The 115343-nt window shown below is 65.8% G+C and carries 96 protein-coding genes, 1 pseudogene, 1 CRISPR repeat array and 2 riboswitches (2 of these 100 cut by a window edge); of the genes and pseudogenes, 34 read left to right on the forward strand and 63 right to left on the reverse strand.

Annotation, left to right across the window (positions count from 1 at the left end):
* From ACTSLZ_RS11835 to sdhC, 19 genes are all read right to left on the reverse strand, one after another.
* A protein-coding gene (locus tag ACTSLZ_RS11835; RefSeq protein ID WP_443095138.1) for a S8 family peptidase crosses the window boundary here: on the reverse strand, nucleotides 1-720 show its 5' portion. 339 nt of this gene lie to the left of the window's left edge; 720 of the gene's 1059 nt are visible here — the first part of the coding sequence; its start codon is at nucleotides 718-720; its stop codon lies off the left edge, out of view.
* Nucleotides 721-723: 3 nt separating this feature from the next.
* On the reverse strand, nucleotides 724-1695 hold the full coding sequence (locus tag ACTSLZ_RS11840) for a Ppx/GppA phosphatase family protein (protein ID WP_129315042.1): 972 nt from the start codon (nucleotides 1693-1695) through the stop codon (nucleotides 724-726).
* 15 nt (nucleotides 1696-1710) lie between these two features.
* Nucleotides 1711-2313 (reverse strand): DUF501 domain-containing protein, encoded by a 603-nt coding sequence (locus ACTSLZ_RS11845; RefSeq protein ID WP_443095139.1) that lies wholly within the window; start codon nucleotides 2311-2313, stop codon nucleotides 1711-1713.
* Between the two features lie 42 nt (nucleotides 2314-2355).
* Entirely contained in the window at nucleotides 2356-2994 is a 639-nt protein-coding gene (locus ACTSLZ_RS11850; protein ID WP_443095140.1) for an FtsB family cell division protein, read from the reverse strand.
* Nucleotides 2995-3105: 111 nt separating this feature from the next.
* The gene (gene eno / locus ACTSLZ_RS11855; RefSeq protein WP_129315037.1) at nucleotides 3106-4398 is read right to left on the reverse strand and encodes a phosphopyruvate hydratase; all 1293 of its coding nucleotides are present in this window, start codon (nucleotides 4396-4398) and stop codon (nucleotides 3106-3108) included.
* A 146-nt stretch (nucleotides 4399-4544) separates the two neighbouring features.
* Nucleotides 4545-5366, reverse strand: coding sequence for a MazG family protein (locus ACTSLZ_RS11860; RefSeq protein WP_443095141.1), 822 nt, complete (start codon nucleotides 5364-5366; stop codon nucleotides 4545-4547).
* Nucleotides 5363-6604: an adenosine deaminase gene (locus tag ACTSLZ_RS11865; protein WP_443095142.1), complete on the reverse strand. Its 1242-nt coding sequence runs from the start codon at nucleotides 6602-6604 to the stop codon at nucleotides 5363-5365. Before ACTSLZ_RS11865 ends, ACTSLZ_RS11860 begins: the two co-directional genes overlap by 4 nt.
* A 39-nt stretch (nucleotides 6605-6643) precedes the next feature.
* Nucleotides 6644-8434: a hypothetical protein gene (locus ACTSLZ_RS11870; protein ID WP_443095143.1), complete on the reverse strand. Its 1791-nt coding sequence runs from the start codon at nucleotides 8432-8434 to the stop codon at nucleotides 6644-6646.
* A gap of 76 nt (nucleotides 8435-8510) precedes the next feature.
* The gene (locus ACTSLZ_RS11875; RefSeq protein ID WP_443095144.1) at nucleotides 8511-9818 is read right to left on the reverse strand and encodes a thymidine phosphorylase; all 1308 of its coding nucleotides are present in this window, start codon (nucleotides 9816-9818) and stop codon (nucleotides 8511-8513) included.
* A 45-nt stretch (nucleotides 9819-9863) separates the two neighbouring features.
* Complete coding sequence (locus ACTSLZ_RS11880) at nucleotides 9864-10289, reverse strand: cytidine deaminase (protein ID WP_238692331.1); 426 nt, start codon at nucleotides 10287-10289, stop codon at nucleotides 9864-9866.
* Between the two features lie 4 nt (nucleotides 10290-10293).
* Nucleotides 10294-11601 carry an ABC transporter permease gene (locus ACTSLZ_RS11885; protein WP_443095145.1) on the reverse strand — a complete coding sequence of 436 codons (1308 nt, stop codon included), beginning with the start codon at nucleotides 11599-11601 and terminating at the stop codon, nucleotides 10294-10296.
* Nucleotides 11598-12914, reverse strand: a complete 1317-nt coding sequence (locus ACTSLZ_RS11890) for an ABC transporter permease (RefSeq protein ID WP_436595151.1) — start codon at nucleotides 12912-12914, stop codon at nucleotides 11598-11600. Before ACTSLZ_RS11890 ends, ACTSLZ_RS11885 begins: the two co-directional genes overlap by 4 nt.
* Nucleotides 12911-14470: an ABC transporter ATP-binding protein gene (locus ACTSLZ_RS11895; protein WP_443095146.1), complete on the reverse strand. Its 1560-nt coding sequence runs from the start codon at nucleotides 14468-14470 to the stop codon at nucleotides 12911-12913. Before ACTSLZ_RS11895 ends, ACTSLZ_RS11890 begins: the two co-directional genes overlap by 4 nt.
* Before the next feature lie 12 nt (nucleotides 14471-14482).
* Entirely contained in the window at nucleotides 14483-15601 is a 1119-nt protein-coding gene (locus ACTSLZ_RS11900; RefSeq protein WP_443095147.1) for a BMP family lipoprotein, read from the reverse strand.
* Nucleotides 15602-15736: 135 nt separating this feature from the next.
* On the reverse strand, nucleotides 15737-16966 hold the full coding sequence (locus ACTSLZ_RS11905; RefSeq protein WP_443095148.1) for an amidohydrolase: 1230 nt from the start codon (nucleotides 16964-16966) through the stop codon (nucleotides 15737-15739).
* A 128-nt stretch (nucleotides 16967-17094) separates the two neighbouring features.
* Nucleotides 17095-17886, reverse strand: a complete 792-nt coding sequence (locus ACTSLZ_RS11910) for a succinate dehydrogenase iron-sulfur subunit (protein WP_443095149.1) — start codon at nucleotides 17884-17886, stop codon at nucleotides 17095-17097.
* Nucleotides 17886-19646, reverse strand: coding sequence for a succinate dehydrogenase flavoprotein subunit (gene sdhA / locus ACTSLZ_RS11915; RefSeq protein WP_129315014.1), 1761 nt, complete (start codon nucleotides 19644-19646; stop codon nucleotides 17886-17888). The genes ACTSLZ_RS11910 and sdhA overlap by 1 nt, the downstream gene beginning before the upstream one ends.
* An 82-nt stretch (nucleotides 19647-19728) precedes the next feature.
* The gene (locus ACTSLZ_RS11920) at nucleotides 19729-20214 is read right to left on the reverse strand and encodes a succinate dehydrogenase hydrophobic membrane anchor subunit (RefSeq protein ID WP_129315012.1); all 486 of its coding nucleotides are present in this window, start codon (nucleotides 20212-20214) and stop codon (nucleotides 19729-19731) included.
* 3 nt (nucleotides 20215-20217) lie between these two features.
* Nucleotides 20218-20619 carry a succinate dehydrogenase, cytochrome b556 subunit gene (gene sdhC / locus ACTSLZ_RS11925; RefSeq protein ID WP_129315108.1) on the reverse strand — a complete coding sequence of 134 codons (402 nt, stop codon included), beginning with the start codon at nucleotides 20617-20619 and terminating at the stop codon, nucleotides 20218-20220.
* 331 nt (nucleotides 20620-20950) lie between these two features.
* On the opposite strand from sdhC, the gene ACTSLZ_RS11930 reads away from it, so the two are divergent.
* A complete protein-coding gene (locus ACTSLZ_RS11930; protein WP_238692330.1) occupies nucleotides 20951-22060 on the forward strand; it encodes a mannose-1-phosphate guanylyltransferase in 1110 nt (369 codons plus the stop codon).
* 78 nt (nucleotides 22061-22138) lie between these two features.
* Here ACTSLZ_RS11930 and ACTSLZ_RS11935 read toward each other — a convergent pair whose 3' ends face one another.
* The 6 genes from ACTSLZ_RS11935 to glyA all read right to left on the reverse strand — a co-directional run bounded on the left by ACTSLZ_RS11935 (nucleotide 22139) and on the right by glyA (nucleotide 27677).
* On the reverse strand, nucleotides 22139-22666 hold the full coding sequence (locus tag ACTSLZ_RS11935; protein WP_443095150.1) for a 2'-5' RNA ligase family protein: 528 nt from the start codon (nucleotides 22664-22666) through the stop codon (nucleotides 22139-22141).
* Nucleotides 22667-22717: 51 nt separating this feature from the next.
* Nucleotides 22718-23755: a tryptophan--tRNA ligase gene (gene trpS / locus ACTSLZ_RS11940; RefSeq protein ID WP_129315006.1), complete on the reverse strand. Its 1038-nt coding sequence runs from the start codon at nucleotides 23753-23755 to the stop codon at nucleotides 22718-22720.
* Between the two features lie 67 nt (nucleotides 23756-23822).
* Nucleotides 23823-24692, reverse strand: coding sequence for an exodeoxyribonuclease III (locus tag ACTSLZ_RS11945; RefSeq protein ID WP_397555934.1), 870 nt, complete (start codon nucleotides 24690-24692; stop codon nucleotides 23823-23825).
* A 113-nt stretch (nucleotides 24693-24805) separates the two neighbouring features.
* Complete coding sequence (locus tag ACTSLZ_RS11950; RefSeq protein ID WP_129315002.1) at nucleotides 24806-25342, reverse strand: hypothetical protein; 537 nt, start codon at nucleotides 25340-25342, stop codon at nucleotides 24806-24808.
* Between the two features lie 101 nt (nucleotides 25343-25443).
* On the reverse strand, nucleotides 25444-26397 hold the full coding sequence (locus ACTSLZ_RS11955; RefSeq protein WP_129315000.1) for a bifunctional methylenetetrahydrofolate dehydrogenase/methenyltetrahydrofolate cyclohydrolase: 954 nt from the start codon (nucleotides 26395-26397) through the stop codon (nucleotides 25444-25446).
* A complete protein-coding gene (gene glyA / locus ACTSLZ_RS11960; RefSeq protein ID WP_129314998.1) occupies nucleotides 26391-27677 on the reverse strand; it encodes a serine hydroxymethyltransferase in 1287 nt (428 codons plus the stop codon). Before glyA ends, ACTSLZ_RS11955 begins: the two co-directional genes overlap by 7 nt.
* Before the next feature lie 214 nt (nucleotides 27678-27891).
* On the opposite strand from glyA, the gene ACTSLZ_RS11965 reads away from it, so the two are divergent.
* Nucleotides 27892-31203 (forward strand): beta-phosphoglucomutase family hydrolase, encoded by a 3312-nt coding sequence (locus ACTSLZ_RS11965; RefSeq protein ID WP_443095151.1) that lies wholly within the window; start codon nucleotides 27892-27894, stop codon nucleotides 31201-31203.
* 376 nt (nucleotides 31204-31579) lie between these two features.
* Here ACTSLZ_RS11965 and ACTSLZ_RS11970 read toward each other — a convergent pair whose 3' ends face one another.
* The 8 genes from ACTSLZ_RS11970 to purN all read right to left on the reverse strand — a co-directional run bounded on the left by ACTSLZ_RS11970 (nucleotide 31580) and on the right by purN (nucleotide 40741).
* Nucleotides 31580-32551: a bile acid:sodium symporter family protein gene (locus ACTSLZ_RS11970; protein WP_443095152.1), complete on the reverse strand. Its 972-nt coding sequence runs from the start codon at nucleotides 32549-32551 to the stop codon at nucleotides 31580-31582.
* A 9-nt stretch (nucleotides 32552-32560) separates the two neighbouring features.
* Entirely contained in the window at nucleotides 32561-33106 is a 546-nt protein-coding gene (locus ACTSLZ_RS11975) for a gluconokinase (protein WP_238692328.1), read from the reverse strand.
* Nucleotides 33100-34329, reverse strand: coding sequence for a D-mannonate dehydratase ManD (gene manD / locus ACTSLZ_RS11980; RefSeq protein ID WP_443095153.1), 1230 nt, complete (start codon nucleotides 34327-34329; stop codon nucleotides 33100-33102). Before manD ends, ACTSLZ_RS11975 begins: the two co-directional genes overlap by 7 nt.
* 39 nt (nucleotides 34330-34368) lie before the next feature.
* Nucleotides 34369-35760 carry a mannitol dehydrogenase family protein gene (locus ACTSLZ_RS11985; protein ID WP_443095154.1) on the reverse strand — a complete coding sequence of 464 codons (1392 nt, stop codon included), beginning with the start codon at nucleotides 35758-35760 and terminating at the stop codon, nucleotides 34369-34371.
* Nucleotides 35757-37166, reverse strand: a complete 1410-nt coding sequence (uxaC, locus tag ACTSLZ_RS11990; protein ID WP_443095155.1) for a glucuronate isomerase — start codon at nucleotides 37164-37166, stop codon at nucleotides 35757-35759. Before uxaC ends, ACTSLZ_RS11985 begins: the two co-directional genes overlap by 4 nt.
* A gap of 155 nt (nucleotides 37167-37321) precedes the next feature.
* Nucleotides 37322-38341, reverse strand: coding sequence for a LacI family DNA-binding transcriptional regulator (locus tag ACTSLZ_RS11995; protein ID WP_443095156.1), 1020 nt, complete (start codon nucleotides 38339-38341; stop codon nucleotides 37322-37324).
* A 171-nt stretch (nucleotides 38342-38512) separates the two neighbouring features.
* The gene (purH, locus tag ACTSLZ_RS12000) at nucleotides 38513-40123 is read right to left on the reverse strand and encodes a bifunctional phosphoribosylaminoimidazolecarboxamide formyltransferase/IMP cyclohydrolase (RefSeq protein WP_443095157.1); all 1611 of its coding nucleotides are present in this window, start codon (nucleotides 40121-40123) and stop codon (nucleotides 38513-38515) included.
* A 54-nt stretch (nucleotides 40124-40177) separates the two neighbouring features.
* A complete protein-coding gene (purN, locus tag ACTSLZ_RS12005; RefSeq protein ID WP_443095158.1) occupies nucleotides 40178-40741 on the reverse strand; it encodes a phosphoribosylglycinamide formyltransferase in 564 nt (187 codons plus the stop codon).
* A gap of 39 nt (nucleotides 40742-40780) precedes the next feature.
* On the opposite strand from purN, the gene ACTSLZ_RS12010 reads away from it, so the two are divergent.
* Nucleotides 40781-41203: a hypothetical protein gene (locus ACTSLZ_RS12010; protein WP_443095159.1), complete on the forward strand. Its 423-nt coding sequence runs from the start codon at nucleotides 40781-40783 to the stop codon at nucleotides 41201-41203.
* Nucleotides 41204-41225: 22 nt separating this feature from the next.
* Here ACTSLZ_RS12010 and ACTSLZ_RS12015 read toward each other — a convergent pair whose 3' ends face one another.
* Nucleotides 41226-43193, reverse strand: a complete 1968-nt coding sequence (locus tag ACTSLZ_RS12015; RefSeq protein WP_443095160.1) for a cell division protein PerM — start codon at nucleotides 43191-43193, stop codon at nucleotides 41226-41228.
* A 147-nt stretch (nucleotides 43194-43340) separates the two neighbouring features.
* Between ACTSLZ_RS12015 and ACTSLZ_RS12020 the strand changes: the two genes are divergently transcribed.
* The gene (locus ACTSLZ_RS12020) at nucleotides 43341-44657 is read left to right on the forward strand and encodes a glycosyltransferase family 4 protein (RefSeq protein WP_443095161.1); all 1317 of its coding nucleotides are present in this window, start codon (nucleotides 43341-43343) and stop codon (nucleotides 44655-44657) included.
* A gap of 63 nt (nucleotides 44658-44720) precedes the next feature.
* Here ACTSLZ_RS12020 and ACTSLZ_RS12025 read toward each other — a convergent pair whose 3' ends face one another.
* Nucleotides 44721-45161 carry a plasmid stabilization protein gene (locus ACTSLZ_RS12025; RefSeq protein WP_443095162.1) on the reverse strand — a complete coding sequence of 147 codons (441 nt, stop codon included), beginning with the start codon at nucleotides 45159-45161 and terminating at the stop codon, nucleotides 44721-44723.
* The gene (locus tag ACTSLZ_RS12030; protein ID WP_129314968.1) at nucleotides 45158-45343 is read right to left on the reverse strand and encodes a hypothetical protein; all 186 of its coding nucleotides are present in this window, start codon (nucleotides 45341-45343) and stop codon (nucleotides 45158-45160) included. Before ACTSLZ_RS12030 ends, ACTSLZ_RS12025 begins: the two co-directional genes overlap by 4 nt.
* 27 nt (nucleotides 45344-45370) lie before the next feature.
* Nucleotides 45371-45502: riboswitch (SAM riboswitch) on the reverse strand.
* Nucleotides 45503-45585: 83 nt separating this feature from the next.
* Between ACTSLZ_RS12030 and ACTSLZ_RS12035 the strand changes: the two genes are divergently transcribed.
* The 4 genes from ACTSLZ_RS12035 to ACTSLZ_RS12050 all read left to right on the forward strand — a co-directional run bounded on the left by ACTSLZ_RS12035 (nucleotide 45586) and on the right by ACTSLZ_RS12050 (nucleotide 54750).
* The gene (locus tag ACTSLZ_RS12035; RefSeq protein ID WP_443095163.1) at nucleotides 45586-49281 is read left to right on the forward strand and encodes a DEAD/DEAH box helicase; all 3696 of its coding nucleotides are present in this window, start codon (nucleotides 45586-45588) and stop codon (nucleotides 49279-49281) included.
* A 126-nt stretch (nucleotides 49282-49407) separates the two neighbouring features.
* Nucleotides 49408-51651, forward strand: coding sequence for a choline BCCT transporter BetT (betT, locus tag ACTSLZ_RS12040; protein WP_443095164.1), 2244 nt, complete (start codon nucleotides 49408-49410; stop codon nucleotides 51649-51651).
* The gene (locus ACTSLZ_RS12045; RefSeq protein ID WP_443095165.1) at nucleotides 51648-53123 is read left to right on the forward strand and encodes an aldehyde dehydrogenase family protein; all 1476 of its coding nucleotides are present in this window, start codon (nucleotides 51648-51650) and stop codon (nucleotides 53121-53123) included. Before betT ends, ACTSLZ_RS12045 begins: the two co-directional genes overlap by 4 nt.
* A gap of 25 nt (nucleotides 53124-53148) precedes the next feature.
* Nucleotides 53149-54750: a GMC family oxidoreductase gene (locus ACTSLZ_RS12050; RefSeq protein WP_397555942.1), complete on the forward strand. Its 1602-nt coding sequence runs from the start codon at nucleotides 53149-53151 to the stop codon at nucleotides 54748-54750.
* Between the two features lie 139 nt (nucleotides 54751-54889).
* Here ACTSLZ_RS12050 and ACTSLZ_RS12055 read toward each other — a convergent pair whose 3' ends face one another.
* The gene (locus ACTSLZ_RS12055; protein WP_443095166.1) at nucleotides 54890-56275 is read right to left on the reverse strand and encodes an MFS transporter; all 1386 of its coding nucleotides are present in this window, start codon (nucleotides 56273-56275) and stop codon (nucleotides 54890-54892) included.
* Between the two features lie 83 nt (nucleotides 56276-56358).
* Here ACTSLZ_RS12055 and ACTSLZ_RS12060 point away from each other — a divergent pair, with 83 nt between their 5' ends.
* From ACTSLZ_RS12060 to ACTSLZ_RS12075, 4 genes are all read left to right on the forward strand, one after another.
* Nucleotides 56359-57195, forward strand: a complete 837-nt coding sequence (locus tag ACTSLZ_RS12060) for an aldo/keto reductase (protein WP_443095167.1) — start codon at nucleotides 56359-56361, stop codon at nucleotides 57193-57195.
* A gap of 235 nt (nucleotides 57196-57430) precedes the next feature.
* Nucleotides 57431-58837 carry a TY-Chap domain-containing protein gene (locus ACTSLZ_RS12065; protein ID WP_397555944.1) on the forward strand — a complete coding sequence of 469 codons (1407 nt, stop codon included), beginning with the start codon at nucleotides 57431-57433 and terminating at the stop codon, nucleotides 58835-58837.
* Between the two features lie 54 nt (nucleotides 58838-58891).
* Nucleotides 58892-60151: an MFS transporter gene (locus ACTSLZ_RS12070; protein WP_129314952.1), complete on the forward strand. Its 1260-nt coding sequence runs from the start codon at nucleotides 58892-58894 to the stop codon at nucleotides 60149-60151.
* Between the two features lie 213 nt (nucleotides 60152-60364).
* Nucleotides 60365-61567 (forward strand): VIT1/CCC1 transporter family protein, encoded by a 1203-nt coding sequence (locus ACTSLZ_RS12075; RefSeq protein ID WP_443095168.1) that lies wholly within the window; start codon nucleotides 60365-60367, stop codon nucleotides 61565-61567.
* A 63-nt stretch (nucleotides 61568-61630) separates the two neighbouring features.
* Here ACTSLZ_RS12075 and ACTSLZ_RS12080 read toward each other — a convergent pair whose 3' ends face one another.
* The 5 genes from ACTSLZ_RS12080 to pcrA all read right to left on the reverse strand — a co-directional run bounded on the left by ACTSLZ_RS12080 (nucleotide 61631) and on the right by pcrA (nucleotide 69608).
* Nucleotides 61631-63088, reverse strand: coding sequence for a protein adenylyltransferase SelO (locus ACTSLZ_RS12080; RefSeq protein ID WP_443095169.1), 1458 nt, complete (start codon nucleotides 63086-63088; stop codon nucleotides 61631-61633).
* A gap of 133 nt (nucleotides 63089-63221) precedes the next feature.
* Nucleotides 63222-64139, reverse strand: a complete 918-nt coding sequence (gene sucD / locus ACTSLZ_RS12085) for a succinate--CoA ligase subunit alpha (RefSeq protein WP_129314945.1) — start codon at nucleotides 64137-64139, stop codon at nucleotides 63222-63224.
* Between the two features lie 37 nt (nucleotides 64140-64176).
* Complete coding sequence (gene sucC, locus ACTSLZ_RS12090) at nucleotides 64177-65346, reverse strand: ADP-forming succinate--CoA ligase subunit beta (RefSeq protein WP_443095170.1); 1170 nt, start codon at nucleotides 65344-65346, stop codon at nucleotides 64177-64179.
* A 207-nt stretch (nucleotides 65347-65553) separates the two neighbouring features.
* Nucleotides 65554-66948, reverse strand: coding sequence for an MFS transporter (locus ACTSLZ_RS12095; protein ID WP_443095171.1), 1395 nt, complete (start codon nucleotides 66946-66948; stop codon nucleotides 65554-65556).
* 101 nt (nucleotides 66949-67049) lie between these two features.
* Nucleotides 67050-69608, reverse strand: a complete 2559-nt coding sequence (pcrA, locus tag ACTSLZ_RS12100; RefSeq protein WP_443095172.1) for a DNA helicase PcrA — start codon at nucleotides 69606-69608, stop codon at nucleotides 67050-67052.
* Between the two features lie 81 nt (nucleotides 69609-69689).
* Here pcrA and ACTSLZ_RS12105 point away from each other — a divergent pair, with 81 nt between their 5' ends.
* The 8 genes and pseudogenes from ACTSLZ_RS12105 (at nucleotide 69690) to purM (ending at nucleotide 79091) form a co-directional block, all read left to right on the forward strand.
* Nucleotides 69690-70388 carry a hypothetical protein gene (locus ACTSLZ_RS12105; RefSeq protein ID WP_443095173.1) on the forward strand — a complete coding sequence of 233 codons (699 nt, stop codon included), beginning with the start codon at nucleotides 69690-69692 and terminating at the stop codon, nucleotides 70386-70388.
* Between the two features lie 264 nt (nucleotides 70389-70652).
* A CRISPR array of direct repeats spans nucleotides 70653-71599; the repeat unit is 29 nt; unit sequence GGGAACACCCCCGCAGGCGCGGGGAAGAT.
* Nucleotides 71600-71715: 116 nt separating this feature from the next.
* A complete protein-coding gene (locus ACTSLZ_RS12110) occupies nucleotides 71716-73026 on the forward strand; it encodes an ISL3 family transposase (RefSeq protein ID WP_179628043.1) in 1311 nt (436 codons plus the stop codon).
* Nucleotides 73027-73042: 16 nt separating this feature from the next.
* A pseudogene (locus tag ACTSLZ_RS12115) lies at nucleotides 73043-74308 on the forward strand (DHA2 family efflux MFS transporter permease subunit); the annotation flags it as partial.
* A gap of 37 nt (nucleotides 74309-74345) precedes the next feature.
* The gene (locus ACTSLZ_RS12120) at nucleotides 74346-75341 is read left to right on the forward strand and encodes an asparaginase (protein ID WP_129314638.1); all 996 of its coding nucleotides are present in this window, start codon (nucleotides 74346-74348) and stop codon (nucleotides 75339-75341) included.
* A gap of 1 nt (nucleotide 75342) precedes the next feature.
* On the forward strand, nucleotides 75343-75741 hold the full coding sequence (locus ACTSLZ_RS12125; RefSeq protein WP_443095174.1) for a sterol carrier family protein: 399 nt from the start codon (nucleotides 75343-75345) through the stop codon (nucleotides 75739-75741).
* Nucleotides 75742-75750: 9 nt separating this feature from the next.
* Complete coding sequence (locus ACTSLZ_RS12130; protein ID WP_178979437.1) at nucleotides 75751-76152, forward strand: hypothetical protein; 402 nt, start codon at nucleotides 75751-75753, stop codon at nucleotides 76150-76152.
* A gap of 110 nt (nucleotides 76153-76262) precedes the next feature.
* Nucleotides 76263-77909: an amidophosphoribosyltransferase gene (purF, locus tag ACTSLZ_RS12135; protein ID WP_443095175.1), complete on the forward strand. Its 1647-nt coding sequence runs from the start codon at nucleotides 76263-76265 to the stop codon at nucleotides 77907-77909.
* 30 nt (nucleotides 77910-77939) lie between these two features.
* Nucleotides 77940-79091 (forward strand): phosphoribosylformylglycinamidine cyclo-ligase, encoded by a 1152-nt coding sequence (gene purM, locus ACTSLZ_RS12140; RefSeq protein WP_129314630.1) that lies wholly within the window; start codon nucleotides 77940-77942, stop codon nucleotides 79089-79091.
* Nucleotides 79092-79272: 181 nt separating this feature from the next.
* Here the strand turns inward: purM and ACTSLZ_RS12145 are convergent, their stop codons facing one another.
* From ACTSLZ_RS12145 to ACTSLZ_RS12165, 5 genes are all read right to left on the reverse strand, one after another.
* Entirely contained in the window at nucleotides 79273-80583 is a 1311-nt protein-coding gene (locus tag ACTSLZ_RS12145; RefSeq protein WP_179628043.1) for an ISL3 family transposase, read from the reverse strand.
* A 695-nt stretch (nucleotides 80584-81278) separates the two neighbouring features.
* Nucleotides 81279-81482, reverse strand: a complete 204-nt coding sequence (locus tag ACTSLZ_RS12150) for a DUF3073 domain-containing protein (RefSeq protein WP_129314628.1) — start codon at nucleotides 81480-81482, stop codon at nucleotides 81279-81281.
* 174 nt (nucleotides 81483-81656) lie between these two features.
* Nucleotides 81657-82649 (reverse strand): Sir2 family NAD-dependent protein deacetylase, encoded by a 993-nt coding sequence (locus tag ACTSLZ_RS12155; RefSeq protein ID WP_443095176.1) that lies wholly within the window; start codon nucleotides 82647-82649, stop codon nucleotides 81657-81659.
* An 8-nt stretch (nucleotides 82650-82657) separates the two neighbouring features.
* Entirely contained in the window at nucleotides 82658-85255 is a 2598-nt protein-coding gene (gene clpB, locus ACTSLZ_RS12160; RefSeq protein WP_443095177.1) for an ATP-dependent chaperone ClpB, read from the reverse strand.
* Between the two features lie 163 nt (nucleotides 85256-85418).
* The gene (locus ACTSLZ_RS12165; protein WP_397555086.1) at nucleotides 85419-86003 is read right to left on the reverse strand and encodes a hypothetical protein; all 585 of its coding nucleotides are present in this window, start codon (nucleotides 86001-86003) and stop codon (nucleotides 85419-85421) included.
* A 99-nt stretch (nucleotides 86004-86102) separates the two neighbouring features.
* On the opposite strand from ACTSLZ_RS12165, the gene ACTSLZ_RS12170 reads away from it, so the two are divergent.
* The 4 genes from ACTSLZ_RS12170 to trmB all read left to right on the forward strand — a co-directional run bounded on the left by ACTSLZ_RS12170 (nucleotide 86103) and on the right by trmB (nucleotide 89957).
* Complete coding sequence (locus tag ACTSLZ_RS12170) at nucleotides 86103-86768, forward strand: HAD family hydrolase (protein WP_443095179.1); 666 nt, start codon at nucleotides 86103-86105, stop codon at nucleotides 86766-86768.
* A gap of 133 nt (nucleotides 86769-86901) precedes the next feature.
* Nucleotides 86902-87330 carry a hypothetical protein gene (locus ACTSLZ_RS12175; protein WP_129314619.1) on the forward strand — a complete coding sequence of 143 codons (429 nt, stop codon included), beginning with the start codon at nucleotides 86902-86904 and terminating at the stop codon, nucleotides 87328-87330.
* Nucleotides 87331-87545: 215 nt separating this feature from the next.
* The gene (locus ACTSLZ_RS12180) at nucleotides 87546-89084 is read left to right on the forward strand and encodes an alanine/glycine:cation symporter family protein (protein WP_397555088.1); all 1539 of its coding nucleotides are present in this window, start codon (nucleotides 87546-87548) and stop codon (nucleotides 89082-89084) included.
* A 123-nt stretch (nucleotides 89085-89207) separates the two neighbouring features.
* A complete protein-coding gene (gene trmB / locus ACTSLZ_RS12185; protein ID WP_443095180.1) occupies nucleotides 89208-89957 on the forward strand; it encodes a tRNA (guanosine(46)-N7)-methyltransferase TrmB in 750 nt (249 codons plus the stop codon).
* Here the strand turns inward: trmB and ACTSLZ_RS12190 are convergent, their stop codons facing one another.
* The 5 genes from ACTSLZ_RS12190 to ACTSLZ_RS12210 all read right to left on the reverse strand — a co-directional run bounded on the left by ACTSLZ_RS12190 (nucleotide 89958) and on the right by ACTSLZ_RS12210 (nucleotide 94934).
* A complete protein-coding gene (locus tag ACTSLZ_RS12190; RefSeq protein ID WP_129314615.1) occupies nucleotides 89958-90437 on the reverse strand; it encodes a heat shock protein transcriptional repressor HspR in 480 nt (159 codons plus the stop codon). It abuts the gene before it with no gap.
* A gap of 3 nt (nucleotides 90438-90440) precedes the next feature.
* Nucleotides 90441-91454, reverse strand: coding sequence for a DnaJ C-terminal domain-containing protein (locus tag ACTSLZ_RS12195; RefSeq protein ID WP_443095181.1), 1014 nt, complete (start codon nucleotides 91452-91454; stop codon nucleotides 90441-90443).
* 183 nt (nucleotides 91455-91637) lie between these two features.
* Nucleotides 91638-92261, reverse strand: coding sequence for a nucleotide exchange factor GrpE (locus ACTSLZ_RS12200; protein WP_129314613.1), 624 nt, complete (start codon nucleotides 92259-92261; stop codon nucleotides 91638-91640).
* Nucleotides 92261-94120, reverse strand: a complete 1860-nt coding sequence (gene dnaK / locus ACTSLZ_RS12205; RefSeq protein WP_443095182.1) for a molecular chaperone DnaK — start codon at nucleotides 94118-94120, stop codon at nucleotides 92261-92263. The genes ACTSLZ_RS12200 and dnaK overlap by 1 nt, the downstream gene beginning before the upstream one ends.
* A 217-nt stretch (nucleotides 94121-94337) precedes the next feature.
* Nucleotides 94338-94934, reverse strand: coding sequence for a hypothetical protein (locus tag ACTSLZ_RS12210; RefSeq protein ID WP_443095183.1), 597 nt, complete (start codon nucleotides 94932-94934; stop codon nucleotides 94338-94340).
* 131 nt (nucleotides 94935-95065) lie between these two features.
* Here ACTSLZ_RS12210 and ACTSLZ_RS12215 point away from each other — a divergent pair, with 131 nt between their 5' ends.
* From ACTSLZ_RS12215 to ACTSLZ_RS12230, 4 genes are all read left to right on the forward strand, one after another.
* On the forward strand, nucleotides 95066-95572 hold the full coding sequence (locus ACTSLZ_RS12215) for a low molecular weight protein-tyrosine-phosphatase (protein ID WP_443095184.1): 507 nt from the start codon (nucleotides 95066-95068) through the stop codon (nucleotides 95570-95572).
* 47 nt (nucleotides 95573-95619) lie between these two features.
* Nucleotides 95620-96171, forward strand: coding sequence for a hypothetical protein (locus tag ACTSLZ_RS12220; RefSeq protein ID WP_443095185.1), 552 nt, complete (start codon nucleotides 95620-95622; stop codon nucleotides 96169-96171).
* Nucleotides 96172-96244: 73 nt separating this feature from the next.
* Nucleotides 96245-97483: a multidrug effflux MFS transporter gene (locus tag ACTSLZ_RS12225; RefSeq protein WP_443095186.1), complete on the forward strand. Its 1239-nt coding sequence runs from the start codon at nucleotides 96245-96247 to the stop codon at nucleotides 97481-97483.
* Nucleotides 97484-97491: 8 nt separating this feature from the next.
* Nucleotides 97492-98373, forward strand: a complete 882-nt coding sequence (locus ACTSLZ_RS12230) for an aminotransferase class IV (protein WP_443095187.1) — start codon at nucleotides 97492-97494, stop codon at nucleotides 98371-98373.
* 70 nt (nucleotides 98374-98443) lie between these two features.
* On the opposite strand, the gene ACTSLZ_RS12235 is transcribed toward ACTSLZ_RS12230, so the two are convergent.
* On the reverse strand, nucleotides 98444-98617 hold the full coding sequence (locus tag ACTSLZ_RS12235) for a hypothetical protein (RefSeq protein WP_443096144.1): 174 nt from the start codon (nucleotides 98615-98617) through the stop codon (nucleotides 98444-98446).
* Between ACTSLZ_RS12235 and ACTSLZ_RS12240 the strand changes: the two genes are divergently transcribed.
* From ACTSLZ_RS12240 to ACTSLZ_RS12255, 4 genes are all read left to right on the forward strand, one after another.
* The gene (locus ACTSLZ_RS12240) at nucleotides 98547-98777 is read left to right on the forward strand and encodes an FmdB family zinc ribbon protein (protein WP_443096139.1); all 231 of its coding nucleotides are present in this window, start codon (nucleotides 98547-98549) and stop codon (nucleotides 98775-98777) included. The genes ACTSLZ_RS12235 and ACTSLZ_RS12240 overlap by 71 nt on opposite strands.
* A gap of 75 nt (nucleotides 98778-98852) precedes the next feature.
* The gene (fmdA, locus tag ACTSLZ_RS12245) at nucleotides 98853-100109 is read left to right on the forward strand and encodes a formamidase (RefSeq protein ID WP_178979426.1); all 1257 of its coding nucleotides are present in this window, start codon (nucleotides 98853-98855) and stop codon (nucleotides 100107-100109) included.
* 138 nt (nucleotides 100110-100247) lie between these two features.
* Complete coding sequence (locus ACTSLZ_RS12250; RefSeq protein WP_443095188.1) at nucleotides 100248-101039, forward strand: ABC transporter ATP-binding protein; 792 nt, start codon at nucleotides 100248-100250, stop codon at nucleotides 101037-101039.
* Between the two features lies 1 nt (nucleotide 101040).
* Nucleotides 101041-102459, forward strand: coding sequence for an FtsX-like permease family protein (locus ACTSLZ_RS12255; RefSeq protein WP_443095189.1), 1419 nt, complete (start codon nucleotides 101041-101043; stop codon nucleotides 102457-102459).
* 64 nt (nucleotides 102460-102523) lie between these two features.
* Here ACTSLZ_RS12255 and ACTSLZ_RS12260 read toward each other — a convergent pair whose 3' ends face one another.
* From ACTSLZ_RS12260 to ACTSLZ_RS12270, 3 genes are read right to left on the reverse strand one after another with little or no spacing between them, the layout of a single operon-like run.
* Entirely contained in the window at nucleotides 102524-103315 is a 792-nt protein-coding gene (locus ACTSLZ_RS12260) for an energy-coupling factor transporter transmembrane component T family protein (RefSeq protein ID WP_443095190.1), read from the reverse strand.
* Nucleotides 103303-104985, reverse strand: a complete 1683-nt coding sequence (locus tag ACTSLZ_RS12265) for an ABC transporter ATP-binding protein (RefSeq protein ID WP_443095191.1) — start codon at nucleotides 104983-104985, stop codon at nucleotides 103303-103305. Before ACTSLZ_RS12265 ends, ACTSLZ_RS12260 begins: the two co-directional genes overlap by 13 nt.
* Entirely contained in the window at nucleotides 104982-105641 is a 660-nt protein-coding gene (locus tag ACTSLZ_RS12270; RefSeq protein WP_443095192.1) for an ECF transporter S component, read from the reverse strand. The genes ACTSLZ_RS12265 and ACTSLZ_RS12270 overlap by 4 nt, the downstream gene beginning before the upstream one ends.
* A 57-nt stretch (nucleotides 105642-105698) precedes the next feature.
* Nucleotides 105699-105798: riboswitch (TPP riboswitch) on the reverse strand.
* A gap of 140 nt (nucleotides 105799-105938) precedes the next feature.
* On the opposite strand from ACTSLZ_RS12270, the gene ACTSLZ_RS12275 reads away from it, so the two are divergent.
* Nucleotides 105939-106211, forward strand: coding sequence for a DUF4235 domain-containing protein (locus tag ACTSLZ_RS12275; protein ID WP_129314599.1), 273 nt, complete (start codon nucleotides 105939-105941; stop codon nucleotides 106209-106211).
* A 163-nt stretch (nucleotides 106212-106374) separates the two neighbouring features.
* Here the strand turns inward: ACTSLZ_RS12275 and ACTSLZ_RS12280 are convergent, their stop codons facing one another.
* The 6 genes from ACTSLZ_RS12280 to ACTSLZ_RS12305 are packed head-to-tail and all read right to left on the reverse strand — an operon-like array spanning nucleotide 106375 to nucleotide 113179.
* Nucleotides 106375-106848, reverse strand: a complete 474-nt coding sequence (locus ACTSLZ_RS12280; RefSeq protein ID WP_436594504.1) for a cation:proton antiporter — start codon at nucleotides 106846-106848, stop codon at nucleotides 106375-106377.
* Nucleotides 106849-107241: a monovalent cation/H+ antiporter complex subunit F gene (locus ACTSLZ_RS12285; protein WP_443095193.1), complete on the reverse strand. Its 393-nt coding sequence runs from the start codon at nucleotides 107239-107241 to the stop codon at nucleotides 106849-106851. It lies immediately after the preceding gene.
* Nucleotides 107238-107822, reverse strand: a complete 585-nt coding sequence (locus ACTSLZ_RS12290) for a Na+/H+ antiporter subunit E (RefSeq protein WP_443095194.1) — start codon at nucleotides 107820-107822, stop codon at nucleotides 107238-107240. The genes ACTSLZ_RS12285 and ACTSLZ_RS12290 overlap by 4 nt, the downstream gene beginning before the upstream one ends.
* A gap of 1 nt (nucleotide 107823) precedes the next feature.
* Nucleotides 107824-109449 (reverse strand): Na+/H+ antiporter subunit D, encoded by a 1626-nt coding sequence (locus tag ACTSLZ_RS12295; RefSeq protein ID WP_443095195.1) that lies wholly within the window; start codon nucleotides 109447-109449, stop codon nucleotides 107824-107826.
* Nucleotides 109446-110021 carry a Na(+)/H(+) antiporter subunit C gene (locus ACTSLZ_RS12300; protein ID WP_178979420.1) on the reverse strand — a complete coding sequence of 192 codons (576 nt, stop codon included), beginning with the start codon at nucleotides 110019-110021 and terminating at the stop codon, nucleotides 109446-109448. The genes ACTSLZ_RS12295 and ACTSLZ_RS12300 overlap by 4 nt, the downstream gene beginning before the upstream one ends.
* Nucleotides 110018-113179: a Na+/H+ antiporter subunit A gene (locus tag ACTSLZ_RS12305; protein ID WP_443095196.1), complete on the reverse strand. Its 3162-nt coding sequence runs from the start codon at nucleotides 113177-113179 to the stop codon at nucleotides 110018-110020. Before ACTSLZ_RS12305 ends, ACTSLZ_RS12300 begins: the two co-directional genes overlap by 4 nt.
* A gap of 157 nt (nucleotides 113180-113336) precedes the next feature.
* Between ACTSLZ_RS12305 and ACTSLZ_RS12310 the strand changes: the two genes are divergently transcribed.
* Nucleotides 113337-114692: an MFS transporter gene (locus tag ACTSLZ_RS12310; protein ID WP_443095197.1), complete on the forward strand. Its 1356-nt coding sequence runs from the start codon at nucleotides 113337-113339 to the stop codon at nucleotides 114690-114692.
* Here the strand turns inward: ACTSLZ_RS12310 and ACTSLZ_RS12315 are convergent.
* Nucleotides 114634-115343, reverse strand: the 3' portion of a protein-coding gene (locus tag ACTSLZ_RS12315; RefSeq protein ID WP_443095198.1) for a MauE/DoxX family redox-associated membrane protein. 391 nt of this gene lie beyond the right edge of the window; the window shows 710 of its 1101 coding nt (coding positions 392-1101); its start codon lies beyond the right edge, outside the window — the gene reads right to left on this strand; its stop codon occupies nucleotides 114634-114636. The two genes, ACTSLZ_RS12310 and ACTSLZ_RS12315, sit on opposite strands and share 59 nt — an antisense overlap.

Below are 115343 nucleotides of genomic sequence, written 5' to 3' on the forward strand. Positions count from 1 at the left end.
CGATGGGGCGCCCACCTGCGTCACACCCGACCCCCGGTTGCCCGCCGAGGCGACCACCACGACGTCGTGGTCCTGGGCGTACTGGAATGCCTTGTCCCAGGACTCGGGCCAGTCCGTCTTCGACGAACCGACCGAGAGGTTCACGACCTTCGCCCCGGAGTCGACCGCTTCCTCGACGGCCCGGGGAATCTGGTCCTCGACCGACACGTTCCCCGGATTCTGCGTGCCCAGCCAGACCGAGATCGGGACGACGTTCGCCTCGGGGCGATACCTATCATTCCGAGTCCCTGGCCGGGCTCGCCTCCAGTTTGCGTATCGCCCCCATGCCCGGCGTGGCCGTGCCCGGCGATCATCGATGCCACGAGGGTTCCGTGCTCCGGTTCGGCGCCGACCGGCTTCCAGCCGTCCGGGCTGCCCCCCCCCCCCGGAGACGTCCTTGCCGTCCAGAACATTGCCGGAGAGGTCCTGGTGATTGCCATCGACGCCCGTATCGATCACCGCGACCTTGACCCCTTTGCCGGTCGCTTGGTTCCACGCGGAACGGATTCCCAGTTCGTCGAGCCAGTACTCCCGCTTCCTGACTTCTTCGTCCGTGCGGTCGGACGACGACGGCGCGGAAGGTCCCGACTCAGCTTCGGCGGCCGCGACCGGAACGGTCGAGGCGATCGTGACGACCGCCAGAGCCGCGAGCCACCGAAGGCCCCAACCGTGCCGCATCATGGTTCAGGTCCGTTTCCGTGCCTCGGCCACGGACAACGCGATGCCGTCCAGGATGTCGTGCTCGCTGGCGAGACACGTGGTGACCGCGCCGTCGGTGATTTCGGCGACCCGTTCGGCGATCCGCGCCCAGATCTGCGCGCCCGCCCCGATGACATCGGCACGTCCCTCGTGCATGATGCCGAGGTCGGCCCTCTCGGCACGGGTCATGCGAGTCAGGGCCTCGGCGGCCGACGAGACGGCGTCGATACTCAACTCGCTGCCGTGGATGCGCTCGGCGTCGTATTCGGAGAGTCCGAGGGCGTAGGCCGTCAGGGTCGTGACCGATCCGGCCACGCCGACCAGCCGCGTGGTCGTGCGCACGGGGACGGCCTCGAGAACGGACGTGACCGCGACGTCGACGTCGCCCAGAAGCATGCGCACTTGGCCGTCCGTCGGCGGATTCGAGCTGAGGTGGCGTTCGGTCAGCCGCACGCAACCGATGTTGACCGACCGTGAGGCGAGCACGCCCGAGGCGTCCCCGAGAACGAACTCGGTGGAGCCGCCGCCCACGTCGACCACCAGGTCCCGGCCCTCGCCCACGGGCCCGATGGTTGCGGCCGCGCCCCGGAAGGACAATTCGGCTTCCTCCGATCCCGAGATCACCTCGGGAACGACGCCGAGTCGCTGGTTGATCCCTTCGACGAACGCGTGACGATTCCCCGCATCGCGGGTCGCGCTGGTCGCGACCATCCGCACGTGCTTGACCTTGTGCTTCTCGATCAACCGCGCGTATTCCTCGGCAGCGGCAAAGGTGCGGTCCAAGGAGTCCTGGGCGAGCCAGCCCGTGGCGTCCACCCCCGCCCCGAGACGCACGACGCGCATCTCGCGGACGACGTCGGTGACGACGGGCGGTTCCCCTTCCGAGGACGCCTTCTTGACGTCCGCGATGAGAAGGCGAATGGAATTCGTACCGCAGTCAATGGCGCCGACGCGCATGTTCTCTCGTACTCCTCAGGACTCGTTCGGCAAATCTTCGTCACGGCGCCACGCGGGGTCGCACGCGCAGCGTTCCGGGGTCCACCACTGTTCGATCGCGCGAAGGGTCTCGTCCCCGAAAGGATTGATGCCCGTGCCGACCGAGAGCGTGTGCCCGAGGACCGCGTGCAGGCACTTGACCCGTTCCGGCATGCCTCCGGCGGAGATCCCCTCGATCTCGGGCACGGGATCCGTACCGGACGCGAGACGGACCCTCTCCCGCTCCGCCAGATAATTCCGGTGCGCGGCCTGGTAGGCTTCCGCGACCTCGTCGTCCTGTGCGATCCGGTCGGTCATCTCGTACATCAGCCCCGCGGCCTCCAACCGTGAGGCGGCCTGCGTGATGACCGGATGGGCGAGATAGAACACGGTGGGAAACGGGGAACCGTTGGACAAGCGGGGGGCCGTGGCGGCAACCAGCGGATTTCCGCACACACAACGCGCCGGGATCTCGACGACGTCGCGCACCGGACGCCCCAGCTCCCGGGAGAGGACCAGCAGGTCCGTCTCGGTCGGTGCGAGGGTGTCCCGGCTCGCGCCGAACCCTCGAGGCTGGTGAGGGGCTGGATTCTGAGTCACCGGATTCCTTCGCGGGATAGATCGTTCACGGTTGCCAAGGGATCACTCGGCGGATTGGGACAGCGAGGACCAGAGATTCTCGCCCCAGGAGGGTGGGCTCGAGATGACCGCCTCGGCCGACGAATCGTCCGCCTGATCGCTGGTCTTGTCCTTGCCCGTCACGATGTACGGGGTTTCGCCGGGGCTGACGTAGGACAGGCGCTCCCGGGCCTGCTGGCGAACGTAGTCGTCGTCGTTCCAGCGGTCCTTCTGGTCCTTGAGGTCCTTCTGCTCGTCCTTGAGCCCCGAGATCTGCTGTTCCAGGCTGTTGATCTCGGCCTGCTGGGCAAAATAGCGGTGCACCGTGGGCGCCAGGGGGACGACCAGCGCCAGCACGATCAGCAGAAGCAGAACCGTTCGTCCCGAAAAGGACCTGGCTGCGACGGGTTCTGGGGCCTCTTCGACGTCGCTCCAGTCCTCGCGGCCCATCTGGTTCTCGTCAGACGTGGCGGCGTCCTCCTCGTCCGCACGCTCGACCACGCGGCGCTGCCGCCACGAGCCGAATCCGAACGGCTCCTTCGCCGTCGACCTGCCCGCACCCGGTGTCTCCGGGTCCTGGGCTGGGTCCCCCGTGGCGGTCCCCTCGGACCGTCCCTGCCCGGAACGGAGGCGGCGCGATACCGCGGAGAAGGGATTCTTCATAGCGATCGAACCTCTCGGAGCGGGGGAAGAAGCTTTCGAGCCCTTACTCTACCGAAAGACGCCCCGCCGGGCGGAACCCGGCGGGGCGTCGGAGCGGTCATCCCGCAGGAATCACTTGGAGGCGTTGAAGCGCGGGAAGGCGGCCGCCCCCGCGTACTTGGCGGCCGCACCGAGCTCCTCCTCGATGCGCAGGAGCTGGTTGTACTTGGCCACGCGCTCGGACCTGGCGGGCGCGCCGCTCTTGATCTGGCCCGAATTGGTCGCGACCACAATATCCGCGATGGTCGTGTCCTCGGTCTCCCCGGAACGGTGCGAGACCATGCAACGGAACTCGTGGGTCTGCGCCATGCTGATGGCGTCGAAGGTTTCGGTCAGGGAACCGATCTGGTTGACCTTGACGAGCAGGGCGTTCGCGGCGCCGGATTCGATGCCCTTGCTGAGGCGCTCCGGGTTGGTCACGAAGAGGTCGTCGCCGACGATCTGGACCTTGGTGCCCAGCTGTTCGGTGATCGTCTTGTAGCCTTCCCAGTCGTCCTCGTCCAGCGGGTCCTCGAGCGAGACGAGCGGGTAGGCGTCCACGAGCTCGCCATAGTAGGCGGTCATCTCTTCGGCGCTCTTCCGGCCGCCTTCGAAGGAGTAGGTGCCGTCTTCCTTGTTGTAGAACTCGGAGGAGGCGGCGTCCAGCGCCAGAGCCACGTCCTTGCCCGGAGCGTAGCCCGCCTTCTCGATCGCTTCGACGATCAGGTCGAGTGCGGCGCGGTTGGAGTCAAGGTTCGGGGCGAAACCGCCTTCGTCTCCCAGCCCCGTGGCCAGGCCGCGATCCTTCAGCACGGACTTGAGGCTGTGGTAGACCTCGGCACCGTAGCGCAGCGCCTCGGCGAAGGTCGGGGCCCCGATCGGGGCGATCATGAATTCCTGGATGTCCACGTTGGAGTCCGCGTGAGACCCGCCGTTGAGGATGTTCATCATCGGAACCGGCAGAACGTGCGCATTCGGTCCGCCGAGGTACTTGTAGAGGGGAAGGTCGGAGGCTTCGGCCGCCGCGCGCGCCACGGCCAGGGAAACTCCCAGAATCGCGTTGGCTCCGAGCTTGGCCTTGTTGTCGGTTCCGTCGAGTTCGAGCATTGCGGCGTCCACGGCCCGCTGATCGGCCGCGTCCATGCCGATGACGACCTCGGAAATCTCATCGATGACTGCCTTGACCGCGTCCAGAACGCCCTTGCCGAGGTAGACGGATTTGTCCCCGTCACGACGCTCGACCGCCTCGAACTCACCCGTGGAGGCGCCGGACGGCACGGCCGCGCGGCCGAAGCTTCCGTCATCGAGCAGAACCTCGACCTCGACGGTCGGGTTGCCTCGGGAATCGAGGATCTGGCGCGCGTGGACGTCGATGATGATAGCCATCTGAATGCTCCTAGAAAATCGTGAAGGATGAATTGGCTCTTCGATACCGAGCCTAGTGAGTTTGTGGGAAATTCTGAACTTGTCCCCCGTGACGGCACCGATACCCAGGGCCATCGTATCGAATTCCCACACAATCGGACATGAAGTCAGGTATTCCCACGGTTCTGCGCCACGTACTCCCTGACGGCACGCCGCAGGGCCCGTTCAGGATCGACCCCGAGATCCCGCGCCTCGGCCACCATCCGCAACAGATCACGTCCCATCCGCTGCTCTGCTTCGTCGGCGGACCCGGGGACCACCGATTCCGGCGAAACCTGCCGCGCAACCCGCTCGCCCGGTTCCTGTGTCCTGGGTTCCCGCACCGGTTCCACGGGCGACGCCGGGGCCGCGTCCGTCGGAAGGGCAAGCCCTGCTTTGGCGGCCTTGTTGAGCGTCTTTTCTCCCAGGGCGAGCGCCGGCAGAGCGGGAGGGATGCCGTCGAACGGGTCCTTGCGGTCCGGCTTCTCGACCTTCTTGATCTCGTCCCACCGTCGAGTCAGGGCTTCCAGGCCGTCGTCGTCCGAGGTGCCCGTCTGGGCGCCGTCCGTGGTTGCCCGTTCTTCGAACACGTGCGGGTGCCTGCGGACCATCTTCGCGTTCAGGGCTTCGATGACGTCCACGATCGAGAAGCCGTCCTCGGCTTCTTCGGCAACCCGTGCGTGAAAGACGACTTGGAGCAGGACGTCGCCCAGCTCTTCGAGCAGCAGCGCCCGGTCGACGCCGCCCGGCGTCTCAATCGCTTCGACGACCTCGTAGGCTTCCTCGATCAGGTACCGCACGAGGGACTCGTGGGTCTGTTCGCCGTCCCAGCGGCACCCTCCGGGAGACCGGAGCCGGTCCATGAGCGCCACCAGGTCGGCGAAGGCAGACCCGGCCGTCGGCCGGTCGTCTCCGGAAGCTGCCTCGAGGCCGTGGTCGGGGCGCGTCATGACCCGACCACCGGGGCATCGGAATAGCCGGCCATCACGCGCTCGATGAGATCGTCACGGTCGCCGGCCGAGAGGAACGTGGCCTCGGCGGCGGTCACGGTCAGAGCCAGGAAATCCTCGCGGTCGTATCCGAAGACCCCGGCCAATTCCATGAACTCGTGGGTCATGGAGGTCCTCGACATCAGTCGGTTGTCCGGATTGACCGTCACCGCGAATCCGAGTTCCCTGAGCAGCTCAAAGGGGTGGTCCGAGTACTTCTTGGCCCTGGGCCGCTCCCCCGCCGGGTAGTTCCGGCCGATCGCGTCGAGGCTCGGGGCGGCGTCGATCTGAAGGTTGGAACACGGGCACAGTTCCAGGGGAATTCTCCGGTCCCTGACCCAGGACGCGAGGGGTCCGAGGGCATAGACCGCCGTCGCGGGCGGCGGCGAAAGATCGCGACGGCGGGGCAACCGGGAAACGTTCTCTCCCAACGTTCCGCGCGGCTCGCGGGGGCTGAGGTCCTCCGCGATGCGCACCCCGTGACCGATCCTCAATGCCCTGCCGTCGAACAAGGCCTGTTGCATCGATGCGAGCCCGTCCGCCTCGCCGGCATGCACCGTGACCGGAAGGAAGTTCTGCGCGCAGTGCTCGAGTGCGGCCCGATGCTCCGAGGCCGGGAAACCGGCCTCGGGACCGGCCAGGTCGAATCCCACGACGCCGCGGTCCCTGTTCCGCACCGCCGCTTCCGCGACCTGGAGCGAACGATCGTTCTGCCTCATCGCGCAGATGATCTGACGGATCGAAATGCGTCGACCGCGGTCGGCGGCTTCCGCCTCCCCTGCGCGAAGGCCCCGGTCGACCGCCTGAATCGGGGTGTCCAGATTCAGATCGGAGCCCAGATGCTGCTCCGGCGCCCACCGAACCTCGCCGTGGATGACGCCGTCGGTCGCCGAGTCCAGAACGTACTCGCGGGCGACACGCTCGAGCGCCGACACGGACTGCATGACCGCGACGGTGTGTTCGAAGGTCTCGAGGTACCGCGCGAGAGACCCCGAATCGGCTGCCTCTGCGAACCATTGCTCCAACCCGGCCGGCTCATGGCTCGGAAGCTCGTGCCCGATCTCGGCCGCCAGCTCGATCACGGTTGTCGGGCGCAGCGCGCCGTCCAGGTGGTCGTGGAGGCAGACCTTCGGGAGGGACGCGAACCATCCCTCATCGTGGGCCGGTTCCGGCCACGGCGTCACCACCTGGGCGCTCACGGGACGAGCCGCCGAGTCATCCGCACGGTCATCCTCGGGTCAGAGGCTCCACTGGGTGAGCGCATCGGTCATGTGCTCCGGGATATTCGCACCCGTCCGCGGGAACATCCGCAACTCCTCGATGTACTGCTGGGCCGGCAGGCGGTCCTTGTACTTCACGAAGCTCTCCTCGTCCTCGTAGGAGAAGGAGACCTGCGGCGGAACGCCGGGAGTGAAACGGAACATCATGGCGATCGGCGATCCCGCGCCCTCCTGGTAGGAGTCCGACTTGAGCTCCAGGATGTGCAAGGCTTCTTCCGGGATGAGGTCGAAGGTCTTCCGCTGGTCCCAGAATCCGTTGCGGCGCACGTGGGTCAGGGCGTCGTAGTAGGACCCGAGTGCGCGCACGCGGATCAGCACGGTCGACACGTCCCTGGCCGTACCGTTCGGGCCGAAGAGGGTCTTCTGAGCCTCTCCGATGCGCTTCAGCACGTCGGCCTCGGTCAGGACGAGGTTGCCGGGAGCCAGCTGGGTCGTCGAGGGCTTCTGCGGCCCGGTCTGCTCGGAGCTCGAGTACGAGGGCGCGACGTCGGTCTGATCGGCCGTCGAGGGGACGGAATCCGGAAGATCGGCCGCGACGTTCGACGACGACGCGGAATCCGAGCGGCCGTCCTCCCCGTCCCACTGGGAGTCCTCGACGACGTCGGGAACCGGTTCGGATGCATCCGGGGTCCCGCTCTGCCCCGGTGCGGCGGCGGAGTCCTCCGAGGGAGACGCGGAGGACTTGTTCGTTCCGGATCCCGCGGAAGCGGCCGCGCCGCCCGCCACGGCACCGGCAGCGACACCACCGGCAGCCGCACCGCCCACGGCGGCACCGCCCGACGTCGCGTCCTTGCTCGACTTGTCGGCGGGCTGTCCGCCCTTGGCGTTGGCTTCGGAGAAGGACGAGGTCGTGGCCGAGTCCGCCTCGTTGGAGGCCCCGGCCTCCGTGCTCGGAGCATCCGTCACGGCACGAGACTTCTCGGTTCCCGAAACGACCTGGGTCCTCGAGTCGTTCGAGTCCACGCTGTCCTTCGACGAACCTGCGTCCTCGGGCGTGCCCAGGACCGCGTTCGCGTCGTCGCGTCCGGATTCATTGGTCGCATCCGACTTGCGTGCCTCGGCGTCGTCCGCCACGGCGTCGAGCGCTTCGCCGCGCTCCTGGTCGGTCGAGGTGGAGGCGCCCTGCTTCGGTCCGCTGGCTGCCGTTCCGGCTGCGGCTCCCGCCGCGCCGCCGGCGGCGGCGCCCGATGCGGTCGCGGTCCCCGCCTTGCTCGCAGACGTCGAGCCGGATGCCTCCCCGGACCCCGAGGCGTCGGATTCTCCGCCGCGGGAGAGCGTGGTCGGCAGGGTCTGCGTGTAGGCCTCGCGAACCTGCTCGTTGGAATTCGGGTAGGTGTACTCGACCTCCACCGAGCGTCGGCCCTCGCGCACCGAGGAGATCATGATCTCGGCACGGCGCCAGGGGCCGTTCTCGCTCGCCTGCGCCGCCGTGTAGAGCTTGGCGACGGCGTCGAACCAGGGCGACTGCGTATCGACCGTGGTCTTGCGTTCTGGCTTCTCGCTCGGGTCCATGACCGCGGTCATTTCGTTGCCCCGCTGATTCAGCTGGAGCGTGGCCACGCGGTCGGACTCCATCATCTTGACGATGTCCGGAAGGCCGTTGGTCGTCGGAAGCTCGGGGCGGTCCGGCAGAGCCCGAACTTCCGAGCCGGCAGTATCTTCGTCCTGCCGCTCCGTTCCGTTCAGCTCATCGTCCGAACGCCGCGCGGCGTCGTCGTCCGAGTTCTTGCGGAAAAGCTTGAAAGCCACGACTCACCTTGATTTTCTGCGCCCGCACGGGCGCCTCGAGATCTGCCCCACTCGCACGGGACAAGAATGTTGAACCCTATTCTGCCGTCAGTCTATCGAGGATCAGGGGCCTTGCGACATCCACCGGGCCCGATGAAGAAATCTCAAAGCCGCCGTCCAGAGTTTTCAGGGCTCGGTCGAAGCGCTCTGGCGTGTCGGTCAGCAGGGTCATCAGGGGCTGGCCCGCCTCGACCCGGTCACCCGGCTTCGCGTGCAACCGGACTCCCGCACCCGCCTGCACCGGATCCTCCTTGCGGGTGCGTCCGGCCCCGAGCCTCCACGAGGCGGTGCCCACGGCCAGCGCATCGAGGCGGCTCAACGTGCCCGATTGCGGTGCGGTCAGAACATGCGACTCGCGTGCCGTGGGAAGCGCGGCCTCAGGGTCTCCGCCCTGCGCACGAATCATGTCCTTCCAGACGTCCATGGCCCGCCCGTCCGCGAGCGCCTCGGCCGGGTCCTCGTCGATTCCGGAGGCCAAGAGCATTTCCCGAGCAAGCGCCACGGTCAGCTCCACGACGTCGTCGGGCCCGCCACCGGCCAGGACCTCGACCGATTCCTCGACCTCGATCGCGTTCCCGACGGTGAGCCCCAAGGGGGCGGACATGTCCGTCAGCAGGGCCGTGGTGCGCACCCCCGCGTCGTCTCCCAGATCGACCATCGTCTGCGCGAGCAGTCTGGCCGAGGCCTCGTCCTTCATGAAGGCCCCCGGGCCCACCTTGACGTCCAGGACCAGGGAATCCGTGCCCTCGGCGATCTTCTTGGACATGATCGAGGAAGCGATCAGCGGAACGGCTTCGACCGTTCCGGTCACGTCGCGCAACGCATACAGTTTCTTGTCCGCCGGGGCCAGCCCGGTACCGGCCGCGCAGATCACGGCCCCGACGCTCCCCAGGATCCGCATCATGCCCTCGTTGCTGAGGGACGCCTGCCACCCGGGGATCGATTCCAGCTTGTCCAATGTGCCCCCGGTGTGCCCGAGGCCCCTGCCGGAGAGCTGCGGCACGGCGACCCCGTAGACGGCCACGAGGGGTGCGAGCGGCAGCGTGATCTTGTCCCCCACCCCGCCGGTCGAGTGCTTGTCGGCAGTCGCGATCTTGCCCCGCGGCCCGAGGATCGGGGAAAAGTCCAGTCGCTCGCCGCTGGCAATCATCGCTCGCGTCCAACGAGCGGTCTCCTCCGGCTCCATGCCCCTGAGATAAATCGCCATGGCCAGCGCGGACATCTGTTCGTCCGCGACCGTGCCCCTCGTATAGGCGTCCACGACCCAGTCGATCTGGTCTGCGCTCAGTGACCCGCCGTCACGTTTCGTGCGGATGACGTCGACCGCGTCGAATTCTTCGCTCATCGCTCAGGTGTCCTTTGCTCGGGGTGGTCGGGGAGGTTGTCGGTATCAGGTCGGCCGGACGTCGAATCCGCCGACGTCGTGCGGGCCGAAGGCTTGGGGAAGCACCTCGTCCATGGTTCGCGGTCCTTCCGGGGTGAGGATCCTCATCTCCGGCGCGCAGTGCTCGTTCAGCAGCTGACGGCATCGTCCGCACGGCATGATGATGTCCTCCGCGCCGTTGAGGCACACGAAGTCCGTGAGCCTGCCGCCGCCCGTGCGGAACAGATCCGAGACCATCGAGCATTCGGCACACAGCGTCACGCCGTACGAGGCGTTCTCGATGTTGGCCCCGACGACGATCCGGCCGTCCTCGGTTCGGCCGGCGGCGCCCACGGGATAGTTCGAGTACGGGCTGTAGGACCTTCCGAGGGCCTCGCGGGCCGCGTCGATCAACGGCCCCCACCGGGGATCGTCGACAGGGGGTGTGCTCATGCGATCACTCCTTGACATACGGGACGCCGCTGGCTGCGGGTCCGCGGGAACGGCCGACCAGCCCGGTCACGGCCGCGATGGTCACCAGGTAAGGCAACATGGCCAGGAACTGGCTCGGAACCGTGGTCCCGAGAAGGGAGAGGACCGACTGCAGGTTGGTCGCAAATCCGAAGAGCAGCGCGGCGAACAACGCGCCGAACGGGCGCCACCTGCCGAAGATCAGTGCGGCCAACGCGATGTACCCCTGGCCGGCCGTCATGTCCTTGTTGAAGGAGGAGACCGAGACGAGCGTGAAGAATGCGCCGCCCATGCCTGCCACGGCGCCGGCCACCAGCACGTTCCAGAAGCGCAGACGGTTGACGTTGACTCCGAGCGTGTCGGCCGCCTTCGGGTGCTCGCCCACCGCACGGGTTCGCAATCCCCATCGGGTCCTGGTCAGGCAGTACCAGATCAGGAAGACGACGCCGTACATCAGGTACACGATCACGGACTGGTCGAACAGCACCGGGCCGATCACCGGGATCTTCGACAGCACCGGCACCGCGTAATCCGGCAGGTGGTCCGGGGCATTCAGACCGACATTGGAGCGCGAGAGCACCGTCGAGTAGAGGAAACCCGTCAGACCGGAGACCAGCACATTGACCACAACGCCCACGATCACCTGGTTGACCAGGTACTTGATCGAGAACACGGCCAGGACCAGGGACACCAGAACTGCTCCGAGCATCGCGGCGAGGAGACCTACCCAGGCATTGTGCGACACGGATCCGGCAACGGCCGCGGAGAACGCACCGAACAGCAGTTGCCCCTCGATCGCGATGTTCACGACGCCGCTGCGTTCGCACAACAAACCGGACATCGACCCGAAAATCAGCGGCACGGCGAGCGTCAGTGAGCCTCCGAGCAAACCCGGCAGGGAAAGACTGTTGCTGTCCGCGTGGCTGACCGCCCACACCAGCATGGCGATCACGAAGGCCGCCCAGAACACTGCCGTGCACCACCAGGGAACCTTGCGTCCCTTCGAGCCGGCCGTCCACGCGACGGCGGCCATACAGATCGCGACGACGGCGAGCACCCAGCCCGTCACCCGGGACCCCAGGGCGACGTCGCCCAGGCGTATGGTGTCCCGAGTCTCCGAGAGCCTGAACACGACCGTGTCGTCGGCCGCGCTGATGGCGCAGACCAGCAGCGTGACAAGGGCAAGGACCGTGAAGATGATGGCGGTGCGCCAGTGCCTGACCACGGTCTTCTCCGGTTCGGAGGACTCGGGTGGCCGGACGGAGTTTCTGTTTTCCTGGACGGCGGTGCTCACTGGGCTGCTCCTGCCTTGGGTGCGGATGCCTTGCGGGCCTTTTTGTCGCGGCCGGTCTTCGACGGGTCGGGCAGGCGGAAGATCGCGCGGACCAGCGGCGGGGCCGCAATGAACAGAACGATCAACGATTGGACCACCAGAACGATGTTGATGTTGGTTCCGGTATTCGTCTGCATCGCCACTCCCCCTGCACGGAAGGCGCCGTAGAGAAGGCCGGCCCAAAAAGTCCCCCAGGGTTTCGACCGTCCGAGGAGCGCAACGGTGATCGCGTCGAATCCGAAGGACGCCGCGACGTCGCCCGTCAGGACCTTCTCCGTGCCCGAGATCTGGGAGACTCCGGCCATCCCGGAGAGACCACCCGCCATGACCATCACGACGATGTATCCGGCGGTCACGTTGATTCCCGCGGTCTTCGATGCTTCGGGGTTCGAGCCGACCGCGCGAAGCCGGAATCCGACCGTGGAGCGGTTGATCATCCACGAAACCAGCAGGACCGCCAGAATGGCCAGGACGAATCCCCAGTGGAGCCGGAAGGAGTCGCCGAACAGCCTGGGCAGTTGGGCGCTCCGGTCAATCTGCGGAGAGATCGGGTTCGTGGATCCTTCCCTCTGGAATCCCGGCGTGGTGAGGACGTACAGGACCAGGTTCAGGGCCACATAGTTGAGCATGATGCACAGGATCACTTCGTGGGCACCGGTCTTCGCCTTGAGCAATCCGACCAGACCACCCCACACTGCACCGCCCAGCATGCCCCCGACGATCACCAGGATCAGGTGAATCGCTACCGGCAGGTGCCAGCTGAATCCGATGTACCCGGCCACGATGGCGCCGAGGATGATCTGCCCCTGCGCGCCGATGTTGAACAGGCCCGATCGGAACGAAATGGCGACGCCCAGGCCAGCGAAGATGAGCGGTGTCGCAATGGTCAGCGTCTCGGTCAGAGGATAGATCCGTTGGGTCCAGTCCTCGCCGTGCGGGTCGAAGATTGCACCTTCGAACAGCGCCACGTAGGCCGAGCTGGCGGCCTTCCACGCGGCCTCGAAGGTGTCGCTCGGACGGTTGAAGAAATAATTCATGCGGGTGAGCACCCGCTGGTCCGTGAAGACGATGAGAAGTCCGCCGACGACGAGGGCGGCGACCAGCGCGGCCACGGAGAGAACGAGCGGCGACGACGTGAAACGGTACGCCAGAGACGGCTTCTCCGGCCCCGAGGCCCAGGGCGGTGTGACGGGAGCGGCCGCCGCACCTTCGGAGGCCGCTCCCGCGCCGTCCACGGGCGGCGCGACGGGCTGCTGCGACTCTGACGAGCTCATGCGGGCTCTCCTTCGGTGGTGTTCTGGACCGCGGGCTGCGACGCGTCCGCCTGGAGCTCTTCCGCCGTGGCACCGGCCATCATCTGTCCGAGCATCTCGCGCGGAACGTCCGGGCCCACGATGCCCATCAGGCGTCCGTGGTGGAATACGGCGATACGGTCCGCGAGTGCATAGACCTCATCCAGCTCGGTCGAGACGATCACGACCGGGGTTCCGGCGTCGCGCTCGGCGACGATCCGCTCGTGGATGAATTCGATCGATCCGACGTCCACCCCGCGCGTCGGTTGGGAGGCGACGAGGAGCTTGAGCGGCCTCGAAAGCTCCCTGGCGACGACGACCTTCTGCTGGTTGCCGCCCGAGAGCGTCGCCACATGGTCGGACACCGAATTCATCCGGATGTCGAAGGCCGCTGCCTTCTTGCGCGCGTTGGATCTGATCGCGCCGCGCCGGAGCGACGGCCCGGCAGAAAACTGCTTGGTGTCGAATTGATTGAGCACCAGGTTTTCCTCAATGCTGAAGGTCCCGACAAGACCGTCGACGGTTCTGTCCTCAGGGACGAAGCCGACGCCGGAGTCGATGATCTTCTTGGTGGTCATTCCCAACAGGTCCTCACCGTCCAGGACGATGCGTCCTGTGGCCTTCGGGTGCAGGCCCATGACCGTCTCCGTGAACTCGGTCTGGCCGTTGCCCTGGACACCGGCGATCGCGACGATTTCGCCGCCGCGGACGTCCAGGTCGATCCCATCGAGAACCGTGACCCCCGTGTCCGAGACGAGGGAGAGATCGCGAACAGAAAAGGTGTTGTCACCGTACTGTGGGGCTTCCTTGTCCACGGTGAGGTTCACGTCGTGGCCCACCATCATGGAGGCCAGTTCGGTGGTCGCGGCGGTCGGGGCCACGGTACCGACGACCTTGCCGCGACGGATCACGGTGATCTCGTCGGAAACCGCACACACCTCGCGCAGTTTGTGGGAGATGAACAGCAAGGATTTTCCGTCGTCGCGCAGCTGGGCCATGATCGCCAACAACTCGTCGGTTTCCCCCGGCGTCAGTACGGCGGTCGGCTCGTCGAGGATGAGAATCTCTGCGTCGCGCACCAGGGCCTTGATGATTTCGACCCGTTGCTGCACGCCCACGGGCAGGTCCTCGACGACGGCGTCCGGGTCGACACGGAACCCGTACCGGTCCGAGATCTCACGGATGCGGCGACGCGTCTGTTCGAGGTCCAGGCTGGTGCCCCGCGTGGATTCGGCGCCGAGGGCCACGTTCTCGGCGACCGTGAAGACCGGGACGAGCATGAAGTGCTGGTGGACCATCCCGATGCCGGCTCGCATGGCCTCTCCGGGACCGGCGAACCGTTTCTCCTGCCCGTCCAGCAGGATGTGGCCCTCGGTCGGTTCGTACAGACCGTAGATCACGTTCATGAGGGTCGATTTTCCGGCCCCGTTCTCTCCCAGGAGGCAGTGCACGGTTCCCGGTTCGACCACGAGGTCGATCGAGTCATTGGCCGTGAACGCGCCGAAGCGTTTCGTCACTGACCGCAATTCGAGTTTCATCGTCGAGGGTCCTTACTGCTTCTTGACCAGGCTGGCCTTGGATTCGACAGGGACCTCTCCGTTGCTGATCCTGGTCTTGAGGTCCTTCAGCTCATCCTTCATGTCGTCGGAGACGTTGCCCGACTGGTCATGGAACGGAGCGAGCCCGACGCCGTCGTTCGCGAGGTCTCCGATGTACGGCTCATTGGTGAACTTGCCGTCCATGTCGGCGACGTAGGCGTCCTCGACCGCGTCGCCCATCTTCTTGATCACCGAGGTCAGAACGTACTCCTGGCCCCCGGCGAGGGTTTCGTATCCGTCCGAGTCGACCCAGATGATGCGGGCCGGGTTCTTGGGTTCGTCTGTGTTGAACCCATTGACGGCGTCCATGGCCCCGTTGCCCACGGGACCCGCCACGGGCATCACGATGTCGGCGCCCTCGTTCAGGAAGTTCTGGGTGGTCGTCTTGCCCTTGCCCGTGTCCTCGAAGTCGCCGGTGAAGCTCCCTGTCTGCTTGTCGACGTCCCAGCCCAGCAAGGACACGTCCTTGCCCTTCTGCTGGTTGTAGTAGTTGACCCCTTCGGCGAATCCGTCCATGAAGATCGTGACCGTGGGGATCTCCTGTCCCCCGAAGGTCGCGACCTTGCCGGTCTTGGTCGACCCTGCGGCCAGGTAGCCGGCGAGGAAGGCCGCCTGCGAGGTGTCATAGATGATGGGCCGGACATTGGGAAGGCCGATCGAGTCGTCGTCCACGGTCGCGAAGTGCTTGTCCGGGTGGGCCTCCGCGGTGGATTTCGTGACGTCCGACAGGTTGAAACCGACCGTGACGGTCAGACCGCACCCGCCCCGGACCATGGAGCTCACGTTGGGCTCGTAGTCCGTGATGGCCTGGGACTCTGCCTGCTTGGTCTCGATGCCGTAGTCGTCCTTGGCCTTCAGCAGGCCTTCGTAGGAGTTCTGATTGAAGGAGCGGTCGTCGAAGCCGCCGGAGTCCGAGACGATACAGCCGGTGTAATCGGAGCGGTCCTGGGCAATGTCCGCGTCTTCGTCGGGTGCGGGCGCGCATCCGGTGAGCAAGAGCGCCGATGCACTGATGATGGCGCCGCCGGTCACCAACGTTCGGCGCAGGCCCTGGGGGAAAAGGACGGGCATGAGGTACCTCCGGGTGCGCCGCCGACCACGTGGCGGCGGATTCCCTGCCCGTGCGGCGGCCGCGAATGATCTGCGGTGTGCACCACAGTGTAGCCCCTCATAAGCCCTTTTGCTGGGAGCCTCCCGGGTCGGAACTCAGAGTTTGCCCTGATCGCCACGCCGTTGGTGGTTGATGGCCCGCAGAGCGGTCGCGGTCATGACACGCATGCCGCACTCGATGGCCCGCTCGTCCGCCACGTAATCCGCCTGGTGCAGGTCGTAGGTCTGTCCACCCGGCGGGCGGGTTCCGAGCCGCATCATCGACCCCGGCACCTCCTGGAGCATCCAGGCGAAGTCCTCGCCGCCCATCGACTGTTCCATGAGAACCACGGAGTCCTCCCCCAGCTCGGCTCGCGCCGCGTTCTCCAGCAAGGTGGTTTCGGTCTCCGTGTTGACCACCGGTGGGACGCCCTGGACGTGTTCGAGTTCGACCTCGACGCCGTAGGGAGCGGCAACCTGCTCGACCACCTCGTCCAGCAGCTCCGCGGCCTTGTACCACGCATCCGCGTCCAGACACCTCATGGTTCCGGCCATGTAACCGGTCGCCGGAATCGCGTTCGGGGCCACCCCGGCCTCGATCTGCCCCCAGACCACCAGGACCCCGGCTCTGACATCGAGATTCCTGGACAACACCGCAGGAACGTTGATCGCGATCTGACCCATCGCGTAGATCAGGTCCTCCGTGAGGTGGGGCCGGGACGTGTGGCCCCCGTGTCCTCGAACGGTCAATTTGATCGTGTCGGTCGCCGACGTGATCGCACCGATGCGCGTGCCCACCTGACCGACGTCGACCTTCGGCTCGCAGTGGAGCGCGAAGGCACGCGGAACGTCCTTCAGCACACCCTCCTTGATGACCGAGACTGCGCCCCCGGGAAGCTTTTCCTCGGCGGGTTGGAAGATGATGCGGACCGTGCCGGCCAGTGGGGCAGACGAATCGATGTCCGCGAGGGTCAGGGCGACGCCGAGCATGACGCTCTGGTGGATGTCGTGGCCGCACGCGTGCATGACCCCTTCGTTGATCGAGGCGAAGTCCAGTCCGGTGTTCTCCTCGATGGGCAGTGCATCGATGTCCGCACGCAGCGCGACGGCGATCGGCCCCCGGCCGATGTCCACGTAGCACCCGGTGTACTTGAATCGCACCGGGTGGAGCCCCGCCTGCTCGAGGCGGGCCATGATGCGGTCGGTCGTCCGATGCTCACGGAAGGACAGCTCCGGGTGCTGATGGATCGTGCGACGGAACTCGATCAGCTCATCCACGAACTTGGCGACGAGCGGAGTGACGTGCAGCGGACTTCCGGATGCTGAGAGTGACGGACTATTACCCATACAAGCGACCTTAGCGCCCGGACCCGGGTTCGCGCCCACGTTGCAAACGTGTCAGAACATGACGACGCCGCCCGCGTCCCCTGGGGAACGCGGGCGGCGTCGTTGATTCGCTGCGGTGCGGCGTCGCGTCAGAAAGCGCGGGCCAGAACCGCCTGCTTGACCTCGGCGATCGCCTTGGTGACCTGGATGCCGCGGGGGCAGGCCTCGGTGCAGTTGAAGGTCGTCCGGCAGCGCCACACGCCTTCCTTGTCATTGAGGATCTCCAGGCGCAGGTCGCCGGCGTCGTCACGCGAATCGAAGATGAAACGGTGAGCGTTGACGATCGCCGCCGGTCCGAAGTACTGACCGTCGGTCCAGAAGACGGGGCACGAAGACGTACAGGCCGCGCAGAGGATGCACTTCGTCGTGTCGTCGAACCGGTCCCGGTCTTCCTGGGACTGGTAGCGTTCGCGCTCCGGCTCGTGTCCCTCGTTCATGAGGAACGGCATGATCTCGCGGTAGGACTGGAAGAAGGGCTCCATGTCCACGATCAGGTCCTTCTCACAGGGCAGGCCCTTGATCGCTTCGACCGTGACCGGCTTGGACAGGTCGAGGTCCTTCAGAAGGGTCTTGCATGCCAGTCGGTTGCGGCCGTTGATGCGCATCGCGTCGGAACCGCACACACCGTGGGCGCAGGAGCGGCGGAACGACAGCGAACCGTCGATCTCCCACTTGACCTTGTGCAGTGCGTCCAGGACTCGGTCCGTGCCGAACATCTCCAGCTCGTAGCCCTCCCAGTGCGCCTCCTCGGAGACCTCGGGATTGTAACGACGGACCTTCAAGGTCAGGTTGTACGTGGGGATCTCTCCCCCGCCACCGGACTCACCCGGCAGATCGACCTTCGAAGCCGGCTCGGCTGCTTCCTTTTCCTGAGTAGTCATTAGTACTTACGCTCCATCGGCTCGTAGCGGGTGAAGATCACCGGCTTGGTCTCGAGGCGAATGCCGGCGACGCTGTCGGTCTCGGCACCTTCGTCCAGGTAGGCCATCGAGTGCTTCATGAACTTGTCGTCGTCGCGGTTGGGGAAGTCCTCGCGGAAGTGGCCTCCGCGGGATTCCTCGCGGTGCAGGGCCGCAACGGACATGACCTTGGCGAGCTCCAGCAGGAAGCCCAGTTCCACGGCCTCGAGGAGATCCAGGTTGAAGCGCTTGCCCTGGTCCTGGATCTGGATGTGCTTGTAACGCTCCTGGAGATCGGCGATCTTGTCCAGCGCGTTGTGGATCGTGTCGGCTGTGCGGAACACCTGCATGTCGGCGTCCATGACGTCCTGCAGTTCCTTGCGGAGCACGGCCACCTTCTGGTCGCCCTTGCCGTTGCGCATGAGGTCCAGCAGATCCTGCGTCGGCTGGGCCGCGTCCTCCGGGACGGGCAGGAAGTCCGCGGTCGCCGCGTACTCCGCAGCCTTGATTCCGGCGCGCTTGCCGAACACGTTGATGTCGAGCAACGAGTTCGTTCCCAGGCGGTTGGAGCCGTGCACGGACACGCAGGCGACCTCGCCCGCCGCGTAGAGTCCGGGGACCGTCTCCTCCGAGTTGCGGTACACCTCGGCGTCGATGTTGGTGGGGATGCCACCCATCGCGTAGTGGGCCGTCGGGAACACCGGGACGGGCTCGGTGTACGGCTCGACGCCCAGGTAGGTGCGCGCGAACTCGGTGATGTCCGGGAGCTTGGCGTCGATGTGCTCCGGCTCGAGGTGGGTCAGGTCCAGCAGGACGTAGTCCTTGTTGGGCCCGCAACCTCGGCCCTCGCGAACCTCGTTGGCCATCGAGCGGGCCACAATGTCACGCGGAGCAAGGTCCTTGATCGTCGGGGCGTAGCGCTCCATGAAGCGTTCGCCCTCGGAGTTGCGGAGGATTCCGCCCTCGCCTCGGGCCGCCTCGGAGACCAGGATGCCCAGCCCCGCGAGACCCGTCGGGTGGAACTGGACGAATTCCATGTCTTCCAGCGGCAGGCCGTTGCGGAAGGCGATGGCCATGCCATCACCGGTCAGCGTGTGCGCGTTCGAGGTGGTCTTGAAGATCTTGCCGCAACCGCCCGAGGCGAAGACGATCGACTTCGCCTGGAACACGTGGACTTCGCCGGTGGCCAGATCGTAGGTCACGACGCCGGACGGCCGGGGCTTGCCGTCGACCTCGGTCATGACCAGGTCGAGCACGTAGTACTCGTTGAAGAACTCGACGTTGTGCTTGACGCAGTTCTGGTACAGCGTCTGGAGAATCATGTGGCCCGTGCGGTCCGCCGCGTAGCACGCACGGCGAACGGGCGACTTGCCGTGGTCGCGCGTGTGTCCGCCGAAGCGACGCTGGTCGATCCGGCCCTCGGGGGTGCGGTTGAACGGCAGGCCCATCTTTTCGAGGTCCAGCACGGCGTCAATGGCTTCCTTGGCCATGACCTCGGCGGCGTCCTGGTCCACCAGGTAGTCGCCACCCTTGATGGTGTCGAAGGTGTGCCACTCCCAGTTGTCTTCCTCGACATTGGCCAGCGCCGCACACATTCCGCCCTGGGCCGCACCGGTGTGCGAACGGGTCGGGTAGATCTTGGTCAGTACGGCGGTGCGGGCGCGCTGGCCGGATTCGATGGCTGCGCGCATACCGGCACCGCCGGCACCGACGATGACCACATCGTACTTGTGAAGCTGCATTCTTGGATGCTCTTTCCTTGTTGAGTCTCTGTAGGTGTGGGGCGGAGCGCCGTCCTGCCCCGGCGTCGTGATCCGGCCGCGGCTACGGTGCCGGGCAGAAGGACGGAACCAGCGAGGGATCTGCTCCCGTGGGGCACGGGGAGAAGGTGAAAATCACCAGGGTGCCGACGAGCAGGATGAACCCGGAAGCGAGGAAGAGCAGGGTCTTGAGCCAGAAACGGGTCCTGTCCTTCTCGGCGTAGTCGTCGATCACGGTGCGCACGCCGTTGGTCCCGTGGATCATGGCCAGCCAGAGCATGATGAGGTCCCAGGTCTGCCAGAAGGGATTGGCCCACTTGCCTCCGACGAAGCCGAAGTCGATCGCGTGGACCCCGTCTCCCATCATGAGGTTGACGAAAAGGTGCCCGAAGATCAGGACGATCAGCAGAACACCCGAGACGCGCATGTACAGCCACGCGAACATCTCGAAGTTGTTGCGCTTGGAGCCCGAGCGGTTGTACTTGATGCCATCGACGCTATTGTCCCGGCTCCTGGGGACCGCGATGCGAGTTTTCAACGGAGTTGCCATGGGTTAGTGACCTCCAAAAACGATGGCGAGGTGGCGGACGAGGAACGGCACGACGGCAATGACCCAGAGGATCAGCACGCCCCACAGCATCGCTTTCTGGTTCTTGGCCCCGTTCTTCCAGAAGTCGATCAGGATGATTCGGAGACCGTTGAAGGCGTGGTAGACGATCGCGGCGACCAGGCCCGCCTCGCCGAGACCCATGATGGGGTTCTTGTACGTGGCAATCACGTGGTTGTAGGCCTCCGGGGAAACCCGGACGAGTGCCGTATCAAGCACGTGGACAAGCAAGAAGAAGAAGATTGCGATGCCTGTGACGCGATGAGCCACCCAGGACCACATGCCCTGGCGGCCTCTGTAGAGGGTGCCCTTGGATGTATTCGGCACTGAATAACCTCCCTGTTTCATCAACCGGAGGGCCGCGGCGTCGGTCTTCCTTCCGGCGAGGGGCCCACGAATGCACTGCCACTGCGCAGACCGGGCGGGCCCGGGCGTCATGAGTGAGCGAGTTCTCCTGTCAGATTACCAGCAGCCGGAACGCTTAGTGACACCATGTCGACGCCGCTCTCCCGCGGCCTTCCGGGGAGAATAGGCCACAGTTTCTTGGCCTAATGCCGTGCTTCCCACTCATTCCGCCGATGCGATCGAGAGGGGAATCCGGAGTTCGGGTCGAGGCGCCCCGAAGGCACGCACGACGCCCTTGCGATTTATGACGAACGCAACCGGTACGATGTGTGCGATGAAAGCACCACATGCGCACTTCCACCCGTTTGTCCCGGCCGGTGGTGTCGGGTCCCGCCTTTGGCCTCTGTCCAGGGCCGATGCACCGAAATTCCTGCTCGATCTGACGGGCAGCGGACACTCGCTCCTGCGCTCGACCTACGAGCGCCTGATCGATCTCAGCTCCAGTGGTGTGATGATTGTCACGGGGCGCACCCACGCGCAAGCCGTGCGGAGCCAGTTGCCCGAATGTTCCGAGTCGGATCTGGTGCTGGAGCCCTCTCCCAAGGATTCTGGTGCGGCCATTGGGTTGGCCTCGGCGATCATCAGCCTCCGGGACCCCGAGGCCATCGTCGGCTCGTTCGCGGCGGATCATGTGGTGGAGCCGACGGAGGAATTCCACCGCGTCGTCGAAGAAGCGGTGCAGACCGCGGCCACGGGCCGCATCGTGACCATCGGCATCACACCGACCTCCCCTTCCACGGGGTTCGGCTACATCCGCGCGAGCGAAAGCCTCGGCCTGGAGGCCGCGCCGTCCGCGATGAAGGTCGACGAATTCGTGGAGAAACCGGACGAGGACACCGCACGCTCGTACGTCCGCAGCGGTGAGTACACCTGGAATGCGGGCATGTTCGTTGCCCCGGCCAAACTCCTGCTGAGCCATCTGGCGGCGAACCAGCCCGAGTTGCACGCGGGCATCATGGAGATCGCCGAAGCCTGGGAGACCGACGAACGCGACGCGGTCATGGACCGGGTTTGGCCCAGCCTGCCCAAGATCGCGATCGACTACGCGGTGGCCGAGCCCGCGGCCGCGGCGGGCGACGTCGCGATGGTCCCCGCATCCTTCACCTGGGACGACGTCGGGGACTTCGCGGCCATCAGCCGACTCAACCGCGCCGTGAACGTGGACGAGGTTGCCGTGATCGGCAAGAACAAGAGAGTCATGACGGACAACGCCTCCGGCATCGTCGCCTCGGACACCAGCCGCATCGTCGCCTTGATCGGGGTCGAGGACATCGTCGTGGTCGACACCCAGGACGCACTGCTGGTCACGACCCAGGAGCACGCCCAAAGGGTCAAGGATGCCGTCAATGCGCTCAAGGAGAACGGGGACACCGACGTCCTCTGATCCGCGTCGGCACGGGCTCGGTGGCCTGGCCTGCGGCCGGGAGCGTCGTCCCCCGATCGGGCGTCCGGTGCGAGGCGCTCAGCGGAGGTCGACGCCGCCCAGGGACCGCCACCCGGTTTCGTCACCGATGTAGGCGTCCAGCCCAGTGACCGGGAACGTCGCGGTGAAGTCCCGGAAATCTGCCAGCGCGGCCTCGAGCGTCCGCCGGCCCTCGTTCTGCGTCAGCGTCATGTGCGGGTGATAGAGAAACGGCGATGCGCTGTCCAAAAGTTTCAGGCACCGGTTGTGCAGTTCGTGGAGAAACTCCGTGCCCTCCCCCACGGACAGGAAGACCACGTCACTTATCGGACGGAACGTCCCGGTTCCGGTGAGGGTGATGCGCCCCGGACCGAGCCCCAGGCACTGATCCTCGAATTCCGAGAGGAACCGTTCGGCGCTTTCCTCCGGACGCTCGCCCAACTCCGCGATGAGTACCGTGATGTGCAGAGGGTGCCCCGGGTGCGAACAATGGTGGGATCGCCATTGCATGACGTCCTCGTGCACGCATGCGGGCACGTCCAGGACAAGGCTCAGATAGCTCTTGCCCGGAAGAATCGTGGGGCTCACACCGATCTGTCCCCGATCGGCGGGACCCGTTGAGACCTTGGTTTGCACTACTCAGCCCCGCGGTGCAAGGAATCCCATATGTTCATAGGCTGACGCAACGGTCGGAGCCGCGATCTCCCGCGCCTTGGCCGCTCCGATGGCCAGCAACCTGTCCAGTTCGGCCGGGTCGTCCATGATTTCCAGGGTGCGTTCCCTGATCGGACCGAGGACGTCCACGGCGACGTCGGCCAGCCCAACCTTCAGGTGGCCGTACATCTTGCCCTCGTACTCGGCGACGATGTCCTCGACGGACCGACCGGTCAGGGACGAATAAATGGTCAACAGGTTCGAAACGCCCGGCTTGTTCTCCCGGTCGAAGCGAATCTCGGTGCCGTCGTCGGTCACCGCGGACTTGATCTTCTTGGCCAGTTTCTTCGGATCGTCCAGCAACCAGATGATGCCGCTCTCCGAGGCCGCCGACTTGGACATCTTCGCCGAGGGATTCTGCAGGTCGTAGATCTTGGCGGTATCGCCGAGGATCTTGGCCTCGGGAACCACAAACGTCTCGCCGAACCGGGCGTTGAATCGCTGGGCGAGATTGCGGGTCAGCTCGAGGTGCTGCCGCTGGTCCTCCCCCACCGGTACCTGATCGGTCTGGTACAGCAGGATGTCCGCTGCCATGAGCATCGGATAGGCGTACAGGCCCGCCGAGGTGTTCTCTGATCCCTGCTTCGCGGCCTTGTCCTTGAACTGCGTCATGCGGCGGGCCTCGCCGTCTCCGGTGATGCAAGTGAGCAACCACGCCAATTGGCTGTGCTCCGGGACATGGGACTGGACGAAGAACGGCGTCGTCGTCGGATCGATACCGGCGGCGATGTACTGGGCGGCGGTCTTCCTGGTCCGTTCCGCGAGATGCTCGGGGTCCTGCGGGACCGTGATCGCGTGGAGGTCCGGAATGAAATAGATGCACTCGTTCTCGGCCTGCATGTCCACCCAATTGCGGACCGCCCCGACGTAGTTGCCCAGGTGAAGGGAGTCAGCCGAAGGCTGCGCACCGGAGAAGACTCTCGGTGCGCCGGTGGATGCGTTGGGGATGGTGCGTTCTGTCATGCTGTTCTTTTCTGCTCTCTGCGGCCCCGAAGCCCACCGGTTCCGGTGGGCTCGGGAGGCGCAACGTCTAGAAGTGGTAGTCGACCACGAGCGGGGCGTGATCAGAGAAGCGGGTGTCGTAGCTCGGGGCCCGATCCACCACGGCGTTCTGCGCGGCCTCCGCCAGGGCCGGGGTCGCCATGTGGTAGTCGATCCGCCAGCCGGCGTCGTTGTCGAATGCCTGGCCCCGGTAGGACCACCAGGTGTACGGGCCCGGCACCTCGCCTGCCAGGCCGCGGGCGACATCGCGGTATCCGAGGTCGCCGAAGAACCGGTCGAAGTAGGCGCGCTCCTCAGGAAGGAACCCGGCGTTCTTGACGTTGCCCTTCCAATTCTTGATGTCGAGCTCGGTGTGCCCCACGTTGAGGTCGCCGACGATCAGAGCGTGGTCCGAATGCTGCGCGAGCGCCGGGAGTCGTTCCACCATCACATCCAGGAACCTGTACTTGTCGTCCTGGCGCTCCGTGCCCACCTCGCCCGAGTGGACGTAGGCGGAGACCACCGTGAGTGTCTGCCCGTTGGGCAGTTCGTAGTCGGCTTCGACCCATCGCCCCGCGTGTGCGAAGTAATCGACGCCGATGTTCTCCCGCGTCGCCACGGGCTGACCGGACAGCCGGGAGGGCCGGTCCTCGGTGTCCTTGCGGGTCGCAATCGCAACACCCGCGCGGCCCTTGGCCTCGGCCTCGGCGTGCAGGATGTCCCAGTCCTCTTCTCCGAGGAGTTCGCGGAGCTTCGCGTCAGGAGCCCTCACCTCCTGGAGGCAGAGGACATCGATGTCCCTGTTCTCGAGCCAGTCCCCCATGGTCTGTTTCTTCTTGGGGTTGTAGGCGGCCCGAATACCATTGACGTTCACGGTTGCGATGCGCAGGCTGTTGGCGTCCCTGGCGGTCTGGTCCATAAAGTCTCGGCCTTCCTCGTGATTCTTCCGCTGGTTCGCACACGGTCCCGCCGTGCGGATTCAGACGTACTCGTGGACGATCAATGCTTTCGCAACCGGCTGGTCGAGTGGTTCTAGTCCACGACCGTACCGTCGACGGTGTCCTGGGACTGAACCATACCCATCCCGTTCTTGGCCGTGAAATTGATGGTGTCGATGGCCCGGTCCACGACTTCCTGGTCCGCCTGGTCACCCTTGGCAAGTTCTTCCTTGAGGACCTTGTTCTGGACCAGCACGATCTGGAAGGAATGCGCGAGTTTTTGGTCACGCATGGCGTCGGCTTCGGGAACCGCTGAGGTCCCGGACGAGGGCGCACGCATCTGGGCGTCCTCGAGATCGCTCTGCAACTTCCTGACGGCGTTCTTCCCGAAGCGGAGCGTTCCCCGGACCAGGAAGAGGGCGTAGGCCGCGAGCGCCAACCAGCCGAGAGCGATGGCCGCCAGGATCCAGCCCAGCACGGACTGCTCATTCGCGGCGGAAATCACGGCGAAGACGAAGATCAGAACCATCACCGCCATGCCGATCACGGTGGCCCAGAAGGCTCTTCCGCTGGCCGCGCTTCTGGTCTGTGCATTGCCCACACGGGCGTCTGAAGTTCCGATCGGTTGCATGGCCCCCATTGTACAAGTCCGCGGCCGGGCGTTTTCCGCCCCTCAGCATCACACGACGACGCCGGCCCCGGCGTTTCTCGCCGGGGCCGGCGCTCGTTTCTCTAGGCCTCCGCCGCTTCTCTTTCGGCCCTCTGGACGACGTTGACCAGCAGCATCGCCCGGGTCATGGGACCCACGCCGCCGGGGTTCGGCGAATACCACGATGACTTGGCCGCCGCGTCCGGGTGGATGTCACCCGTGAGCTTCTTCTTGCCCGTTTCCGGGTCCAGGACCCGGGACACCCCGACGTCCAGAAGGATCGCACCATCGGCCACCTGGTCGGGGCGCACGGCGTGCGGAACACCGATCGCGGCGACGATGATGTCCGCCCGGGCGAGGACGTCGTCGAGGTCCTTGGTCCCGGTGTGCGCCATGGTCACGGTCGCGTTGATGTCCCGACGGGACAACAACAGACCCAGCGGTCGGCCCACCGTGATCCCCCGGCCCAGGACCACGACGTTCTTTCCGACCAAGTTGATGCCGTGACGGTGCATGAGCTCGATGATGCCGTTCGGCGTGCACGGCAACGGGGAATCGATATCGCCGTACACATTCAGCACGAGCTTGCCGAGGTTGGTCGGGTGGAGACCGTCGGCGTCCTTGTCCGGATCGATCCTGCCCAGGATCCTGTTCGTGTCGATGTGCGGCGGCAGGGGGAGCTGAACAATGTATCCCGTGCATTCGGGGTTCGCGTTCAGCTCGTCGATGACCTGTTCGAGTTCTTCCTGGCTGACGTCTTCGGGCAGGTCGCGCCGGATCGAGGCGATGCCCACCTCGGCGCAGTCCCGGTGCTTCCCGCCAACGTAGGAACGAGAGGCCGGGTCGTCCCCGACCAGCACGGTTCCCAGCCCCGGAGTGATGCCCCGGGCCCTGAGCTCGTCCACGCGGTCACGCAGTTCGTTCTTGATCGCACCGGCCGTGGCCGTTCCGTCGAGAACCTTCGGAAATGTTTCCTGCTGGGTGTCGGTGTTGATGTCCGAATACCTTTCCTGCTGTGCGGTTGTCGCGTTCACCATTCCTCGAGGCCCTCATAGAGGGGGAACTGCTCGGCAAGCTTCTCGACCCTGGCGCGCAGGGCGTCGACGTCGACCCCCGGCTTGAGCGCTTCGGCGATGATGTCGGCAACTTCGGCAAATTCTTCGCGCCCGAAACCACGCGTCGCCAGAGCGGGCGTGCCGATGCGCAGGCCCGAGGTCACCATGGGCGGGCGCGGATCGTTGGGAACCGCGTTGCGATTGACCGTGATGCCGACCTCGTGCAGGATGTCCTCCGCCTGCTTGCCGTCCAGTTCGGAGTGACGCAAGTCCACGAGCACCAGGTGCACGTCGGTGCCCCCGGAGAGAACCGAGATGCCGTGCTCGGCGACGTCGTCCGCGGTCAAGCGGTCGGCGAGAATCTGCGACCCTTCGACCGTCCTCTTCTGCCGGTCCTTGAACTCCTCGCTCGCGGCGATCTTGAAGGCAACCGCCTTGCCCGCGATGACGTGCATCAGCGGACCGCCCTGCTGTCCCGGGAAGACCGCCGAGTCGATCTTCTTCCTGAGCTCCTCGGTGCACAGGATCACGCCGGACCGCGGGCCCGCCAACGTCTTGTGAACGGTCGAGGTCACCACGTGGGCGTGGGGCACCGGGTTCGCGTGGATGCCGGCGGCGACCAGACCGGCGAAATGCGCCATGTCGACCCACAGGTACGCGCCGACCTCATCCGCGATCTCGCGGAAACGCTCGAAATCCTGTTCGCGCGGGTAGGCGGACCACCCGGCGACGATGACCTTGGGCTTGGCCTCCAGAGCGACCTCACGGACGCGGTCCATGTCCAGCCGGCCCGTCTCCGGATCGACCTCGTAGGCCGCGATGTTGTACAGCTTGCCGGACACGTTGAGCTTCATCCCGTGGGTCAGGTGGCCGCCGTGGGCCAGGGACAGCCCCATCAGGGTGTCCCCCGGCTGCATGAGTGCCATCATCACGGCGGCGTTGGCCTGTGCGCCGGAGTGGGGCTGGACATTCGCGTGCTCCGCGCCGAACAGCGACTTGGCCCGCTCCCGCGCCAGGTCCTCGACGACGTCGACGTGCTCGCATCCGCCGTAGTAGCGGCGGCCCGGGTAGCCTTCCGCATACTTGTTGGTCAGCACCGAGCCCTGCGCCTCCAGGACGGCGCGCGGGGCGAAGTTCTCCGAAGCGATCATCTCGAGGGTCGCTCGCTGGCGGCCCAGTTCCTTGTCGATGGCCTGCGAGACCTCGGGGTCCAGCTCTGCCAGCGGCCGGTTGTTGACATCCTGCACGGACGAGTTGCTCATAGTTCTCCTGGGGCTGACTCCACGCCTGCGACGTGGCACGCGAATGGCTTCCGGACCATCCTATGTCACGCAGAGCCCCGGCACGCCTCCGTTTCACGGTGCTACGTGGATCGTCCAGCCATCGGTGAAAGCCATCGAACATGGACGGCTCGTCGTACCACCGGACGGCGTGAGCGTGTTTAATGGTTGCCTGAGCCAACAGGAAAGGTCCTTGATGAACTCTCTCACCTCGCTCGGAGCCAGTGATCCCTTGAACCTCCGCTCCGGTTCCCCGTATCGACCGGACTCGAGCACCACGAGAGAAAACCGATCGCAGATGCCTCTGTCGGTCCCGCAGAAGGCCGTCATCTTCGATATGGACGGAGTCGTCACGGACACCGCATCCGTGCATTCGAACGCGTGGAAGAAGCTCTTCGATGCGATCCTCGCGGATCCCCGCCTCGAGCCCTCGAAGGGTCACGACGCAGGGGACATCGACCGCAGGGAATTCAGCATCTCCACGGATTACAGGTCCTACGTGGACGGTCGCGCCCGCGAGGACGGCGTGCGCACTCTTCTGGCCTCGCGTCACGCCGCACTCCCCGAAGGCAGCGAGGACGACCCCGCGGGGCAGTGGACCGTCCAGGGCCAGTCGCGCCTCAAGAACGACTACTTCCAGGAAGAACTCGAGTCCAACGGCGTCACGGTGTTCAAGGGCACCGTCTCGCTCGCGCGCAGGCTCCAGCGAAGCGGAGTGCCGATCGCGTTGGTCACCGCGTCCAGGAACTCGTCCTCGGTTCTCGAGGCCGCTGGGCTCGACGACCTGTTCGACCTCGTCATCGACGGAACCTACGCGCTCGAGAACAATGTGCCCGGAAAACCTGCGCCGGACATGTTCCTGGCCGCGGCCCGCCAGCTCGGGGTCTCCCCCGCCGAGGCTGCCGTCATCGAGGACGCCGTGTCCGGGGTCCAGGCGGCGCGTGCGGGAGGATTCGGGCTCGTCGTCGGGATCAACCGCCACGGCGACCGCAACGAGTTGGAGGAAGCCGGCGCCGATCTGGTCCACAACGACGTCGGGGAACTCGACCTGGGTGCGGAGCGGAACGACTCGTGGAAGCTCGTGTTCCACGGTTTCGACCCTGAGCAGGAAGGCCATCGCGAGGCCCTGCTGACCCTGGCCAACGGGTACATGGGGGTTCGTGGCTGTCGGCCCGAACGCGGGGACGACGGCGTCCACTACCCCGGCACGTACGTGGCCGGCCTGTTCAACCGCGTGGTCTCCCACATCAATGGCCGCGACCTCGAGCACGAGTCGATGGTCAATCTGCCGAACTTCCAGTTTTTCGATGTCCGCCTCCGAGGCGGGGACTGGTGGTCCGAGGGCGGCATGACCCCTCTGGACGAGGTCACCGAGTTGGACCTGCGCCACGGGGTTCTCACCCGGACCTGTCTGCTCGAAGAGGTGCCCAGCACGGATACCGAGCCCGTCTCGGAGACGCCCCGTCGGGTCCGGATCTTGCAGAAGCGCCTGGTGTCGATGGAGAACCGGCACCTGGCAGCCATGGAGACCACCGTGACGCCGCTGGGTTGGACGGGACGCATCCACGTCCGGAGCGGCATCGACCCGAACGTCACGAACAACAACGTCGCGGAATACCGCGAACTCGCGCGCCACCATCTGGTCGCGGAAGCCTCCACCACACTTCCGGACAACACGCTAATCAATGTCGTGCGCACCAACCAGTCGGGGCACGAGGTCGCCGTCGCCCAGCGGACAACGGTCAACAGCTCGGTGACCTCGAGGCTCGAGCGGGAGATCCGGCCGGGCGGCGTCGAGATGCGTCGCTACAGGGTCGATGGGCAGGACGGCAAAGAGGTCGTGTTCGACACGACCACGGCCCTGGTGACGTCCCGCGATTCGGCCATCGCCTCCGCGGTGCTCGGCGCGGTCGAAGCCCTGAACAGGACCGACAACGGGTTCTACGCGCTGTACGGCCCGCACCAGAAGGCGTGGTCCAGGCTGTGGGCCCGCTTCGCCGTGGATATCGAGACCGATGTGACCACGATGCTCGCCCTGCGCCTGCACATCTTCCACATCGTCCAGACGCTCGGCCCCAACATGGAGCTCAACGACGCCGGCGTCACGGCCCGCGGGCTGCATGGGGAGGGCTATCGCGGTCACATCTTCTGGGACGAGATCTTCATCCTCCCGATCATCACGATGCGTCTTCCCTTCGTGACCCGTTCGCTCCTGCAGTACCGGTGGGCGCGGTTGCCCGCGGCACGAGACAAGGCCACGGAGTTCGGGGCCCGCGGCGCCATGTTCCCGTGGCAGTCCGGATCCGACGGGCGGGAGGAGACTCCCGTGGAGCTCTACAACCCCCATTCGGACCGGTGGATGCCGGACAACTCGTGGCGACAGTTCCACGTCGGGCTCGCGATCGCCTACAACTCGTGGACGTACTACACGGCCACGGGCGACACGAGCTGGCTGGCGCACCAGGGCGCGGAGCTCATGGTCGAGATCGCTCGGTTCTTCACCTCGTTGGTCACCTTCGATGCGGAGGACAAGCGGTACCACATCGAGGGTGCCATGGGACCGGACGAATACCACGACGGCTACCCCGGTTCCGTGGACGGCGGAGGCCTGAAGGACAACGCCTACACGAATGTCCTGGCCGCGTGGCTCTTCCGGCACACGGTCGAGATCTTCGAGGAGCTGCCCGAGCACCAGGCCCTGCGGGTGACGTCGGCCAACAACGTGACCGAAGCCGAACTCGCTGCCTGGCAGCACATGGCCGCGAACATGGCCGTTCCCTTCAACCGGAACGGTACGATCAGCCAGTTCGACGGTTACGACGACCTGGCCGAGATCGATTGGGACCACTACCGCCGCAAGTACGGCAACATCGGTCGCATGGACCTCATCCTCGAGGCCGAGGACGACGCGACGAACAACTACAAACTGTCCAAGCAGGCCGACACGTTGATGCTCGTGTATCTCTTCGGCCAGCGCGGCCTGCAGGAACAGCTCTCGTTGCTGGGTTACGACGTCACTCTGGCCAAGATCGAGGAGACCATCGACTACTACCTCGCCCGCACGTCCAACGGATCGACCCTCTCCCGGGTCGTGACCGCCTCGATCATGTCGCGCGTGGATCCTCGCCATTCGTGGAGCGTCTACCAGGACGCCCTCATGGCCGACCTGGACGACACCCAGGGCGGTACGACTCAGGAAGGCATTCACCTGGGCGCGATGTGCGGGACGCTCGACGTCGTGCAGCGCGCCTACGCCGGCGTGCAGGTGCTGACCGATTGCATCCAGCTGGAGCCCTCGATGCCCGAGGAGCTGAAGTCGGTGGGCTTCGAGGTCCAGTACCACGGCCAATTGTTGGACGTTTTCATCGATGCGACGCGCGTCCGTCTCTCGGCCAGATCCAAGAAGGCGAGCGCGGTCCGCGTGCGGGTGGGCGACTTCGAGACTGTCCTCCAGGGTGGGGACTCCTGCGAGTACCGACTCGAGGACCTGCACGCCGTGAAGCGCTAGCCGCCGGGGCCCTCCCCTTCCGCTCCCGCTCCCGCTCGTCCCGAGGTGGCAATCTTGTGCGGTTTCGGCCCTCCGAACCGCACAAGATTGCCACCTCGCGATGGGGGTAGAGGTGATGTCGACGACGTCGCGCGCATCCGCGGTTCGGTTCGATGGGGGTTACCCGATCGAGAGGCGATGGCCCCTGTGAGGAGGCGGTTCAGCAACCACCCAACGGGGGCAAACTGCTCCTCATCGGGTAATCGCCACCCCACGAGGACGGATGCGACAGGCAGTGGCGCAAGGTAACCGCCCGCACCCAGACGCCCACTCCCAGTCGCCCGCTCCCAGCCGCACGGTCCCGGCCACCCACCGGTCCGTCCCGGGAGACCGTGCCTCAGTCGCGCGCGGCGGAGCGGCGGCGCAGGAACGCTGCGAGGAGTGCGCCGGAGACGTTGTGCCACACCGAGAAGACCGCGCCGGGCAACGCGGCCTCGGGGGTGAAGTATGTTCTGGCCAGCGAGGTCGCCAATCCGGAGTTCTGCATCCCCACCTCGATCGCGGTGGTCCGTCGGGCGGACACGGGCACCCTGAACAGTGTTGCCGCGCCATAGCCCAGCAGATATCCGAGCCCGTTGTGGAGCACGACGGCGAGGAGCACGAGCAGGCCGGCGGAAACGATGGCCGCAGCCGATCCGGCGACCACGATCGCGACGATCACGGAAATGGCCGCGACCGAAATCCACGGCAGTGCGGGCGTCACGGCGACCACGACGCGCGGGAGCAGGCCGCGGACCACGAGGCCCAGGACCACCGGAATCAGCACGACCTCGAGGATCGAGAGCATCATGTCGGTACCGCTCACGTCCATCCTCTCCCCCGCGAGCCACACGGCCAACAACGGGGTCAGGAAGGGGGCGATGAGGGTAGAGATCGACGTCATCGCCACGGAGAGGGCGACGTCGCCCTTGGCCAGGTAGGACACGACGTTCGACGCCGTGCCGCCCGGGCAGCAGCCCACCAGGATCACGCCGACCGCCAATTCCGGCGGAAGCTGGAGGGCCCACGAGACCAGAAAACCCAGCAGGGGCATGATCACGAACTGTGCGACCACTCCGATCACCACGGGTACGGGGTTCTTGACCACCAACGCGATATCGGGCGCGGTCAGGGTGAGGCCCATGCCGAACATGATGATGCCCAGCAGAGGATTGACCCATCCCGCGAATCCGGCGAAAGCACCGGGCAGGAGGAAGCCCAGCACGCCCGCGGCGAGGATCAGCAGGGGAAAGATCGTCACCGCGTAGAGGGCGTTGCGTTCTTCGGACTTCTTGGCAGGACCAGGGGTCCCTGACTGGGTGGAGTGCATGAGCACTGTCTACCAGGTCACGGCAGAGGCTGCTATGGCTCGCACGGAATCGTCCAGGATGTGATCGATCGTCGCGGCAACGTCGATACGCGCGCCGGGTTCGTCGTCGTCGAGCTCCTCCAGCGTTTCCAACTGCGAGCGCAGAAGTCCCGTCGGCATGAAGTGATCGCTGCGGCCCTCGAGCCGGTGGGACAGGGTTTCTTCGTCCCCCGCGAGGTGGACGAAGAACGTCCGAGGAGCCTCGGCAAGAATCGCGTCACGATAGGACCGCCGGAGGGCCGAGCAGGCGATGACCAGGCCCGTGCCCTCCGGCCCAACGGCCGCGGCCTTCTGCAGCGTCTGCCCGACGACGTGCAGCCACGGCCACCGGTCCTCGTCCGTCAGGGGGTTCCCGGCCGCCATCTTCTCCACATTGGACAGAGGATGGAGAGAGTCGGCGTCGATGAACTCGGCCCCGAGACGGCTCGCGAGCAGAGAGCCGATCGTCGTCTTGCCTGCGCCCGAGACTCCCATGACCAGGATCAGCGGAGGTGCGGAGAGATGGTGGTCTACCAATTGTGAACGGTCCCATCGGCGAGTCGGTTGTAAGGAAGATAAGCCTGATCGTAGGGGAAACGACCGGCCGCCGTCTCATCGAAGTCGACTCCGAGACCCGGAGCGTCGCCGGGGTGCAGGTACCCGTTCTCGAAAGTCAGGCCCTCGTGGAAGACCTCGCGGGTCAGCCGGGAGTGCGGCATGTACTCCTGCAGGCCGTAGTTGTGGATCGACAGACCCAGGTGCAACTGGGCCGCGAACCCGATCGGCGACACATCGGTCGGCCCATGGAAACCGGACCTGACCTGGTACATCTCGGCGAAATTCATGACCTTCCGCAACGGTGTGATGCCGCCGAAGTGAGTCGACGCGCAACGGACGAAGTCGATCAGCTGCTCCTGGATGAGGTCCTTGATGTCGTAGACAGAGTTGAAAACCTCCCCGATCGCCAAAGGGGTCGTGGTGTGCTGGCGGACGAGACGCAGGGCCTCCTGGTTCTCTGCCGGAGTGCAGTCCTCGAGCCAGTACAGGTCGAACGGTTCCAGCGACTTGCCCAACTGGGCGGCCTCGCGCGGGGTCATCCGGTGGTGGCCGTCATGCAGCAGCGGCAGCTCCGGGCCGAATTCGTTGCGCACCGCCTCGAACACGGTGGGCACGTGGCGGAGATAGGCCCGGGTGTCCCAATCCTCTTCGACGGGCTGGGTTCCGCGGTTGGCGGGTTCGAAATCGTACCTCTCCCCCGTCGATTGTTCCTGCGCCGCGACGCCGTACAGCTTCTCGATCCCGGGGACCGATGTCTGGACGCGAATCGACGTGTACCCCAGGTCCAGTTCCTCGCGGATCGAATCGAAGAGGTGCTCCAGGTCCCGCCCCGAGGCGTGGCCGTACGCCCGGCAGGCGCGACGCGATGCCCCTCCCAGGAGCTGGTACACGGGCAGACCCGCGACCTTGCCCTTGATGTCCCACAAGGCCATGTCGACCGCGGCAATCGCGGCCATCGTGACCGGCCCACGACGCCAGTACGACGCCCGGTACAGGAACTGCCAGGTGTCCTCGATGGTGCTGGGGTCCTTGTCCAGCAGCAACTGGCAGACGTGTTCCCGGAGATACGTAGCGACGGCGAGCTCGCGCCCGTTGAGTGTCGCGTCCCCGATCCCGGTCACGCCGTCGTCGGTCGTGATCCTGAGCGTCACGAAGTTGCGGGAGGGACTCGTGACAAAGACTTCTGCCTTCTCAATACGCATTCTTCTCTTGTCCTTTCGATGGGTCGTCGTGGGGAACAGTCAGTCGCCGGCGATCACCAGTGAGACGAGGTGCGCATCCTGGCCGAGACCCGGGCGGAGCACATCGAGCAGCGCCCGTGCGGGTTCTGCCCCGGCGAGCGCCTGCCGGAGCGCGTCGGCTTCCCCGTCCTCGAGGTGCTCGGGATCCTGGGTCCGGAGCCAGTCGATCCAGGCCCGGATCGACCGGGCGGCCGCGGCGCCGGTCCGACCCGATGCGCGTTCCGCCTCGTACACGGGCACGGCACGGATGCGCATCTTCTGCGCTCCGTCCTTCCCGATCTGGGCCAGCAGATGGTGGATCCGGGGATTGCGGTAGCGGGCCAGCAGGCTCTCCCGGTATGCCGGGATGTCCAGGCGAGGATCGGTCAGGTGCCTCGCTGCTTCGTCCCAGAAGTCTTCGACACCCTGCAGGATCTCCGGGTCCGCGATGGCTTCGGCAACCGAACGGTGACCTGCCGTCTGCCCCGCATAGGCCATGTAGCTGTGGGTTCCGTTCAGCAACCACAGTTTCCGGCGCTCGAACGGCTCGAGGTCCTCGACGAATTCCGCACCCGCGTTCTCCCACGCGGGCCGTCCGGCCGGGAATTCACCCGCCAGGACCCAGGAGCGAAAGGGCTCCGCGACGACGGGGGCGACGTCGTCGTACCCTGTCTCCTCGGCCACCTCGCGCCGCAGGTCCTGCGTGGTCGCGGGGGTGATCCGGTCGACGGAGGTCCCGACCCACGAAACGGCTTCGTCGAGTCTCTCGGCGAGTCCGTCCTGGCACGCTCGGGCCATCCCGAGGACCGCGTTGCGCACCGCGGTCGCGTTGTCGGCCATGTTGTCGCACGAGACGACGGCGATACCCGACCGGTCCCCGAGAGACCGGATCCGCCGGTCGAGGCCCAGGACCAGCCGGCCGGCCGCGGTGCGCAGTTCCGGGGCCGCGGCGGGTTCCGGCAGGGCTTTCTTCAGCGCGGCGACGTCCGATGACACGGCTTCGTCGTCGGTGTCCAACCGTCCGGAAGGGTCCAGGTGGTACCCGGCTTCCGTCACGGTCAGGGTCACGACCGCCACATCGGCATCGGAGAGCAGCGCGACCAGCCGGGGCGAATCCGATGCCGGGTTCGCCTCGACGACGGCACCCATCAGTTCGAAGGCGTCTCCTTCGGCCGAGCGCTCCACCAGGATGTACAACCCGTCCTGGGCCGTCAGGTCTTCCGCGGCCCGGGAGCTTCTGCCGGTGAAGGCAGCGATGCCCCACTCGGGGCGGGCGGCGTCCGTCTCGGCGTGCTGGGTGAACCATGCCTGGTGAGCGCGGTGGAAGGCGCCCAGACCCAGGTGAACCATGCGGACGGGCGGAACCGACCCCGTGCGTTCCCCCGCGGTAGTCCTGTTCAGCGGTGTGCTCATAGGTTGAAGACCTTTCGGGGATTCGTGTCCGTGAGCTCGACCATCGCCGTGCGGGCACGCTCCTCGGTGATGCGGTGCTCGACCACAAGCCTGGCCAGAAAGCCGGCGTCGACGCGGCGGGCGGCGTCGTGACGGGCCGGTATGGAGCAGAATGCTCGCGTGTCGTCGATGAAACCGGAGCTTCGGGAGAATCCGAGGGTCCCGGTCGTCGCCGCGCGGAATCGGTGCATCGCGTCCGGCTCGTCCAGGAACCACCAGGGGGCGCCCGCGTAGACCGCCCTGTAGAACCCGGCGAGGGGCGCGATCTCCCGCGAGAACGTGGTCTCGTCGAGCGTGAAGAGCACCAGGTTGAAATCGTCAGAATTGCCGAAATCGGACAGCAACGGTTGCAGACCCCGGGTGAAGTCGACCGCAAAGGGGATGTCGTTGCCCGTATCCGGGCCGAAGCGTTCGACCGTGTGCGTGCTGTGGTCGCGATAGGAACCAGGGTGGATCGTCATGGTCAGGCCGTCGTCCGCGGACATCCGGGCGAACTGGTAGGTCATGTTCGCCTCGAACCGCAGGGCCTCCGCCTCCGTGGCCGTGCCCGAGATGCCCTTCTCGAACAGTTCGGCCGCCTCGGCGTCGTCCAAACGGACGGCTTCGGGCCGCCACACACCGTGATCGGCCGAGACCGCGCCGTTGCCGACGAAGTGACGACGACGATTCTCCATGCCGCGGAGATAGCCCCGGTACCCGGACAGACCGTCGCCGGCTTCCTGGACGAGTCGATCGGCGTTCGTGGCGAAGGACGGATTCCAGAATTTGACGTAGGCGTCCGGGCGGAACGTGGGAAGGACCTTCCCCGCAAAATCCTGGTCCTCTGCCAGCTGTCGGTGCGCCGACAGATCGTCCAGCGGATCATCCGTGGTCGCCAGGACTTCCAGACCGAAGTCCCGGAACAACTGCCGCGGACGGAAGGCGGGCCGTGCCAGCACGTCGGAGATCCGGTCGTAGAGTTCGTCGGCGGGGGCCCCATCGATCGTGGCGTCGTCGATGTCGAAGACGGTGACCAGCTCGCGGCGGAGCCAGTACCCGGATGCCGTGCCGTCGAAGAGCTCCCACCGCTTGCAGAAGGCCTGCCAGACGTCCCGCGGGTCGGCGGCGTCGGAGGTGCCTGCGTTGACCTCCTCCAGATTCACGCCGTCGGCGTTGAGCAGGCGATACACATAATGGTCCGGGCTGATCAGCAAGGCCGCGGGATCCGGGAACGCATCATTGCGCGCGATGGCCTCCGCCGGAACGTGCCCGTGCGGAGAGAGCAACGGAAGTGTCTCGGCGACCTCCACGAGTTCCCGCGCGATGGTCCGCGTCGCAGGGTCCGCGGGGAGGAGCCGATCGGGGTGTGTGGCAATGGACTGTGTCATGAGTCCATTGCACGTCGGGACGTGGTGACACGTGCAACGGTTGCCATGAGTTGCCATCAGGCCAGATCCCGACGAAGCCTCGGCAACCGGTCGACGTGCGGCGGCCGATCACCAGAGCTGCGCGAGCAGACGGCCGTCGACGGCACGCCGTGCACTCAGGGCTGCGGCTCCGAGCTGCCCCGAGCAATCAATCGTGCGGGCATGACGACCGGCCGGTCCGTGGTGGCCTGTGCCCCGTTCGCTATCGCCATCACGTGGGCCGCAGCCGTGGCACCCATGCGTTCGAGCGGCCCGACGACCGTACTCAGCTGGGGCCTGGTCAGGCGGGAGGCCAGCAGGTCGTCGAAACCCACGATGCCGACGTCGTCCGGAACCTCCAGGCCCCGGATCTGGACGGTCTGCATGAAGCTGAGGGCCATCAGGTCGTTGTAGGCGATCACGCCGTCCGTGCGGGAGCCCAACCATGTTTCGGCGGCACGTTGTCCGCCGGTCATGGTGGGCAGGAACGGGCCCAGCCGCCGGGCCTCGATCCCGAGCGCGGCCGCCGCATCACGGACCCCGGTCCACCGCATGCCGTCGGCCCACGATCGTTCGGGGCCCGAGAGGTAGGCGATGCTGCGTGCCCCGTGACTCGCCAGATGTTCGGCCGCGGTGCGGGCACCTTCGCGCTGGTCGATCACGACCGACGCGACGCCGCGCACCTCTCGGTTCATGACGACCATCGCCTTCTGTTTGGCGACAGTGCGGATTGTGGTGTCCGGCAGTCGGGACCCCGCGAGAAGCAGTCCGTCGACCGTCGGCAGGGCGCGGTTCAGGGCCTCGTACTCGCGCTTGCCGTTCTCGCGGGCATTGGAGAAGACCACCGTGAGCCCCGCCTGCGACGCGGCGTACTCCGCGCCCCGCACCATCTCGATGAACACGGGGTTGGCGATGTCCGCGACCACAAGGCCCAGCGTCTTCGTTGCCGATCCACCGGCAGCGGAGGCACGCGCCACGGCCTCGGTCCGGTACCCGATGCGTTCTGCCGCGGCGCGCACTTTCTCCGCCGTGGAGTAGGAAACCCGGCCGGGCCGGGAAAAGGTCCTGGAGACGGTGGATGCGGCGACTCCGGCTTCAGCAGCCACATCGTAGATGGTCACTGATTCGCCCGCCTCGTTCTCCCCGTCACTGCGCATGACCTGATTTTGGTCCCCCTCGACCCGGAGGGTCAATTGCTTCGCCCGCCACCGCCGAGCGGTCCCACCCAAGAGGTGAGCGCGCGGCGTCGTCGGCCGCCGCGCCCCTCCCCGAACGAGACCTGTCAGGTCCATCGCGTGGAGGGAAGCGGCATGCCGCCGGCGACCGTGCTAGTGGAAGAAGTGACGGGAGCCCGTCACGTACATGGTCACGCCGGCCTTCTCGGCCGCCTCGATGACTTCCTCGTCGCGGATCGAACCGCCCGGTTGGACGACGGCGCGCACACCGGATTCCAGCAGGACCTCGAGGCCGTCGGCGAAGGGGAAGAAGGCATCGGACGCTGCCACGGCGCCGCGGGCTCTCTCCTGGCCGTCCTGGCCCAAGGAGTTGGCTCGTTCGACCGAGAGCTTGCACGAATCGACTCGGTTGACCTGCCCCATGCCGATGCCGACGGCGGCGCCGTCGTCGGCCAGAAGGATCGCGTTGGACTTGGCCGAACGCAGAGCACGCCACGCGAAGGCCAAGTCCTGAAGCGTTTTCTCGTCCGCCGCGGACCCGGCCACGAGGCTCCACGTCGACGGGTCGTCGCCTTCGGCCTGCAAGCGGTCGCTCTGCTGGAACAGGGCGCCCCCGGACACCTGCCGGTATTCGACGGATCCGCGCTCGAAGCCCTCGGGAAGAACCAGGATCCTGAGGTTCTTTTTCGTCCGGAGGAGTTCGAGGGCTTCGGGCTCATAGGACGGCGCAATAATCACTTCGGTGAAGATCCCCTTGACCGTCTCGGCCATTCCGCGGGTCACCTCGCGGTTGGCCGCGATCACGCCACCGTATGCGGACAGCGGGTCGCAGGCGTGGGCCTTGCGGTGCGCTTCCGCGATGGGGTCCTCCGCGTCGGGGCCGGCCACCGCGATGCCGCAGGGATTGTTGTGCTTGATCACGGCGACCGCGGGATCGTCGAAGTCGTAGGCCGCGCGGAGGGCGGCGTCGCCGTCCACGTAGTTGTTGTAGGACATGTCCTTGCCGCCGAGCTGTTCCGCCTGAGCGATGCCGGGAGCGGCCGCGGGGTCGACGTACAGGGCTCCGCGCTGGTGCGGGTTCTCCCCGTACCGCAAGGATTCCGAGCGTTCGAAGCCCATACCGGCGTAGGGCGGCCAGAAGTTGGCGTCCGGGTCCTGGGCGAATTGCTGCTGGGTCCAGGTTGCCACGGCGGTGTCGTAGGCGGCCGTGTGGGAGAAGGCTCCCGCCGCCAACCGCCGCCTTTCGGCCAGATCGAACCCTCCGCCGCGGGCGGCCTCGACGACGCGCTCGTACTGCTTCGGATCCACGACGACCGACACGCTGTGGTGGTTCTTCGCTGCCGCACGGACCATCGAGGGGCCCCCGATATCGATCTTCTCGATGATGTCCTCTTCGCCGGCGCCCGAAGCGACGGTGTCGGCGAAGGGGTACAGATTGACGACGACGAGGTCGAAAGGATCGACGCCCAGGTCAGAGAGCTGCTGGACGTGATCGCTCTTGCGACGATCGGCGAGGATTCCTGCGTGGATCCGCGGGTGCAGCGTCTTGACCCGCCCCTCGAGGCATTCGGGGAACTCGGTGATCTCGGCGACCTCCGTGACCGGGACGCCGGCGTCCTTGATTTTCTGTGCCGTGGAACCCGTGGAGACGATGTCCACGCCGGCCTCGTGCAGGCCGCGGGCAAGGTCGTCCAGCCCGGTCTTGTCGAAAACGGAAATCAGGGCTCTCTTGAACGGCACACGGTCCAGTTCGGTCAGGGACACGGAAACTCCAACTCTTCGGTTCTGGCTGACTGCTTGTCGGTGACGACGTCCAGTCTATGGGCAGGTCGCCAAGTTCTTGATGGTGGTTACGAGCAGTGTCCGCTCCTCCTGCTTGATGCGTTCGTGGAGGGTCTGCTCGTCGTCGTTGTCCAGGACGGGCACCGCGGCCTGGGCCAGGATGGGTCCGGTGTCCACGCCGGAGTCCACGAGGTGGACCGTGACCCCCGTGATTTTGACGCCGTGGGCGAGGGCGTCCCGCACGCCGTGGGCGCCGGGGAAGGACGGCAACAAAGCGGGATGCGTATTGATGATCCTCCGCTCGAACCGAGCCACCAGCCGAGCATCCACGATGCGCATGAATCCGGCGAAAACCACGTAGTCCGGATCGTACGAGGCGATTTTTTCCTCGAGGGCCCGGTTCCACGCCGCGCGGTCCGGGTAGTCGCCCGGCAGGACCACGAAGTCCTCGATTCCGGCCTCGCCGGCTCGTTCGATGCCACGGCACGGTTTGTCCGCACCGACCGCGACCACATCGGCGTCGAGCGTTCCGGCCCGAACGGCATCCAGCAGAGACTGAAGATTGGTTCCGGAGCCGGAGACCATGACCACTATTCGCATGCGATCAACCCTACCGATACGGCCGGTAGGGTTGACGACATGACATCACCCAGCCCCGCAGAGGACCAGACGAATCCACGGCATCATCACTCACTGGTTTATCGGTCGCGGATCACGATTCTGCTGTCGGTCGCGGGGCTCGTGGCCAGTCTGCTCTCCACGTCGCCCGTCGGGGCGGCGGCTCTGATCGTGTCCATGATCCTCATGATTGCGGCCGCGCTCTGGTGCATCCTGACCATGGTCGCGTTGAAGCGGATCCGCGCGGGCTGGATCGGGTACGTCGTCCTGTCGCTCGTCCTCCTGGCCGACCTTTATTTCGCCGCCAACGCCGGCGTGAATCTTGCCCTGTGGGGAGTGACTTCCGAGTACCGGGAATGCGTCGAGAACTCGCTGACCATTTCCTCGGGGGACGGCTGCCGACAGAGTCTCTACGATTCCATGATGAGCAAGATCCACTGGTGACGCCGCCGCGTCGACGTCGCGGTCAGCGACGACGACGTTTCGGCCGCCCGATAACGGGGCGTTTCTCGGGGACCGCGTGCGGTTCCTCGGGCTCCGTCGGGGCCGATCCGCTCTCCTGGGCATCCCCGGAAGCGCCCGCGTCCGAGGTCGACGAGGCCTCCGACGACCCGCTGGATTGCTCGGCCGCCGAATCCGGACGCGTGTCCTTCTCGTCCCGTGCCTGACCGGCCCGGTCCTGCTCGGCGGCAGATCCGGTTGCCCCGGGGCCGGCCCAGGGCAGGGCCGAGTCTCCGGCGCCGGTTCCGGTTGTGGTCGCTTCGGCCCCATTCGACGCGGAATCGGCTTCGATCGGTTCCTGTGCCACCTTGCGGGAAGAGGCCGTGACCTTGGTCGGTCGCTCCCCCGATCCGTGATCGGACGATCCCGACGTCGATGAGGCGGGCGCGGAAGCAGATCGAGTCTTCGAGCCGGACCCGTGCGTTGCTCCGGCTCTCGTGGCCCCCGCCCCGGACGCCGCTCGGGTCGACGCCGTCCGCTTCGAGGTATTCGAGGCCGAGGCTCCATCTCGGGAGGTTGCCCGGCCAGTCGTCCCGGTCGAGCTGCTCGACGACGTCGTGGCCGCCGTCGTACGCCGCGCACCCTTGGACGACCTCTCCGTGCTCGAGGCCTCCTTGGTCGGGCGCTTCGACCGCGGCTCGGGCTCGACGTCCGTGGCCGGATCATGTTCGATCCACGGACCGACCAACTGACCGATCACGGCGCCGATCGCAACGGTCACCGCCGCCCAGATGCCCGTGACCCAAGGGTTGGGACCGAAATCAGTGAACCTGCCGACACCCAACGATCCGTGGGCCATGGCCGCCAGGAGACATGCGCCAAGACCGACCAGGATGCCCAGGCCGATGGCCAGGGTCAGCCCCGAGAGCACGGCGGCGAGCCAACGCCAGGACAGTTTGAGGGCGAACCATTCGTCGAGGTGGTTCTCGCCCTCACGAATGAAATACCACCCCGCGAGCGCACCGGCGAGAATCGGCAGGGCCAGAACAACGTAGGCCCAGGCCGTGGCGTCCGCGGGTACGGCCCCCAGGACCGGGAGGGAGGGCAGCGCGCCTGCGTGCGTGGTCGCAGGTGACACCAGGGTCCCCTCCCCGACGGAGAATCCGGCGCCGCTCCCCCAGGCGAGAGCGAAGACAATCAGATTGGGCAACAGGGCGAACTGCAACAAGGTCACCGAGAGGTCCCCGAGGAAGCCGCCATGCAGGCCCTGGTACAGCGCGATCATGCGGTTCCAGTGGAAGAAGATCGAGACACCGGCCAGGAGGGCGCCGGTCGCGATGAGGCCCATGAAACCGACCCAGGCCGCGCGAATCAGAGAGACCAGGTAGGCCCCGGCCCACTTGGAATACTGGCTGTACCGGTCGGAGAGCTCCTGCGGGTCGATGCCGACCAGACGCAACCAGGAGCCCGCGACCTTGTGCCCGCCCCAGAACATCCCGACCAGGAGCACGCCGAGCGGCACGATCGCGGACACCAAGGGGTTGGTCGACAGCGCCGAGGTGCTCGTCACGAGGCTCAGCGCGACGCCGATGGCCATGTAGACCAGCCCGGCCCCGACCAGGGCCTGCCAGAACTGGCCCTCGTAGGACGCCCGCGCGAGCCGCTTGCCTGCTCGCCGTGCGAAGAGGAGCAGCACCAGGGTCAGCCCGAGCGGCGTCAGCCTCGCGACTCCGCTGACGGCCTGCGCGTTGTCCGTCATGGGGATATTCAGGTGCAGGTCCACGCCGTGGCCCGCCAGCCACACCTGGCCCGTCGCCGCCACGACCGTTGCCGGCGAGCCGACGAACCCGAGGGAGGCCCATCCGATCAGGAGCACGACGAGGACGACGACCAGCGAAGCGATGCTGGTCAGGAGTATTTCGATCATGGCCTGGAGCCACAGCGGCATGGGCAACGACCGGGAGCGCGGGGGTCTGCGAGGCGTCTTCATCATCGCCTCTCATCATGTCACGCGCGCGGGCGTTTGGCTTTTAATCCACAGGCAATCCGAAGTCCCTCACGGCTTCACCCCATGTTCGGAATCGGCGGTTGTTCTAGGAGTGTGCGAATTCTGATGGTTGCGGAATCATTTGTCCCCCACATGAGCGGTGTGACCACTTCCCTTCTGCGCAGCGCCGAGAATCTGCGCCGCATGGGGCATGAGGTCATGCATCTCGCGCCCTCCGGCCGGGCCCTCAAACCCTCGGACTGGGCTCACCCCAGGACCGTTCGATCCACCGACACGACGTCGCCCGGTGGGCGGCGGGGAAACGACGCGGCGCCTCCTTCGGAAGGTGCCGGCGTCGTCCTTCCCGCACCGGGCCAGTGGGTCGACGACGTGGAAGGTGTACCGACCCTGCGGCTGCCGTCTCTGCCGCTCACGGGCTATCGGACCCTTCGGTTCTCCGCGGGCACGGTCTCGGCCGTGCGCAGGATCATGGTGGATTACCAGCCCGACGTCGTGCACGTCGCCTCGCCGTTCGTCCTGGGGGCACGCGCCGTGACTGCGGCGAAAAACCTCGGGATCCCCAGCGTCGCGGTCTATCAGACGGACGTGGCGGCGTACACGCATCGATACGGGATGCCGTGGCTCGAGTCGACGGCGGACCACCGCATCGCTGCGATCCACCGGGAAGCGACGTTGACGCTTGCTCCTTCCCGGTCCTCGGCAGAGTATCTGGAGACCCTCGGTGTCCCCCGCCTCTTCCGGTGGGGGCGCGGAGTAGACACCGAGCTGTTCCGTCCGGATCGCCGCAATGCTGATCTGCGACGCCGCCTCGGCGCGGGGGACGGGGACACTCTCGTCGGCTTCGTCGGGCGTCTGGCCTCGGAGAAGCAAGTCGAGGACCTGCGCGTGCTCCAGTCCTTGCCGGGGGTCAAACTCGTGATTGTCGGGGACGGGCCGGATGCGTCACGGCTCGCTTCGACGCTGCACCGAGCGACGTTCACGGGTCAGCTCACGGGCACGGACCTGGCCGAGCACGTGGCGAGCCTCGACGTCTTCGCTCACCCCGGAGAGTTCGAGACGTTCGGGCAGACGCTCCAGGAAGCAATGGCTTCGGGAGTTGCCACGGTGGCCGTGGGGCGCGGGGGCCCGTTGGACATCAGCGAGGACGGCGTCACGGGCCGTCTGTACCGCCCGGGTGATCTCGGCATGCTGCGTGACACGGTGGAGTCGCTCCTCGAGCCGTCCGCTCGGGCCGAGTTGGCCATCAACGGCAGGCGTGCGATGGAGGCCAAGTCGTGGTCGGCGACGTCCCGCGAACTCGAGCGGCATTATCATCGGGCCGGCGAGTTCCACAGAATTCGGCAATTGCACAGGTGGCGCGAACAGCGCGGCCCGGGCTCACCGGGACGCGGACGGCCGATGACGCGGCACCGGCCCCTGCCCTTTTCACGGCACGTCGGGGCGCCCTAGCCCCGATCCCCCGGTCCCGTCTCCCCCGGCTCCGCCCTCGGGCGGACTGCCGGCGCAGCCGGCCTAGGCCTCCGTCCAGGGGTCGAGCGCTTCGACGCCCCACGAACGATAGGTTTCCGACTTGGACGAGATCACGGTCAGATTGTGGACCCGCGCGGTCGCCGCGACGAGCCCCTCGACCGCGGCTCCCGTCCAGGACGCGCCGGGACTCTTGCCCAGACGAAGGATCGACTGGGGCGTGGACCTTCCCGCCCATTCCCGAGCCACCCGGGAGTCCACCTCGAGCACATGCCCGGCGAACCGTTCGACGAGTTCGTCCAACCAACGTTCCGTTTCGGGCTGGGGATACAGCCCCCTGAGCTCCCCCAAGGAGAGCGTGGAGAGAAAGAGGGTCCGATGGGCGCGGCGGCGCAGGAAAGCGACGATCGTGGGGTTCGGCCGTGAACGTCGGATCTCCGCGAGGACGTCCGAATCGAGCAACAGGCCTCTCGAGCCTGAACTCATGCGGCGCTGCCCACCGCCAGATCGACGATCGGCTCACCCGTTCCGGCCGGCGCCAGGAGGAAGTTGAGGAATTCGGACCGCGCGGAATCGACCCGGGCATATTCCTGGATGCTCATGGCCTGGTAGCCGCGGGAAACAGGAATTGCCGCAGAAAAATCGGGGCGGGCGGAATTGTGGGACATTGCCATCAGCGCGAGCGCGCAATCCTTTCGATGCTCTTGCCTATACCAAACTACTTCTGCCGCGAACGGCGAATATAGACCGCTTCGTCATCCGAACCACCCGTGAACATGGGGTTGGCGCTCAACCAAGTCGGAGCTTTGCAGTTGAGTCTCTTGAAGCTGTTCCTCAGCATACCCAGGGACGGGCCGAGATGAAAAGACCCACCTCTCAATGTCTTCGCAGAAGTACTAGATTGGAAGTTATGCCATTTCCCGCCCAGCAGTTGCCGGTGTCCGTCGCACAGATCATCTCCGCGGCCGGACACAACGCGTTCGGTCGCGGTGAGCGCTACTACCGCGCGGGCAAGGTGCTCTCCGCGACCTACGACGCCGACAGCCTGACGTTCTCGGCCAAGGTCTCCGGCAGCCAGCGCCAGACGTATTCACAAACCGTCATTTTCCCCGAGGAAAAGGTCACCCACTCCGCTCCGTTCCACTCGTTCTGCTCGTGCCCGGTGGGCACCAATTGCAAGCACGTCGTGGCCGCGCTGCTGGGCTGGTTCCACGAGGGCGGCTGGGGCGAGCCGTCCGAGAGCCAACCGATCAGATCGGCGTCGTCCGGTGGTGAACCGCAGGAGAGGAATTCCGACCGCGGTGCCCTGCCGGATGCGGTCCGCCGCTGGTCCGAACAGTCCGGGGTGCAGGTTCCCGCCTCCGCCGCGGAAACCTTCACCGACTTTTCTGCCACGGAGACCGCGAACCGGTCCTCGAACCGTGCCCTGGGCGAGATGCAGTCCTCGTGGCGTCGCCGGATGACGCGAGCCCTCCAGTCCCAGCGCCAGGTCGTCGGTCAGGACGTTCCCAGCGCCTTGGATCTGGACTTCGAGGTTCCCCGTCATCATGGGTTGGGCCTGCACGGCGGGGATGCGGCGGCCCCGGTCCGCATCACCGCACGCCCGTTGAAATTGGGAGCACGGGGCAAATGGATCAAGGGTGGGCTGAGCTGGGGCGAGTTCTCCAAGTCCTCGATGCCGGACCTCGGCATTCCCGAGGACCAGGCCTCGTGGTTCCGCGAGTTCTACGCCGTGGTCCATGCGGATCAGAGTCCCTACGTGTCGTCGCACGATCATCTCTCCCTCGAGCACGTGACGTCTCCCCTGGTCTGGGACCTCTTGGAGAGGGCCGCCTCGATCGACATCACGATCCTCGTCCGAGGAAGGCCCGTGTCCCTCGGGCTGGCTCCGGACACGGAACTCGAGTTGCGGGTGGACAAGGACGAATCCGGTGGCCTGGAGATTTCCCCCGGTCTTCGGCTTCCTCTCGGGCCCCCGACGGATGAGAACGGGGACCAGGAGACCACCTGGGTTCCCGGGCAGTCCCTCTTCCCCCTCGGCAACCCGCGCTCTCCCCAGGCGTATGTTGCGCTGGGCGGTTCGGTGCACGCGCAATACGTCAGCGAAGCGCAGGATTCCGGCACCTGGCAGACCACCCAGCCCTCGCCGCTGCCCGAACTGGCGGCCCGTGCCGTGGACGTGGGATGGATTTCGGAGGATACCGAAGTCCTCTTCCTGCCCCTGTCCGAGCCGCCGAATCCGCTCGCACGGTCGATTGCGGAGGACGGCGCCCTGTCGATCCCCGAATCGGACATCAGGGATTTCGCCGAGGACTTCTACCCGCAGATCGCTCGCCGGGTCAGCATCGTCCCCGAGGGCGACGCCGCCTCCGCGTTGCCCGAGGTCGAGATCCCCGAACTGGTGCTCGAAGTGACCTTCCACGAACCTGCCGAAGAGAGCAGCACGGTGTTCCCGGCGTCGTCGGACTGGTTCTGGAATTACCCGAAATCTCCCGTGCGGTGGCCCGATGACCCCGCGGAGGATCCGGGGTCCGAGGGTGCGGACGGCGAGGACCGTGTCAGCGTTCCCGTGATCGTCGGCCGCCCGGATCCCTTCCGGGAGATTCGGGACAACGAGCTCGAGCAGGCGGTGGTCTCCGAGGTGCGCCGGGTTCTGCCGGAAATGTCGTTCCGGCACACGAACTGCTCCGGTTGGGAGACCCATGACCTGGTCGAACGGGTGATACCCGCGGTCGAGGCCCTGCCGGGCGTCACGGTCCGCACCCAGGGGGACGTTCCTGAGTTCAAGTCCCTGGATGCGGACACGCAGATCACGGTGTCGGTCGAATCGACCGGCGACCGTGACTGGTTCGATCTGGGAGTCACCGTTCGTGCCGGAAACTGGTACGTGCCCTTCGCCGACATCTTCAGGGCGCTCGATTCCGGCCAGAAGCACCTCCTCCTGGGCGACGGTTCCTACTTCCGGCTCGACCGGCCCGAATTCCAGAAGCTCCGCGACCTGATGTCCGAGGCCCGCCAACTGCGCGACGAGTCTGCCCCGCTGCAGATCAGCCGCCACCAGGCCGGCCTCTGGGAAGATCTGGAGGACCTCGCGACGGACGTCCGTGTGGCCGAGGAATGGAACGAGTCGGTCCAGTCGCTCCTCGAGCTCGAGGAGATTCCCCAGGCCGAATTGCCGGAGAACCTGACGGCGCATCTGCGTCCGTACCAGCTCGAGGGGTTCAGGTGGCTCTCCTTCCTGTACGACCACCGGCTCGGCGGCGTGCTCGCGGATGACATGGGTCTGGGCAAAACCGTCCAGGCCATCGCGATGTTCCTGCACGCCTTCGAGGTCCACGAGAAGGAACGGTCCGACGCCGCCCAGCGCCCCCGTTTCCTGGTCGTGGCACCGACGTCGGTGGCCCCCAACTGGGAGCGGGAGATCGCCCGCTTCGCCCCGACCCTCAGCACCGCGTTGGTCACCTCCACCTCGGCCAAGGCGAAGTCCTCGGTCGCCGAGCGGACGGAAGGTGCCGACGTCGTCATCACGTCCTACGCTCTGCTCAGGATCGACGGCGACCAGTACGGCGAACTCGGGCTGACCGGTCTGGTGCTGGACGAGGCACAGTTCATCAAGAACGCCAAGACCAAAGCCCATCGCATCGCCCGCGATCTGCCGACCCGGTTCACTCTGGTCGTGACCGGCACCCCGATGGAGAACGACCTGATGGAGCTGTGGTCCATGTTCTCGATCGCGGCACCCGGCCTGTTCCCCTCGGCCAGGAAGTTCCGCCACTTCTACGCCAAGCCCATCTCGAGCGGCGAGGCGCCGGACGCCCTGCCCAGACTGCGCAAGAGGATTCGTCCGTTGATGATGCGCCGCACCAAAGAGCTCGTGGCGGCCGAACTTCCGGAGAAGCAGGAGCACAGGGTCGATCTGGGCCTCACCGAGGAGCACCGCAAGGTCTACGACACGAGGCTCCAGCGGGAGCGCCAGAAGATCCTCGGTCTGCTCCAGGACATGGACAAGAACAGGTTCACCATTTTCCAGTCCCTCACGATGCTGCGCAGGCTGTCCTTGGCCGCGGGGCTCGTCGACGAGGAGCAACGGGACGTCGAGTCCTCGAAACTGTCCTATCTCAGGGAGCAGTTGCCGGAAATCATCCAGGACGGGCACAGGGCCCTGGTGTTCAGCCAGTTCACCAGCTTCCTCAAGCTCATCGGCCAGGTGCTGGACGAGGAGGGCATCCCCTACCTGTACCTCGATGGTTCGACGAGAGACCGTGGGGCGGTCCTGGACGCCTTCAACGAGGGCAAGGCACCGATTTTCCTGATCAGCCTCAAGGCCGGCGGATTCGGGCTGAATCTGACCGCGGCCGACTACTGCTTCATCATGGATCCGTGGTGGAACCCGGCGGCCGAGGCGCAGGCGGTGGACCGGACGCACCGCATCGGGCAAAAACGCAATGTCATGGTCTATCGGCTCGTGTCCTCGGGAACCATCGAGGAGAAAGTCATGGACCTCAAGGACTCCAAGGCGGCTCTGTTCGACGCCGTGATGGACGAGGGCGAGATCTTCTCCTCGGCCTTCGGTGCCGAAGACATCCGGGGTCTCCTCGAAGGCTGACAGCACGACGTCGTCCGTCGAGTGAACGGTGACGACATCAAGTACCAGCACCACGAGGCTATGGGTTAATGTTGATCGGCTGGATATAAGCAGACTTATCAGTACGCAACCGATCGCAGAGACTCCATGAACAGACCCGAAGACAGCACAGCAGCCCCTACTCGTTCCCAGGAACCGTCCCCCACTCCCGACTCGGCCAACCCTCCGACCGGAGCCCACCGATACGCCCCGATGACCACCAACTGGAAGGTCTTTCTGGGCGCCGCCCTGGGCGTCGTTGCGATCTCCCTCTGGGCGCTCCTGGCCCCGGACTCGGCCAGCAGCGTCCTGGGGACCGTGGTCGCCTGGGTGTCCCAGAACTTCGGGTGGTTCTACATCCTGACCGGCACCGCCGTGGTCGTGTTCATCATCGTCGTGGCGGCGAGCAGACAAGGGAAGATTCGCCTCGGCCCGGACCATTCGCGCCCGCAGTTCCCGTTGTTCTCCTGGGCCGCGATGCTCTTCGCCGCGGGCATCGGCGTCGACCTCATGTTCTATTCCGTCCTGGAACCGGTCACGCAGTACTACAGCCCCGCGCAGGGCAACGGTGAGACCGCTGAGGCCGCCCGCCAGGCCGTCGTCTGGACCCTGTTCCACTACGGGCTGACCGGTTGGGGAATGTACGCGCTGATGGGCCTCGCTTTCGGCTACTTCGCCTACCGGTTCAACCTGCCGCTGTCGATCCGCTCCGCCCTGTACCCGATCATCGGCAAACGCATCAAGGGAGCCGCGGGCGACGCCGTCGACATCTCAGCTCTGCTCGGAACCGTGTTCGGTGTGGCGACGTCGCTCGGAATCGGCGTCGTGCAGATCAACTACGGGTTGCAGTTCCTGTTCGACGTCCCTCAGAGCGTCGGCGTCCAGGCCGGACTCATCGCGGTCTCGGTCCTCATGGCGATCGCCTCCGCGGTGTCCGGCGTCGACAAGGGCATCCGCCGCCTCTCGGAGCTGAACATCTACCTGGCCCTCGCCCTGCTGCTGTACGTCCTGGTCTTCGGCGACACCGACTTCCTGATGAACGGCTTGGTCATGAACCTGGGCGATTACCTCAGCCGCTTCCCCGGCATGACCCTGGACGCGATGGCCTTCGACCACCCGACCGACTGGATGAACACCTGGACCCTGTTCTTCTGGGCCTGGTGGGTCGCGTGGTCCCCGTTCGTGGGGTTGTTCCTGGCCCGCATCTCCCGCGGCCGCACGATTCGCCAGTTCGTGGTGGGAACCCTGACCATCCCGTTCGCGTTCATCCTGATCTGGATCTCGATCTTCGGCAATTCCGCCTTGAACCTGATCTACGAGCAGAAGAACACGGCCTTCGGTGATTCGATCATGAACACACCGGAGCAGGCCTTCTACACCCTCCTCGGCCAGTACCCGGGGGCGACGGCCGCTGCGGCAGTGGCGACTTTCACGGGTCTGCTGTTCTACGTGACCAGCGCCGACTCGGGCGCCCTGGTCATGTCGAACTTTGCCTCGAAGATCGAGGACCCCAACCAGGACGGCCCCAAGTGGATGCGGATCTTCTGGGCCGCGGCCACGGGTCTGCTGACCCTGGCCATGCTCCTGATCGGAGGTATTGCGACGCTGCAGTCGGCGACGATCGTGTTCGGCCTCCCCTTCGCGATCGTCCTCTACCTGGTCATGTTCGGCCTGTGGAAAGCGCTGCGGGTCGAGGGCGCGGACATGGAATCCCGAGAGGCCGCATTCGCCGGTGTGCGCGCGGCCAACCGCGCGGCGTCGATCGAGCCCTCGTCCCAGACCCGGAGTTGGCGCCAGCGCTTGAGTCGCTCTGTCTCCTACCCCGGCCGGAGGTCCGCCACGCGGTACGTCCGTACAGTGGTGGCCCCTGCCCTGGACGAGGTCGGGGAGGCCCTGCGCGCCGAGGGTGTGGACGCCGTCGTCGAGCACGGGGTCGACTTCGCGACCTCCATCCCGTACGTCACGCTGACGGAGAGGATGGACGGCGAACGCGATTTCACGTACCAGGTGTACCCGGTCGCCTGGCCGACGCCGGGGTATCTGCTCAGTCCGGCGCGCACCGAGGACAACTACTACCGCCTCGAGCCCTTCGCCCTGACGGGCTCCCGTGGCTACGACGTCTACGGGTACACGAAGGAGCAGCTCATCCACGACGTTCTGGACAACCACGAACGTCACATCGAATTCATCCGCATCAGCGGACCGACCGTCGAGGAGGCGGGCTCGACCGAGATCATCGGTTCGTCCATGGCCACGACCGACTGGTCCATGGACTTCACGGCACCGCTGGACGTCCCTGTGGCGGATCATGAGAACACGGAGAATTCCGCGACGAAGGAAGGAAATCAGTGAGTAACACGCTGTACATCAACGGCCGGTGGGTCCCCGCGTCCGAAGGCGGGACCCGCACCATCATCTGCCCCGCCGACGGCACCGAGGTGGGAGTCGTGGCCGAAGCGACCTCGGCCGACACGGAGTCCGCGATCGCCGCGGCGCGCGCGGCATTCGACGACGGCGCGTGGCAGGTCACCGCACCCGAGCGAGGAGACTTCCTGCTCGACGTCGCCCGCCGGTTGCGTGAGCGCAAGGACGAATTCGCTCGGGCCGAGTCCTTGGACACGGGCAAGCGCCTGGTCGAATCCGAGCTCGACATGGACGACATCGCGGCATGCTTCCAGTACTACGGCAAGATCGCCGGCCAGGACGCCGGGCGCGAAGTGGACGCGGGCGATCCGAACGTGTCCTCCCGTGTGGTGACCGAGCCCGTGGGTGTCTGCGGCATGATCACTCCCTGGAACTACCCGCTCCTCCAGGTCGCCTGGAAGGTCGCCCCGGCTCTGGCGGCCGGCAACACCTTCGTTCTCAAGCCCGCGGAGCTGACCCCTCACACGGCCATCCTGCTGATGGACATCCTGGACGAGCTCGGCCTGCCGGCCGGCGTCGGGAACCTTGTTCTGGGCGCGGGCGCGGAGGCCGGCGCTCCCCTGTCCTCGCACCCGGACGTCGACCTGATCTCCTTCACCGGCGGTCTGGTCACGGGCCGGAAGATTGCGGCCGCCGCAGCGGCAACGGTCAAGAAGATCGCCCTGGAGCTCGGAGGGAAGAATCCCAATGTGGTCTTCGCCGACGCCGATTTCGACGCCGCCGTGGACAACGCCCTGAACGGCGCATTCGTGCACTCCGGCCAGGTGTGCTCGGCGGGCTCCCGGATCGTCGTCGAGGAGTCGATCGCCGAGGAATTCACCGCGGAGCTCGTGCGTCGCGCCGAGAAGATCAGGATCGGGGGTCCCTTCGACGAGAACGCCGAAACCGGCGCGCTGATCTCGGAGCAGCACCGCCAGAAGGTGACCGACTACGTGAAGGCAGGCGTCGAGGAAGGCGCCCGGATCCGTTGCGGTGGTGAGTGGGCGACCGAGGGTGACCTCGCGCAGGGCTACTACTACAAGCCGACCGTGATCGACCAGGTGCGTCGGGGCATGTCGGTGGTGCGCGACGAGGCCTTCGGTCCCGTCGTGACCATCGAGACCTTCACGACCGAGGACGAGGCCGTGGCCACGGCCAACGACACCTTCTACGGACTCGCGGGCGCCGTCTGGACGAACGACGCCGGCCGGGCCGAGCGCATCGCATCCCGCCTGCGCCACGGAACCATCTGGATCAACGACTTCCACCCCTATCTGCCGCAGGCCGAATGGGGCGGCATGAAGCAGTCCGGCATCGGTCGCGAACTGGGTCTGCACGGGCTCGGCGAGTACCAGGAGACGAAGCACATCTACCACAACACCGCCCCGGCCGTGACCGGTTGGTTCGGCGACGACCAGTAGACGCAGACGGAAAGGACACCAGGATATGACTGAAACCCAAGAGCGGGAATTCGACTACGTCGTCGTGGGAGGCGGCTCCTCCGGTGCGGCGACCGCGGCGCGGTTGAGCGAGAAGAACCCCGAGGCGCAGGTCGCGCTGATCGAGGCGGGCCCCGACGACGAGGGCATCGACGAGGTCCTCGCCCTGAACCGTTGGATGGAGCTGCTCGAGTCCGGCTACGACTGGGACTACCCGGTCGAGGAGCAGGAGAAGGGCAATTCCTTCATGCGCATGGCCCGGGCCAAGGTCCTCGGCGGATGCTCCTCCCACAACTCGTGCATCGCCTTCTGGGCGCCCGAAGAGGATCTCAACGAGTGGGAGGACAAGTTCGGGGCCAAGGGCTGGGACGCCGAGACCGGATTCCGGTTGTACAAGCAGCTCGAGAAGAATGAGGACGCCGGAACCCCGGGCAACGAGCACCACGGCGATTCCGGTCCGGTGCACCTCATGAACGTTCCGCCGAAGGATCCCTGCGGCGTCGCGGTCCTGGACGCCTGCGAACAGGCCGGGATCCCCCGGACCCAGTTCAACTCGGGCAAGACCGTGACCAACGGGGCGAACTTTTTCCAGATCAACCGCCGCGCTGACGGAACACGCTCGTCGTCGGCGGTGTCCTACATTCACCCGATCCGTGGTCGGGAAAACTTCCATCTCATCACCGATACCCAGGTCAAGCGGGTTCTGTTCGACGAGGACAAGCGGGCCATCGGCGTCGAGGTCGTGGACAACGCGTTCGCCATCGCCAAGACGATCCGCGCGCGCAAGGAGGTCGTCCTGTCCGCCGGCGCGGTGGACACCCCGAAGCTGCTGATGCTCTCCGGCATCGGACCTGCCGATCACCTGCGTGAAGTCGGCGTCGACGTGCTGCAGGACTCCCCCGGTGTGGGCGAGAACTTGCAGGACCATCCCGAGGCCGTCATCCAGTGGGAGGCCAAGAAGCCGATGGTGCAGGATTCGACGCAGTGGTGGGAGATCGGAATCTTCACCCAGCTCGATGTGCCCTTCGAGGACGAGTTCCCGGGTCGGCCGAACTTCATGATGCACTACGGCTCGGTGAACTTCGATATGCACACCCTGCGCCGCGGCTACCCGACCGCTGACAACGTCTTCTGCCTGACCCCGAATGTGCCTCATGCCCGTTCCCGCGGAACCGTGCGCCTGCGGTCCCTGGACTTCCGCGACAAGCCGAAGTTCGATCCGAAGTACTTCACGGACGAGGAAGGCTACGACATGGCGATCATGGTCGCCGGGATCCGCAAGGCCCGGGAGATCGTCTCCCAGCCCGCGCTCGACGACTGGCGCGGCCGCGAACTGTTCCCGGGCGATGACGTGCAGACGGACGAAGAGATCGCCGACTACGTGGCCAAGACCCACAACACGGTCTACCACCCGGTCGGCACCGTGCGCATGGGGCCCGAGGACGACATCGACTCGCCTCTGGACCCGCGCCTCCGGGTCAAGGGTGTCCAGGGACTCCGCGTGGCCGATGCGTCGGTCATGCCGGAAATCGTTGCGGTCAACCCCAACATCACCTGCTTCATGATCGGCGAGCGCGCCGCGGAGCTGGTGACGGAGGACAACGCGTAGAAGCTCGTGTTTGCCCCGGGGCACCCGGTCGTCGTCGAGGCGGCGACCGGGTGCCCCGTTCTTTTTCGGGTATCCCGTTGATCCGCGCCCGCGGTTTCCTCGGGCGCCGTTTCCTGGCGCGCCGTTTCCTGGCGCGCCGTCAGTCTTCGTCCGGGCGCTGGGCCGGCGGAGGCGGAACGCGAGGGATCTCGGCGGTCTCGGTGCGGGCCTGGGGTGTCTGGAGGGTGTCGATGGCGGAGGTTTCCGGCGGTACCGGTGCGTGGTAGGCGCGCAGTTGCGGGAACTTCGCGCTGAGCGCTCCGACGCTCGCCGCGCACGCCACGGCCCCGTAGACCAGGGCCAGGCCGGGTCCCGCCCACTGGCCGGCCGCCCCCATGACGCCGGACCCGATCCGGGGCCCGCCCGTGACGGTCACGATGAAGAGCCCCTGGAGCCGGCCGCGCATCGTGTCCGGGGCCGCTGTTTGGAGGATCGTCGAGCGGTAGATGCCGCCCACGGCGTCGGAGGCGCCGGCGACCATGAGCCCCACCATGCAGGAGGCCAGCCCGCCCCACGCCGTGGGGGTCCCCGGCGTCGTCGCCACCGCGATCCAGGCGATCGAGACTCCCGACCAGAGCATCCCGATCGTCCACCCCGCGTACGTCCAGGTCAGTGCCGCGCCCTGGCGGGTGACCGCAACGGCACGACCCGAGAGAAGCGTCCCCAGGAAGGCCCCCAATGTCATCGTTCCGGAGAGCAGGCCGGCCACGGCCGCGTTGCCCCCGACCACCGTGATCGCCATTGCGGGGAACAGTGCCTGCGGGAACAGGAAGACCATCGCGCACACGTCCAGCACGAACGTCATCGAGATCACGGGCGATCGCCGCACGAACCCGAAGCCGTCGATGACCGCTTTCACTCCGCGGGCCGGTGCGGTCCCGTCGTGTTCCGGAACCTGGGCGGGCAGCTTGTAGAGCGCCCAGAGCCCCACCGTGAAGGTCACGACGTCGACCGCGTACGTCCACCCGTATCCCACGGCCGCGACCAGGAAGCCGCCCAGCATCGGGCCGAGCGTCGTCGCCAGAGTATTGACGGACATGTTCAGGGCGTTGGCCGCCGGCAGGCGTTTGAGCCCGACCACCTTCGGAATGATGGCCCCACGGGCGGACTGATTGATCGGGTGCACGAAGGACTGCACCGCGATCAGTCCGTAAAGAACCCACACGTTCTCCAGGTGCAGGAAGGCCTGGAGCGCGATCAGCACGCTGACGAGCCACAGGATCACCGATACCGTCAGTGCGACGAGGCGCCGATCGCGCGCGTCCGCGATGACTCCCCCGTAGAGGCCTCCGACGATCAGGGGCAGAACGGCGACCAGTCCCACGGATCCCACGGCGAACGTGGAGCCCGTGATGTGGAAGATCTGGAGCGACACTGCCATGGACGTGACCTGGAAGCCCAGGGTCGAGAACGCAGACCCCATCCACAGACGTCGGAAGTCCGGATACTTCTTCAACGGCGAAAGGTCCATGAGCAGTCTGGCCATGACCAAAGACTAGCCGGGAATACCTTCGCCGGGTCAGGGGTTATGCACCACGAATACGGTTCCACGATGAAAGGAATGCTTTCTTGGCAACCTCACCGAACATCACGTTCAATGACGGCAACCAGATCCCGCAGCTGGGGTACGGTGTGTGGCAGGTCGAGGACGACGTCGCCGAAAAGGTCGTCGTTCAGGCCCTGGACGCCGGGTACCGCCACGTCGACACCGCAAAGATCTACGGCAACGAGGCGGGCGTCGGACGGGCACTGGCCGAGTCCGACGTGGACGAGAACGACGTCTTCGTGACCACCAAGCTGTGGAACGACGATCAGGGCTACGAGTCGACCCTCGAGGCCTTCGACGCCTCGATCGAGCGTCTCGGGCTCACCAAGCCCCTGGACCTGTACCTGATCCACTGGGCACAGCCGGCCAACGGCAAGTACCTGGACACCTGGAAGGCTTTCATCGAGCTCCAGAAGCAGGGGAAGGTCAAGTCGATCGGTGTCTCCAACTTCCCGGAGGAGCAGTTGCGGGAGATCATCGACGAGACCGGCGTGACCCCCGCAATCCACCAGATCGAGTTGCATCCGTACTTCAACCAGGAGCACATGCGACGCGTCAACGAGGAGCTCGGCATCAAGACCGAGGCCTGGTCGCCTCTCGGCCAGGGCGGCGACGTCCTCAAGGAAAAGGTCGTGACCGATATCGCTGAGAAGCACGACGCCCAGCCGGGGCAGGTCATCATCGCCTGGCACCTGGCGATCGGCAACGTCGTGATCCCGAAGTCGGTGACGCCGGAACGCATCGTCAACAACCTCGCTTCTGTGGATGTCCGCCTCTCGGACGAAGAGGTCGAGGCCATCAACGGTCTGACGCGCGACGACGGCCGCATCGGAATGAACCCGACCGAGACCATGGAATAGGCGCCGGGTCCGACCCATGACGAGTGCCCCCGCCCTGTTTCAGGGACGGGGGCACTTTCATGCGTCGTCACATCGGCGAAGGAGAGCGAAGCAACAGGTAATATCCGGTTCCGTCCTTGGCATGCCTGGGCGGCGATGCATACTCTCATAAGGAAAGACGCAGTCAGTGACGGAGGTTCGCTCCCGTCTTTCGCCCCGCCGCACGGCGGTCCAATCTCGGTGGGATGAAGGGAACATGGTCGATTCGGAAGGCTCAGGGTACAAGGAGTTCCTCGACGCTTTCAGGCCCCTGGTCGATGAGCTCGCCGAAGCCGGCTGGACGCGCAGCGAGTGCCGCCACCGATTGGTGACCTTGTACCCCCAGATTGCACGGCATCACCTGGACCGGGTCCTGTCCCAGTATCCGCAACGCTTCGTCCACCCCAGTGACGAGTCGCTCAACAGCACGCTCATGGCCGCGGGGGTCTGGCTGGCACTGAACCATTTGCTCGATCTGGGCGAAGACCGACGTTTCATTGCGGTCTCCGGAGATCCCGCGATCGTCCAGGATCTCTCCCGCATCTTCGAGGGCGCCGGTGCCACCGACGAACAGACCGCGAGGCTTCTCGGACGCATCGGTGCCACGTTCTCCTTCCTGACCGAGTTCCCCGGCGCCTCGATCACCAGCGCCGAATACGAATCCTTCCGCCACGACATGCCGGAGGACCTGACGCGCATGTCACGCCTGGTCCGGAGCAACTGGCCGGCGAGCGCGCGTTCTCTGAGTTCCCAGTTCGGGGAAGGCTCCTGGTCCAGGGCCTTGGTCTCGATCGGGCTGGCCCCCGGGCAGAGGTACGCGCCGGACGGCACGGACCGCGTCCCCGATTTCACCCAGGACCGGTTCCGCAGCGCGATCGCCGACTTCCTGACGTATTGCATCCGGAACAACCGCAAGCCGCTGGCGCTCTTGTACGGCCGGTGGTCCGCCGACGTCGCCCGCCACACGACCCCGCGCCCCACGCTGGCTACGGTCCGGCACCGTTTCGGCTCGTGGCACGAGGCCCTGTCCCACGGACGTCGGCTCATCAACGAGGAGGCTCCGGGCCGCGGCGACCCGCGGTACGAGGAGAACTGGGTCGGCCCGTGGGGGAACACCGACGACGTCGGCACGCAGCAACCGGGGTCCTGGTCCCCGCAGCATTGGATCGACCGGGGAATCGGCGTGGTCGAGCACATCGGCGAAGCCACGGGCGACGAATCCTCGTGGCGCAATCTCGTCGCCGAGATCGCCCACGCCATCAGGGAGCTCCCCTGGAAGCATTTCCTGACGGTCGACTATGAGACCGGAGATACGGGCGGGGACTCACCCTACGCGCAGGCGTTCACCGGCCCGGGCGGGGTTTCCGTGACCGTGGTTTCGGAGCAGTTCCTGCCTGCCATCAAGTGGCCCATGGACGAGGAATACCTGGCCGAGGCCGGGTGGACCCCGCCCACTCCCCACCAGTGGCATTGGGAACGTTCCGGCCTCTCGCTGGACGAGGCGGCCGACGTCCTGGTCGACGCCCTCAGGTTCGGCCGCGGTTGCCCCGACCCGTACCGGTTCCGTTGGGGGTCCGGCGCGCTGTACGAACAGGACCGTTCGGCAACGGTCCCCACGCTCTGACCCACCCCCGGTCTGCGCACACTTTCTTCCGCTCTCGACAGGAGATGATTTTCGGTGTCTTCGACGCCTCCGACGGATTCATTCGACAACGAATGGTTGGGGTACTCCAGAGGCACACCCGAATTCACGCGAATGCTCGTGGCCATGTTCTGTGCCGGCGTCGCGACCTTCGCGCCGCTGTATTCACCGCAGGCCGTTCTCCCCTCGATCGCGGCGGATCTCCACCGGGACGTCGCTTCGGTCGCCCTCATCGTCTCTTCCTCGACGCTCGGTCTGGCCCTGTTCGCCCTGCCGTGGACCTATGTGGCCGACCGCTGGGGCAAGAACCGAGCCATGGCCGCGGCCATCATTGCGGCGACCGTTCTGGGCCTGATCATCCCGTGGGTACCGCATTTCGGGATGCTTCTGGTGCTGAGGTTCGTCCAGGGTGCTGCCCTGGCGGGTCTCGCCGGCGTCGCCGTGGCTTTCATCACGGAGGAGACGCAGCCCCTTCATGCGGGCGCGGCCACGGGGCTGTATGTCTCCGGTACCACGATCGGCGGACTCGCCGGACGCCTCATTTCGGGGCCCGTCGCCCAGTTCTCCGGAAATTGGCGCCTCGCCATCATGGCCGTCGCGGTTCTGGCGACGGCGGCCGCCATCTCGTTCCTGCTTCTTCTTCCACGGGCGCGCAGATTCACGCCCGTCCCCGCGAAGGGCGCCATCCGGACCACCGCATCGCGCATCGGTCGGCACGTGCGGAATCCCGGAATGGTCAGCCTGTTCCTCCTGGCGTTCACCCTGATGGGCGCATTCGTGACGGTCTACAACTACGTCGGCTTCAAGCTCGAATTGCCGCCGTATGCACTGTCCGAGGTGGCCATTTCGATGCTGTTCCTCGCGTACCTTTCCGGCACGTTCACGTCGAGCATCGCAGGGCGTTTGACCGCCCGGTTCGGGAGGCTCACCACGATCCTGGTTTCGATGCTCGTCATGATCGCCGGGGTGGTCCTGACCACGACGTCGCCGTTGGTCGTCGTCGTGCTTGGTCTGATCATGCTGACCATGGGATTCTTCGCCGCCCACTCCGCCGCCTCCGCGTGGACGGGACTGTTGGCCGGGGAAGGCAAGGCCCAGGGAACCGCGATGTACAACCTCTTCTATTACGCCGGGTCGGCCTTCATCGGTTGGGTCGGTGGTTTCTTCTACATCGCCGGCGGCTGGACCTTGACGGGCTGGTTCTGCGTGGCGGTTGTGGCGTTCGGCGCATTGATTGCCGGAGGGGTGCTCCGGCGGGAGAAAACCGCTAGAGTGGGGCAGATCGAAGGGGAGTAGTTCCCAGCGGCGCATACGTGCCAGAGCGGGTTGTCGACACACTGGAGAGTGTTTCTCCCGGCAACCCACCCGTCGAACCGTCCCGGCCACGGCCAGGGATCGTCCGGGCGGGCGAGCGAGACCTTCGGCCCAAGCCCCTTCCAGGGATCAACAGACTAGGGCCGAAGTCTCCGCGGGAGTCCCTCGCGGCCTCGGCCCGAAGGAGACACCCTCATGAGCCAAGAGCCGATCACCCCACGCCCCGAGGACTCGCACGCAGGCGGAGACTCGGATACCCCTGACGCATCAGCATTCGGGAGCGCGCCTTCGACTGCCGGATCTGGCAACCATGCGACAGCAGCTCAGCGTCGGCGTTGGCGCCGCTATCTGGCCGACGAAATTTCCGAGGCCACGGTCTACCGTTATCTGGCCGAACGCACGGACGGACGGGAATCCGAAATCCTGCGCGAAATGGCCGACGCCGAGAAACGGCACGAGCAGCACTGGCGCAACCTTCTGGGCCCCCAGGCCGACCCCGAGCCCCGTCCGTCCGTCTCTTCCCTGGCCCTGCAGTTCATGGCCAGGCATTTCGGGACGGTCTTCGTGCTGGCCCTGGCCCAAAGAGCCGAAGGCCGATCACCCTATGACGAGGATCCGGATGCACCCAGTTCGATGGCGGCGGACGAGGCAGTGCACGAGGAGGTTGTGAGGGCACTCGCGACCAACGGCAGAGAGAAGTTGTCCGGCAATTTCCGCGCCGCCGTCTTCGGTGCCAATGACGGGCTCGTCTCGAACGTCGCACTGATTATGGGAATCGGCGCCTCAGGCGCGAGCCCGCACATGGTTCTGCTCAGCGGTGTCGCCGGCCTGCTCGCCGGCGCCCTGAGCATGGGCGCGGGCGAATTCGTGTCCGTCCGGTCGCAGCGAGAACTCCTGGATGCTTCCCGTCCCACGCAGGTGACCCTCGACGTCGCCCCCGACCTGGACATCGACAGGAACGAACTCGAATTGATCTACCGGGCCCGGGGCATGAGCGAAGAGGCCGCGCACCACCGCGCCCTCGAGCGGTTCGGGCATTACTCCTGCGACTGCGACCCGTCCTTCTCCCACCAGCCGGAGGCCGAGACCGAGGAGGAGAACACGGAGAACGTGGCTCTGGGGACGGACCTCGGCGCGGCGGCGTCGAGCTTCTGCTTCTTCGCCTCGGGCGCAATCATCCCGATCCTGCCGTACCTGTTCGGGATCTCCGGATTCCCGGGGATGGTGATTTCGCTGCTTCTCGTCGGGATCGCCCTCCTGGGCACGGGAGCCGTGGTCGGGCTGCTCTCCGGGGCGTCTCCCCTGAAGCGTGGCCTCCGGCAACTTCTCATCGGGTACGGCGCCGCCGCGGCCACGTACCTGCTGGGGCTGTTGTTCGGCACCTCCGTCGGGGGCTGACCCTCCCCCACCGCCGACGTCGGCGGCACACCTGATGCCGGGGGCGCACTCGCGCTCCCCGGCTCAGGTGCCGCAATAGGTCACGTATTGCCCCTGGTCCGCTGGGGCAGGCTCAGCATAGGCCTCGTGGCCCGGCTTCCAGGTGTATGGATCGGTCACCACGTCCAGGAGCTTGAGGAACGGGTCGAGGTCGCCGTCGTAGGCGGCCTCGAGCGCCTCCTCGACCAGGTGATTGCGAGGCACATAGATCGGGTTGACGCTGTCCATCAGGTCCGGGTCGGGGCCGAGGGCCTGCCACCGGACGAACCAGGCGTCGAAGCGCGGGTCCTCGACCCGATCCCGCAGCTCCTGTGCCGCTTCGCGGTCGCGGACGGCGTCGGCAAGCGCACGGAACGTGCTCGTGAAGTCCAGCGACGAGCCCTCCATGAGGCGCAGGAGCTCCTGGGACACGTCTCTGGCTGTCTGCTCGTCCGTGGCGGTTCCGGTGAGACCGAGTTTGCGCGCCATGGCCTGGATCCAGGCTGCTTCGTAGAGCGGCGCGAAGCTCTGCAGCGCCTCTGTCGCCTTCCGGATGCCTTCGTTGGGGTCCTCGTCGATCACGGGAAGCAACGTCTCCCCGAAGCGGGCAAGGTTCCATTCGGCGATTCCGGGCTGGTTTCCGTAGCGATACCGGCCTTGGGCGTCGATCGAGCTGAACACGGTCGAGGCCGAGTAGGCGTCCATGAAGGCGCAGGGGCCGTAGTCGATCGTCTCGCCCGAAATGGTCATGTTGTCCGTGTTCATGACCCCGTGGACGAATCCGACGGCCATCCACTGCGCGATCAGCTCGGCCTGGACCTCGATCACGTGCTCGTACAGGTCCAGGGCCGGGTTCTGCTCGCCGTCCTCGTCGTCATCGTCCTTTGGGACGTGACGGTCGCGGGCGACGTCGACCAGCCTTTTCACCAGGTCCGTGTTGCCCAGGCTCTGGGCGGCGTACTGGAAGGTTCCGACGCGCAGGTGGCTGCTGGCTCCCCGCGCGAGAACGGCGCCGGGGCGCGGGAGGTCCCGGAATACTTCCTCGCCGGTTTCGGTCACGGCCAGGGCACGCGTGGTCGGAATGCCCAAAGCGTTCATGGCCTCGCTGACCAGGTATTCCCGGAGCATGGGTCCCAGGACCGCTTTTCCGTCTGCGGCTCCGCGGGCGAAGGGCGTGCGGCCTGAGCCCTTGAGGTGGATGTCCCGGAGGCTTCCGTCGTTGGCCGTGACCTCTCCGAGGAGCATGGCTCGTCCGTCGCCGAGCCGGGGTGAATAGGTGCCGAATTGGTGGCCGGCGTACGCCTGCGCTACCGGCCGGGCGCCCTCGGGGGCCGACGCCCCGGTCAGGAGGCGAAGTCCTTGTTCTTCTCGCAGCGTGTCAGGGTCCAGTCCGAGCTGCTCGGCGTACTTGTCGTTGAGGATGACGATCCGGGGATCTGTCGGTTCGTCTCCCGTCCATGCGATGGACAGCTCGGGAAAGGCTTCGGCGAAAACGGACTGCATTCGGCTCCTTCGACGAGGGTGTACCGGGTAGAACATTCTCGCGGCAGATATATTCCTCGGGCGCGGGCACTGGAGACACGAAACCGCCCGGACCAGTCTGCGGTCCGGGCGGTTCGGTGAAGCCTGGTCGGGCTTACTTATTGGCGAAGATCTCGCGCATCAGCTGGGCGGACTCGGACGGAGTCTTGCCCACCTTGACGCCGGCGGCCTCGAGGGCCTCCTTCTTGGCCTCTGCGGTTCCGGAGGACCCGGAGACGATGGCGCCCGCGTGGCCCATGGTCTTGCCTTCGGGAGCGGTGAAGCCCGCGACGTAGCCGACGACCGGCTTGGTCACGTGTTCCTTGATGTACTCGGCGGCACGCTCTTCGGCGTCGCCACCGATCTCACCGATCATCACGATGGCCTCGGTCTCGGGGTCCGCCTCGAACGCCTCGAGAGCGTCGATGTGGGTGGTACCGATGACCGGGTCGCCGCCGATGCCGATCGCGGTCGAGAACCCGATGTCACGCAGCTCGAACATCATCTGGTAGGTCAGGGTGCCCGACTTGGAGACCAAGCCGATCTTGCCGCTGCCGGTGATGTTCGCGGGGGTGATGCCCACGAGGGACTCGCCGGGGGTGATGATGCCCGGGCAGTTGGGTCCGATGATGCGGGTCTTTTGCTTGCCGTCGGCGTCGGTCGAGGCCTTGGCGTGCGCCCAGAATTCGGCCGCGTCCTGGACCGGGATGCCCTCGGTGATGACGACGACGAGCGGGACCTCGGCGTCGATGGCCTCAATGACGGCGTCCTTCGTGAAGGCCGGCGGGACGAAGACGATCGACACGTTCGCGCCGGTCTCCTTGACCGCCTCATCGACGGTTCCGAACACCGGAAGCTCGACGTCGGCACCGTCCTGGGCCTTGTGGGACACCGTGGTTCCGGCCTTGCGGGCGTTGACGCCACCGACAACCTGGGTACCCGCGGCAAGCATGCGCGCGGTGTGCTTGGTACCTTCGCCGCCGGTGATGCCCTGAACGATGACCTTGGAGTCCTTGTTCAAAAAGATAGACATGTTTTCCTTAAGAATTTCGAGATGTATCGGCGGAGTCTTAGGCGGCCTGGTGGGCGAGCTCTGCGGCCTTGTCGGCACCAGAGTCCATGGTGTCTGCCTGGGTGACCAACGGGTGGTTGGCTTCGTCCAGAATCCGACGGCCCTCTTCGACGTTGTTGCCGTCGAGGCGGACAACGAGCGGCTTGGTCGCGCCGTCGCCCAGGATCTCCAGGGCCTTGACGATGCCGTTGGCCACCGCGTCGCAGGCGGTGATTCCGCCGAAGACGTTGACGAAGACCGACTTCACCTGGTCGTCGCCCAGGATGACGTCGAGGCCGTTGGCCATGACCTCGGCCGAGGCGCCACCACCGATGTCAAGGAAGTTGGCCGGCTTGACGTTGCCGTGCTTCTCTCCCGCGTAGGCCACGACGTCGAGGGTCGACATGACGAGTCCGGCGCCGTTGCCGATGATTCCGACCTCGCCGTCGAGCTTGACGTAGTTGAGGTCGTTCTCCTTGGCCTTGGCCTCGAGCGGATCGGTCGATGCCTTGTCCTCGAGACCGCCGTGGTCCTCGTGGCGGAATTCGGCGTTGTCGTCCAGCGAGACCTTGCCGTCCAGGGCGATGATGTCTCCCTCACCGGTCTTGACCAGCGGGTTGACCTCCACGAGGGTTGCGTCTTCCTTGTCGAAGACCTCGCCCAGCGTGACCAGAACGGGCGCAACCTTGGAGCGCAGCTCCTCGGGGAACCCTGCCGCGACAACGATCTCCTCGGCCTTCGCCTGGTTGAGGCCTTCACTCGGGTTGACCTCGACGCGAGCCAGGGCTTCGGGGCGCTCTTCGGCGAGCTGCTCGATCTCCATGCCGCCCTCGACGGAGCACATGGCCAGGTAGGAGCGGTTCGCGCGGTCCAGAAGAACCGAGAAGTAGTATTCCTCGGCGATGTCCGCGCCCTGCGCGATCATCACGCGGTTGACGGTGTGACCCTTGATGTCCATGCCCAGGATCTGGGAAGCGTACTCGTAGGCCTCGTCCGCGGTCTTGGCGACCTTGACGCCACCGGCCTTGCCACGACCGCCCACCTTGACCTGAGCCTTGACGACGGTCACGCCGCCGATCTTCTCGGCGGCCGCTTTTGCTTCTTCGGGAGTTTCGGCAACGATCCCTTGAAGTACGGGTACACCGTGCTTCTCGAAGAGATCGCGTGCCTGGAATTCAAACAGGTCCACGGATATGTGTCCTTCTTCGTCGAAGTCGTACCGGGTGAACCGTCCAGCCCATCCGGCTCTTGTCGTGGAACGCCCTCATCCGCTGCGACACATCTGTCGGCGCGGGAGACAGACGCTCCCCTGATGTGACTTTAGCTCAGAAGGTGGGACCGACCCTAACGAGAAAGGTCGTGTTTCGCCCCAATGCAGTGCTGCCTGAGTCGCATCTCACTCAACGGGTTCGGCCACCGACTCTTCGGCGTGATCGAAATCTATCGAGGACTTCGAGCGGTCCTTCGACCACAGGACCGCGCCGAGGGCGAGCAGGGCCGCCCCCATGAGCAGGAACGCCGGCCACAGGGTGTTCCCCGTCCTGGAGATGAGCCACGTGTTGACCGCGCTCATCGGCCCGCCGAACAGGGCGTTGCCGATGTTGAATACCAGTGCAAATCCACTGAAACGGACCGCGGTCGGGAACAGTTCGGAGACCGCCGAGGGCAGGGCGCCGTCGTTGAGGGACAGGAATGCCCCCATGATCACCAGCGCCAGGACGGCCAACCAGTAGTGGCCGGTGCCCATCACGAGGAACGCCGGAACGGTCAGGACGATGAACAGGCAGGACGCGAGGATCAGCGTGTTGCGGCGACCCATGCGGTCGGCCACGGACCCCGTCAGGAAGATGAACGCGATGTATGTGACCAGCGACAGCGTCGTGGCCAGCTGGGACGCCGCGGCGTCGTACCCGAGGTTCTCCGAGAGGTAGGTCGGCATGAACGTGAGGACCACGTAGAACCCCACCGCGTTGAGGAGCACGATGCCGAGCCCCTGGATCATCTGCTTCGGGGCGCTGGTGAGCAGCTCGACCAGCGGCGGGGTCGGCTTGTGCCCTCGTTTGACCTGTTCCATCTGGCTGGTGGTGTGCTTCACGAAGGCGGGCGTGTCCTCGATCTTGCGTCGGATGTAGAGGCCGATGAGCCCCAGCGGCGCGGCGACGAGGAAGGGCAGCCGCCAGCCCCAGGAGGCCATGGCGTCGTCGGACAGGAGGCCGTACAGGAGCGTCGCGGCGAGGGAGCCGAGCAGGAGGCCCGACGCGGTGGATGCGGGAACCACGGATGCGTACCGTCCCCGCTTCCCGCGCGGGGCGAATTCACTGAGGAGCGCCGAGGCGCCGGCGTACTCACCTGACGCGGAGAAGCCTTGGACCAGCCGCAGCAACAGGAGGATGAGCGGCGCGGCGATGCCGATCGTCGAAGCCCCGGGCAGGCAACCGATGAGGAAGGTTGCGCCGGTCATCAGGAGGATCGACCAGGCCAGGGTCTTCGTGCGTCCGAAACGGTCGCCCCAGTGGCCCCAGAAGAAGGCCCCGACGGGTCTGATCAGGAAAGCGACGGCGAACAACCCGAAGGCCATCAGCGTGGACTGTGCGGCATCGCCCGGGAAGAATTCGGAGCCGATCGTGACAGCGAGATAGCTGTAGGCCCCGTAATCGAACCACTCCACGAAATTGCCGAGGAAGCTGGAGACGATTGCCTTTCGCCGTTGCCCGGCATCCGGATCTGTGGGGTGGGGAGCGTCCGCCGCGGCGGAATGGTTCGACTCGGAGGTCTCGGATGAGGAGGTCATGAGGGCCCTTCGGTGTGTGGTCTGCACAACACCATACCGATATATCCCCTGGTCAGCAGCGATTCAACGCACGCCGGGACCTGTCCGACGAGGGCTGCCCGCTACTGATCGACCTTGGTCAGTGGCGCGTAGCGGAGGAGAAGGCGCTTTTCCTCGTTCGCGAATCTCACCTTGGCGACGGTCTTGTCCCCGCCTCCTTCGACGCCGATCACGCGGCCCTTCCCGAACGTTTTGTGCTCGACGGTGTCACCCACGGACAGGGACGGGATTTCCTTCGTCTGATTGACCCTCGATGGCTTGGAGGCGCGCGCACCCAACGCGGGCGACCCCTCGATACCGCCCGAGTACCCGGCATCCTGGCTCGCGGGGGCCGGCCGCCGGGAGGGACCGGAGCCCCGCCCGCCCCAGGCACCCGAACCGCTCCAGGACGTGGAGTCTCTGCGACCGGCGCCCCCGGAGAAGGAGCCCGAGCCGTAGACGGCCGAACCGAATCCTCCGGGCGAGAACCCGGAGGCGGACCCCAGGCGCTTCCAATCGATGAGGTGTTCCGGGATCTCCTCGAGGAATGGAGAAGGCGGGTTGAACTGCCCCTGGCCCCACATCGACCGGGATTCGGCTCGGGTCAGGTAGAGCCGCTCCATGGCTCGGGTCAGACCCACATAGGCGATCCGGCGCTCCTCGCTCATTTCCTTCTCATCGGCGAGGGCCCGCTGATGAGGGAAGATTCCATGTTCCATGCCCGTCAGGAAGACCACCGGGAATTCCAGGCCCTTGGCGGTGTGCAGGGTCATGAGCGTCACGACTCCCTCCTCACGGGCCTCGGCCACTTCCCGTGCCACCTGTTCGGCGGAAACCCCGCCGTCCTCCTCGTCGCCGGCCTTCGGGCGATTCGGGATTTGGTCGGCGTCGGCAACCAAGGAGACGTGCTCGAGGAATTCGGCCAGACCGCCGTCCGGGTTGTCCCTCTCGAATTCGCGGACCACGGCCACGAGCTCGGCAAGGTTCTCGACCCTGGACTCGTCCTGGGGATCGTCCGAGGTGCGCAGGGCCTCGAGGTAGCCCGATTGCTCCAGGACCGCCTCGAGGCACGTCGCGGCGGTTTCGGTGGACGCGATCTGCTGAAGGTCGTCCATCAGCGTCACGAATGCCCCGATCTTTTTGGCCCCGGCGGCCGCGAGTCCCGGAGCCTCATCGGCCGTCCGCGCCGCCGCCATGAAGGAGGTGCGATTGCGCGCGGCCAGGTTGGCGATGGCGCCCTCGGAGCGTGCACCGATCCCCCGTTTGGGTTCGTTGAGAATACGGCGCACGCTGATGTCGTCGTCGGGATTCATCAGGGCGCGCAGATAGGACAACGCGTCCTTGATCTCCTTGCGTTCGTAGAACCGCGTCCCTCCGACCACTCGGTAGGGCAGACCGACGCGCATCAGAATTTCTTCGAGGGACCGGGACTGGGCGTTGGTCCGGTAGAAGACGGCGACGTCGCCCGGGGCCACGCCGTCCTCGTCGCGGAGCCTGTCGATTTCCTCGGCGATGAACCTCGCCTCGGCGTGCTCGTTCTCGGCCACGTAACCGGTGATGAGGGGGCCGTCTCCGGAAGCGGTCCACAGTTTCTTGTCCCGGCGATCCGGGTTGCGCTGGATCACCGCGTTGGCTGCCGTGAGGATGTTCTGCGTGGACCGGTAGTTCTGCTCGAGCAGGATCGTGCGGGCCGAAGGGTAATCGCGTTCGAAATCCGTGATGTTCCTGATGTCCGCACCGCGGAAGGCATAGATGGACTGGTCGGAATCTCCCACCACCGTCAGCTCAGCCGGTTCCGTCCCCTGGGGGTAGGGAGTCTGTCCCGTTTCCGCGGGACCCGAATCGTGCCCGGTCAGCTCCCGGACCAGAGCGTACTGGGCGTGGTTGGTGTCCTGGTATTCGTCCACCAGAATGTGCCGGAAGCGCCGCCGGTAGTATTCCGCGACCTGAGGGAAGGCGCGGAACATGAAGACGGTCTCCGCGATGAGGTCGTCGAAGTCCATCGCGTTGGCCGCGCGCAGCCGGCGAGCGTATTCGCTGTACACCCTGGCCACGGTGGATTCCCACGGGTCATTGCTCGATGCAGAGGAGGCGTTCTGCTCGGCATCCACGAGTTCGTTCTTCAGCGCGGAAATCCGATGTTGCAGGGCCTTCGGCGCGAATTTCTTGGCGTCCAGCTCGAATTCTTTGGCGATCAGGGTGATCAGTCGGAGGGAATCGGCGGCGTCGTAGATGGAGAACGAGGATTTCAGCCCGAGAGTCGCCGCTTCGCGCCGGAGAACTCGGACGCAGAAACTGTGGAAGGTCGAGATCCACATTTTCTCGGCCCTGGGTCCCACGAGTTCGACGACGCGTTCCCGCATCTCGGCCGCGGCCTTGTTGGTGAACGTGATCGCCAGGATTTCGCCGTGGTGGGCGCGACCGGTGGCCAGCAGGTAGGCGATCCGGTGGGTCAGGACACGGGTTTTTCCGGAGCCCGCACCCGCCACGATCAGCAGGGGCGCACCCGAGTGGGTCACCGCGGCAGCCTGGTGCTCGTTGAGTCCCTCGACCAGTTCTTCAGGGCCGCGGGAACCTGCCCCCTGGCCTTGGGGCTGGGAGGTCTGGGGTTCGAAGAAGGAAGAGTCGCGCAAGAAATCCATACTGGTTCCAGTCTAGGGGAACACAGTTTCGATTCGCGTCCCCCGGCTGCGGGTGTGACGGTCCATAATTGGCATATGGGCATGTCGAAGGGACAAAAGCAACGGCTGTACGGCGACCGGGCGGGAGCGTCTGCGTCGCCCCCGAAAGCCGATTCGACCTCTCGGAGGCCGGGCGGGCAACGCGGCGGCCCCGACGCCGAGGGCACGACTGGCCGTTCGCCGCAGGCCGAGCCGGCCAAGAAATCCTCCGCGGGGATCATCACCGGCGTGCTGGTGGTCGTGTCAATTCTGATGGTCGTCTACCTCCACGCGTCGCTCCTGCCCCGGCTGGGTGCGAGCGCGCACACGACCGTGCCCGAATTGGATCCCTTCGGATTCGTCTCCGATGCCCCGCACGTCGCCCGGAGCCTGGGCGACGCCGGTCGCAACGCGTACGTCGCCATCCACTGGTCCTGGGGCCTGATCTCCCCCATCTTCCTCGGCGCCGCGTGGTTCGCCATGGTCGCCGCCTCGGGCATCCGGGGACGACGCCGCACCGCACTGTGGATCCCGCCGCTCGTGTTCGTCGTCCTGACGATCGCCGGAAACCTTGCGGTCGACGCCGCTCTGTCCGACCCCGCCGGTGCATGGCCGGGACTTGCCGCCGGGCTCGTCGTCGCACGCTGGTTCTTGCTGGTGATCATGGTCGCCGAGGCGGTGTGGCTCGCTGTGCGCCTCGTGAGGGGAAAGCTGGATGCATTCTCCCGGGGAGAGCTCGAGGGCCAGCAGCCGCGCCGCTGACCCCACGTGCAGGAGGTATAGCCTTTTACCCGACAACTATCCCAATTACTTCAGCTTCGTTGCTCTCTCGTAGCGCCTGGATCCTAGAAGATAAAGCCGTAGGCGACCAGCCGGCCCCGACGTGGAGAATGGCAGAGGGCGGGTGCCCCCTCGTCCTGGGCCCCACGGTGCCGGGAAGATATTCGGCGACGCCTGGGTGCCAGTGGTCCCGTCCCCGGGCGCGGTGATGGTTTCGGTTGCTGGGGAGTTCTGCCTGTCCCCTTCGGGAACACCCCCGCGGGTGCGGGGAAGATGTCGTGAGAAGAGACTTCGCAGCGCCTCAGCGGGGAACACCCCCGCAGGCGCGGGGAAGATGGCGGCGGCCCCACCGGCACGCGGGACGAAGAGGGAACACCCCCGCAGGCGCGGGGAAGATTGAAGCGATCTAATGGCGCATTCAGTCCACAAGGGAACACCCCCGCAGGCGCGGGGAAGATTTCGTCATCTCCTAGTTCGGCGTACTCTTCCAGGGAACACCCCCGCAGGCGCGGGGAAGATCCAGGTCTTGCCACCAATAGTCATCGTTTTCTGGGGAACACCCCCGCAGGCGCGGGGAAGATCGGATCACCATTTCATACTCACCATCCGCGAGTGGGAACACCCCCGCAGGCGCGGGGAAGATTCGGTATTTGGGGTCTAGGTAGTACCCGGATTCGGGAACACCCCCGCAGGCGCGGGGAAGATCACCGGATAGGGCTATCGACCAGCAAAACGAGGGGAACACCCCCGCAGGCGCGGGGAAGATTCCAGGTTAAGGGAGATAAGCCGGTTTACCCTGGGAACACCCCCGCAGGCGCGGGGAAGATGTGGTGTTGGCCTAGTCGAGGCTGGCGCATTTGGGAACACCCCCGCAGGCGCGGGGAAGATTTATGCCGGTTCCTCGACCGCTGAGGGGTACGGGGAACACCCCCGCAGGCGCGGGGAAGATCGCCATCTGCTCTCAGACACTACACACCCCATGGGAACACCCCCGCAGGCGCGGGGAAGATGCTGGCATGAGGTCGCCGAGGAGTTTGCCGCCGGGAACACCCCCGCAGGCGCGGGGAAGATTTTCGCGAGATCCTCGCGAGACAGTCGCGAGGGGGAACACCCCCGCAGGCGCGGGGAAGATCTGTTGTGGGGCATGGTGGCCTCCTGGTTGCTGGGAACACCCCCGCAGGCGCGGGGAAGATTCAGGGCTCTTCGCAGTTGAGGGGGTAGGTGGCTGAGCGCGTCGGTCGCCGGATGAGGGTCGAGGCCTTCCGATGATGGAAGTTCTCACACTGACCATCTGCCGGAAGACCTCGACGTGCACCACGCTACCTTCGCGACCCCTGATCTGACCGTGTTCTGCCATCTCGACGAGCTCGGCCTCGTGGCCACCGGTCAGCTTTTTGAGCCGGATCGCGCGGTGATCGAGTGCCGCGTCGCCGAGCCGGATCCGTGGTGCCGGGGATGCGGTAGCCAGGCGCTCTCGCGCGGGACGGACACGCGGCGTCTCGCCCACGAGCCGTTCGGTCATCGCCCGACGACGCTGCTGGTCCGGGTCCGCCGCTACAAGTGCTCGGGATGCGGACGGTCCTGGCGTGAGGACCTCACGGCAGCGGCGCCCGAGCGAGCCAAGCTGTCCCGTAGCGGGATGCGGTGGGCGTTGGAAGCGCTCGTGATCGACCACCTCACCGTCGCCCGCGTCGCCGCCGGACTCGGTGTCGGTTGGCACACGGCGAACAACGCGGTCCTCGCTGAAGGGCGTCGAGTGCTGATCGACGATCCCGCCCGGTTCGACGGCGTCGCCGTGATCGGCGTCGACGAGCACGTCTGGCGCCACACGAGAGTCGGCGACAAGTACGTCACCGTCATCATCGACCTCACCCCGAACCGCGACAAGACCGGCCCCGCCCGTCTGCTGGACATGATCGAGGGTCGCTCGAAAGCCGTGTTCAAGACCTGGCTCGCCGCACGCCCGCAGGACTGGCGCGATGGTGTCGAGGTCGTCGCGATGGACGGGTTCACCGGCTTCAAGACCGCCGTCAGCGAGGAGCTCCCGGACGCGCAGGCGGTGATGGACCCGTTCCACGTCGTCCGCCTCGCCGGCGACGCCCTCGACACCTGCCGTCGTCGCGTCCAGCAGTGCCTGCACGGCCGGCGGGGCCGCAAAAACGATCCGCTCTACAAGGCCCGCCGCATCCTCCACACCGGCGCGCAGCTGCTCACTGACCGGCAGCAGACCCGTCTCGAGGCACTGTTCGCGGTCTCCGAGCACGTCGAGGTCGAGGCGACCTGGGGCATCTACCAGCGCGTGATCGCTGCCTACCGCGAACCCGATCGGAAGACGGCGAAGAAGCTGATGACAGCCGTCATCGATTCCGTCTCCAGCGGCGTCCCCGCCGCGCTCGTGGAGGTCCGCAAGCTCGGCCGCACGCTCAAGCAGCGCGCCGCCGACATCCTCGCGTTCTTCGACCGGCCCGGCACGTCCAACGGGCCAACAGAGGCGATCAACGGGCGCCTGGAACACCTCCGCGGCTCCGCCCTCGGATTCCGGAACCTCACGAACTACATAGCCCGATCGCTGCTCGACACCGGCGGCTTCAGGAACCACCTACACCCTCAAATGCGATGAGCCCCAATGGCTCACGACGGGCTTCCTTCTGACCATGGCCTGCATTATTCCGACCACGGGGTGGATGCTCGAGCGGTTCACGATCAAACGGCTTTTCGTCGTCGCGCTCAGCCTCTTTGTGGTGGGGACTGCTCTTGCGACTTTTGCCCAGAATTTCCCGACGATTCTCGCCGGACGCATCATCCAGGCCGGAGGCACGGGAATCGTTCTTCCCCTGCTCATGACCTCAACCCTCATCATGGTCCCTCCCGCACGCCGCGGAACGGTCATGGGCCTCAACTCCGTGGTCATCGCGGTCGCACCCGCCATCGGCCCCACCCTGTCGGGCATCATCGTAAATGCACTGAGCTGGCATTGGGTCTTCGGGCTCATGCTCCCCATGGGCGTGCTCGTTCTTTTCACCGGCAGCTTGGTCCTCAAGCCCACGGGTCAGACTCGTGCCCTCCCCCTGGACGTCCCCTCCGTCCTGCTGGCGATCGTCGGGTTCGGGGGCATCGTCTACGCGCTCGGCTCCGTGAGCGCAATCGTCGCCGGAAACCTGGTGCCCTTGATCGGGCTCATCCTCGGCGTCATCGGGCTCAGCCTCTTCGTGTCCCGGCAACGCCGGCTCCAGAGGAACTCCGAATCGGCGTTCCTCGACCTGCGGCCCTTCGGGGTTCGCAATTTCCGCCTGGGGGTGTCCGTTCTCATGATCGCGATGGCCCTGATGCTCGGGTCGGTCATGGTCCTGCCGATCCTCCTGCAATCGGGCATGGGTTTCAGCGTGCTGACCGTCGGCCTGGTCATGCTGCCGGGCGGCCTGATCCAGGGCCTGCTTTCACCGCTGATCGGACGAGCCTACGACAAGTTCGGTCCCCGGCCGGTGGTGATTCCCGGGACGATCCTGCTCACCGCGGGCGAATGGCTGTTTTTCCTGGTCGCCCCGGGCACGGGAATTGCCTACATCGTGGGTGTCCACATCACGTTCAGTCTCGGCATGGCCATGATCATGACGCCGATGATGACGGTTGCTCTCGGTTCCTTGCCGCACAAGCTGTACGGCCACGGTTCGGCCATCATGAACACCCTCCAACAGTTGGGCGGTGCCACGGGCACAGCGTTGCTGACCGCAGCACTGACCCTCGGCGCAGCCGTCGCGGTCGTCGGGGGCGCGTCCGACAACGATGCCCAGATCAGCGGGGCCCATGTCGCCTTCGGCTTCGGGGGTGTGCTCGGCGTCGTCGCGATCCTCATCGCGCCGTTCATCAGCAAGGTCAAGGGGGAGAACGACGCCGCACGGTAGTCCACGAGCCACCCACGACCGTGGAACAATGTCCCGTATGCAGACTTTCAGCTGGGAAAACGCGGTCGAGTTGGCGGTCATCGAACGGAGCGGTTTCGTCGAGTCGCGCCACATCGGGGCCGCGGCGGTCGTTTCGCCCGAGGGTGACGTCGTCGACTCCCTCGGCGACACGACGGCCCCGATCTTCCCTCGTTCGACCCTCAAACCGTTCCAAGCGATCGCATCCCTCAAGGCCGGGGCTCCCCTGCGCGGTGCCGAGGTGGCCATCGCTGCCGGGTCCCACGAGGGCTCCTTCGAACAGATGCAAGTGGTCGCGAACGTCCTGGACGCAGCGGGGCTCTCCCCCGCCGATCTCCAGTGCCCGGAGGCCTACCCCAAGGACGAACGGGCGCATTCCTATCTGCTGACGAACGACAAAGGCAAACAGCGGATTGCTTTCAACTGCTCCGGGAAGCACGCGGCCTTCCTCTCCGCGAGCGCGGAGAACGGATGGGACACGGCGACCTATCTGGAGCCTGACCATCCCGTTCAACGACTGGTCATGGAAATCGTCGAAGAGCTCGCGGGCGAGCCCGTGGGTCTGGTCGGCGTCGACGGGTGCGGGGCCCCCGTACCGACCATCAGCCTCAACGGGTTGGCCACGGCCTACGGGACGTTGGGGGCGGGCATCCGCAACATCCACGCCGACGCGCGGGTCGCGACGGTGGCCACCGCGATGGCGGACTACCCCGAGATGGTGCAGAACCACGGCAAGCCGAACACCGTGGTCATGGAGGAGCTCGACGTCGTCGCCAAATTCGGCGCCGAGGGCGTGCTGAGCGTGGGGACCCGCGACGGAGCCGCGGTAGCGGTCAAGTGCTTGGACGGCTCTTTCAGGGCCGCAACCCTGGTGGCCCTGACCCTTCTGGACAGAAACGGATACGTGCCCCACGACGACGTCGTCTCGCTCTTGCCGCGCGTGACTCTTCCGATCACGGGCGGAGGGCGCACGGTGGGCGGCGTACGGCTGGGATCGGCGTTCGAGGAGGCCTGACGTGGCACGACGCAAGATTTCGGACGACGTCGGCCTCGCCGCTCTCCGGTCCTGGGAGGAAGATCCGGACGCCGCAGGCCGCAAGACCACGGCAACCGCGGTCCGCTATGCCCTCGAGGAACTCGCGCATCGTGCCCCCGGAAATTCCGTCGAAGTCCGGGTTCCGCCGTTCGGCGTGACACAGGCGATCGAGGGCCCGCGACACACTCGCGGCACCCCGCCCAACGTGGTCGAGACGACGGCCGCGACCTGGCTCGGACTCGCCACAGGGCGCTTGACCTGGGAGGAAGCGCGAGCGAGCGGGTCGGTGGATGCATCCGGCAATCGAAGCGACCTGTCGGTGCTCCTCCCGCTCTTTGCAACACGGACGTCGATGAAGCGCACCGCCCAGAACAGGTAACCTGGAACCATGACCGAACCCCCTACTTCGCCCGGCGATCCCAACGAGTCCGAGGGCCACGCGACATCCCCCGATCCAGAGCGTCACGAGCCTGAGCACGGTCCCGCAGAAGGTCGCTCGACCGACCGCGGGCCTGCTGAACGCGAGGTCGTCGTGCGCCGGGCGCCGTCGGTCATCGCGTTCCTGCTGACAGGCCTCGTCATCGGACTCATCGTCGCTGTCCTCTCGACCGTTCTCGGCCCGGGCGACCAGAAATACACCCCCGGCGCCATCTTCGGGATGATGGCGGTGATCTTCGGAACCGCCGGCGCCGTCCTCGGTGCCCTCGTCGGCCTGATCGCGGACCGCATTTCTCGCAAACGGGCCACGCGATTTCGCGCGGTCCGCGTGGATGATGACGTCGAAAAATAGTCGGCCTCCGCGGACTGGGCAGTTCCGGATAGACTTGCTGTCGTCCCCGTTGTTCCGCACCGGCGGCAACGGCACGATTCTCCAGACCGCACATTCAGGAAGTAGCTTTCGTGGTTCGACCCGACGGTAAACTCACACACGATATCGACCCCGGAGAGAGAGCACCCCAGGACGAATGCGGCGTCTTCGGGGTATGGGCCCCGGGCGAGGACGTCGCGACCCTCACCTATTTCGGTCTCTATGCCCTGCAGCATCGCGGCCAGGAATCGGCCGGGATTGCGACCAGCAACGGCGAGCGCATCTCGGTGTACAAGGACATGGGCCTGGTGTCCCAGGTCTTCGACGAAACCATTTTGGGGACCTTGGGCGGTCACATGGCGATCGGCCACTGCCGCTATGCGACCACGGGAGCGACCACCTGGTCGAATGCCCAACCGACCTTGGGATCGACGCCGCACGGCACGGTCTCACTCGCCCACAACGGCAACCTGACCAACTCGGCGGATCTTTACGACCGGCTGATCGACAAGTCCGGGTTCCCGTCGGCCGGTGAAGTCGCCCAGGGGAACACCACCGACACTGCTCTGGTCACCGCTCTGTTGGCCGAGCATCCTCATGATTCCCTCGAGGAAGCGGCCATGGACCTGCTTCCGACGCTCCAAGGCGCTTTCTGCCTGACCCTGATCGACGAGAACACGCTCTACGCGGCCCGCGATGCTTACGGTGTCCGCCCGCTGGTCCTCGGAAGGTTGGACAGGGGCTGGGTCGTCGCTTCGGAATCGGCAGCCCTCGATATCGTGGGAGCGACCTACGTCCGCGACGTCGAGCCCGGTGAATTCATCGCGATCGACGAGGACGGCGTACGTTCTCGCCGCTTCGCTGAACCGACTCCGGCCGGGTGCGTTTTCGAACACGTGTATCTCTCCCGTCCTGACGCTGTGATCAACGGCCGAGCCGTCTACGAGTCTCGGGTCGAGATGGGACGGCAATTGGCCCGCGAGCACGCGGTCGACGCCGATCTGGTCATGCCAACTCCCGAGTCCGGGGTCCCTGCGGCCATCGGCTACGCGGAAGAATCCGGCATTCCGTACGGAAACGGGCTGGTCAAGAATTCCTATGTCGGTCGCACGTTCATTCAGCCGACCCAGACCATGCGCCAGATGGGCATCAAACTCAAGCTGAATCCTCTGCGCACCGTCGTCGAGGGCAAGAGACTGGTGGTCGTGGACGATTCGATTGTCCGGGGCAACACCCAGAGGGCACTGGTGCGGATGCTGAGGGAGGCCGGCGCCGCCGAAGTCCATGTGAGGATCTCGTCCCCGCCGGTCAAGTGGCCCTGCTTCTACGGCATCGATTTCGCTTCGCGCGCGGAGCTGATTGCGAACGGGATGTCGATCGAGGAAATCGGACAGTCGCTCGGTGCCGATTCTCTCGGATACATTTCCGAGGACGGCATGATCGAGGCGACCGAGCAGCCCCGGGAACGCCTCTGCACGGCTTGTTTCACCGGAAAGTACCCCATCGATCTTCCGGATGCCGATCGTCTCGGCAAGAACCTCTTCGACGTCCATCGCTCCTCCTCCGCGGCGACCTCCCGCCCGAACCGGGCTTCGAGGGCGTCGTCGGCACCGAAGAGCTCCTCCTCCGATTCCCGGACCGAGGCGACGACGGCGAAGAACTCTTCGTGCGAGCCCGGGCCGGATTCGGATCTGGAATCCCTGGTTCTGCCGCAGGACCGCGGGTCCCGGACCAAGTAACAGCACACCACCGATCCAGAAGGACCAGAGATGGCTCAACCCCACCAGACCACTGCGGGCCTGACGTACGCGAGTGCCGGCGTCGACGTCGAGGCAGGCGATCGCGCCGTCGAGCTCATGAAGGAGGCCGTCCGTGAGACGCACAAGCAGGGTGTCGTGGGCGGTGTGGGCGGGTTCGCCGGACTCTTCGACGTCTCGGCACTGACGGCTTATTCGAAGCCGTACCTCGCGACCTCGACGGACGGCGTGGGAACGAAGGTGGCCATCGCCCAGGCCCTGGACGTGCACGACACCATCGGATACGACCTGGTGGGCATGGTCGTGGACGACATCGTCGTCGTGGGCGCCGAACCCCTCTACATGACCGACTACATCGCATGCGGTCGCGTGGTTCCCGAACGGATCGCGGACATCGTCCGCGGCATCGCCTCGGCCTGCTCCGCAGCCGGGACCGCCTTGGTCGGCGGCGAAACGGCCGAGCACCCGGGATTGCTGGGCGAGCACGAGTACGACGTCGCGGGTGCCGCAACCGGCATCGTGGAGGCCGACCAGTTGCTGGGGCCGGAACGTGTCCGCGAAGGCGACGTGGTGATCGGCATGGCGTCCTCCGGGATCCACTCGAACGGCTATTCCCTGGTCCGCAAGGTGATCAACATGGCGGGTTGGTCCTTGGACCGTGAGGTCTCAGAATTCGGGCGCACGCTCGGCGAGGAGCTCCTGGAGCCGACCCGCGTCTACGCGGCCGACGTCCTCGACCTCGCCCGGACGTTCCCGGTCCTCGGCGACGACGGCGCCCAAGGTCACGGTGTCCGTGGGTTCTCCCATGTCACCGGCGGAGGCCTGGCCGCGAACCTCGCCCGCGTCCTCCCACGGGGTCTCGAGGCCCGGATCGACCGTTCGTCCTGGGAGATCCCGGCGATCTTCCGCGTGATCGGTGAACTGGGCAAGGTCCCGGAACCGGATTTGGAACGCACCCTGAACCTGGGGGTCGGCATGGTCGCGATCGTCGATCCTTCCGTCGCCGACGCCGCGGTGCGCCATCTCAACGACCGTGGCTCGAACGCATGGGTTCTCGGCACCGTGGCTCGGGCCGATGCGCCCGCCGACCAGGACCCCGACTACGTCCAGGGCGCCAAGGGTGTCGACGGCGGCGCCGTGCGCATGGTGGGTTCCTACGCCTGAGCGGCCCCTCTCGAAGAAGCCCCCCCCCCGGAGTGGCCCCTCGCCCAGGCCCCCCGGGCCTATAGGCGAGGGTGCGTCTGCCGTGTGCCCGATTCCGGGGTGGGGTTGTCCGGTTCGGAGGCGGTTGCCCGATTCAGTGGCGGTTGCCGGCGCGACTGAGTCGATTCCGCAGATACCCGGCTCATCGCATTTGAGGGTGTAGGTGGTTCCTGAAGCCGCCGGTGTCGAGCAGCGATCGGGCTATGTAGTTCGTGAGGTTCCGGAATCCGAGGGCGGAGCCGCGGAGGTGTTCCAGGCGCCCGTTGATCGCCTCTGTTGGCCCGTTGGACGTGCCGGGCCGGTCGAAGAACGCGAGGATGTCGGCGGCGCGCTGCTTGAGCGTGCGGCCGAGCTTGCGGACCTCCACGAGCGCGGCGGGGACGCCGCTGGAGACGGAATCGATGACGGCTGTCATCAGCTTCTTCGCCGTCTTCCGATCGGGTTCGCGGTAGGCGGCGATCACGCGCTGGTAGATGCCCCAGGTCGCCTCGACCTCGACGTGCTCGGAGACCGCGAACAGTGCCTCGAGACGGGTCTGCTGCCGGTCAGTGAGCAGCTGCGCGCCGGTGTGGAGGATGCGGCGGGCCTTGTAGAGCGGATCGTTTTTGCGGCCCCGCCGGCCGTGCAGGCACTGCTGGACGCGACGACGGCAGGTGTCGAGGGCGTCGCCGGCGAGGCGGACGACGTGGAACGGGTCCATCACCGCCTGCGCGTCCGGGAGCTCCTCGCTGACGGCGGTCTTGAAGCCGGTGAACCCGTCCATCGCGACGACCTCGACACCATCGCGCCAGTCCTGCGGGCGTGCGGCGAGCCAGGTCTTGAACACGGCTTTCGAGCGACCCTCGATCATGTCCAGCAGACGGGCGGGGCCGGTCTTGTCGCGGTTCGGGGTGAGGTCGATGATGACGGTGACGTACTTGTCGCCGACTCTCGTGTGGCGCCAGACGTGCTCGTCGACGCCGATCACGGCGACGCCGTCGAACCGGGCGGGATCGTCGATCAGCACTCGACGCCCTTCAGCGAGGACCGCGTTGTTCGCCGTGTGCCAACCGACACCGAGTCCGGCGGCGACGCGGGCGACGGTGAGGTGGTCGATCACGAGCGCTTCCAACGCCCACCGCATCCCGCTACGGGACAGCTTGGCTCGCTCGGGCGCCGCTGCCGTGAGGTCCTCACGCCAGGACCGTCCGCATCCCGAGCACTTGTAGCGGCGGACCCGGACCAGCAGCGTCGTCGGGCGATGACCGAACGGCTCGTGGGCGAGACGCCGCGTGTCCGTCCCGCGCGAGAGCGCCTGGCTACCGCATCCCCGGCACCACGGATCCGGCTCGGCGACGCGGCACTCGATCACCGCGCGATCCGGCTCAAAAAGCTGACCGGTGGCCACGAGGCCGAGCTCGTCGAGATGGCAGAACACGGTCAGATCAGGGGTCGCGAAGGTAGCGTGGTGCACGTCGAGGTCTTCCGGCAGATGGTCAGTGTGAGAACTTCCATCATCGGAAGGCCTCGACCCTCATCCGGCGGCCGACGCGCTCAGCCACCTACCCCCTCAACTGCGAAGAGCCAGATACCCACGAGCCAATTGGGTGGCGGTTACCCGGTCCAGTGGTGGTTACCCGCAAGAACGGGCCGATCTCGAGGGCGCCTGACACCCCATTGGGTGGCGATTGCCCGATCCAGTGGCGGTTACCCGCAAGAACGGGCCGATTCTACGGCTGTCAGACCCCCGGTAGGGAGGCGGTTACCCGATTCCGGGGCGCTTTCCCCCAATAGGTGGCGTCTACACCGCCACCTAACAACGCCAACCGCCGCTCAATCGGGAAACCGCCACGCAGGTGGCAAGCCCCAGCACGGTGGCAAGCCCCAGCACAGGGGCAAGAGGAAGCACGGTGGCGGGACCAAACACGGGGCGAAGTAAGACCACCCACGCGCGCAACGGCGCCCGGCCCAACCGCCACCCGAACCAACCGCCGCACGTCACGGCTGGCCTACGCGACGGGTGATACCCAACGATTGGCCATGCCCTTTCACCCGAAACGCACGCGTGATCATCCTCGGTCGCCTCGCGCACAGACAGAAGCGCACCGGTTGATCCATCAACCGGTGCGCTTCTGACGTCGAGACGGCAGGTGTGACTGCCGAGCGGTCTTATCGCTCCCCCGTGGGATCGTCGTACTCGTCCGCGTAGTCCGAGTACTCGTCCTCTTCAGGGTGGACGTCGTCTCGTTCGGCTCGCCGACCCTTCGCCGCACTGAGTTCTCGTTCGAGCGCCGAATAATCGGTTTGCGGGCTGAAGTATTTGATCTCCCGCGCCTGCCTCGTTGCCTTAGCCTTCTGACGGCCGCGCCCCATGGCGTGACCCCCTTTAATCGCTCGCTCCGTTGGCGGCACTGTGATGGGCACACAGTACGACCCCGGAATGTCCGTCAATCTTCCGTGAATTAAGGGTACATGGTTTGGAAGTAGTATGCCCACCGAGGAACGTACGTGACACGGGGATACGGTTCAGCCCTCGAAGAAAGCCGCCTACACATCCAGTTCGTCGAGGAGCTGGAGAAATGCCGGTTCCACCTCGCTCCTCCAGAGATACGTGGCACGTGTATCGGCCCGTCCCGGTCCCCCATTGACGACGGCGAGCGGCTTCCCCTGCCGCAACCCGTCGAGGATGATCCTCAGACCGCTCATGACAGCCAACGAGGACCCTGCCACGAGTACCGAGGAGCAGTCCTCGAGCATCGAACGCGCCCGCTCCTTGCGCTCGACGGGCACCGGCTCCCCGAAGTACACGACGTCGGGCTTGAGAAGGGTCGACCCGCACACGAAGCAACCGACCATTCGAAATCGATCGACCCACTCCGAGGAGAGCTCGACGTCGCCGTCCGGATTGACCAGGCTCGGGTCCAGACTGACCGACTCCAGGTAACCAGGATTCGCATCCCGGAGACGTCGGTCGAAAGAGTTCCGGTCTTCGACGTGGCCGCACACGAGGCAGGCCACCGAGCTGAGGTCCCCGTGCAGGGCCACCAGATTCCGGCTCCCTGCCCGGGCGTGGAGACCGTCGACGTTCTGCGTCACGACGCCGCCCACCATCCCCTCTTGCTCGAGCTCGGCCAGCGCATAGTGGACCACGTTCGGCGCTGCGCGGTTCATGAGTCGCCAGCCGACGAAGGAGCGGGCCCAGTAACGGTGCGAGGCCTCTCGATCGTTCCGGAACTCCTGATAGGTCATCGGCCGATGACGGCGCAATGAACCTTGCGGCCCCCGATAGTCCGGAATTCCGGATCCCGTGGACACACCCGCACCGGTGACGACCAGCGCGGGTCCCCGGCGCAACAGTCCCGCAATTCCCCGCCGTGCCTCATTAGGTGGTGTCGGCGTCGCGGTTTCGTCCACGACCCTCGCGATGGACCTCAGCGCGGCCTGGTGCGCATCGCCGAGTCCGACGCCGGCCCCGGAGCCGGTTCCCTGCACAGGTTCCGGCCCGAGCGCCGCGCCGGCCCCCGAAGATCTGTCCTCCATGCCGATTCCTAGCGGGTCGTCGTGACGGTCAGCCCGTCGGCCGCCACATCCGGGTTGACGTCCACGTGGACGACGTCGCCATCGTGGATGTCGCCCGAGAGGATTCCCTTGGCGAGCCGGTCACCGATCTCTCTCTGAACCAGCCGGCGCAACGGCCGCGCACCATAGGCGGGGTCGTATCCGGTCATGCCGAGCCACTCCGTCGCCGCCGGGGTCACGTCCAACGAGAGCCGCTTGTCACCCAGGCGCTTGCCCATCGCCTGAACCTGCAGGTTCACGATCTTGGACAGGTCCTCGGTCGAGAGCGGGTCGAACATGATGATCTCGTCCAACCGGTTCAGGAATTCGGGTTTGAAGGACGCGTTGACCACGTTCATCACGGCCTCGTTCTTCTCCTTGTCGTCCAGCTGCTGGTCGACCAGGAACTGGCTCCCCAGGTTGGACGTCAGGATCAGGATCACGTTGCGGAAGTCCACGGTCCTGCCCTGGCCGTCGGTCAGGCGGCCGTCGTCGAGCACCTGGAGCAGGATGTCGAAGACCTCAGGATGCGCTTTTTCAACCTCGTCCAGAAGGACCACGGAATAGGGACGACGCCGCACGGCCTCGGTCAGCTGGCCGCCCTCCTCGTATCCCACATATCCGGGAGGGGCACCGACCAGGCGAGACACGGAGTGCTTCTCCGAGTACTCGCTCATGTCGATGCGCAGGAGCGCGTGCTCGTCGTCGAACTGGAATTCGGCGAGGGATTTTGCCAGCTCGGTCTTGCCCACACCGGTCGGACCCAGGAACAGGAACGAACCGATCGGGCGGTCCGGGTCGGAGACCCCGGCTCGCGAGCGGCGGACGGCGTCCGCCACGGCGCCAACCGCGGTCTTCTGGCCGATGAGACGCTTGCCGAGTTCGGATTCCATGTTCAGCAGCTTCTCGGACTCGCCCTGAAGCATCCGCCCGGCCGGGATTCCGGTCCAATTGGAGATGACCTCGGCGATGTCGTCTGCGGTGACCTCCTCCGAGACCATCGTTTCCCTGGTCGTTTGTTCGTTCTCCTCCTTCTGTGCGGCGTCCAGCTCCTGCTGCTTGGCTGGGATCTCCCCATACAGAAGGCGGGACGCCTCGGCCAGGTTGCCGTCCCGCTGGGCCACTTCGGCCTGCGAGCGCATCTCGTCGATCTGCGACTTGATGTCACCCACTCGGTTGAGCCCGGCCTTCTCGGCCTCCCACCGCGCGTTCAGGGCAGCCAGTTCCTCACGCTTGTCCGCAAGGTCGGAGCGAAGAGCCTCGAGCCTCTCGATCGAGGCCGGGTCCTTCTCATTCGTGAGGGCCAGCTCTTCCATGGTCATGCGGTCCACGACGCGACGGAGCTCATCGATCTCCTCGGGGGCGGAGTCAATTTCCATGCGCAGGCGGGAGGCGGCTTCGTCGACGAGGTCGATGGCTTTGTCGGGCAGCTGGCGACCGGTGATGTACCGGTTGGACAGGGCTGCCGCCGCGACCATCGCGGAGTCGGCGATCTGGACCTTGTGGTGGGCCTCGTACCGCTCCTTGAGTCCGCGCAGGATGCCGACGGTGTCCTCGACCGTCGGTTCACCCACGTAGACCTGCTGGAAGCGCCGCTCGAGGGCGGCGTCCTTCTCGATGTTCTCGCGGTACTCATCCAGGGTGGTGGCGCCGATGAGCCGCAGTTCGCCGCGCGCCAGCATCGGCTTGAGCATGTTGCCCGCGTCCATCGAGCCTTCGCTCGCCCCCGCGCCGACGAGGGTGTGCAGCTCATCGATGAAGGTGACGATCTGGCCTTCGGACTTCTTGATCTCGTCCAACACGGCCTTGAGGCGTTCCTCGAATTCGCCGCGGTACTTCGCGCCGGCGATCATGGATCCGAGATCAAGGGCGATCAGGGTCTTGCCGCGCAGGGATTCCGGGACGTCGCCCGAAACCATTCTTTGCGCAAGGCCCTCGACGACGGAAGTCTTCCCCACTCCGGGTTCTCCGATGAGAACCGGGTTGTTCTTGGTCCGGCGGGACAAGACCTGGACCACGCGGCGGATTTCGGAATCGCGCCCGATCACGGGGTCGAGCTTCCCGGACCGGGCGACGGCGGTGAGGTCGGTCCCGTACTTCTCGAGGGACTGGAACGTCCCTTCCGGGTCCGGGGAGGACACAGTCTGATCGCCGCGCACGGACGGGAGGGTCTTCTCGACCGCATCCGCGGTGGCCCCGGCGGATGCGAGCGCGCGGGCGGCGTCATTGTCCTCGACCTCGGCCAGGCCGAGGAGCAGAACCTCGGTGGAAATGTAGTCGTCCCCCAGCTTGGTTCCGGCTTCCTGGGCGTTCTGGATGACCATGAGCGACTGCCGGGAGAACTGGGCCTGCGAAACCGACGTCCCGGAGGAAGAAGGCAACTTCTTGATGAGGGCGCTGGCTTCGGCGGACAGCGAGTCGATGTCGACGCCGAGAGACTTGAGCACCGCGACGGCGACGCCCTCGCGCTGATCGAGCAGCGCCTTGAGAATATGTGCCGGCTCGATCTGCGGATTGCCTGCGGTCTGGGCGTTCATGTTCGCGGCGTTCAGAGCCTCTTGGCTCTTGGTGGTGAATTTGGTGTCCAAGATGGGCTCCTTTGCTATGTACGTTAGTTTGCGTCGATCTTTTGCAGTTAACTTGAGTCTACTACGCTCAAGTCTTTGTGTATAGGCATGGGAGCAAAGTTTTCCACAGGTTTTTCGGCGGATCGGCGCGGATCGGGAAGGTCACGCATCCGACGTCGTCCCCTCAGTACTGGCCGTCGTTGTAGTTCAGCGCATCCAGGATTTCGTCCTCTGTCGCCGGCCGACCCGATGACTTCCGGTCACTGAACCTTTCCTGGCCGATGGCGATGATGAGCGTCGCAAACGCCCCGACGAACGTCAGGATCGCGAAAGTGTTGCCGAAGCCGGCCGAGAGCCCCACGAGGTCCTGCCCGAAGACCTGGGACAGGCCGGAGACCGTCTTTCCGTCCACGCGGTCGGGAATGAGGAAACCGAAGATGCCGGCGAGGACCCACGTGAGCGTCTGCACGACCGAGAGGAGGGGCGACGTCGTTCCCGCCTCGTACCGCTGTGCATCCTTGCGCATCCGCCACGAGGCAATCAGCATGACAACGAGAAACAACGGCCCGACGCTGACCAGGAACGTCGGGACCAGGGAGCCGCCCGCGCCGAAGAGAGACCGCCCGAAACAGATCCACAGGGCCCCCACGCACGCCATGGGAAATCCCAACCACACCGAGACGCGCAACCAAGCGCTCGCTCGCCTGCCTGGCAGATGGCCGGCAGTGAAGGTCCGGTCGTCGGAAGTTCTGGGTTCGGCGGAGTTCACCCTTCCAGTGTAGAAGACCCGGCATGGGACCGCTCGTGGGCTTCCGCCCGCACGAGCCCCGTGGGCTCTTTCAGCCCGCCTCCCAGTAGGGTGTACAGCATGACGATTCCCTTCCCCGCAGCAGTATTTTTCGACCACGATGGCACCCTGGTGGACACCGAGCCCCTGTGGGCCCGAGCCAAAACGGAGATTGCCGCCGAATTCGGCGTGACGTGGTCCGAGGAGGACACGCTCGCGTGCCTGGGTCGCCCCATGGTGGAGACCCTCATCCGGCTCCAGGACCTGGGCATTCCGCTGTCGCGGGAGGAGCTGCTGTCTCGCCTGACCACCGACGCGAGGGATATCGTCTCCCGCACGGATGTCCCGTTCCTCCCCGGGATCCAGAACCTGCTCGACGAGCTGGCCGGGGAGGGCATCCCCGCGGCCATCGTCACCAACGCGACCGCAGAAATCGCCACCATGACGGCAGGGCGAGCGCCGGAAGGGCTGGTCCGCGCCGTCATCGGCAACGAGGACGTCACCGAGCCCAAGCCCGACCCCCAGCCGTACCTCATGGCCGCTCATCGTCTCGGCGTGGATCCGACCGAGTGCGTCGCCGTCGAAGACTCCCCCTCCGGCGTCACGAGCGCGATGGCGGCCGGAATGAAAACCGTCGTCGTCCCCGGTATGCAAACGGTCGACGCCGACCAGGGAACCGTTCACTTGGACCACGAACTACTGAGCCTGGAGAAGTTCCGAGACCTGTTCGCCCCGCGCCCGTCCTGACGCCTGCCCGTGCCGAGTGTGACGCGCACCTGACGGGCATCCGACGCACGGTATAGGGTTGTGCCCAGGTGGACCGCCTGGGTATCGGCCCAGGTCGGACCGGACCTGCAACCCTTGACGAAAGGAAACGACCATGGCCTTTTCTCTCTCCAACCTGGCCCTCCGCGCCATCCCCGGTGCTTTCATCCTGAATTCGGGCTACGGCAAGCTCAACCTCGACGAGCAGACCGCCGGACAGCTGCAGTCCATGGCCGCGAATGCATTCCCCGCGGTCAAGGATCTCGACGCCGAGACCTTCGGCAAGGCTCTCGCCTACTCCGAGTTCGTCGTCGGCGGCGCCCTGGTCCTCCCCGTGGTCCCCAGCCGCGTTGCGGGTCTCGCGCTCGGCGCATTCGCCGGCGGCCTGCTGACCATGTACTTCAAGACCGACGAGATGACCGAGGAAGACGGCATCCGCCCGTCCCAGGCCGGCACCGCCGTCGCCAAGGACTCCTGGATCGCGGCCATCGCGCTCGCCCTGATCCTCCAGAGCAAGGGCAAGAAGAAGAACAAGAAGAAGTAGTCTTCGCCGCCCGCCGACGACGCCGCTCGCGCACCCTCCGCACCACGTGCGGTGGTTCCGCGGGCGGCGTTTTCGTTGCCGCCAGAACCCTCCGAGCCACGGCTTGTCGGAGCGGACGAGGACGTATTGCTACTCTCAGTAGACTTTCCTCGGACCCGGAAAGTGCCGCTGACCAGCGGCGATACTAAATACGTTGTGGGGAACGAGGAATTCCAGTGGAGCACATCAGTTCCGTCATCAACGCGGCAGACAGTTTCGTCTGGGGCCCGTGGCTGTTGCTGCCGCTCCTTCTCGGAACCGGCCTGTTCCTGACCTTCCGGTTGTCGGGCATCCAATTCCGGTACTTCGGCAAGGCCATGTCCTTGGCCTTCGGCCGCCGCAGCCGCCAATCCGGGGAAAAGGGAGAGATCTCTTCCTACCAGGCGATGTCGACCGCTCTGGGCGCGACCGTCGGGACCGGAAACATCGTCGGCGTCGCCCTGTCGATTCACATGGGCGGCCCCGGGTCCCTGTTCTGGATGTGGGTCACCGCCTTGGTCGGGATGGCGTCGAAGTACAGCGAATGCTTTCTCGGCGTCCGTTTCCGGACCCGTGACAAGAAGGGTGAGTTGACCGGCGGACCGCAGGTCTACCTCATTCGCGGCATTCCGAACAGATTCGGGTGGCTGCTGTCCGTGACCTTCGCCGCCTGCGCCGTCGTCGCCACGTTCGGCGTGGGCAATATGACCCAGTCGAACGCGATTGCGGCGAACCTGGACAACACGTTCTCGGTGGCGCCTTGGGTCACCGCCGTCGTCATTGGTGTGATGACCCTGATCGCGTTGCTCGGCGGCATCAAGTCCATCTCAAAGATCACGGTCTTCTGCGTGCCGCTCATGATCGGGCTGTACGTGTTCGGGGGCCTGTACATCATCGCGGTCAATTACGAATCGCTGCCGCACGCAATCGCCCTGATCTTCGGCAACGCCCTGACCCCGCACGGCGCCGGCGGCGGGCTCGTGGGCTCGCTGCTCATGACCATCCAGATCGGCGTATCCCGGTCCTTGTTCTCCAATGAGTCCGGAATGGGCACGGCATCTATCCCGTCGTCAATCGCCCAGACCTCGCACCCGGTCCGCCAGGGGCTTGTTTCCATGACCCAAACGTTCGTGGACACCCTGGTGGTCATCTCGATCACCGGATTCGTGATCATCACGACCGGGGTCTGGGAGAAGGACGACCCCGACGTCATGACCTCCCATGCGTTCGCGACCGGGTTGCCGGGGAACTGGGGCGGCATCGTCGTGACGATCTGCCTGGTGCTTCTCGGATATTCCACCGTTCTGGGCTGGGCCTACTACGGCGAACGCTGCATCGAGAGGCTCGGCGGCGGAACCTTCGGCATCACGACGTATCGCGCCGTGTTCGCGGTGGCCTGCGGCATGGGTGCGGTCGCGCCCCTGACCCTCGTGTGGAAGTTCTCGGACGTCATGAACGGCATCATGGCGATCCCCAACCTGATCGGACTGCTCATCCTGTCCGGCTTCGTGGTGAGAGAAACGCGTCGATATTTGCGGCACGACCCGTCCTTCGACGCCACGACCGAGGAGATCGACCGATTCATGGGGTCGCATCCCGGAGCCCTGGACGCTCAGATTGATCACCAGGTCGATCTGTCGAGCGATCACCCGGCGCTCGAGGCCGTCGAGGAACCGGGTGACCCGCAGGGGCCGGACGGCCCCGACAAGGTGAGGGCCGGCACTCCGGGGCACTGACCCGGCGTGCGATAAGCTGTTCCGGCGACCAGGCCTCCGGCGGAGCGGCCCCACTGCCCAGTGAGGGCGTCTCGGCCCGTCCTGGTCGCGGCCCAGACGCTTTCACAGATCACCGGAGCATCCTTGAGCGACGTACCCCAGAAGTTCCATCGACAGCCGTATTCGTTCGTCCGTCGCGGTGACCGGCTCACCGCCAGGCGCCAGAAGGCTTGGGACACGTACGCCCCGACGCACGTGATCGATGTGCCCCGCGAGGTCACGGACACATCGGTCGCCGAGACCGCGGAGTTCGACCCCGAGGCGGTGTACGGCAGACAGGCCCCGCTCGTCGTCGAGATCGGCTCCGGGTTGGGAGAGGCCATCGTCCACGCCGCGGAAGACCGTCCGGAGAACAACTACCTTGCCGTGGAGGTCTACAAACCCGGCATCGCGGACCTGCTGCTCAAGATGGGCCAGGCCGAAGTCACCAACGTGCGGTGCGTCCAGGCCAATGCCCCCGAGGTTCTGGACAATCTGCTGGCACCCGCGTCCGTGGACGAGCTCTGGGTCTTCTTCCCCGATCCCTGGCACAAGTCGAGGCATCACAAGCGACGGTTGGTCTCCCCAGGATTCGCGGAGAAAGCCGCCCGCGTGCTCAAGCCCGGAGGCATTTGGCGGCTGGCCACCGACTGGGAAGAATACGCACTGGTCATGCGTGAGGTCATGGAATCGGCGCCCGACTTCGAGAATCTTCACCCCGGAGAAGGGGCCACCGAAGAGGATCCCCAGGGCGGCTGGGCCCCAAGGTGGGAAGGCCGTGTCCTCACGAGCTTCGAGAGAAAAGCCGGCGAGGCCGGGCGCCGCGCGCACGACCTCGCCTTTCGACGCCGATGATCAGTTCCACCGGCCGGCTCCCCCGCCGGCCGGTGGATTCGCCCGTGCGGGCAACTGGGGTCTGCTGATGACCAGCGCCTTGCCCTGCGGCTGACGGCTGGGCCTCTGCCCCCGACCCAATTTCACGACGTCGCCGCCGATGGTCGCGGCGAAGACGCGGGAGGACTCCTCGAGCCGGTCCCGGGCTTCCTGCAATTCGTCGGTCAGCTCGCGAACCCGCGCTTGCAGCGCATCGACCTGGTTCTCGAGCTGGAGAACCCGTTTGATGCCTTCGAGGGACACGCCTTCCTGCGAGAGCTGCTGGATCTGCCGCAGGCGGGTGACGTCCTTCTGCGAGTAGCGACGGGCCCGTCCGGGCAATCGCGACGGTGTCACCAGTCCGAGCCGGTCATACTGCCTGAGCGTCTGAGGGTGCATCTCCGCGAGCTCGGCTGCCACCGAAATCACGAAGAGCGGCTGGTTCACGTCGCTGAATTGCATGGATTACACGACCTTTGCCTTCTCTGCCAGACCCTCCCGCGGATCTCCTTGGGCGGCCAGCTCTGTGAATTTCTTCAGGGCGTCCTCCGCCTCGGCGGTCAGGTCCTGGGGCACCTGGATCTCCGGAATCACGTAGAGATCCCCCGTGTGCTTCTTGGTCTTCACGCCTCGGCCTTTGACTCGCATCCTGGTTCCCGGTTCCTGACCCGCCTTGAGACGCAAACGTACCACCGAACCATCGGTCGTGGGCACAGCCAGGACGGTTCCGAGGGCAGCTTCCTCGTAGGTGACGGGGACACGAATCGTGAGATTGTCGCCGTCCCGCTCGTAGACCTCGTGCGGCCTCACGTGGACGGTCACGATCAGGTCCGATTTCCCTCCGGGGCCGATGCTTCCCTTGCCCCGGAGCCGAACCTTCTGACCGTCCCGGACGCCTTCCGGAAGCCGAATCGTGGTGCTTCGTTGGTCGGGCCGATTGACCTTGACCTTGGCCCCTTCCAAGGACTGGCCGAAATCGATCGTCACGCTCGCTTCCACGTCCGGGTTGCGAGGCTGCTGCTGGGCGCCGAACGGGTTCTGGCCACCGAAGCCGCCTCCGCCGAACAGGTCCGCGAAGGGATCTCCCCCGGCTGAGCCGTACTGCATACGGGGCCCGCCACCGTATGTGGTCCTGGTGCGACCGCCGCCGAACATGTCACCGAACATGTCCTCGAAGCCCCCAGCGCCTCCGGCGCCTCCCGGTCCGCCCGGGCCGCCTGCGCCGGCACTGAACCGGGCGCCCGATCCCATGGCACGGATTGCGTCGTACTGCTTCCGCTGCTCCGGGTCGGAGAGAACCGTATTGGCCTCCGAAACCTCTTTGAACTTCTTCTCCGCGGTCTCGTCCCCGGGGTTCTGATCCGGGTGGTACTTCCGTGCCAGCTTTCGGTAGGCCTTCTTGATGTCGGCCTCGCTGGCGTCCTTGGAGACGCCCAGAACCTTGTAGAAGTCTTTCCCCAGCCAATTCTCGCTAGCCATTGACGCCTCCTTTCAAAGCGTTGGGTATGTCTTCGTCGTTGCTCCCGATCTCCGCGGGGTCGGCTTCAGGAACGAACGACGCCGGGCCGCTCCCCCGCCGCTGGAGCGGAGAAGCGTGGTCCCGGCGTCGTCGTCGCGCTGGGCAGGGCCAGGTTTCCCGAAGCCGCCCATCGAATTCCCAGATCAGTCCTCGGCAACCGCCACGGCCACCTGGGCCGGACGCAGCACCCGATCCTGGACTCGGTATCCGCTGCGGAACACCATGGAGACCTGGTCCGGCTCGACCTCACTGGTCGGTTGTTGCATCACGGCCTCGTGGACCTTGGGGTCGAACTGGTCGCCGGTATCGCCGTACCGTTCCAGGCCGTGCTTGGTCAGCGCGTCCTCGAACTTGCTGGCGATGGCGGCGAACGGACCATCGTCGAGGTCACCGGCCTTGCGGGCGGCGTCGATGTCATCGATCACGGGCAACAACGAGCTGACCACGTCGGCGACAACGAACTCCCGAAGCTGGTCCCGTTCCTTCTGGGACCGGTTCTTGAAGTTCATGAACTCTGCCTGCAGGCGGCGCAGGTCCTCGAGTCGCTCGTTGGCGAGCTTCTCGGCCTCCGTGGTGGGGTCCTCGATGGGCTCCTCCTCGGAGGGGTCCGCGGCGGCTTCCGCCGCGGACCCGCCCTGACCGTCGGCCTCAGCACCTACACCCTCGGCGCCTTCCGCCTCGGGAGCTCCTTCCGCGTCGGGAGCGTTGAAGGCGTCCTCCAGCGGGTCGTTCCCTTCAGGGTTATTGGTGTTGTTCGGCTCAGTCATCAGTTCTTCTTCTCATCCTCATCGTCTACGACCTCGGCGTCGACGACGTCTTCCCCGTTGGCATCGGCGTTGGCCTCGGAGGTGTCCTCCGTGTCGGCCCCGGCCTGTGCCTGCGAGTAGATCGCCTCGCCGAGCTTGGTCTGGGAAGCCTGAAGCTTCTCGTACGCGGACTTCACTGCGTCGTCGTCATCGCCCTCGAGAGCCTTCTTGACCTCGTCGACGTCGCCCTGGACCTCGGTCTTGATGTCCTCGGAGACCTTGTCGTCGTTGTCCTTGAGCAGCTTCTCGATCTGGTAGGCGCTGGACTCCGCGTTGTTGCGCAGGTCCGCGGCCTCACGACGAGCCTTGTCCGACTCGGCGTTGGCCTCGGCGTCCTTGACCATGCGGTCGATGTCGTCCTGGGACAGCGAGGTACCGCCGGTAATGGTCATCGACTGCTCCGTGCCGGTGCCCTTGTCCTTCGCGGAAACGTTCACGATGCCGTTGGCGTCGATGTCGAACGTCACCTCGACCTGGGGCACTCCGCGGGGAGCCGGTGCGATACCGGTCAGCTCGAAGGTGCCGAGCGACTTGTTGTCGCGGGTGAATTCGCGCTCGCCCTGGAAGACCTGGATCGACACGGAGGGCTGGTTGTCCTCCGCGGTCGTGAAGGTCTCGGACCGGCGGGTCGGGATCGCGGTGTTGCGCTCGATGAGCTTGGTCATCACGCCGCCCTTGGTCTCGATGCCCAGCGACAGCGGGGTCACGTCGATCAGAAGGACGTCCTTGCGATCGCCCTTGAGGACGCCGGCCTGCAAGGCCGCACCCATGGCGACGACCTCGTCCGGGTTGACGCCCTTGTTGGGCTCCTGACCACCGGCGAGGCTCTTGACCTCTTCGACGACGGCCGGCATACGAGTCGAACCACCGACGAGCACGATGTGCGCGATGTCGCTGATCTTGATGCCGGCTTCCTTGATGACGTCGTTGAAGGGCTTCTTCACGCGATCCAGAAGATCCTGCGTCAGATCCTGGAACTTCGCGCGGGAGAGTTTCTCGTCCAGGTGGACCGGGCCGTCCTGGGTCACCGACAGGTACTGCAGGGAAATGTTGGTCGAGGTGGCCGAGGAGAGTTCCTTCTTGGCCTGCTCGGCCGCCTCACGCAGACGCTGGAGGGCGATCTTGTCCTTCGAGAGGTCCGCACCGGTCTTGGACTTGACCTGCTCGAGCAGCCAGTCCACGATGCGCTGGTCCCAGTCGTCACCGCCGAGGCGGTTGTCGCCCGACGTGGCACGAACCTGAATGGTCGAGAAGCCGTCCTCGTCCTTGCCGACTTCCAGCAGGGAGACGTCGAAGGTACCGCCACCGAGGTCGAAGACCAGAATGTGCTCGTCCTCGTTGCCCTTGTCCAGGCCGTAGGCCAGGGCCGCCGCGGTGGGCTCGTTGACGATGCGCAGAACGTTGAGACCGGCGATCTCTCCGGCTTCCTTGGTTGCCTGGCGCTCAGCATCGTTGAAGTACGCGGGGACGGTGATGACGGCGTCGGTCACCGTGTCGTTCAGGAAGGCTTCGGCGTCGCCCTTGAGCTTCTGGAGGGTACGGGCCGAGATCTCCTGCGGCGTGTACTTCTTGCCGTCGATCTCGGTGTTCCAGTCGGTGCCCATGTGGCGCTTGACCGAAGCGATGGTGCGATCCACGTTGGTGACGGCCTGGCGCTTGGCGATGTCGCCGACCAGGGTTTCGCCGTCCTTGCCGAAAGCAACGACGGAGGGAGTGGTGCGAGCGCCTTCGGCGTTCGCGATGACGACGGGCTCGCCGCCTTCGAGAACGGCGACCACGGAGTTGGTGGTGCCGAGGTCAATGCCTACTGCACGTGACATATGGGGTTCTCCTTACTTTGTCCGAAAACCGGGGCGCATTCGGGTCCTCACCACGAGGAACTGCCGCGTGGGCACTCCATCTTGCACACCCGGAGGTCTCACTTCTTGAGTTGTCCTGACTCAAGTCTGCCACAACCAGGAGATATGTCAAGAGAGTTGAGTGAACCAAACTCAACTTTCTATCGGCGGCCCGGCCCAACGTTCCTCGTCAGCGGGATTACCAAGCGTCGCCTCCCAAGGCCTTCTTGGCCTCGCGGGACGTGCCGACGTTTCCGACCACGGCCCAGTGGCCCGATTCCAGGGCCCAGGATTGACTCCGGCCATCCGCGGAAACCGTCTCCACGGTCTGGCTCATGGGCGATTTCATGTCGGATTCTTCTCGGGAGTACGCGCCCACCAGGAGCTTCGTGTCCTCGTCCGCGGAAGAGACAGCCCCCGGATCGGTCAGGTCGACGTCCGAGCAGAGATAGATCTGGGTGTCCTCGGGAAAGAGCTCGGAGGAGAAAGAGGACGCCAGGACCGTGTCGTCCACATCGCTGCACTGGTCGGCGTCGTGGTCCTCGCCCACCTGTTTGACCTTGGCACGGAAGTCGGCCGCGTCGTCGACCTTGCCACCGCTCAGCAGACCGGTGACGACGAAGGCCCCGCCGATCACCAGCGCCAGGAGCACTGCGCCACCGACCGAGAGGGTCACTATCAGACCGGTGCGAGGCTTGCGCGCCTCCTCGCCATAGACCTGGCGCCCCAGGTGCAGGTCTCCGCGGACGTCTCCCGGACGCGCCCCATTCGGCTCCGGGGCAGGACTGTGACTCATGGGATTCGCCTTCCCTGATTCTGCACTTTCGGGTGCTCAACTCTCGACAACGGGTCCATGGTCCAGGGTACGTTCACCCGGGCTGCTCCCACAGCTCCCCTCGGCGGCGTCGGCCCGGTAACGTGGACGGCATGTATCGCATCGTGACCGTTTGCACCGGAAACATCTGTCGTTCCCCCATGGCCGAATACCTCGTCCGTGAGGCCGCCCGTGAAGCCGGCCTGGATGACGTCGTCGTGACCTCCGCCGGAGTCAGCGACGAGGAGCAGGGCAACCCCATCGACCCTCGCGCCCGGAAAGTCATGGAGAGGCTGGGGATCGACACCAGCGGTCACCTCGCCCGGCAGGTCACCCGCGAGGATCTCGAGAACAACGATCTGGTTCTCGCACTCGATGTGCCCCACTACCGCGCGCTGAGAACCATGGCCGCGAACGATGCCCAGGCGGACAAGATCCACCTGATGCGCGAGTACGATCCCTCCGCCGCGGGAGAAGCGCTCGAGGGCATCGGAATCTACGACCCCTGGTACGGAGACGCCTCGGATTTCGATCGGACCTTCGGCATGATCGAGGACTCGGTCCAGGGCGTGATCGACGACGTCGCTCGTCAGCCGGGATCCCGGCGCGAAAAACCATGACGGCAACGGCCAGGAGCTCAGCACTCGCGCACCAACCGATGTGGGTCATGCACTCCCGTACCATCGATACCCGGCGCGAGAACGACCTGTGGCGGGCCATCGGGCTGGCCCGGTCCCTGGCCACGGGGCCCGAGCCCTTCGTGATAGCCATCGACGGCCGCTCGGGTGCGGGCAAATCGAGCCTTGCCACGCGGCTCTTGGAGCGCATCGCCCTGGAGGAGGGCGAGAACGCGGCGGAGCTGTTCCGCCTCGAGGATCTCTACCCGGGGTGGGAAGGCCTGGAATCCGGCGTGGACGAGTACGCCGCCATCCTCGGGCGTGTCCTGCGCAACGAGGACGCCACATGGCACGCCTGGGATTGGACCAGAAACCGGCGGGAACCGAGCAGTCGCACGCTGAGCGCGGACGCGAAGGTCATCATCGCCGAGGGCGTGGGGGCCACAGCCCCCGGTCATCAGGAAGTTCGGCCCCATTTCGGCATCTGGCTCCACCTGGAATCAAACATCCGCAGGTACCGGGCACTGACACGGGACGGAGATCTCTACCGGCCCTACTGGCAGCTCTGGGCCGAGCAGGAGGAAAGACTCTTCGCGCGGTAACCTGCCCAGGTCCGGGGCTTTTCCCTCCTGCACTCCCCCTGCATCACCCGTCGTCGAGAATCCTGAGGTCAACGTGCACTCCGCCACTTCGCGCATATCGGTGCCCCTTGTCATCCTGTTGGGGACCCTGACCGGCATAGCTCCGTTGGGCACCGACATGTACTTGGCGGCGTTCCCACAAATGACCCACGACCTCGGGACGACGGCGTCGCAGGTCCAACTCACCCTCTCGGCCTTCATGGCGGGCCTCGCGATCGGGCAGATCGTCGTCGGGCCCCTCTCGGACCAGTGGGGACGGCGTCTTCCCCTCGTCATCTGCTCACTGGTCTGTGTTCTGGCCACGGCGGGGTGCGCCCTCGCCCCGACGGTGCACCTGCTCATCGCCCTGCGATTCCTCATGGGCTTCTCCGGGGCGGCCGGGGTGGTCCTGGCCAGGTCCGCCGTCACGGACCTGACCGAGGGGCAGCAGACGACCCGGTACATGAACTTCATGATGATGGTCAACGGAATTTCGCCCGTCCTGGCACCGACCCTCGGTGGCATCATCCTCGGATTCGCGCCGTGGCGGACGGTTTTCTGGGTTCTCACCGCCATGACCCTTGCCATGGCCTTGGGGGTTCTCTTCCTCTTTCCCGAATCCCTGCCGCGGGAACGTCGACACGGCGGCGGTCTCAGGACCTCCGGCCGCGGCATCGCCCGGATACTCCGGCGGCCGGCATACGTCGCGTACATGCTCGCCTTCGTGTTCTCCTTCGGAACCCTGTTCTCCTACATTTCGGGGTCCACCTACGTCCTGCAGAACAACCTGGGCATGTCCGCGACGGAGTACGCGTTGGTGTTCGCGGTCAACTCCTTCGGGATCCTGGCGTTCTCCTGGGTGTCCAACGTTCTGCTCCGAAAATACCGGCCGCAGGGCATCGGCCTGGCCGGAATTCTGGTGTCGAATGCGGCCACGCTCGTGTTCCTGGCCCTCGCCTGCTTCGGGCTGTCCCTGGTGCTCACGCTCCTCTGCCTCTTCGCCACCGCCGCGGCCCAGGGCCTCGTTTTCGGCAACGCGACCTCGCTGGCACTGCAACAAGGCCGCGACTACGCGGGCGCGAGTTCCGCGCTGGTCGGTGGCCTCCAGGCCCTGATGGGCGGCCTCGTGTCACCGCTCGTGAGCTCCGCCGGCGAACACGCCGTGTTGCCCATGGCCGGGATGATGGTCGGGTGCAGCGTCGTCGCCCTCATCCTTTTCCTCCTCGCATCTCGGGTGTTCGAACCACGAACACGGTCCGTGCCCCCTCGTGCGACCGGTGAGAATGACGTTTAATGAGACGCATGGCACCCACGGTTGTACGCATTGACCACAATTCCCCCACGGGGACCCTCCTCGACGCCTCGGCGCCGCTGATCAGGATCGACGACGAAGGCTATACGCGGGGAGACGGAGTCTTCGAAACCATGCTCGCCGTGGACTCGCAGGTACGGAAATTCGACCTCCACCTGACTCGGCTGGCCAATTCCGCCAGACTCCTGAGAATATCCGATCCCGACGACGCCGCGTGGCGGCAGGCCACCGCCCTCGCCCTGGAATCCGCGGGGCCGGGCACCAAGACGGGACTCGGCGTCGAACATACGGTGAAACTCCTGATCAGTCGGGGAACGCCGGATGAAGGCCCCTACGGGCTCGTGATCGTCAGCGGTGTACCGGACTCGACGGTCGAGCAGCGGGAGAACGGGGTCAGAGCGATGCTGCTTCCGCGAGGCCATGATCCCGCCGAGGACACGTCGTACCCCTGGCTCCTGGCGGGAGCCAAAACCCTCTCCTACGCGGTCAACATGGCCGTCCTGAGACACGTGAAATCACTCGGTGCGCAGGAAGCGATTTTCACGGCATCGGACCGCCGGATCCTCGAGGGGGCGACGAGCTCGGTCGTGGTCGCGAGGAGGGACCAGGGCCGGCTGACGCTGTTCACTCCCGAGCCGAATCACGGGATCCTCCCCGGCACCACGCAAGGGGCACTCTTCGAAGGCGCCAGGGACTCGGGGTGGGACGTCGGGTTCGGGCCGCTCTATCCGAAGGACCTCATGGAGTCCGACGGCGTCTGGCTGACGTCCTCGGTCCGGTTGCTGGCCCCGGTCACTCATCTCAACAACCAGGCGCTCGCAACGAGTCCCGACGTCACCGAGGCGCTCATGGGTTTCCTGCGCTCCCGCTGATACGGGCGTCCGGCGCCCCCGCTTAACCTCACGAGGCCGCCGTTGACCGGGCATGACGCCGGGCGTAATCTCAAAGCACGAAGTGATTGATACCACTCATGATTCTTGAGGTGCGAATGCCCCTGTACGAATTCCGATGCCCGAGCTGTGGAGTCTTCGAGGCCATGCATCCCATGTCGGAGGTTCCCGGATCGAGGCCGTGCCGCAACTGCTCCGAGACGGCGGCACGGGTCTTCTCGCCCATCGGGCTGTCCGCCCTCGGTTCCGACCGAGCGAAGGCCATCGGGGACGCCGAACGCTCCGCGCACGAACCTGACGTCGTCTCGCACGTCCCCAACAGTCCGGGCGCCTCTTCGCCAAGGGCAACCCAGGACCCCCGGCACCTCAAACTTCCGCGACCCTGACCTCTCGCGGAAGGCGCGGGCCGCCAGCCCCGCCGGCGCGAGCTCCATCGAGTTACCCCCACCGAAAGGAATCTCATGCCGGACGTCATTTTCCCCCTCGACTCGAACAAGCCCTTTTCCGACCAGGAGAAGATCGGCCACAACCGCTGGCACCCCGAGATCCCGCCCGTCGAAACGCTGAAGCCAGGAGACTCGTTCAGGGTTGATTGCCGGGAGTGGTTCGACGGTGCCATCAAGAACGACGACTCGGCCGACGACGTCAGGGACGCACCGATCGACGTCGTTCACGCCCTGTCCGGTCCGTTCGCCGTCGAAGGCGCGGAGCCCGGCGACCTGCTCGTCGTGGACATCCTCGATCTCGGGCCGATCCCTCAGGAAACCGGCCCCCTGGCGGGACAGGGGTGGGGCTATACAGGGATTTTCCCCAAGAACAACGGGGGCAGCTTCCTGGTCGACCAGTTCCCGGACGCTTACAAAGCAGTCTGGGACTTCTCGGGCGATACGGCGACCTCACGCCACATTCCCGGCGTCAGTTTCACCGGTATCACCCACCCGGGACTGATGGGCACGGCCCCGTCCGCGGACTTGCTGGCTTCCTGGAACAAGCGTGAGGGAGACCTGATTGCCACGGATCCCCACCGTCTGCCGCCGCTGGCCCTGCCGCCGGAGCCCAACAGCGCCATCCTGGGCTCTCTCGACGGCGAGGACTACCGGCGTGTGGCCTCCGAGGCCGCGCGCACCGCTCCCCCGCGGGAGAACGGTGGCAACCAGGACATCAAGAACTTCACCAAGGGTTCCAGGGTCTTCTACCCCGTGTACGTCAAGGGTGGAAACCTCTCCGTCGGCGACCTCCACTTCTCGCAGGGGGACGGGGAAATCACGTTCTGCGGCGCCATCGAGATGGGCGGATACATCGATCTGCGCGTCGACGTCATCAAGGGCGGTATGGAGACCTACGGGGTCAGCGAGAACGCGATCTTCATGCCCGGCAGAACCGCCCCGCAGTATTCGGAGTGGCTCGCCTTCTCCGGGACCTCCGTGACCCTCGACGGCGAACAGCGCTACCTGGATTCGCAGTTGGCCTATCAGCGTGCCATTCTCCATGCGATCGACTACCTGACGACCTTCGGCTGGTCCCGCGAGCAGGCTTTTCTCCTGCTCGGCGCGGCACCCATCGAGGGCAGGTTCTCCGGCGTCGTCGACGTCCCGAACTCCTGTGCCACGGTCTACCTCCCCACGGAAATCTTCGACATCGACATCGCCCCGTCGGCCTCCGGCCCGGGACGCATCGACCCCGGAATGGGTGCACCGCGCTCGGCGAACCCGGCATAGTCTGGCTGTCGGTCCACCTGCCCTGAGGCCGGAAACTACAGCCAGCTCTACCCCGATCTAGCTCCAGCTCCACTGTGCGTGACGACCGCGCACGGAACAGTAGAGGTTGTACCAGGAAGCAGACCTCATGGAGTTGCAATGTCACACCCGAACCTCACCCATCAGGCTCCCGGCGGGGCGCCCCGAGCGGTCATGCCCATCGCCCGCGCCGAGAGCGTCAGCAAGTCCTACGGCGAGGGCGGGAACGCGGTTGCCGCCGTCCGCGACGTCGACCTGGAGGTGGCCCCCGGAGAATTCGTCGCGGTCATGGGCCCCTCCGGGTCCGGCAAGTCCACGCTGATGCACCTGATGGCGGGACTCGAGACCGCCACGGGCGGCAGAATGTGGATCGGCGACCAGGAAATCACGCACCTGGACGACAACGAGCTGACCGAAGTGCGCCGACGCCGCGTGGGATTCGTGTTCCAGGCATTCAACCTGATGCCCACGATGAACGTGCGGGAAAACGTCCTTCTCCCCTTCGACCTGGACGGTCGCTCACCGAACAAGCAGGAGCAGGCCTGGATCGATCAGCTCCTCGACCGGTTGGGCCTCGCCGAACGGGTGGAGCACCGGCCGAGCGAGCTCTCGGGCGGACAGCAGCAGCGCGTCGCGATCGCCAGAGCTCTGGCAACCCGTCCCGCCCTGATTCTGGCGGACGAGCCCACCGGAAATCTCGACTCCCGGTCCGCTCTGGAAGTGCTTCAGCTCCTGCGGGTCGCGGCGCAGGAACTGGGACAGTCGATCGTCATGGTCACCCACGATCCCAAAGCAGCGGCCCACGCCCAGCGCGTCGTGTACCTCGCGGACGGCGAAATCGTCCACCAGAGCGAAGGCTCGCCCCGCGCCGAGGACATCGCACACATGATGCTGTCTCTGGAGGTGAACTGAGGTGAAGAACGCTCTTCTCGAACTGGCCCGCCGACCGGGCCAGCACGTCTCGACCCTCCTCGTGGTCACGATCGGTTCTCTCTTCGGTTCCGGTCTCATCGGGGCCGTCGGCCTCCTGTACAACCTTCTCAACCCTGACGGCCAGGCCGACGGAAGTCTCCTGGTCATGCTGGTCCTGACGTCGATGACCTTCTTCGCGGTCGCCCTGTTCGTCGCGGGGACGGTCGTCGTCAACACCTTCTCGATCGTCGTCGCCGGACGGACCCAACAGCTTGCGATGATGCGACTGATCGGAGCCAAGGCATCGGCCCTCCGTCGCGGCGTCGCCGCCGAAGGTCTCATCATCGGAATCCTGGGGTCCGTGGTCGGTCTCGCGCTCGGCGCGCTGACAACATGGATCCTCACGCTGGTCGCTGAGGCAAAGGACGCAGGCACGAGCCTGCAGTCCACGGCGCTCAATCCGTGGATGCTGGTTGCGGCCGTCCTGGTCGCGCTGACCAGTTGGATCGCAGCCTGGAACGGGGCGCGCCCTGTTCTGTCGGTCTCGCCGCTCGAAGGGGTCCGGCGCAGCGGTGAGCCGGCGGCGAAGGCGCTCCGGAATCGGAAGCTCACGCTGGCCAGCTCGATCGTGCTCGTCGTTGTCGGTCTTCTGTTCCTGATCGGTGGCCTGGTCCTGGGGATCGGCAGTCCCGTCGGAATCCTGCCTGCCGTCCTGGGAGGGTTCCTGAGTTTCACCGGTATCGCTCTGGGGTCCGCCTGGGTCATGCCCCCGTTCTTCGCCCTTTCCGGTTCCCTGGTCGGGCACGGGACCCCCGGCCGCATGGCGGTGGCGAATTCGAAGCGCTACCCGCTTCGGTCGGCGCGCACATCCATGGGGCTGGTCATCGGCATCACGCTCGTGGTGATGTTCGGTACCCTCGGATCCACCCTCAAGTCGGCGGTGCACGACATGGCCGAGAGCGGTGAGTACGATTTCGGCCAGGTGGCCATGATCAACGTGATGATCGACAATGCCTTGCTGTTCGTCTACGGCATGGTCGCCTTCTCCGTGGTGATCGCCGTGATCGGCGTCGCCAACAACATGAAATCCTCCATCATACAGCGGCGTCGGGAACTGGGCATGCTACGGACGGTCGGGCTCTCGACCCGCCAGATGTGGCAGATGATCTTCGGGGAGACCGCCCAACTGACCGTGTCGGCAGCGTGCGTCGGCATTCCGCTGGGCATCTTCTACGGCTGGGCCGGCACCTTCTGCATGTTCGCCTCACTCAAGGGTGCGGGCATCTTCGGTCCGACCCCTCCCTGGGGCGTTCTGCTGATGGTGGTCATCGGATGCCTGGCGATCACGGGCCTGGCCACGGCCTTGCCCGCCCGGCAGACGGCCAAGGAGCCGCCGGTCCGTGCGCTGGCCATGGACTAGGGAAACGGGACGACGCCCGGTGGGAAATCCACCGGGCGTCGCTGTATCTCGGCCCCGGGGGCTCCTAGTGGAAGAACCGGTAGGTTCCCAGAACCACGGACAGGCCGATCGCGACCACCGGTATTCCGAGACCGATCACCAGGGCGGCAGCGTCACGCCACGAGTACTCCGGCTGATGGACCCACGTTCGCGGTCCCGCGCCGAACCCCCGGGCCTCCATCGTCATGGCAAGGCGGCTCGCCCTGCGCAATGCCTGGACAATCAGCGAGAAGGCCTGCGTCGCGAAACCCCCGACGTTCCCGAGGATGCCTCGATCCGGCCCCAGGCCACGGGCCCGCCTGGCGGCCGCGAGAGTCTCCCATTCCGTGATCATGATCCCGACCAGACGAAATGCGGCGACGGCGGACAGCACGAACCGCGAGGGAAGCCGAAAGGTCTGGGCCAGGCTGTCCCCGATTTCTCGCGCATCGGTGGTCAGCAGCAACAGCACCGAGATCATCGCGAGCGCACATCCACGCAACGCAATCGCAATCCCTGCGTCCACCGAATCAGTGGTGAACAGGAACGGCCCGACATCGAGCAGAACGTCCCCCGTCTTGGGCGACAGGAGCGCCGTGGCCCATCCGCTGAAAACCGCGGCGGTGAAGACCGGCCAGAGTCTGACCAGCACGTTCCGCGGGTCGATGCGGGACCCGATCATCACAAGCACCAGAAAGAGCACGCCGGAACCTGAGGTCACCCCATCGGCGCTCACCAGGAACGCGACGGTCAGGGCAACGAGCAGAAGGATCTTGACCGCTGGATTCACGCGGCCCAGGCCTGAATCCGCCGCCGTGGCATTGTTCAGGAGGTCCATGCCTCACCTCCTGCCACCGCGTCGACCGACTCTGCCTCGACCACTCGGGCTTCCGGCCCCTGCGGGTAGTTCCCCAGGCGCAACTCTTCCCCACCGAGAGCCTCGACGAATGCGTGATCATGCGTCACGGACACGACCGCCAATCCCGCCGCCATGACCTCTCGAAGCAGATCGACGAGGTTAGCCCACGTGCGAGCGTCCTGCCCGAACGTGGGCTCGTCGAGAACCAGAATCCGCGGCCTGGCGGCGAGAGCCGTTCCGACCGAGAGGCGACGTTTCTCACCCCCGGAGAGCGTGAAGGGATTGGCGTCCTTCACGTGCTCCAGGCCGAGACGTTCCAGGAGCTCCTGCGCTCGCGCTTCCGGGTCCTCGCCGTCGTGCGTCTGCCCATTGGTGGGATGACGGCGTCCGGCGACGTCGGCCAACCGCGCTCCCAGCACGAGTTCTTCCCCGACCGTGGACCTCACGAATTGGTGCTCGGGTTCTTGGAAAACCGTGCCTATACGGGCAATCAGCTGTCCGGAGGTCCACGCCCAAGGGTCCCACGACGGGGTCCGGGCAACCCTGGCGGCGGGATCCCGAAGGTGCCTCAGTTCCTCCGACGCGGCAACATACCCCGCCGCCGGCGGGATCAGACCCGCGAGAGTCAGGGCGAGCGTGGATTTTCCGGCGCCGTTCGGCCCGGTCACCGCCAGGTGCTGGCCCCGATGCACCCGAAGACCGACGTTCTCGGTTGCCCGGACGGCGTCCCTCGCGGCCGGAATCGGAGTGGACGGAGACTTCCTGACGGCACGACGTCGAGCCCGTCGCCACGACCGGGAAGGCTGTTGTCGGGTCACCGCGAGACCGCACGCTTCGAGAAGCGGCTCCTGCCGATCCACCGGGACGTTGCCGGCCGCGGGCGCCACGGGCCGTCGCGGAACGTGGTCGGGGACCCAGACGCCGGCGTCGAGCAACTCCTCGCGCGCCCGTCCGAGAACTTCGGCGGGAGTGCCGTCGTGGCTGATCCCGCCCTTCGACGACAGCACGATGATCCGGTCGACGACGTCGGCCCACACGGCCACGCGGTGCTCCACGACCACCAGGGTCGATCCGTATTCCTCCGCGGCCGCGACCACGGCGTCCCGGACCTCCACGACGCCGTCCGGGTCGAGGTTCGCGGTCGGCTCGTCGAGCAGCAAGAGACCGGGTTCCATTGCGAGGATCCCGGCCAGCCCAAGACGTTGTTTCTGCCCTCCGGACAGCGCCGAGGTCGGATGCTCCCACGGAAGATCGAGTCCGACCGATTGCAGGGCGCGCCGACATCTCCCGACGATCTCGTCCCGTGGCACCCCGAGGTTCTCCGGCCCGAACGCGAGGTCATCGCCGACCCGAGAAAGAACGATCGAGGATTCCGGGTCCTGCTGCATCAGACCGACCGATGCTCTCGCGTCCCGGGGGTCCGTGCCGTTGACGGTCACCCGTCCGAGGGCGGCTTCGCCGTCGTCGTCCTCGAGCACACCGGCCAAGGCGTGGAGAAGGGTAGATTTGCCCGCGCCGGACGGACCGAGCAGCAGAACCTTCTGCCCGGGCGCGATGTCCAGGTCCACGTCGCGGAACGCGGGCTCATCCCGTCCAGCATGGTGCCATCCGAAGCCTCGGGCGCTGACGGACGCGCCCCCGGCGCTCACGCACGCCGCCGCATCTGTCGGGCATCGCGGCCTGCCGCGACCGAGCCGAGAACACCGGTCGAGATCAGGGCACGCATCAGGGCCCACGCGAGGAAACCGGCGATAAGGAGCCCGGAGACCACGGCGCACACCACGTAGACGACCTGGTACCGGGGTTCCCAGAAGGCGTAGTACATGAAGACTTCGCTGATCCCCATGAACAATCCCGATACTGCGCCGGACAGAAGCGCCGTGGGGAGTCCGAAACGACGGTACAGCAACGCGGCGAACACGAGTTCGGCGCCGATTCCCTGGATCGCGCCCGAGAGAAGAACCCCGGCGCTGTAATGCGTACCGAGGAGGGCCTCAATCACCGCAGCAACCATTTCGCAGTAGATCGCGGCGCCCGGTTTCCTGATCACGAGTCCGCCGACGACGCCGGCAATGAGCCAGCCACCGCCGATCAGGCCCGACAAGGGCGGAAATCCGACGGTCGCTGTCTGCGTGGCCGGTGAGACGGCATTGGACCAGATCCAGAAGATGACGCCGCAGACCACCGCCAGAACGGATGCGATGACCATGTCGATCACGCGCCACGATGCTCGCCGTCGATGTGGGGCCGCACCGTTTCGAGCAGGACCCCGGTCCAGGGATTCGGATGAGGGTGTGGTGTTCATCGGTCTTCCTCCTGTACAAATCAGGAGGGGAGGTCGCACGCCGTTCTTCATTCGGGTACGCCCGAGATCTCGACTCCCTACGTCGGTGCTAACCGCATCAGGTCGAGGGTCTGCTTTCGCACTCTCAGCCTCGTTCGAGGCTCCCCTGTCGTTCGTGAACGCCGCCCAGTCTAACCGATCGTTTCACTTCGGGTGAATCTCCAGGCCGTTGCGGACAAAGGCAAACCAGTGCGATTAGGCTGTAAGAAGCTGTACGTGACCGGCCGCACCGCCGGTGCGAATGAAGAGGAGAGATGCATGAGCAACCCCGCAATCAAGATCGGTTCCACGGTGGCTTCCTTGGCGGGAGTCTTTGCCGCCAACAAGGTCATGACTCTCGGGTGGAAGAAGGTCACGGGCAATGAACCGCCGTCGAACAACCCTGATCCCGAGGAGAGCGTGCGAGACATCGTCATCTGGACCGCGATCAGCGGCGTCGTGGCGACCCTGATCAAACTCAGTGTTACTCGCCTGGCCAACAGGCTGGAACACAAGGAAGAGATCGAGACGGGCGGCCAGGCCGAGGTCTGACTCGCCCGGAGGTTGCCTGCGTGCGCGGGCGATGAGCCCATACGGTGCCGATCGTCGTTCTGCGGCGGGACGTGGTTCCCGCTGCGAACGACGACCGGCACCGTTGCGTTCGGCCGCTGCTCCCGGCGCCGCACGAAGCGCCGGCCGGCGAGGCTGAGCTGCGTCACTGGTCGTGGCCGTCCGGCCCCTTGGCCGGCCGCTCCTGACCGTCCTTCTCGAGACCGGCGGCTTCGGCGTCGATGTCCTTGGGCTCGTCCGTCGCCTGCACAGGCGCTTCTTCCTGTTCCTCCTCGCGGTTCATTTGCTCCACGAGGTCGGCCAGTTCATTGACGGTCAGGGCCGAGGCGGTGAAGTGCCGGTTGCGGAAACCGGACCGACCGACCATGTGCGAGGAAACGGGCACGGCGAGAATCTGGAGGGTCCAGGCGAGAATGAGCGCCGGGACCAGTGCCCAGGACCGCGAAGCGATGCCGAGCGCAATCAGGAGCAGGAACAAGCCGAAGACCTGGGGCTTGGCTCCCGGGTGGAGACGCGAGAGCACGTCCGGGAACCGTACGATGCCGACGGCCGCACCCAGCGACATCAGGCACCCGCCGATGAGGCAAATACCGGTCACCGTATCGAGTACGAGGTCCATCTACCGATCACCCCGCCGTGCCGTCGGCGTCGAACCGACGGTCTTGCCAGATTTGCGGGATCGTCCGTGCCCGTACGGACGCTCGGGCGAGGTGGTCGCCGCCGAGGACTCGGGCTTTTCGCGCTGGTCCTTGCGTTCGCGCTTGTTGTTGGCAAAGCGCGCGACCGTCACGGAACCCAGGAATCCGACGAGCGAGATCACGATCAGCATGGTGACGTTCTCGTAACTGTCCCTGTACACCATGTCCACGACGAGTCCTGCGCCGACGATGGCCAGCAGGACGTCGGAGGCGATCACACGATCCAACAGAGACGGCCCCTTGGCCAGGCGGACAATGGTTCCGATGGCGGCCAGAACGAGCAGCACACCGCAGACGATCATGACGATATTCACGATGTTCCCTCCCCCAGCTGGCCGGCTTTCAGGGCGCGATGGCTTTCCTTGGTCCCCATCACGCGAATCACCAGGTCCTCGATCTTCCGCACTCCGTCCTGAAACTTGCGGACGTCCGCTTCGTCGTTGACGTCGATGACGTGGAAGTAAATGGTCGCGGTTCTCCGATCGACCTCGACCACCAAGGAGCCTGGGATCAGGGAGACGATGTGACCGACCACGGTGATGAGCAGGTCGCTGTTGATACGAAGTCGCACCGATACCACGGCCGAATGTGGAGCTCCTTGGGGTCGGACGGTGAACCAGAGGATCTCGAAACTCGCGTGGGCGATCCACCACACGAATTTCGTCATCAGCACGGCCGCCCAGAACACGTTGAACCTACCGGACAACTGCACCGGGGGCAGATAGAAGATGCGTACGATCACCAACGCGATGATCAGTCCGAAGACCAGGTTCCCGACCGAGAAATCCCGCCACAGGGCACCCCACACCAGGACCAACCACACGATCAGCGGCAGTTCGGTGCGCAGAGTGTTCTTGGGCCGGACGCGTGGGGCCCGGTGCGCCGAAGGACTCATGTCAGTGACCCCCTTCCGCAGAGGCTCCGTGGTCCGATCCGAGAACGGCGTCGATGTAGACCTGCGGGTTGCTCAGATTCCCGGAGGCCTGATCGGACAGGTCGAACAGGGGCCCGGCGAAGACCGTGATGGCGACGCCGACCACCACGAGGCCGATGGTCGAGGCCATCATCGGTCGGGGCAGGAGAGTGACGTCCTTGCCCTTGTAACGCCTCGATTCGACGTCGAGTTCGCCCGACGTCCGGACGCCGTACTTGCCGTCCTGGTCCTTGGCCAACAGGATCGGATCCGGGAATTCGGCGTCCTCCGGTTTGCGCCAGAAGGCGCGGTTCCAGATTCGTGTGAGGGTCAACAGGGTCAGCAAGGACACGAAGACGCCGACGCCGGCCAGCACGTACCCCTGCCACGTTCCGGCCTGAACGCTCGCGTCGATCAGGCCGACCTTGCCGAGGAATCCTGAGAACGGCGGAATGCCGCCCAGGTTGATCGCCGGGATGAAGTAGAGGACGCCCAGGATCGGGGCGATCTTCGCGAGCCCCGCGAGTCGGTCCGTATTGGCGGATCCGCCGCGTCGCTCGATGAGACCCACGACCATGAACAGGCTCGTCTGGATCACGATGTGGTGTGCGATGTAGAAGACCACGGCCATCAGGCCTTCGGGCGTGGCCAAGGAGATGCCCCAGATCATGTAGCCGATGTGGCTGATGAGAATGAATGACAGGGTTCTCTTGATATCGCTCTGCGTGAGCGCGCCCAGGATCCCGACGACGAGCGTGGCCGCGGCCACGAGGGCCAGCAAGTTGTCCACTCGGCTCTCGGGAAAGAGAAGGATTTCGGTACGGATGATGGCGTACACGCCGACCTTGGTCAGCAACCCCGCGAACACGGCGGTGACGGGGGCCGGAGCCGTCGGATAGGAGTCCGGGAGCCACAGCGACAAGGGGAAGACCGCGGCCTTGATCCCGAAGGCGACCAGCAGCATCAGGTGCAGCTGCACCTGAGTTCCCACCGGCAGATGCCCCGCCTTGACCGCAATGTCGGCCATGTTGACCGTTCCGACGGCCCCGTAGATCATGCCGATCGAGATCAGGAACAACATCGACGAGATCACGGAGACCACGGTGTATGTGATTCCCGCGCGGATCCTCGGCGCGGAACCGGACATGGTCATCAGCACGTAACTGGCGGTCAGGAGAATCTCGAAACCGACGTAGAGATTGAACAGGTCACCGGCGAGGAACGCGTTCGAGACGCCGGCGAGCAGAACGAGGTAGGTCGGGTAGAAAACGGAGATGGGCGCGTCCGAATCCCCGTCCGCGAGGCCCTGTCCGGTCGCGTAAATCATGACCGCAAAGGAAACGAGCGTCGAGACCACGAGCATCAGAGAGGACAGCTGGTCCACGACCATCACGATGCCGAAAGGCGCGGCCCATGCTCCCAGGGTGACCGATTGGGGTTCGCCGCCCCAGGTGGAGACGAGCAGGACGGACTCGAGGCACAGGGTGGCCAGCATGGCCACGACCGAAAGGAGTCGCTGTGCGTTGGGGTGCTTGTACAGCGTGAAGCTCGCGCCCGCCGCCAGGAGGGGCAGGACGACCGCGGCCGGGGCAATGTCAACGATGCTCATGCGTGCCACTCCCCTCTGTCGCGGTCGCCTTGGTCGAGATGGGGGTGATGCTCACCCGAGAAGCCGGGCACTTCGTCCGGTGCCTGCGGTCGTGCGCCCTCCTTCTTCGCTCGCTCGGCCTGTTTCCGCTGACGATAGGCTTCCTCTCGTTGTTCCTCGGATCCCTCGAATTCGGAAGGCTCGATCGGGGCGGCGTCGTCGTCCTCCGGATCGTAATCCGGCTGGGCAGCGACGCGGCGGTCCTCGGCGTCGTCCTGGATATCGTCCCTGCGGGAGAGGACCCAGCTGCGATAGATCATGCCGAGCATCAGCGCCGTCACGGAGAACGAGATCACGATCGCGGTCAGTACGAGCGCCTGAGGCAGTGGATCGAAGTAGTCCTCTGCCGCGACCTCAGAGTCGAAGAACGCCGGAAGTCCCGAAACACCGCCGGTGTGGAGGATCAGGATGTTGGTCGCGTTGGTGATGAGCATCAGGCCCAAGAGCACCTTGGTCAGCGACTTCTCCAAGATCAGGTAGACCCCCACCGCGTAGAGGACTCCCATGACCAACAACAGGGCTGCATCGATCATCGGTTGTCCTCCCCTGCGCTATCGGAAAGCACCGTGTCCTGCCGATCTCTCGTGCGGTCCTGGCTCTCGTGCGTCGGTTCGTCCTCACTGGTTGCGGTGACCGGACCGGAGGGGATGACCGAGGTCTGTGGTCCGCCGGAACGGCGGACCTTGATGCGACGACGCTTGCGCCCGGTGATCTTGGCCTTCTCGCGCTCTTTCTCTCGCTCCTCCTCGAGGACCGAGTCGATGCGTCCCCCGAGGCTGCGGAGCACGTCGAGAACCAGTCCGACCACGATCAGGTAGACGCCGACGTCAAAAATCGTGGACGTCACGAAGTGCACTTCGCCGAACAGCCACATCTCGAGATCGACGTTGTAGGACGTGAACACCGTTCCGCCCCAGGCCAGCGGGAGGAGAGCGTAGAGCGCGGCGACGATCATTCCGATACCGAGCAGGACCCCCGCGTTCAACGGCGTGGCTTCCTCCAGCTCGTACCGGCCTCCCGCGAGGTACCGGAGCCCGAGAGCCAGACCGGCCAGAAGGCCACCCGCGAACCCGCCGCCCGGCAGGTTGTGCCCCGCAAGCAACAGATATACGGAGGTCAGCATGATGGTGTGGAAGAGCAACCGCGTGATGACCTCGAGCATGAGTGACCGGTTCTCCGGCGCCAGCGTCCGGCCGGCGACCAGGAACGGGTCCCGCTTGACGTTCATGAAACGACCGGCGACGCGAGCCCCGGCGCTCAGGCCGGTACGCCCCGCATACCGTTTGCTCACCGCACGAATGCGTCCCGTGTCCAAATGCTGGCTGCTGGCTCCTCCGTCCTGCCTGCCCGCGATGAAGATCAGGCTGGCCACGCCCGTGGCCGCGAGGGCCAGAACCGAGATTTCTCCGTAGGTGTCCCAGGCGCGCATGTCGACCAGGGTCACGTTCACGACGTTCTTGCCGTGTCCTATCTCGTATGCCAATCGCGGCATATCCAAGGAGATCGGCGATTCCGTCCGGGAGGAGATGGAAAAGGCCGTCAGCGCCATCATGAACAGCCCGAATCCCGCGGCAATGGCAATGCGCACCGGTTTCCTGGTGGTCTTCCGCTGCCCCATTCCGGACGGGAGCATGCGCAGGGCCAAGACGAACGCGATCAACGAAATCGTCTCGACGAGCAACTGCGTGAGCGCGAGGTCCGGCGCCCCACGGAGCGCGAAAATCAGAGCGAGTCCGTAGCCGGTCACCGAGACCATGAGGATCGCCAAAAACCTCTTGGACGCCCGCACGGCCACCAGGGCCGCGCCGACCATCACGACGGCGATGGCCCACTGCGCCGGGGAATCGGACCAGTTGAACGAATTCAACGGAGGTGTCTCGACCAGGAACAGCCCGACGGTGGGTACCACCACGGCAGTCACCAGAATGACCGCGAGGTAGAAGCTCAGCGAGCCACGTTGCGTGAAGCCCGTGACGCGGACTGCGACGTAGTCGATGGCGCCGATGACGGCGCGATACACGGTGTCTGCCGTCGGCAGGCTCGGAAGAGCGGCCTGGAATCTCTCGACCGGAGACCTCAGCGCGAAGAGGACGAAGCCGAGAAGGACGATGACCGCCGACAGGCCCAGTGCGGGCGTCAACCCGTGCCACAGAGCCAAATGCTGCTCAACGTGTCCGGCGGTGCGCGCGGCGTCGTACGCCATCACGTGGAGCGGCTCGGGGAACAGCCCCAACGCAATCGTGAGCACGGTGATCAGGCCGGGGGCGAGAGCAAAGTTGAACGGAATGACGTGGAAGTCGGTCGAATGGACCGATCCTCCTTGGACCAGGTCCGGGTGGGCGTCCGCGACGCGCTTGGTTGCGAAAGCGCCCCAGATGAATCGAGCGCTGTAGGCGAGGGTCAGGACCGAGCCGAGGGCTATGCCGATGAGGACGACGAGACCTTGCGTCGCGTCCAGATCGCCGACGCCGTGCTGCACGGCGTCGAGGCCGAGCTCGAGGATACCCTCCTTGGTCACGAACCCCGCGAGCGGAGGGATACCGGCCATCGAGGCGGCCGAGAGAACGGCCATGACGAACAGGCCGGGTGCTTTGCGCCAGATTCCGGAGAGCCGGGTGATCTCACGAGTTCCGGCCTGGTGGTCGATGATTCCGGTCGCCAGGAACAGGACCGATTTGAACAGGGAGTGGGCCACCATCATGGCCAGACCGGCATACATTGCGTCGGGAGTGCCGATACCCACGACGGTCATGATGAAGCCGAGCTGGCTCACGGTGCCGTAGGCGAGAATCAGTTTGAGGTCGAACTGCTTGAGGGCCTGGTAGCCACCGAAGAGCATCGTGAACAGGCCGAAGCAGACCACCAGAGCGGTCCACGGGGGAACGTCGGCGAAGCCGGGGGCGAGACGTGCCACCAGATAGATTCCGGCTTTGACCATGGCCGCCGCGTGGAGGAAGGCCGAGACGGGGGTGGGTGCGGCCATCGCGCCCGGGAGCCAGAAGTGGAGGGGGAACAGCGCGGACTTCGACATGGCCCCGACCAGGATCAGGACGAGCGCGGCCCCGACCGCGACTCCGCCTCCCGGGGTCGCCACCGTCTCCGGTGCCCTGGCCACAACATCCGAGAGCAGGTAGGAATCGCTGGCCACGCCCAACATGATGACGCCGATGAACATGGCCAGTCCCCCGGCCGTGGTGACGATCAGCGCCTGGAGCGCGGCGCGCCGGGCAAAGAACCGGACGTGGGCGTAGCCGATGAGGACGTAGGAAAGAATGCTCGTGATCTCCCAGAACACGAACATCACGATCATGTCATCGGCCGTGACGAGCCCGAACATGACGCCGGCGAAGAGAACCAGTTGAGCGCCGAATGCACCGGAATACTGGTTGGTGTGCTTGAAATATGCGGCGCAGTAGAAAAGGATCGGGGCCCCGATGCCGAGGATCATCGCGGAAAGGATCCAGGCCAGCGGATCCATCCTGAAGGTCAGGCTGATACCCAACTGGTGGATCCACGGATAGCTCTCCACCAGATCGGTTCCGCCGAAAACCGCGGGAGCCTGTGCACACAGCCACACGAAGGAGACCGCGGGAACGACCGCCAGTCCGTAGAAGCACGTACGTCCCCACCGACGAAAACACGCGGGGGCGAGGAGAGCCGCAAAGCAATGGACCAGGATCACGAAGCTCACGCGGTGGGACCTCCTCATTGGGCCTCGGGGTCTGGTCCCTCACAAGAATACCAGCGCCGACATGTGCACCTGTCCATGCATGCTGAGAGCTGACAATGACGTCCGACTATTAACATTCCCCGAATCCTGCAGGATTCCGCCGGCGAAGGGCCGCGCCGTGATCGGGTTCACCCGAAGGCGCTTGTATCCTGAGCCCATGAGCTATGCGCCGCCCTCGCCGTCGTCGCTCCGATCCGAGGAGCACAAGCCGGTGATCCCGTGGGCGCTCTGGGATGCGGGCGCCTCGAGCTTCCACGCCGTGATGACGACGTTCGTGTTCAACGTGTACCTCACCAGCGAGCTTTTCGGCAGCAAGAACCACACGTCCCAGGCACTGTCCATCGGACTTGCCGCAGCAGGGCTGGTCATTGCCGTCACTGCTCCCGTCACCGGACAGAGAGCGGACCGCGGTGGATCTCGTCGCAAAGCATTGGCCGTGACCACCGCCGCGGTGGCCGTCTGCGTGGCGCTGTGCTTCTTCGTCCGTCCGGACCCGGCTTTCTTGTGGCTCGGCGTCGGACTCATTGCCGCGGCCAACGTCTTCAACGAGATCGCGACCGTGCACTACAACGCCGTCCTTCCCTCCATCTCGACCCCCGAAACGGTGGGACGGGTCTCCGGCCTGGGGTGGTCCTTCGGCTACTTCGGAGGCATCATCGCCCTGGTCATCGTGCTCTTCGGCTTCGTCTCCCCCGGACTCCTGGGGGTCCCCGAGGACGATTCGCTGAACCTTCGCGCCGTGGCGCTGTTCTCCGCGATCTGGCTGGCCGGGCTGTCTCTCCCGATTCTGCTCCGTTTTCCGGGGGCCACGGCACCCGAAAGCGGATACGGTGCGGCCACGGGCCGGATGGTCTCGGCCCACAAGGAATCATGGGTCGATTCGTATCGACGCCTCGGACGCACGATACGACGCCTGTATCGCCACGAACCCGTGGCCCTGAGGTTCCTCATCGCATCGGCGGTCTTCAGAGACGGGCTCGCGGGCGTGTTCACCTACGGAGGTGTACTGGCTGCCGGGACTTTCGGTTTCTCCACGAGCCAGGTCATCGTGTTCGCGATCGCGGGGAACGTGGTCGCCGGTCTCGGCGCGGTCGTCGGGGGCCGCCTCGACGACGCGCTGGGACCCAAGCGGGTGATCATCGGTTCGCTGTCGGGGTTGCTGATCGCGGCGGCACCATTGTTGCTGGTGCAGAGCCCAGGGCTCTTCTGGGTCTGCGGTCTCGCGTTGTGCGCGTTCGTCGGACCCGCCCAATCCGCCTCGCGCACCTACCTGTCCAGGCTGACCAAGCCGGGTGACGAGGGAGAATACTTCGGCCTCTACTCGACCACGGGACGTGCCATGAGTTTCCTGGCCCCCGCACTGTTTGCCCTGTTCGTGGGCCTTCTCGGGGACCAGGTGTGGGGCATTCTCGGGATCATGATCGTTCTGGCCCTCGGTCTGGCCCTTGCGGTGCGGCTTCCAACTCGACCTTGATGTCCTCGACGAAGGCCGAAATGTCCTCCCGGCCGAGGACCGGGCCCCCGGCGAGCAATCGGTCTGCTCCGAGCAGTACCGCAGATGGTGTCGCCCCCATGCCCATCAGGTCATCCAGGAAGTACTCGCGGTCGTACAGCACCGAGTCCCACAGCTCTTCGCCCACCACGGCCTCCATGGCTTCTTGACGGGCGGAGGTCACCAGGTGGACTTCGACAGCGGGAGACAATTCATCGCGCCACGTCCGGGCCGAACGGATCACCTCCGTGCAGGAACCGCATCCCGGTGAAACGAGGAGAAGGAGCCGCGCTCGGGTCGCCGCCAGACGTGTCAGGGCCACCCAATCCCCATGGGAGTCCTTGAGCACGATTCCAGGGATGGGGCGACGCACATAGTCGTCGTCGTTGTCCGGATTCTGGGGGTCGGAGTCGCCATGAGGGCTGGATGCCATCACCGGACCGGAACCGACGCCGTCCTGGCTCGGGTGGCGGGGTTCATGAGCGGCCCTGCGGGCTTCCGCGGCACGGCGCGCTCCGGGCGCGAGGGAGAGGAACAGAGTTCCACTCGCTGCCGCCATTCCCAGGATCCAGAGAAGGTCCGATCCGGAGACACGCGCGACGAGTCCGGGCGCGGAAACCCGGAACGAGGCGG

Origin of the sequence: Rothia koreensis (assembly GCF_052232265.1) — a bacterium.
Taxonomy (GTDB): domain Bacteria; phylum Actinomycetota; class Actinomycetes; order Actinomycetales; family Micrococcaceae; genus Rothia; species Rothia koreensis.

Excerpts from the sequence above, each read along its gene's own strand:
- ACTSLZ_RS11840 (WP_129315042.1), bottom strand. The coding sequence starts at position 1,695 with ATGCGCGTCGGCGCCATTGACTGCGGTACGAATTCCATTCGCCTTCTC.
- ACTSLZ_RS11850 (WP_443095140.1), bottom strand. The coding sequence starts at position 2,994 with ATGAAGAATCCCTTCTCCGCGGTATCGCGCCGCCTCCGTTCCGGGCAG.
- eno (WP_129315037.1), bottom strand. The coding sequence starts at position 4,398 with ATGGCTATCATCATCGACGTCCACGCGCGCCAGATCCTCGATTCCCGA.
- ACTSLZ_RS11860 (WP_443095141.1), bottom strand. The coding sequence starts at position 5,366 with ATGACGCGCCCCGACCACGGCCTCGAGGCAGCTTCCGGAGACGACCGG.
- ACTSLZ_RS11875 (WP_443095144.1), bottom strand. The coding sequence starts at position 9,818 with ATGAGCGAAGAATTCGACGCGGTCGACGTCATCCGCACGAAACGTGAC.
- ACTSLZ_RS11880 (WP_238692331.1), bottom strand. The coding sequence starts at position 10,289 with ATGAGCACACCCCCTGTCGACGATCCCCGGTGGGGGCCGTTGATCGAC.
- ACTSLZ_RS11890 (WP_436595151.1), bottom strand. The coding sequence starts at position 12,914 with ATGAGCTCGTCAGAGTCGCAGCAGCCCGTCGCGCCGCCCGTGGACGGC.
- ACTSLZ_RS11895 (WP_443095146.1), bottom strand. The coding sequence starts at position 14,470 with ATGAAACTCGAATTGCGGTCAGTGACGAAACGCTTCGGCGCGTTCACG.
- ACTSLZ_RS11900 (WP_443095147.1), bottom strand. The coding sequence starts at position 15,601 with ATGCCCGTCCTTTTCCCCCAGGGCCTGCGCCGAACGTTGGTGACCGGC.
- ACTSLZ_RS11905 (WP_443095148.1), bottom strand. The coding sequence starts at position 16,966 with ATGGGTAATAGTCCGTCACTCTCAGCATCCGGAAGTCCGCTGCACGTC.
- ACTSLZ_RS11910 (WP_443095149.1), bottom strand. The coding sequence starts at position 17,886 with ATGACTACTCAGGAAAAGGAAGCAGCCGAGCCGGCTTCGAAGGTCGAT.
- sdhA (WP_129315014.1), bottom strand. The coding sequence starts at position 19,646 with ATGCAGCTTCACAAGTACGATGTGGTCATCGTCGGTGCCGGCGGTGCC.
- ACTSLZ_RS11920 (WP_129315012.1), bottom strand. The coding sequence starts at position 20,214 with ATGGCAACTCCGTTGAAAACTCGCATCGCGGTCCCCAGGAGCCGGGAC.
- sdhC (WP_129315108.1), bottom strand. The coding sequence starts at position 20,619 with ATGAAACAGGGAGGTTATTCAGTGCCGAATACATCCAAGGGCACCCTC.
- ACTSLZ_RS11930 (WP_238692330.1), top strand. The coding sequence starts at position 20,951 with ATGAAAGCACCACATGCGCACTTCCACCCGTTTGTCCCGGCCGGTGGT.
- trpS (WP_129315006.1), bottom strand. The coding sequence starts at position 23,755 with ATGACAGAACGCACCATCCCCAACGCATCCACCGGCGCACCGAGAGTC.
- ACTSLZ_RS11945 (WP_397555934.1), bottom strand. The coding sequence starts at position 24,692 with ATGGACCAGACCGCCAGGGACGCCAACAGCCTGCGCATCGCAACCGTG.
- ACTSLZ_RS11950 (WP_129315002.1), bottom strand. The coding sequence starts at position 25,342 with ATGCAACCGATCGGAACTTCAGACGCCCGTGTGGGCAATGCACAGACC.
- ACTSLZ_RS11955 (WP_129315000.1), bottom strand. The coding sequence starts at position 26,397 with ATGGTGAACGCGACAACCGCACAGCAGGAAAGGTATTCGGACATCAAC.
- glyA (WP_129314998.1), bottom strand. The coding sequence starts at position 27,677 with ATGAGCAACTCGTCCGTGCAGGATGTCAACAACCGGCCGCTGGCAGAG.
- ACTSLZ_RS11965 (WP_443095151.1), top strand. The coding sequence starts at position 27,892 with ATGAACTCTCTCACCTCGCTCGGAGCCAGTGATCCCTTGAACCTCCGC.
- ACTSLZ_RS11970 (WP_443095152.1), bottom strand. The coding sequence starts at position 32,551 with ATGCACTCCACCCAGTCAGGGACCCCTGGTCCTGCCAAGAAGTCCGAA.
- manD (WP_443095153.1), bottom strand. The coding sequence starts at position 34,329 with ATGCGTATTGAGAAGGCAGAAGTCTTTGTCACGAGTCCCTCCCGCAAC.
- ACTSLZ_RS11985 (WP_443095154.1), bottom strand. The coding sequence starts at position 35,760 with ATGAGCACACCGCTGAACAGGACTACCGCGGGGGAACGCACGGGGTCG.
- uxaC (WP_443095155.1), bottom strand. The coding sequence starts at position 37,166 with ATGACACAGTCCATTGCCACACACCCCGATCGGCTCCTCCCCGCGGAC.
- ACTSLZ_RS11995 (WP_443095156.1), bottom strand. The coding sequence starts at position 38,341 with ATGCGCAGTGACGGGGAGAACGAGGCGGGCGAATCAGTGACCATCTAC.
- purN (WP_443095158.1), bottom strand. The coding sequence starts at position 40,741 with ATGCGAATAGTGGTCATGGTCTCCGGCTCCGGAACCAATCTTCAGTCT.
- ACTSLZ_RS12010 (WP_443095159.1), top strand. The coding sequence starts at position 40,781 with ATGACATCACCCAGCCCCGCAGAGGACCAGACGAATCCACGGCATCAT.
- ACTSLZ_RS12015 (WP_443095160.1), bottom strand. The coding sequence starts at position 43,193 with ATGATGAAGACGCCTCGCAGACCCCCGCGCTCCCGGTCGTTGCCCATG.
- ACTSLZ_RS12020 (WP_443095161.1), top strand. The coding sequence starts at position 43,341 with ATGAGCGGTGTGACCACTTCCCTTCTGCGCAGCGCCGAGAATCTGCGC.
- ACTSLZ_RS12025 (WP_443095162.1), bottom strand. The coding sequence starts at position 45,161 with ATGAGTTCAGGCTCGAGAGGCCTGTTGCTCGATTCGGACGTCCTCGCG.
- ACTSLZ_RS12030 (WP_129314968.1), bottom strand. The coding sequence starts at position 45,343 with ATGTCCCACAATTCCGCCCGCCCCGATTTTTCTGCGGCAATTCCTGTT.
- ACTSLZ_RS12035 (WP_443095163.1), top strand. The coding sequence starts at position 45,586 with ATGCCATTTCCCGCCCAGCAGTTGCCGGTGTCCGTCGCACAGATCATC.
- betT (WP_443095164.1), top strand. The coding sequence starts at position 49,408 with ATGAACAGACCCGAAGACAGCACAGCAGCCCCTACTCGTTCCCAGGAA.
- ACTSLZ_RS12050 (WP_397555942.1), top strand. The coding sequence starts at position 53,149 with ATGACTGAAACCCAAGAGCGGGAATTCGACTACGTCGTCGTGGGAGGC.
- ACTSLZ_RS12055 (WP_443095166.1), bottom strand. The coding sequence starts at position 56,275 with ATGGCCAGACTGCTCATGGACCTTTCGCCGTTGAAGAAGTATCCGGAC.
- ACTSLZ_RS12065 (WP_397555944.1), top strand. The coding sequence starts at position 57,431 with ATGGTCGATTCGGAAGGCTCAGGGTACAAGGAGTTCCTCGACGCTTTC.
- ACTSLZ_RS12075 (WP_443095168.1), top strand. The coding sequence starts at position 60,365 with ATGAGCCAAGAGCCGATCACCCCACGCCCCGAGGACTCGCACGCAGGC.
- ACTSLZ_RS12080 (WP_443095169.1), bottom strand. The coding sequence starts at position 63,088 with ATGCAGTCCGTTTTCGCCGAAGCCTTTCCCGAGCTGTCCATCGCATGG.
- sucD (WP_129314945.1), bottom strand. The coding sequence starts at position 64,139 with ATGTCTATCTTTTTGAACAAGGACTCCAAGGTCATCGTTCAGGGCATC.
- ACTSLZ_RS12095 (WP_443095171.1), bottom strand. The coding sequence starts at position 66,948 with ATGACCTCCTCATCCGAGACCTCCGAGTCGAACCATTCCGCCGCGGCG.
- pcrA (WP_443095172.1), bottom strand. The coding sequence starts at position 69,608 with ATGGATTTCTTGCGCGACTCTTCCTTCTTCGAACCCCAGACCTCCCAG.
- ACTSLZ_RS12105 (WP_443095173.1), top strand. The coding sequence starts at position 69,690 with ATGTCGAAGGGACAAAAGCAACGGCTGTACGGCGACCGGGCGGGAGCG.
- ACTSLZ_RS12120 (WP_129314638.1), top strand. The coding sequence starts at position 74,346 with ATGCAGACTTTCAGCTGGGAAAACGCGGTCGAGTTGGCGGTCATCGAA.
- ACTSLZ_RS12130 (WP_178979437.1), top strand. The coding sequence starts at position 75,751 with ATGACCGAACCCCCTACTTCGCCCGGCGATCCCAACGAGTCCGAGGGC.
- purM (WP_129314630.1), top strand. The coding sequence starts at position 77,940 with ATGGCTCAACCCCACCAGACCACTGCGGGCCTGACGTACGCGAGTGCC.
- ACTSLZ_RS12150 (WP_129314628.1), bottom strand. The coding sequence starts at position 81,482 with ATGGGGCGCGGCCGTCAGAAGGCTAAGGCAACGAGGCAGGCGCGGGAG.
- ACTSLZ_RS12155 (WP_443095176.1), bottom strand. The coding sequence starts at position 82,649 with ATGGAGGACAGATCTTCGGGGGCCGGCGCGGCGCTCGGGCCGGAACCT.
- ACTSLZ_RS12170 (WP_443095179.1), top strand. The coding sequence starts at position 86,103 with ATGACGATTCCCTTCCCCGCAGCAGTATTTTTCGACCACGATGGCACC.
- ACTSLZ_RS12175 (WP_129314619.1), top strand. The coding sequence starts at position 86,902 with ATGGCCTTTTCTCTCTCCAACCTGGCCCTCCGCGCCATCCCCGGTGCT.
- ACTSLZ_RS12190 (WP_129314615.1), bottom strand. The coding sequence starts at position 90,437 with ATGCAATTCAGCGACGTGAACCAGCCGCTCTTCGTGATTTCGGTGGCA.
- ACTSLZ_RS12195 (WP_443095181.1), bottom strand. The coding sequence starts at position 91,454 with ATGGCTAGCGAGAATTGGCTGGGGAAAGACTTCTACAAGGTTCTGGGC.
- ACTSLZ_RS12200 (WP_129314613.1), bottom strand. The coding sequence starts at position 92,261 with ATGACTGAGCCGAACAACACCAATAACCCTGAAGGGAACGACCCGCTG.
- dnaK (WP_443095182.1), bottom strand. The coding sequence starts at position 94,120 with ATGTCACGTGCAGTAGGCATTGACCTCGGCACCACCAACTCCGTGGTC.
- ACTSLZ_RS12210 (WP_443095183.1), bottom strand. The coding sequence starts at position 94,934 with ATGAGTCACAGTCCTGCCCCGGAGCCGAATGGGGCGCGTCCGGGAGAC.
- ACTSLZ_RS12215 (WP_443095184.1), top strand. The coding sequence starts at position 95,066 with ATGTATCGCATCGTGACCGTTTGCACCGGAAACATCTGTCGTTCCCCC.
- ACTSLZ_RS12220 (WP_443095185.1), top strand. The coding sequence starts at position 95,620 with ATGCACTCCCGTACCATCGATACCCGGCGCGAGAACGACCTGTGGCGG.
- ACTSLZ_RS12230 (WP_443095187.1), top strand. The coding sequence starts at position 97,492 with ATGGCACCCACGGTTGTACGCATTGACCACAATTCCCCCACGGGGACC.
- ACTSLZ_RS12240 (WP_443096139.1), top strand. The coding sequence starts at position 98,547 with ATGTCGGAGGTTCCCGGATCGAGGCCGTGCCGCAACTGCTCCGAGACG.
- ACTSLZ_RS12235 (WP_443096144.1), bottom strand. The coding sequence starts at position 98,617 with ATGGGCGAGAAGACCCGTGCCGCCGTCTCGGAGCAGTTGCGGCACGGC.
- fmdA (WP_178979426.1), top strand. The coding sequence starts at position 98,853 with ATGCCGGACGTCATTTTCCCCCTCGACTCGAACAAGCCCTTTTCCGAC.
- ACTSLZ_RS12250 (WP_443095188.1), top strand. The coding sequence starts at position 100,248 with ATGTCACACCCGAACCTCACCCATCAGGCTCCCGGCGGGGCGCCCCGA.
- ACTSLZ_RS12260 (WP_443095190.1), bottom strand. The coding sequence starts at position 103,315 with ATGGACCTCCTGAACAATGCCACGGCGGCGGATTCAGGCCTGGGCCGC.
- ACTSLZ_RS12270 (WP_443095192.1), bottom strand. The coding sequence starts at position 105,641 with ATGAACACCACACCCTCATCCGAATCCCTGGACCGGGGTCCTGCTCGA.
- ACTSLZ_RS12275 (WP_129314599.1), top strand. The coding sequence starts at position 105,939 with ATGAGCAACCCCGCAATCAAGATCGGTTCCACGGTGGCTTCCTTGGCG.
- ACTSLZ_RS12280 (WP_436594504.1), bottom strand. The coding sequence starts at position 106,848 with ATGGACCTCGTACTCGATACGGTGACCGGTATTTGCCTCATCGGCGGG.
- ACTSLZ_RS12290 (WP_443095194.1), bottom strand. The coding sequence starts at position 107,822 with ATGAGTCCTTCGGCGCACCGGGCCCCACGCGTCCGGCCCAAGAACACT.
- ACTSLZ_RS12295 (WP_443095195.1), bottom strand. The coding sequence starts at position 109,449 with ATGAGCATCGTTGACATTGCCCCGGCCGCGGTCGTCCTGCCCCTCCTG.
- ACTSLZ_RS12300 (WP_178979420.1), bottom strand. The coding sequence starts at position 110,021 with ATGATCGATGCAGCCCTGTTGTTGGTCATGGGAGTCCTCTACGCGGTG.